Source organism: Amycolatopsis sp. VS8301801F10 (genome assembly GCF_046195355.1).
GTDB lineage: Bacteria > Actinomycetota > Actinomycetes > Mycobacteriales > Pseudonocardiaceae > Amycolatopsis.
In genome coordinates this window covers 7784569-7898925 of record NZ_CP176065.1, presented here as the reverse complement: position 1 = coordinate 7898925, position 114357 = coordinate 7784569, and the positions used below count along the sequence as shown (strand labels likewise).

General features: G+C 71.0%; 103 protein-coding genes and 3 pseudogenes (2 of these 106 cut by a window edge). 75 read left to right on the top strand and 31 right to left on the bottom strand.

Annotated elements, in window-relative coordinates; translation table 11 throughout:
• From F9C11_RS36195 to F9C11_RS36175, 5 genes are all read right to left on the bottom strand, one after another.
• On the bottom strand, window positions 1-735 hold the start of the coding sequence (locus F9C11_RS36195; RefSeq protein WP_409181848.1) for an alpha/beta fold hydrolase. 762 nt of this gene lie to the left of the window's left edge; 735 of the gene's 1497 nt are visible here — the first part of the coding sequence; it begins with the start codon at window positions 733-735; the stop codon falls past the left edge of the window.
• Complete coding sequence (locus F9C11_RS36190; protein ID WP_409181847.1) at window positions 732-1547, bottom strand: serine hydrolase domain-containing protein; 816 nt, start codon at window positions 1545-1547, stop codon at window positions 732-734. Before F9C11_RS36190 ends, F9C11_RS36195 begins: the two co-directional genes overlap by 4 nt.
• Before the next feature lie 124 nt (window positions 1548-1671).
• Window positions 1672-1941, bottom strand: a complete 270-nt coding sequence (locus tag F9C11_RS36185; protein ID WP_033291653.1) for an HPr family phosphocarrier protein — start codon at window positions 1939-1941, stop codon at window positions 1672-1674.
• Between the two features lie 28 nt (window positions 1942-1969).
• Window positions 1970-3208, bottom strand: a complete 1239-nt coding sequence (locus F9C11_RS36180; protein WP_409181846.1) for a PTS transporter subunit EIIC — start codon at window positions 3206-3208, stop codon at window positions 1970-1972.
• A complete protein-coding gene (locus F9C11_RS36175; protein WP_409181845.1) occupies window positions 3205-4002 on the bottom strand; it encodes a GntR family transcriptional regulator in 798 nt (265 codons plus the stop codon). The genes F9C11_RS36180 and F9C11_RS36175 overlap by 4 nt, the downstream gene beginning before the upstream one ends.
• Before the next feature lie 245 nt (window positions 4003-4247).
• On the opposite strand from F9C11_RS36175, the gene F9C11_RS36170 reads away from it, so the two are divergent.
• Both F9C11_RS36170 and F9C11_RS36165 read left to right on the top strand, forming a co-directional pair.
• Window positions 4248-4484 (top strand): glucose PTS transporter subunit EIIB, encoded by a 237-nt coding sequence (locus F9C11_RS36170; protein WP_101434597.1) that lies wholly within the window; start codon window positions 4248-4250, stop codon window positions 4482-4484.
• Window positions 4481-4936 (top strand): PTS glucose transporter subunit IIA, encoded by a 456-nt coding sequence (locus tag F9C11_RS36165; protein WP_409181844.1) that lies wholly within the window; start codon window positions 4481-4483, stop codon window positions 4934-4936. The genes F9C11_RS36170 and F9C11_RS36165 overlap by 4 nt, the downstream gene beginning before the upstream one ends.
• A 49-nt stretch (window positions 4937-4985) precedes the next feature.
• On the opposite strand, the gene F9C11_RS36160 is transcribed toward F9C11_RS36165, so the two are convergent.
• Window positions 4986-5396: a Rieske (2Fe-2S) protein gene (locus F9C11_RS36160; RefSeq protein ID WP_409181843.1), complete on the bottom strand. Its 411-nt coding sequence runs from the start codon at window positions 5394-5396 to the stop codon at window positions 4986-4988.
• A gap of 101 nt (window positions 5397-5497) precedes the next feature.
• On the opposite strand from F9C11_RS36160, the gene F9C11_RS36155 reads away from it, so the two are divergent.
• A complete protein-coding gene (locus F9C11_RS36155; protein ID WP_409181842.1) occupies window positions 5498-5881 on the top strand; it encodes a hypothetical protein in 384 nt (127 codons plus the stop codon).
• On the opposite strand, the gene F9C11_RS36150 is transcribed toward F9C11_RS36155, so the two are convergent.
• Window positions 5869-6285, bottom strand: coding sequence for a pyridoxamine 5'-phosphate oxidase family protein (locus F9C11_RS36150; protein ID WP_409181841.1), 417 nt, complete (start codon window positions 6283-6285; stop codon window positions 5869-5871). The genes F9C11_RS36155 and F9C11_RS36150 overlap by 13 nt on opposite strands.
• 82 nt (window positions 6286-6367) lie before the next feature.
• On the opposite strand from F9C11_RS36150, the gene F9C11_RS36145 reads away from it, so the two are divergent.
• From F9C11_RS36145 to F9C11_RS36115, 7 genes are all read left to right on the top strand, one after another.
• Window positions 6368-7306, top strand: a complete 939-nt coding sequence (locus tag F9C11_RS36145; protein ID WP_409181840.1) for an AraC family transcriptional regulator — start codon at window positions 6368-6370, stop codon at window positions 7304-7306.
• A 104-nt stretch (window positions 7307-7410) separates the two neighbouring features.
• A complete protein-coding gene (locus F9C11_RS36140) occupies window positions 7411-9117 on the top strand; it encodes a prepilin peptidase (RefSeq protein WP_409181839.1) in 1707 nt (568 codons plus the stop codon).
• A gap of 49 nt (window positions 9118-9166) precedes the next feature.
• Complete coding sequence (gene aroC, locus F9C11_RS36135; RefSeq protein WP_409181838.1) at window positions 9167-10354, top strand: chorismate synthase; 1188 nt, start codon at window positions 9167-9169, stop codon at window positions 10352-10354.
• Window positions 10351-10875, top strand: a complete 525-nt coding sequence (locus tag F9C11_RS36130) for a shikimate kinase (RefSeq protein ID WP_409181837.1) — start codon at window positions 10351-10353, stop codon at window positions 10873-10875. The genes aroC and F9C11_RS36130 overlap by 4 nt, the downstream gene beginning before the upstream one ends.
• 538 nt (window positions 10876-11413) lie before the next feature.
• On the top strand, window positions 11414-12529 hold the full coding sequence (aroB, locus tag F9C11_RS36125) for a 3-dehydroquinate synthase (RefSeq protein WP_409181836.1): 1116 nt from the start codon (window positions 11414-11416) through the stop codon (window positions 12527-12529).
• Window positions 12526-12957 carry a type II 3-dehydroquinate dehydratase gene (gene aroQ / locus F9C11_RS36120; RefSeq protein WP_409181835.1) on the top strand — a complete coding sequence of 144 codons (432 nt, stop codon included), beginning with the start codon at window positions 12526-12528 and terminating at the stop codon, window positions 12955-12957. The genes aroB and aroQ overlap by 4 nt, the downstream gene beginning before the upstream one ends.
• Before the next feature lie 825 nt (window positions 12958-13782).
• The gene (locus F9C11_RS36115; RefSeq protein ID WP_409187047.1) at window positions 13783-15273 is read left to right on the top strand and encodes a beta-xylosidase; all 1491 of its coding nucleotides are present in this window, start codon (window positions 13783-13785) and stop codon (window positions 15271-15273) included.
• Here the strand turns inward: F9C11_RS36115 and F9C11_RS36110 are convergent.
• Window positions 15197-15796, bottom strand: coding sequence for a B-4DMT family transporter (locus F9C11_RS36110; RefSeq protein WP_409181834.1), 600 nt, complete (start codon window positions 15794-15796; stop codon window positions 15197-15199). The genes F9C11_RS36115 and F9C11_RS36110 overlap by 77 nt on opposite strands.
• Window positions 15797-15891: 95 nt before the next feature.
• Here F9C11_RS36110 and F9C11_RS36105 point away from each other — a divergent pair, with 95 nt between their 5' ends.
• From F9C11_RS36105 to nusB, 3 genes are read left to right on the top strand one after another with little or no spacing between them, the layout of a single operon-like run.
• A complete protein-coding gene (locus F9C11_RS36105) occupies window positions 15892-16983 on the top strand; it encodes a M24 family metallopeptidase (protein ID WP_409181833.1) in 1092 nt (363 codons plus the stop codon).
• 43 nt (window positions 16984-17026) lie between these two features.
• Window positions 17027-17590, top strand: a complete 564-nt coding sequence (efp, locus tag F9C11_RS36100) for an elongation factor P (RefSeq protein WP_009075786.1) — start codon at window positions 17027-17029, stop codon at window positions 17588-17590.
• Window positions 17590-18048 (top strand): transcription antitermination factor NusB, encoded by a 459-nt coding sequence (gene nusB / locus F9C11_RS36095; RefSeq protein WP_409181832.1) that lies wholly within the window; start codon window positions 17590-17592, stop codon window positions 18046-18048. Before efp ends, nusB begins: the two co-directional genes overlap by 1 nt.
• A 1069-nt stretch (window positions 18049-19117) precedes the next feature.
• Here nusB and F9C11_RS36090 read toward each other — a convergent pair.
• Window positions 19118-19606 carry a transcriptional regulator gene (locus F9C11_RS36090; protein ID WP_003096372.1) on the bottom strand — a complete coding sequence of 163 codons (489 nt, stop codon included), beginning with the start codon at window positions 19604-19606 and terminating at the stop codon, window positions 19118-19120.
• Window positions 19607-19865: 259 nt separating this feature from the next.
• Here F9C11_RS36090 and pyrR point away from each other — a divergent pair, with 259 nt between their 5' ends.
• The 14 genes from pyrR to F9C11_RS36020 all read left to right on the top strand — a co-directional run bounded on the left by pyrR (window position 19866) and on the right by F9C11_RS36020 (window position 35606).
• Window positions 19866-20462, top strand: a complete 597-nt coding sequence (gene pyrR / locus F9C11_RS36085) for a bifunctional pyr operon transcriptional regulator/uracil phosphoribosyltransferase PyrR (protein ID WP_406629558.1) — start codon at window positions 19866-19868, stop codon at window positions 20460-20462.
• On the top strand, window positions 20459-21391 hold the full coding sequence (locus F9C11_RS36080) for an aspartate carbamoyltransferase catalytic subunit (protein ID WP_009075805.1): 933 nt from the start codon (window positions 20459-20461) through the stop codon (window positions 21389-21391). The genes pyrR and F9C11_RS36080 overlap by 4 nt, the downstream gene beginning before the upstream one ends.
• A complete protein-coding gene (locus F9C11_RS36075) occupies window positions 21388-22674 on the top strand; it encodes a dihydroorotase (RefSeq protein WP_409181831.1) in 1287 nt (428 codons plus the stop codon). The genes F9C11_RS36080 and F9C11_RS36075 overlap by 4 nt, the downstream gene beginning before the upstream one ends.
• The gene (locus F9C11_RS36070; RefSeq protein WP_409181830.1) at window positions 22674-23177 is read left to right on the top strand and encodes a transporter; all 504 of its coding nucleotides are present in this window, start codon (window positions 22674-22676) and stop codon (window positions 23175-23177) included. The genes F9C11_RS36075 and F9C11_RS36070 overlap by 1 nt, the downstream gene beginning before the upstream one ends.
• Window positions 23129-24301: a glutamine-hydrolyzing carbamoyl-phosphate synthase small subunit gene (carA, locus tag F9C11_RS36065; protein WP_409181829.1), complete on the top strand. Its 1173-nt coding sequence runs from the start codon at window positions 23129-23131 to the stop codon at window positions 24299-24301. The genes F9C11_RS36070 and carA overlap by 49 nt, the downstream gene beginning before the upstream one ends.
• The gene (carB, locus tag F9C11_RS36060; protein WP_409181828.1) at window positions 24301-27618 is read left to right on the top strand and encodes a carbamoyl-phosphate synthase large subunit; all 3318 of its coding nucleotides are present in this window, start codon (window positions 24301-24303) and stop codon (window positions 27616-27618) included. The genes carA and carB overlap by 1 nt, the downstream gene beginning before the upstream one ends.
• Entirely contained in the window at window positions 27615-28457 is an 843-nt protein-coding gene (gene pyrF, locus F9C11_RS36055; protein ID WP_409181827.1) for an orotidine-5'-phosphate decarboxylase, read from the top strand. The genes carB and pyrF overlap by 4 nt, the downstream gene beginning before the upstream one ends.
• 107 nt (window positions 28458-28564) lie before the next feature.
• Window positions 28565-28882 (top strand): integration host factor, actinobacterial type, encoded by a 318-nt coding sequence (mihF, locus tag F9C11_RS36050; protein ID WP_003096398.1) that lies wholly within the window; start codon window positions 28565-28567, stop codon window positions 28880-28882.
• Complete coding sequence (gene gmk / locus F9C11_RS36045; protein WP_409181826.1) at window positions 28879-29550, top strand: guanylate kinase; 672 nt, start codon at window positions 28879-28881, stop codon at window positions 29548-29550. The genes mihF and gmk overlap by 4 nt, the downstream gene beginning before the upstream one ends.
• On the top strand, window positions 29547-29816 hold the full coding sequence (gene rpoZ, locus F9C11_RS36040) for a DNA-directed RNA polymerase subunit omega (RefSeq protein ID WP_020658117.1): 270 nt from the start codon (window positions 29547-29549) through the stop codon (window positions 29814-29816). The genes gmk and rpoZ overlap by 4 nt, the downstream gene beginning before the upstream one ends.
• Window positions 29809-31041 (top strand): bifunctional phosphopantothenoylcysteine decarboxylase/phosphopantothenate--cysteine ligase CoaBC, encoded by a 1233-nt coding sequence (coaBC, locus tag F9C11_RS36035; protein ID WP_409181825.1) that lies wholly within the window; start codon window positions 29809-29811, stop codon window positions 31039-31041. Before rpoZ ends, coaBC begins: the two co-directional genes overlap by 8 nt.
• Before the next feature lie 89 nt (window positions 31042-31130).
• Window positions 31131-32333, top strand: coding sequence for a methionine adenosyltransferase (gene metK, locus F9C11_RS36030; protein WP_409181824.1), 1203 nt, complete (start codon window positions 31131-31133; stop codon window positions 32331-32333).
• A gap of 151 nt (window positions 32334-32484) precedes the next feature.
• Complete coding sequence (locus F9C11_RS36025; protein WP_409181823.1) at window positions 32485-34587, top strand: primosomal protein N'; 2103 nt, start codon at window positions 32485-32487, stop codon at window positions 34585-34587.
• Window positions 34588-35060: 473 nt separating this feature from the next.
• Entirely contained in the window at window positions 35061-35606 is a 546-nt protein-coding gene (locus tag F9C11_RS36020; RefSeq protein WP_409181822.1) for a GNAT family N-acetyltransferase, read from the top strand.
• A gap of 4 nt (window positions 35607-35610) precedes the next feature.
• Here F9C11_RS36020 and F9C11_RS36015 read toward each other — a convergent pair whose 3' ends face one another.
• Both F9C11_RS36015 and F9C11_RS36010 read right to left on the bottom strand, forming a co-directional pair.
• Entirely contained in the window at window positions 35611-36747 is a 1137-nt protein-coding gene (locus F9C11_RS36015; RefSeq protein WP_409181821.1) for a hypothetical protein, read from the bottom strand.
• On the bottom strand, window positions 36744-37811 hold the full coding sequence (locus tag F9C11_RS36010) for a helix-turn-helix domain-containing protein (protein ID WP_409181820.1): 1068 nt from the start codon (window positions 37809-37811) through the stop codon (window positions 36744-36746). The genes F9C11_RS36015 and F9C11_RS36010 overlap by 4 nt, the downstream gene beginning before the upstream one ends.
• 253 nt (window positions 37812-38064) lie before the next feature.
• Between F9C11_RS36010 and F9C11_RS36005 the strand changes: the two genes are divergently transcribed.
• From F9C11_RS36005 to ggt, 5 genes are all read left to right on the top strand, one after another.
• Complete coding sequence (locus tag F9C11_RS36005) at window positions 38065-38685, top strand: hypothetical protein (protein ID WP_409181819.1); 621 nt, start codon at window positions 38065-38067, stop codon at window positions 38683-38685.
• Window positions 38686-38719: 34 nt separating this feature from the next.
• A complete protein-coding gene (locus tag F9C11_RS36000; RefSeq protein ID WP_409181818.1) occupies window positions 38720-39382 on the top strand; it encodes a Crp/Fnr family transcriptional regulator in 663 nt (220 codons plus the stop codon).
• Window positions 39383-39453: 71 nt separating this feature from the next.
• Window positions 39454-39786, top strand: coding sequence for a hypothetical protein (locus F9C11_RS35995; protein WP_409181817.1), 333 nt, complete (start codon window positions 39454-39456; stop codon window positions 39784-39786).
• On the top strand, window positions 39783-40013 hold the full coding sequence (locus F9C11_RS35990) for a hypothetical protein (protein WP_409181816.1): 231 nt from the start codon (window positions 39783-39785) through the stop codon (window positions 40011-40013). The genes F9C11_RS35995 and F9C11_RS35990 overlap by 4 nt, the downstream gene beginning before the upstream one ends.
• 39 nt (window positions 40014-40052) lie before the next feature.
• The gene (gene ggt, locus F9C11_RS35985; protein WP_409181815.1) at window positions 40053-41846 is read left to right on the top strand and encodes a gamma-glutamyltransferase; all 1794 of its coding nucleotides are present in this window, start codon (window positions 40053-40055) and stop codon (window positions 41844-41846) included.
• A 360-nt stretch (window positions 41847-42206) separates the two neighbouring features.
• Here the strand turns inward: ggt and F9C11_RS35980 are convergent, their stop codons facing one another.
• On the bottom strand, window positions 42207-42665 hold the full coding sequence (locus tag F9C11_RS35980; protein WP_409181814.1) for a GatB/YqeY domain-containing protein: 459 nt from the start codon (window positions 42663-42665) through the stop codon (window positions 42207-42209).
• 125 nt (window positions 42666-42790) lie between these two features.
• On the opposite strand from F9C11_RS35980, the gene fmt reads away from it, so the two are divergent.
• The 3 genes from fmt to F9C11_RS35965 are packed head-to-tail and all read left to right on the top strand — an operon-like array spanning window position 42791 to window position 45641.
• A complete protein-coding gene (gene fmt, locus F9C11_RS35975; protein ID WP_409181813.1) occupies window positions 42791-43717 on the top strand; it encodes a methionyl-tRNA formyltransferase in 927 nt (308 codons plus the stop codon).
• Window positions 43714-45138, top strand: a complete 1425-nt coding sequence (locus F9C11_RS35970; protein ID WP_409181812.1) for an RsmB/NOP family class I SAM-dependent RNA methyltransferase — start codon at window positions 43714-43716, stop codon at window positions 45136-45138. Before fmt ends, F9C11_RS35970 begins: the two co-directional genes overlap by 4 nt.
• Window positions 45135-45641, top strand: coding sequence for a flavoprotein (locus F9C11_RS35965; protein ID WP_409181811.1), 507 nt, complete (start codon window positions 45135-45137; stop codon window positions 45639-45641). Before F9C11_RS35970 ends, F9C11_RS35965 begins: the two co-directional genes overlap by 4 nt.
• Window positions 45642-45707: 66 nt before the next feature.
• Here the strand turns inward: F9C11_RS35965 and phoA are convergent, their stop codons facing one another.
• Entirely contained in the window at window positions 45708-47111 is a 1404-nt protein-coding gene (gene phoA, locus F9C11_RS35960) for an alkaline phosphatase (protein WP_409181810.1), read from the bottom strand.
• Window positions 47112-47280: 169 nt separating this feature from the next.
• Here phoA and rpe point away from each other — a divergent pair, with 169 nt between their 5' ends.
• From rpe to F9C11_RS35935, 5 genes are all read left to right on the top strand, one after another.
• Window positions 47281-47964 (top strand): ribulose-phosphate 3-epimerase, encoded by a 684-nt coding sequence (rpe, locus tag F9C11_RS35955; RefSeq protein WP_409181809.1) that lies wholly within the window; start codon window positions 47281-47283, stop codon window positions 47962-47964.
• 86 nt (window positions 47965-48050) lie between these two features.
• A complete protein-coding gene (locus F9C11_RS35950; RefSeq protein ID WP_409181808.1) occupies window positions 48051-48656 on the top strand; it encodes a riboflavin synthase in 606 nt (201 codons plus the stop codon).
• Between the two features lie 33 nt (window positions 48657-48689).
• Complete coding sequence (locus F9C11_RS35945) at window positions 48690-50021, top strand: bifunctional 3,4-dihydroxy-2-butanone-4-phosphate synthase/GTP cyclohydrolase II (RefSeq protein WP_409181807.1); 1332 nt, start codon at window positions 48690-48692, stop codon at window positions 50019-50021.
• The gene (ribH, locus tag F9C11_RS35940; protein ID WP_409181806.1) at window positions 50018-50524 is read left to right on the top strand and encodes a 6,7-dimethyl-8-ribityllumazine synthase; all 507 of its coding nucleotides are present in this window, start codon (window positions 50018-50020) and stop codon (window positions 50522-50524) included. The genes F9C11_RS35945 and ribH overlap by 4 nt, the downstream gene beginning before the upstream one ends.
• 5 nt (window positions 50525-50529) lie before the next feature.
• Entirely contained in the window at window positions 50530-50976 is a 447-nt protein-coding gene (locus F9C11_RS35935) for a PH domain-containing protein (RefSeq protein ID WP_409181805.1), read from the top strand.
• A gap of 3 nt (window positions 50977-50979) precedes the next feature.
• Here F9C11_RS35935 and F9C11_RS35930 read toward each other — a convergent pair whose 3' ends face one another.
• Window positions 50980-51765: an exodeoxyribonuclease III gene (locus F9C11_RS35930; protein WP_409181804.1), complete on the bottom strand. Its 786-nt coding sequence runs from the start codon at window positions 51763-51765 to the stop codon at window positions 50980-50982.
• A gap of 81 nt (window positions 51766-51846) precedes the next feature.
• On the opposite strand from F9C11_RS35930, the gene F9C11_RS35925 reads away from it, so the two are divergent.
• From F9C11_RS35925 to F9C11_RS35900, 6 genes are all read left to right on the top strand, one after another.
• A complete protein-coding gene (locus tag F9C11_RS35925; protein WP_409181803.1) occupies window positions 51847-52086 on the top strand; it encodes a DUF2283 domain-containing protein in 240 nt (79 codons plus the stop codon).
• Window positions 52087-52163: 77 nt separating this feature from the next.
• Complete coding sequence (uvrC, locus tag F9C11_RS35920; RefSeq protein ID WP_409181802.1) at window positions 52164-54191, top strand: excinuclease ABC subunit UvrC; 2028 nt, start codon at window positions 52164-52166, stop codon at window positions 54189-54191.
• A 50-nt stretch (window positions 54192-54241) separates the two neighbouring features.
• Window positions 54242-55099: an RNase adapter RapZ gene (rapZ, locus tag F9C11_RS35915; RefSeq protein ID WP_020658140.1), complete on the top strand. Its 858-nt coding sequence runs from the start codon at window positions 54242-54244 to the stop codon at window positions 55097-55099.
• 1 nt (window position 55100) lies between these two features.
• Window positions 55101-56063 (top strand): uridine diphosphate-N-acetylglucosamine-binding protein YvcK, encoded by a 963-nt coding sequence (gene yvcK, locus F9C11_RS35910; protein ID WP_409187046.1) that lies wholly within the window; start codon window positions 55101-55103, stop codon window positions 56061-56063.
• Window positions 56064-56099: 36 nt separating this feature from the next.
• Window positions 56100-57089: a DNA-binding protein WhiA gene (gene whiA, locus F9C11_RS35905; RefSeq protein WP_037359142.1), complete on the top strand. Its 990-nt coding sequence runs from the start codon at window positions 56100-56102 to the stop codon at window positions 57087-57089.
• A 953-nt stretch (window positions 57090-58042) separates the two neighbouring features.
• Window positions 58043-59017, top strand: a complete 975-nt coding sequence (locus F9C11_RS35900) for an LLM class flavin-dependent oxidoreductase (RefSeq protein WP_409181801.1) — start codon at window positions 58043-58045, stop codon at window positions 59015-59017.
• 48 nt (window positions 59018-59065) lie between these two features.
• Here F9C11_RS35900 and F9C11_RS35895 read toward each other — a convergent pair whose 3' ends face one another.
• Both F9C11_RS35895 and F9C11_RS35890 read right to left on the bottom strand, forming a co-directional pair.
• Window positions 59066-61141, bottom strand: a complete 2076-nt coding sequence (locus F9C11_RS35895; protein WP_409181800.1) for a PQQ-dependent sugar dehydrogenase — start codon at window positions 61139-61141, stop codon at window positions 59066-59068.
• A gap of 176 nt (window positions 61142-61317) precedes the next feature.
• Window positions 61318-61758, bottom strand: coding sequence for a PPOX class F420-dependent oxidoreductase (locus tag F9C11_RS35890; RefSeq protein WP_409181799.1), 441 nt, complete (start codon window positions 61756-61758; stop codon window positions 61318-61320).
• A gap of 77 nt (window positions 61759-61835) precedes the next feature.
• Between F9C11_RS35890 and F9C11_RS35885 the strand changes: the two genes are divergently transcribed.
• From F9C11_RS35885 to F9C11_RS35875, 3 genes are read left to right on the top strand one after another with little or no spacing between them, the layout of a single operon-like run.
• Window positions 61836-63299: a hypothetical protein gene (locus F9C11_RS35885; RefSeq protein ID WP_409187045.1), complete on the top strand. Its 1464-nt coding sequence runs from the start codon at window positions 61836-61838 to the stop codon at window positions 63297-63299.
• Window positions 63299-64102, top strand: coding sequence for a hypothetical protein (locus F9C11_RS35880; RefSeq protein ID WP_409181798.1), 804 nt, complete (start codon window positions 63299-63301; stop codon window positions 64100-64102). The genes F9C11_RS35885 and F9C11_RS35880 overlap by 1 nt, the downstream gene beginning before the upstream one ends.
• A 12-nt stretch (window positions 64103-64114) precedes the next feature.
• Window positions 64115-68584, top strand: a complete 4470-nt coding sequence (locus tag F9C11_RS35875; protein ID WP_409181797.1) for a hypothetical protein — start codon at window positions 64115-64117, stop codon at window positions 68582-68584.
• Between the two features lie 40 nt (window positions 68585-68624).
• Here F9C11_RS35875 and F9C11_RS35870 read toward each other — a convergent pair whose 3' ends face one another.
• Entirely contained in the window at window positions 68625-69605 is a 981-nt protein-coding gene (locus F9C11_RS35870; RefSeq protein ID WP_409181796.1) for a YncE family protein, read from the bottom strand.
• A 109-nt stretch (window positions 69606-69714) separates the two neighbouring features.
• On the opposite strand from F9C11_RS35870, the gene F9C11_RS35865 reads away from it, so the two are divergent.
• From F9C11_RS35865 to F9C11_RS35830, 8 genes and pseudogenes are all read left to right on the top strand, one after another.
• Window positions 69715-70611 (top strand): LysR family transcriptional regulator, encoded by an 897-nt coding sequence (locus F9C11_RS35865; protein ID WP_409181795.1) that lies wholly within the window; start codon window positions 69715-69717, stop codon window positions 70609-70611.
• Window positions 70612-70620: 9 nt separating this feature from the next.
• Window positions 70621-71295: pseudogene (locus tag F9C11_RS35860) on the top strand (DNA glycosylase AlkZ-like family protein); the annotation flags it as partial.
• A 360-nt stretch (window positions 71296-71655) separates the two neighbouring features.
• Window positions 71656-72300, top strand: a pseudogene (locus F9C11_RS35855) (winged helix DNA-binding domain-containing protein); the annotation flags it as partial.
• 1114 nt (window positions 72301-73414) lie between these two features.
• Window positions 73415-74416: a type I glyceraldehyde-3-phosphate dehydrogenase gene (gene gap / locus F9C11_RS35850; RefSeq protein WP_409181794.1), complete on the top strand. Its 1002-nt coding sequence runs from the start codon at window positions 73415-73417 to the stop codon at window positions 74414-74416.
• 5 nt (window positions 74417-74421) lie between these two features.
• On the top strand, window positions 74422-75636 hold the full coding sequence (locus F9C11_RS35845) for a phosphoglycerate kinase (protein WP_409181793.1): 1215 nt from the start codon (window positions 74422-74424) through the stop codon (window positions 75634-75636).
• Complete coding sequence (tpiA, locus tag F9C11_RS35840; protein ID WP_409181792.1) at window positions 75637-76422, top strand: triose-phosphate isomerase; 786 nt, start codon at window positions 75637-75639, stop codon at window positions 76420-76422.
• 137 nt (window positions 76423-76559) lie between these two features.
• Entirely contained in the window at window positions 76560-76790 is a 231-nt protein-coding gene (gene secG, locus F9C11_RS35835; protein WP_033292761.1) for a preprotein translocase subunit SecG, read from the top strand.
• 76 nt (window positions 76791-76866) lie between these two features.
• Window positions 76867-77211 carry an RNA polymerase-binding protein RbpA gene (locus F9C11_RS35830; protein WP_009075886.1) on the top strand — a complete coding sequence of 115 codons (345 nt, stop codon included), beginning with the start codon at window positions 76867-76869 and terminating at the stop codon, window positions 77209-77211.
• 695 nt (window positions 77212-77906) lie between these two features.
• On the opposite strand, the gene F9C11_RS35825 is transcribed toward F9C11_RS35830, so the two are convergent.
• Complete coding sequence (locus F9C11_RS35825) at window positions 77907-79109, bottom strand: sensor histidine kinase (RefSeq protein ID WP_409181791.1); 1203 nt, start codon at window positions 79107-79109, stop codon at window positions 77907-77909.
• A gap of 523 nt (window positions 79110-79632) precedes the next feature.
• On the opposite strand from F9C11_RS35825, the gene F9C11_RS35820 reads away from it, so the two are divergent.
• Window positions 79633-80286 carry a GntR family transcriptional regulator gene (locus F9C11_RS35820; RefSeq protein WP_409187044.1) on the top strand — a complete coding sequence of 218 codons (654 nt, stop codon included), beginning with the start codon at window positions 79633-79635 and terminating at the stop codon, window positions 80284-80286.
• Window positions 80287-80464: 178 nt separating this feature from the next.
• On the opposite strand, the gene pgl is transcribed toward F9C11_RS35820, so the two are convergent.
• From pgl to tkt, 6 genes are all read right to left on the bottom strand, one after another.
• Window positions 80465-81238, bottom strand: a complete 774-nt coding sequence (gene pgl, locus F9C11_RS35815; RefSeq protein ID WP_409181790.1) for a 6-phosphogluconolactonase — start codon at window positions 81236-81238, stop codon at window positions 80465-80467.
• Window positions 81235-82287 carry a glucose-6-phosphate dehydrogenase assembly protein OpcA gene (gene opcA / locus F9C11_RS35810; protein ID WP_409181789.1) on the bottom strand — a complete coding sequence of 351 codons (1053 nt, stop codon included), beginning with the start codon at window positions 82285-82287 and terminating at the stop codon, window positions 81235-81237. Before opcA ends, pgl begins: the two co-directional genes overlap by 4 nt.
• Window positions 82288-82357: 70 nt before the next feature.
• A complete protein-coding gene (gene zwf, locus F9C11_RS35805) occupies window positions 82358-83887 on the bottom strand; it encodes a glucose-6-phosphate dehydrogenase (RefSeq protein ID WP_409181788.1) in 1530 nt (509 codons plus the stop codon).
• Complete coding sequence (locus F9C11_RS35800; protein ID WP_409181787.1) at window positions 83884-85503, bottom strand: glucose-6-phosphate isomerase; 1620 nt, start codon at window positions 85501-85503, stop codon at window positions 83884-83886. The genes zwf and F9C11_RS35800 overlap by 4 nt, the downstream gene beginning before the upstream one ends.
• Window positions 85504-85513: 10 nt before the next feature.
• Complete coding sequence (gene tal / locus F9C11_RS35795; protein ID WP_409181786.1) at window positions 85514-86623, bottom strand: transaldolase; 1110 nt, start codon at window positions 86621-86623, stop codon at window positions 85514-85516.
• A gap of 13 nt (window positions 86624-86636) precedes the next feature.
• A complete protein-coding gene (gene tkt / locus F9C11_RS35790) occupies window positions 86637-88736 on the bottom strand; it encodes a transketolase (protein ID WP_409181785.1) in 2100 nt (699 codons plus the stop codon).
• A 441-nt stretch (window positions 88737-89177) separates the two neighbouring features.
• On the opposite strand from tkt, the gene F9C11_RS35785 reads away from it, so the two are divergent.
• The 3 genes from F9C11_RS35785 (at window position 89178) to F9C11_RS35775 (ending at window position 93069) form a co-directional block, all read left to right on the top strand.
• Window positions 89178-90158 carry a heme o synthase gene (locus tag F9C11_RS35785; protein WP_354738368.1) on the top strand — a complete coding sequence of 327 codons (981 nt, stop codon included), beginning with the start codon at window positions 89178-89180 and terminating at the stop codon, window positions 90156-90158.
• 100 nt (window positions 90159-90258) lie between these two features.
• A complete protein-coding gene (locus tag F9C11_RS35780; RefSeq protein WP_409181784.1) occupies window positions 90259-92499 on the top strand; it encodes a HelD family protein in 2241 nt (746 codons plus the stop codon).
• Between the two features lie 63 nt (window positions 92500-92562).
• Complete coding sequence (locus F9C11_RS35775) at window positions 92563-93069, top strand: FKBP-type peptidyl-prolyl cis-trans isomerase (RefSeq protein ID WP_409181783.1); 507 nt, start codon at window positions 92563-92565, stop codon at window positions 93067-93069.
• Window position 93070: 1 nt separating this feature from the next.
• On the opposite strand, the gene F9C11_RS35770 is transcribed toward F9C11_RS35775, so the two are convergent.
• The gene (locus F9C11_RS35770) at window positions 93071-94042 is read right to left on the bottom strand and encodes a quinone oxidoreductase family protein (protein WP_409181782.1); all 972 of its coding nucleotides are present in this window, start codon (window positions 94040-94042) and stop codon (window positions 93071-93073) included.
• A 92-nt stretch (window positions 94043-94134) separates the two neighbouring features.
• Between F9C11_RS35770 and F9C11_RS35765 the strand changes: the two genes are divergently transcribed.
• Both F9C11_RS35765 and F9C11_RS35760 read left to right on the top strand, forming a co-directional pair.
• A complete protein-coding gene (locus F9C11_RS35765; protein WP_409181781.1) occupies window positions 94135-94452 on the top strand; it encodes a hypothetical protein in 318 nt (105 codons plus the stop codon).
• Window positions 94449-95291: a hypothetical protein gene (locus F9C11_RS35760; protein WP_409181780.1), complete on the top strand. Its 843-nt coding sequence runs from the start codon at window positions 94449-94451 to the stop codon at window positions 95289-95291. Before F9C11_RS35765 ends, F9C11_RS35760 begins: the two co-directional genes overlap by 4 nt.
• Here the strand turns inward: F9C11_RS35760 and F9C11_RS35755 are convergent.
• Window positions 95288-96216, bottom strand: a pseudogene (locus F9C11_RS35755) (acyl-CoA desaturase). The gene F9C11_RS35760 and the pseudogene F9C11_RS35755 overlap by 4 nt on opposite strands.
• A gap of 95 nt (window positions 96217-96311) precedes the next feature.
• A complete protein-coding gene (locus F9C11_RS35750; RefSeq protein ID WP_409181779.1) occupies window positions 96312-97283 on the bottom strand; it encodes a COX15/CtaA family protein in 972 nt (323 codons plus the stop codon).
• 142 nt (window positions 97284-97425) lie between these two features.
• On the opposite strand from F9C11_RS35750, the gene F9C11_RS35745 reads away from it, so the two are divergent.
• Window positions 97426-98421, top strand: coding sequence for a hypothetical protein (locus tag F9C11_RS35745; protein ID WP_409181778.1), 996 nt, complete (start codon window positions 97426-97428; stop codon window positions 98419-98421).
• Between the two features lie 21 nt (window positions 98422-98442).
• Here the strand turns inward: F9C11_RS35745 and F9C11_RS35740 are convergent, their stop codons facing one another.
• The 3 genes from F9C11_RS35740 to mptB are packed head-to-tail and all read right to left on the bottom strand — an operon-like array spanning window position 98443 to window position 101786.
• The gene (locus F9C11_RS35740; RefSeq protein ID WP_409181777.1) at window positions 98443-99231 is read right to left on the bottom strand and encodes an ABC transporter permease; all 789 of its coding nucleotides are present in this window, start codon (window positions 99229-99231) and stop codon (window positions 98443-98445) included.
• Complete coding sequence (locus F9C11_RS35735) at window positions 99228-100154, bottom strand: ABC transporter ATP-binding protein (protein WP_409181776.1); 927 nt, start codon at window positions 100152-100154, stop codon at window positions 99228-99230. The genes F9C11_RS35740 and F9C11_RS35735 overlap by 4 nt, the downstream gene beginning before the upstream one ends.
• 6 nt (window positions 100155-100160) lie before the next feature.
• Window positions 100161-101786 (bottom strand): polyprenol phosphomannose-dependent alpha 1,6 mannosyltransferase MptB, encoded by a 1626-nt coding sequence (gene mptB, locus F9C11_RS35730; protein WP_409187043.1) that lies wholly within the window; start codon window positions 101784-101786, stop codon window positions 100161-100163.
• A 164-nt stretch (window positions 101787-101950) separates the two neighbouring features.
• Here mptB and F9C11_RS35725 point away from each other — a divergent pair, with 164 nt between their 5' ends.
• The 8 genes from F9C11_RS35725 (at window position 101951) to F9C11_RS35690 (ending at window position 108992) form a co-directional block, all read left to right on the top strand.
• On the top strand, window positions 101951-102802 hold the full coding sequence (locus F9C11_RS35725) for a helix-turn-helix transcriptional regulator (RefSeq protein WP_409181775.1): 852 nt from the start codon (window positions 101951-101953) through the stop codon (window positions 102800-102802).
• Entirely contained in the window at window positions 102799-104247 is a 1449-nt protein-coding gene (gene sufB, locus F9C11_RS35720) for a Fe-S cluster assembly protein SufB (protein ID WP_409181774.1), read from the top strand. The genes F9C11_RS35725 and sufB overlap by 4 nt, the downstream gene beginning before the upstream one ends.
• A gap of 2 nt (window positions 104248-104249) precedes the next feature.
• Window positions 104250-105422 carry a Fe-S cluster assembly protein SufD gene (gene sufD / locus F9C11_RS35715; protein WP_409181773.1) on the top strand — a complete coding sequence of 391 codons (1173 nt, stop codon included), beginning with the start codon at window positions 104250-104252 and terminating at the stop codon, window positions 105420-105422.
• Window positions 105423-105463: 41 nt separating this feature from the next.
• Entirely contained in the window at window positions 105464-106234 is a 771-nt protein-coding gene (gene sufC, locus F9C11_RS35710; protein WP_409181772.1) for a Fe-S cluster assembly ATPase SufC, read from the top strand.
• Between the two features lie 49 nt (window positions 106235-106283).
• The gene (locus F9C11_RS35705) at window positions 106284-107600 is read left to right on the top strand and encodes a cysteine desulfurase (RefSeq protein WP_409181771.1); all 1317 of its coding nucleotides are present in this window, start codon (window positions 106284-106286) and stop codon (window positions 107598-107600) included.
• On the top strand, window positions 107597-108046 hold the full coding sequence (gene sufU / locus F9C11_RS35700) for a Fe-S cluster assembly sulfur transfer protein SufU (RefSeq protein WP_409181770.1): 450 nt from the start codon (window positions 107597-107599) through the stop codon (window positions 108044-108046). The genes F9C11_RS35705 and sufU overlap by 4 nt, the downstream gene beginning before the upstream one ends.
• Window positions 108043-108441: a metal-sulfur cluster assembly factor gene (locus F9C11_RS35695; protein WP_009075917.1), complete on the top strand. Its 399-nt coding sequence runs from the start codon at window positions 108043-108045 to the stop codon at window positions 108439-108441. The genes sufU and F9C11_RS35695 overlap by 4 nt, the downstream gene beginning before the upstream one ends.
• A 128-nt stretch (window positions 108442-108569) precedes the next feature.
• On the top strand, window positions 108570-108992 hold the full coding sequence (locus F9C11_RS35690) for a hypothetical protein (RefSeq protein ID WP_409181769.1): 423 nt from the start codon (window positions 108570-108572) through the stop codon (window positions 108990-108992).
• A 541-nt stretch (window positions 108993-109533) separates the two neighbouring features.
• Here F9C11_RS35690 and F9C11_RS35685 read toward each other — a convergent pair.
• Window positions 109534-111465 carry an ABC1 kinase family protein gene (locus F9C11_RS35685; protein WP_409181768.1) on the bottom strand — a complete coding sequence of 644 codons (1932 nt, stop codon included), beginning with the start codon at window positions 111463-111465 and terminating at the stop codon, window positions 109534-109536.
• Between the two features lie 173 nt (window positions 111466-111638).
• Here F9C11_RS35685 and F9C11_RS35680 point away from each other — a divergent pair, with 173 nt between their 5' ends.
• The 3 genes from F9C11_RS35680 to F9C11_RS35670 form a co-directional block, all read left to right on the top strand.
• Entirely contained in the window at window positions 111639-112181 is a 543-nt protein-coding gene (locus F9C11_RS35680; protein WP_409181767.1) for a snapalysin family zinc-dependent metalloprotease, read from the top strand.
• 427 nt (window positions 112182-112608) lie between these two features.
• Window positions 112609-113808: a sensor histidine kinase gene (locus tag F9C11_RS35675; protein WP_409181766.1), complete on the top strand. Its 1200-nt coding sequence runs from the start codon at window positions 112609-112611 to the stop codon at window positions 113806-113808.
• Window positions 113805-114357: the 5' portion of a response regulator gene (locus F9C11_RS35670; protein ID WP_409181765.1), read on the top strand. The gene runs 95 nt beyond the window's last position; 553 of the gene's 648 nt are visible here — the first part of the coding sequence; the start codon lies at window positions 113805-113807; the stop codon falls past the right edge of the window. The genes F9C11_RS35675 and F9C11_RS35670 overlap by 4 nt, the downstream gene beginning before the upstream one ends.

Genomic DNA, 114357 nt, shown 5'->3' with positions numbered 1-114357 from the left:
CGGCTGTCCGGTGGCGTTCGCGACGAGGTCGAGCGTTCCGTCGAGGACCATCGCGCGCAGCTTGCCGGGGAACAGGTTCGCGTAGGTGCCGCCGAGATACGTGCCGTAGGAATAGCCGTAGAAGTTCAGCTGCTGCTCGCCCAGCGCCTGCCGGAGCAAATCCATGTCCCGCGCGACATTCGCGGTCGACAGATGCGACAACTCCGCTCCGGTGCCCGCCGCGCACGCCTTGCCGACGGCCGCGCTGGCAGCCCAGAACGCCGCGCTGTCCCGCAGCGGCGACCCGGCCGCGGGAGGCGTCCCCGGGCACTGCAGCGGGGCGCTGCCGCCGATTCCGCGCGGATCGAAGCTCACCAGGTCGAATTTGGCCCGCAGCTCCTCCGGATACCGCGGGCCGAACCGCAGCAGCTCGCCGACGCCGTCGGTGCCGGGCCCGCCGAAATTGATCACCAGCGATCCGACGCGGTGCGCGGGATCGGTGGCGGGCAGGCGGATCACCGACAGATTCAGCTTCGCGCCGCCAGGTTCGCGGTAGCTCAACGGAACCGGTGCGGTCGCGCATTGGAAACCGCCGTGGCACGGTGCCCAGTCGAGCTTGGGCGCCGCGGCGCCGTTGGTGCCCAACGGAAGCGGCGCGTCCGGTGCGGGCAATGCTTGCGGCGCTGAGGTTTGCGCGGCCGGTGCGGAACAGCTCGCGACGAGCAGCAGCGCGGCCAGCGCCAACCGGAGTCTCACGCGGAGAGTTCCGCCAGCACGGCGTCGGTGAACGGCGGCCACACTTGCGCGGCCCACGGTCCGAACGACCGGTCGGCGAGCGCGACGCAGGCGTGGCCCGCTTCCGGGTCCACCCACAGGAAAGTGCCCGACTGCCCGAAGTGGCCGAACGTGCGCGGCGAACTGTTCGCGCCCGTCCAGTGCGGGCTCTTGTGGTCGCGCAGTTCGAAGCCGAGGCCCCAGTCGTTCGGCTTCTGGTGCCCGAAGCCGGGCAGCACGCCGTTCAGGCCAGGGAAGGCGATTTCGGTGGCCGCGCCGAGGGTTTCCGGCGCGAGCAGCTTCGGAGCCTGCAGCTCCGCGGCGAACCGCAGCAGATCGTCCACTGTGGACACCGCGCCCGCGGCGGGGGAGCCGTCCAGCCGGGTCGACGTCATGCCCAGCGGTTCGAAAAGCGCTTCCCGCTGGTACTCGGCGAACGCGATGCCGGAATGCTCGGCCAGCGCGTCGGCGAGTTCCTCGAACCCGGCGTTGGAGTACAGCCGGCGCGTGCCCGGTTCGGCCATCGCCTTGTGCGCGTCGAAAGCGAGCCCGGAGGTGTGCGCGAGCAGATGCGCGACGGTGGAGCCTTCGGGCCCGGCGGGCGTGTCCAGCTCGACGACGCCCTCTTCGATCGCGATGTGCGCGGTGTAGGCGGTGAGCAGCTTGGTGACCGACGCGAGCCGGAACGGGCGGGCCGGGTCGCCGTGGCGTCCGCGCACCTCGCCGGAAGCGGAGACCACCCCGGCCGCGGCGTTGTCCACTGGCCATTCGTCGATCAGGCGCAGACTCTCCATGCCCGCCAGCGTAATAGGGCCCGCCGGGCGACCGGTTCGCAGTGCCCGGACGCGGCGAACCGTGCGGGGCCCGGGAAGTTCCGGCGCCCCGCACGGTTCGTGATTTCCCCGTGGAGCGGTATCGCTACTGAGCGTCGAGATCGGTGGCGACCAGCTCGGCGACGGCCTCGACCGCCGCCTCGGCGCCGTCGCCTTCGGCGCTGATGACGACCTCGTCGCCGTACGCGGCGGCGAGAGTCATCAGGTTGAGGACGCTGCCGGCGGCCACCGGTTCGCCGCCGTCCTTGGCGATCTGCACCGCCACGGGCTGGGCCGCGGCCGCCTTGGCGACCAGAGCGGCCGGCCGGGCGTGCAGCCCCACCTTGCTGGCCACGGTGACGCGTTTCTCCGGCATGGGGTACCTCTCTTGCTGTTTTCGGGTGTTACTTGGCGGCCGTGCGCTCGAGGTCGCCCTCGATCGAGTCGTCCTCGCGGCCCGGCGTGCGCAGGTTGAACTTGGTGATCACGACGCGGAACACCACGTAGTAGATCACGGCGAACACGAGCCCGATCGGGATCAGCAGCCACGCCTTGTGCGCGGTGTCCAGCGACGAGTTCAGCGCGAAGTCGATCGCGCCGCCGGAGAACGAGAAGCCGAGGTGGATGCCCAGCGCGTTGCAGACCGCCAGCGAGATGCCGGTCATCACCGCGTGGAAGATGTACAGCGGCCACGCGACGAACATGAACGCGAACTCGATCGGCTCGGTGACGCCGGTGACGAAGGCGGTGAGCGCGGCCGAGATCATGATGCTTCCGACGAGCTTGCGCTGGCCGGGACGCGCGGTGTGCACGATGGCGAACGCCGCGGCCGGGAGGGCGAACATCATGATCGGGAAGAACCCGGTCATGAACGCGCCGGAGCCCTGCACGTGGTGGAAGAAGTTGTTCAGGTCGCCGCCGCCGAAGATGAACCACACCGGCACGTTCAGCAGCTGGTGCAGGCCGACCGGGATGAGCAGCCGGTTGAGCAGGCCGTAGATGCCGCCGCCGACGACCGGCGAGCCCATGACCGCTTCGCCCGCCGAGGTGATCGCCTGGTCGACGTACTTGAACAGCAGGCCGAAGATCACGCCGAGGACGATCATCGCGAGCGAGGTGATGATCGGCACGAACCGGCGGCCGCCGAAGAAGGCCAGCCAGGACGGCAGCTTGATCCGGTGGTAGCGCTGCCACAGCAGGGCCGCCACGATGCCGGACACGATGCCGGTCAGCACGCTGTAGGGCCAGTGGACCGGCGCGAGGTCCCATCCGGGCTTGTAGCCCTGCTGGCTCTTGATCGGGGCGATCGCCTGGATCACCTTGTTGAACACGACCCAGCCGATGACGGCCGCGACGGCGGTCGAGCCGTCGCCCTTGCGGGCGAAGCCGACCGCGATGCCGATCGCGAAGATCAGCGGCAGCCAGTCGAAGATGCCGCCGCCCGCCGCGCCGATCACGTCGGCTGCTTTGCCCCAGTTCAGGCCGTCCTTGCCCAGGACGTCGTCCTGGCCGAGCCGGTTCAGGATGCCTGCGGCGGGCAGGGTCGCGATCGGCAGCATGAGGCTGCGGCCGAAGCGCTGCAGCCCGGCGAGGCCGCCGCCCTTCTTCTTCCCGCTGGCCCCAGCCGCGGTGGTGGCGCTCATCGGATACCTCCATTGTGGGGTTGGTCGCCGGAACCCGGGGAGTTCCGGTCCAGCTGCATGGTCACCTGGTAGTGGTCGCCCCGGTACCAGGACGTCATGTCCTCGACCGGTTCGCCGCCGGAGCTGGAGACCCGGCGGAACACCAGGAGCGGACTGCCGGTGCGCATGCCGAGCAAGCGCGCCGTCTCGCGGTCCGCGGATTCGGCCCAGACCGTCTGGTACGCGTGGTCCGGCCGGAGCGAGAACGCGTCGGCCAGCTGGGCGTACAGCGAACGGGTCAGGTCGAGGTCGAGCAGGCCGGGGGTCCGGCCCGCGTGGTACCAGCCGCGTTCCACGGCCAGCGGAACGCCGTCGGCGCGCCGCAGCCGCACGAGCCGGTGCGCGGGCACGCCCTCGGCGAGGCCGAGCGCGTGCGCCGAAGTCACCGGCGGGACCTCGGTCGAGGTCGAGATCACTTCGGTGGTCGGGGTGAGCCCGCGCCGGCGCATGTCGTCGGTGAACGACATCAGGTACACCTGCAGTTCCATCCGCCGGGCGGCGGTGAAGGTGCCCTTGCCCCTGACCCGGGCCAGCAGTCCTTCCTCGACGAGCTTCCCGATCGCCGAGCGGACGGTGAGCCTCGAAACGCCGTAGTGCTGCGCGAGCTCGCGCTCGGACGGGATCGGCGAGCCCGGCGGGAGCTCGCGCTCCACCAGGCGGCGCAGGATCTCCCGCAGCTGGGCGTGCTTCGGGGTCGGCCCGTTGACCACGCGCTCGGCGGGGTCGGGCGGCGGAACGTGCGCGGCCGCACTCATCTCGGTGTCGCCCTCCCTCGCTTGTCGCGCACCGGGGCCGGTGCTCGCGTCCGCGCCGGAAGATTGGTACGTTCCGGTCTAGACCAATGATCTGATGGGGCAGGATGCTCCGCAGCGAGAGCAGGTGTCAACCACCGTTATCCGTTCGTGGCCGGGCTCGCTCGGCAAGGCGGCAAACGGCGTAGTAATGGTGGCGGAGCGCACCTGTTCCGAGTGGAAAACCAACGGGATACGAGGAGGCCGCGATGGCGGATGACAGGCCGGAAAAGATTCTCGCGGCGCTCGGCGGCGCGGACAACGTCATCGAGATCGAGGGCTGCATCACGCGGCTGCGGTGCGAGATCGAGGACATGTCCGCCGTGGACGAAGCGGCGCTCAAGGCCGCCGGCGCGATGGGCGTCGTGAAGATGGGCTCGGCGGTCCAGGTCATCGTCGGGCCGGAGGCGGACACCATCGCCAGCGACATCGAGGACTTGATGTGAGCCTGCCGATCCTGAGCCCGGTCGCGGGCGAGGTCGTCGCGATCGCCGAGGTGCCCGACCCGGTGTTCGCCGAGGCGATGGTCGGCCCGGGCATCGCGGTGAAGCCGTCCGGCGGCCGCGCGGACGCGGTCGCCCCGGTGGACGGGACCGTGGTGACGCTGCACCCGCACGCGTACGTCGTGGCCACTGAGGACGGCCGCGCGGTCCTCGTGCACCTCGGCATCGACACGGTCAAGGAAAAGGGCGAGGGGTTCACCCTGCACGTCGTCAAGGGCGAGAAGGTGCGGGCGGGCCAGCCGGTCGTGGGCTGGGACCCCGAGGCGGTCGCCGCCAAGGGCTACTCGCCGATCGTCCCGGTCGTCGGGCTCGATGCGTCCGCCGACGTGCTCGCCGGCCTCGAAGGCGGGCGCACGGTCGCCGCCGGCGACGAGTTGTTCACCTGGAACAGTTGACCGGCGCCGCCCTTTGTGGACCGCGACTGTCCACAAAGGGCGGTTCGGGTCACGCCGTGACGACGTCGCCGTTCTCGATCTTCACGGCCACTTTGGACAGCGGCTGGCTCGCCGGGCCCTTCTTCACTTCGCCGGTCAGCGCGTCGAACACCGAACCGTGGCACGGACAGCTCGCCTGACCGTTGCGCGGCGGGTCCACCGTGCAGCCCTGGTGCGTGCAGACAGCGCTGAAGCACACGACCGTTCCTTGTTCGGGCTGGGCCACGAGCACTTCCTGCCCGTCCGGGGTTTTCGCGGATTTCGCTTGGCCCACCGGCACTTCCGCCAGTGCGAGCACCTTTCCGCCCGCTTTCGGCGGGGCCTGTCCGGAGCCGCCGCCGCTCCCGCAAGCGGTGAGAGCGACGGCGGCGGCCGCCCCGGAAACGAGGGCGGAACGGCGGGAGTGAAGTTCGGCAGTCATGCCCTGTGCAACGAATCGCGACGGCTCCGGGCGCCGGTGAACCGCCGCGGTCTTCCGTGCGTGTAGTCGGTATTCGGCGTTGCGCACGGAAGGAGCCGCCCATGTTGACCACCTGGATGCGAGTGCTGGGCGCGGCGGGCCTGGCCGGCTCCGCGGCGATCCACTTTTACCTCTACTGGGGCAGCGGCTACGCGGACATCCCGGTGGTCGGGCCGCTTTTTCTGGTGAACGGCATCGCCGGCGTGGCGATCGCGATCGCGCTGCTCGCCTGGCGGCATTGGCTGCCGGCGTTCTTTACGCTGGGCTTCGGCGGCGTGACGCTGCTGGCCTACCTGCTGTCGGTGACGGTGGGCTTCTACGGCGTGCGCGACCAGTTCAACAGCCAGTACGAGTACTGGGGCGTGATCACCGAAGCGGTCTGCGTGATCTGCGGCCTGGTGCTGCTGGTGCAGGCGATCCGCGCCCGGAGCGCTCAGAACGCGTAGCGGTGCACCTTCTCCGGGTGGATCACGACCCGGACCTGGGGGAGGTCCTGCAGCATCTTCGCCCCGGCTTGCGCTTCGGAGGTGCTGAGGTCCCAGTACCGTTCGGCGAGCCTGCGGGCGAGGTCGTGCCCGCCGTCGGCCTCGATCGTGACGCGCCCGGCGACGGACACCCAGCGCTCCGGTTCCCCGACCGGCGCCGCGACGACGAGCGACGCGCGCGGATCCTCGCGCAGCTGGCGGATCTTGGCCGAGTCCGGGGACGTGAACAGCTGGATCGTGCCCTCGTCGGTCGCTTCGAACCACACCGGCCGCGGCTGCGGCGGCCGCGGCCCGGCGGCGACGGTCAGGAAGCCGTGCAGGGGACGGCGGAGGAACTCGAGATCGTGGTCGGTGAGGGTGCTCATGACGGGGATTCAACCGGGTGTGCTCGGACGATCCCATAGGTCAGACGCCGGATTGCCTGTCCATTCGTCTAATCTCGCGGGAGTGGACGCGTTCAGCGATTTGATCCGCGGGGTCCGGGCGCACGGCTCGCTGTTCGGCTGCACGGCCCTGTCCGCGCCGTGGTCGCTGCGGTTTGTGGACGGCGCGCCGCTGACCCTGTGCACGCTGCTGAGCGGCGAGGGCTGGATCGTGCCGGAAGACCATCCGCCGGAGCTGCTGCGGGCGCGCGAGACCATCCTCGTGCGCGGGCCGTTCTCCTTCGTAGACCGCCTGGACACCCCCGCCGCCCCCGTCGAATGCGGCGAGTTCTGCGCCACTCCCGAGCACGGCGGCGCCCAGCATCACCTGGGCTGGAACGATCCGTTCCACGGCGAGACGAACCTGATCGTCGGCGCTTATCCCGTTCGGAGCCGCGGCCGGATGTCCGCGTTGCTGGACGCGCTGCCGGTCGTGGTCCGGCCGCCTTCGCCGGCCGAGGAAGACCCGGTGCTGGACCATCTGGCCGCCGAACTGGCCGTCGACGCGCCCGGTCAGCAGGTGGTGTTGGACCGCCTCCTGGACTGGATGCTGGTCTGCCTGCTGCGCGACTGGTTCGACCGCCCGGGCGGCACGCCGCCGCCGTGGTGGGCGGCCCAGCGGGACCCGGTGGTCGGCGCGGCGCTTCGCTTGCTGCACGCGGATCCGGCGGCTCCGTGGACGGTCGTCACGCTGGCTTCCCGGGTCGGAGTTTCGCGCTCCACGCTGGCCAAACGCTTCGCGGATCTGGTGGGGGAGCCGCCGATGACGTACCTGACCCGATGGCGGATGACCCTGGCCTCGGACCTCCTGACGGACCAGCCGTCGATGCCGATCTCGGAGGTGGCGCGCGCGGTGGGGTACTCGGACGCGTTCGGGTTCAGCTCCGCGTTCAAACGGCTGCGGGGCGTCAACCCGACCGGATACCGCCGTTCTTCTCTCGCCGGAGCTTCTTCTCCCGGCTGAAGGCGCCACCGCCGGGTGAACCTTCCGGCGTGTCGCGCACGAGGGGTCCCCTCGCTCCCTGATTTGTTTGCCCTGGTCCAGGCGGTGGGGACAGGCTTGGCCGCATGGTCCTGACAGCAGTGCTCGCAGCCGGGGCGGTGGTCCCCGTGCTGCTGGCGATGACGAAGAAAGCCGGCGCCCCGGTCCCCGCCGTGCTCGGCATGGCAACCGCCCTCGCGGCAGTCGCGGCGGCCGCGTCGCGTGCCGACGAAGGCGCGTTCCCGGCGTGGTGGCTGCCGGTGGCGTGGCTGGTTTCGGTGCTCGGCGTACCGCTCGCTCTCGCCGATGCCCGACACCGCCGCCTCCCGGACGTCCTCACGCTGCCCGCTTACCCCGTCGTCGCACTGACCCTCACCCTCGCCGCCCTCAGCGGCGGAGGCTGGCGGCTGGCCGCCGGAGCAGTACTGGGATGCCTGCTGTTCGGCGGGACGCACCTGGTCGTCCACCGCCTGTCGCCCGGTGGCTTGGGCCCAGGGGACGTGAAACTGGCCGGTTCCTTCGGCGCTGTCCTGGGCGCAGTCGGCGGACTGGCCCCCGCAGTGGCGGCGGTACTGGCGGCACTGGTGAGCCTGGCGGGGGTGGTGCCGATGTGGTTGATGCGCCGGTTCCGTCAAGCGCACGAATCTTCTGCCCGGCCGCCCGCCTCACCCCGCACCGGCTCGTCCGAGACTGATTGCCTCGAAATCGCAGGAGAACTCCCCGAGTTCACCCCGAACCACCCTGTCTTCGCACGACCGACGGCCGACCCCGCACAGCCGTCCGCGCCGACCACACCAGACCCCGGGCCGACCGGCACCATTCCCGCGCCCGGCGTGGTCCTCGCGGCGACCGATCCCGCTGCGGTGCTGCCCGGTCCTGTTGCTGCGTCGGCTGGCGCTGCTTGCCTGCCACCTGGCGCTGTCCTCCGGCCGCTCGGGAGCGCTGCCGTGGTGCCTGAGCGTCTTGCCGCGCCGACCACACCGACCGGCACCGTTCCCGCGCCCGGCGTGGCCCTCGCACCGACTGACCCCGCTGCGGTGCGGCCGGGCCCTTCTGCTGCGTCGACCGGCGCTGCTTGCCTGCCAACCGGCGCTGCAGTCCCTCCCCCCGATAGCGCTGCGGTGCTCCCTGAGAGTCTTGCCGCGCCGACAGGCACCGCCTCCACGCCGACCGGTGCCGTTCCCGCATCATCCGGCGTGGCGCTCGCGGCGACCGATCCCGCTGTGGTGCTGCCCGGTCCTTCTGCTGTGTCGGCTGGTGCTGCTTGCCTGCCACCTGGCGTTGTCCTCCGGCCGCTCGGGAGCGCTGCGGTGCTGCCTGAGCGTCTTGCCGTGCCGGGCACGCCAGACTCCGGGCTGACCGGTCCCGTTCCCGCATCACCCGGCGTGGCCCTCGCGCCGACCGACCCCCCTGCGGTGCTGCCCGGTCCTCCTGCCGTGTCGGCTGGCGCTGCTTGCCTGCCACCTGGCGCTGTCCTCCGGCCGCTCGGGAGCGCTGCGGTGCTGCCTGAGCTTCTTGCCGCACCGACCACACCAGACTCCGGGCCGACCGGCCCCGTTCCCGCATCACCCGGCGTGGCGCTCGCGCCGACCGACCCCGCTGCGCCGCCGCCCGATCCTCCTGCTGCCTCGGCTGGCACCGCCTCCACGCCAACCGGCGCGGCAGTCCCGCCGCCCGAGCCCGCCCGCTCCCGGATCCGCGCCGGCCCCCTCCGCGTCCCCTACGGCCCCGGCCTCGTTCTGGCCACCTGGGCGTGCGCGGTCTTCCCAGCCGCTGGAACGGGCATCGCCTGAGGCCAGGGGCTCTGCCAGGCACTCGGACCGGCCGTGACAGGATTGTCCGGTGCTGCGCTGGATCACCGCTGGAGAATCGCACGGACCCGCCCTCGCCGCTGTGCTGGAGGGGCTGCCTGCCGGGGTGGAGGTGACGACCTCGGACCTCTCCGCGCAGCTCGCGCGGCGCCGGCTCGGGTTCGGCCGCAGCCCGCGGATGGGCTTCGAGACCGACCAGGTCCAGTTCCTCGGCGGGGTCCGGCACGGGGTCACCCAGGGCGGCCCGATCGCCGTCCAGATCGAGAACGCCGAGTGGCCCAAGTGGGAGAAGGTCATGGCGGCCGATCCGGTCGACGAGGCCGAGCTCGCCGGGCTCGCCCGCAACGAGCCGCTGACCCGGCCCCGCCCGGGGCACGCCGACCTGCCCGGCATGCAGAAGTACGGCTTCGACGAGGCCCGTCCCGTCCTGGAGCGTGCCAGCGCCCGCGAGACGGCCTCGCGGACCGCGCTCGGCACCGTCGCGCGGAACTTCCTGCGGCAGCTGCTCGGGGCCGAGGTGCTGAGCCACGTCGTCTCGATCGGCGGCGCCGACGCGCCCGACGGCCCGCTTCCGCAGCCGGCCGACCTCGCGGCGATCGACGAGAGCCCGGTGCGCGCGTTCTCGGCCGAGGGGACCGAGGCGATGGTCGCCGAGGTCGACGCGGTGCGGAAGGCCGGCGACACGGTCGGCGGCGTCATCGAGGTGATCGTCTACGGGCTGCCGCCGGGCCTCGGCTCGCACGTGCACTGGGACCGGCGTCTCGACGCGCGGCTCGCCGGCGCGCTGATGGGCGTGCAGGCGATGAAGGGCGTCGAGGTCGGCGACGGCTTCACCACCGCCCGCCGCTGGGGCAGCCAGGCGCACGACGAGATCGACCGCGGCACCGGACCGGTCGGCGTCACGCGCCGGTCGAACCGCGCGGGCGGGCTCGAGGGCGGCATCACCAACGGCGAGCCGCTGCGGGTGCGCGTCGCGATGAAGCCGATCTCGACCGTACCCAAGGCACTGTCCACAGTGGACGTCCGGACCGGCGAGCCCGCCGTGGCGATCCACCAGCGTTCCGACGTGTGCGCGGTGCCGCGCGCGGGCGTGGTGCTGGAGTCGGTCGTGGCGCTGGTCGTCGCGGACGCGGCGCTGGAGAAGTTCGGCGGCGACTCGCTGGCCGAGACCCGGCGCAACGCGCAGGCGTACCTGAAGGCGCTCGAGGAGCGCTGGTGAGCCCGCGCGCGGTCGTCATCGGACCGCCGGGCTCCGGCAAGAGCACGGTCGGCCCGCTGCTGGCCGCCGCGCTCGGCGTCGCCTTCCGCGACACCGACGACGACATCGTCGCCCGCGCCGGACGCGCAATCTCGGACATCTTCGCCGACGACGGCGAACCGGCGTTCCGCGCGCTCGAGGAGGAAGCGGTCGCCACCGCCCTCGCCGAACACGACGGAGTCCTCTCCCTCGGCGGCGGCGCCCCGCTCGCCCCGGGCACCCGCGCCCGGCTGCGGGAGCACCCGGTGGTGTTCCTGAACGTCGGACTCGCCGCCGGAGTGCAGCGCACCGGGATGTCCAGCGCCCGCCCGCTGCTCGCCGGCATCAACCCGCGCGCCACCTTCAAGGCCCTCCTCGACCAACGGCTGCCGGTGTACCGCGAGGTGGCGACCGTCGAGATCGAAACCGACAAGCGAACGCCCGAAGAGGTCGTCGCGGCCGCGGTCGCCGCCCTCGAACCCGACCGGGTCCGCGAACAGTGACCCGCCACCGGCCCGGCCCCGTCCAGCGGCACCAGCCCGGCCCCGCCCGGCCGGCACCGAGCCGCGTGCAGTCTGCGGTGTCGTGCGGGGCTGGTCGGCGGGCTTTGCTGGCGGTCGGTCAGGGCGGTGTAAGCGAGCCCGCCCGGTCGGCCGCGCCGAGTCGCATGCGAACCGCGTTGTTGTGCCGCGCTGGTAGGCGGTCTCGACAGGGTTTGCTGGCGGTCGGCCAGAAAGGCGTGAGCGAGTCAGCCCGGCCGCTCGCGCCGATCCGGGCTGGCTGGCGAAACTGCCGCGCCTCAGCTCCGCTGAAGACTGGCCAGCGAGACCAGACTCGCCGCGGCCGATCAGCCAAGCCGAACGGCGTGCGGCGGGCCGGGTCGCGCCGAATCAGTCAGCCGGTCCCGCCAACACCAGCCCTTCCCCGCGCGAACCAGCGTCCCGTCCCCGCCAGCCACCCCGCCCGCGTTGGCCGGAAGAACCCGACGCGGAGTCACCACCCAGCCCAGGACCGCCCGGTCCGGGAGCAGTGAGGAGAACCGTGTCCGCCACCCCGCCCGTCCGGATCCGGGTCGCCACCGCGCAGCCGTACGACGTGCTCGTGGGGCGCGGCCTGCTCGGCGAACTCACCGAGCAGCTCGCCGACGCCTCCAAGGTCGCGCTGATCCACCCGCCGACGCTCACCGCCACCGCCGAGGCCGTCCGCGACGAGCTGGCCGCGGCCGGGCTCGACGCGCACCGCGTCGAGATTCCCGACGCGGAGGACGGCAAGGCCTTCTCGGTCGCCAGCTTCTGCTGGGAGGTGCTCGGCCGGATCGGCCTGGACCGGCGCGGCGTGGTCGTCGCGCTCGGCGGCGGGGCGGTCACCGATCTCGCCGGGTTCGTCGCGGGCACCTGGATGCGCGGCGTCCGGCTGGTGAACGTGCCGACGACGCTGCTCGGCATGGTCGACGCGGCGGTCGGCGGGAAGACCGGGATCAACACCGAAGCGGGCAAGAACCTCGTCGGCGTCTTCCACGAGCCCTCGGCCGTCCTCGTCGACCTCGCGACGCTGGAATCCTTGCCGCGCAACGAACTCGTCGCCGGGATGGCCGAGATCGTCAAGACCGGGTTCATCGCCGACCCGCGGATCCTCGAGCTGATCGAGGCCGACCCGGAGCAGGCGCTCGACCCGGCAGGCGACGTGCTCGCCGAGCTGGTCCGCCGCTCGATCCAGGTGAAGGCCGACGTCGTCGCCGCCGACCTGCGCGAATCCGACCTGCGCGAGATCCTCAACTACGGCCACACCCTCGGCCACGCCATCGAACGCCGCGAGCGCTACCGCTGGCGGCACGGCGCGGCGGTCAGCGTCGGCCTGGTGTTCGCGGCGGAACTGGCCCGCCTGGCCGGACGCCTCGACGACGCCACCGCCGACCGGCACGCCTCCGTGCTCAAACTGATCGGCCTGCCCACCACCTACGCCCCGGACGCGCTGCCCCAGCTGCTGGAAACCATGAAGGGCGACAAGAAAACCCGCTCCGGCGTACTGCGGTTCGTGGTCCTCGACGGACTCGGCAAACCCGGCCGGCTCGAAGGCCCCGACCCGTCGCTGCTCGCCGCCGCGTACTCGGCGATCGCGGCCGAGGCCCCGGAAAACGGCGGGAGCGTGCTGCTGTGAAGGCGTTCGTGTTCAACGGCCCCAACCTCGGCAGGCTGGGCAAGCGCGAGCCGGACGTCTACGGCTCCACCACGCACGACGACCTCGCGCACCTGTGCGTCACGACCGGCCAGGAGCTGGGCCTCGACGTCGAGGTGCGGCAGACCGACCACGAAGGCGAACTGGTCGGCTGGCTGCACGAGGCCGCCGACGCGGGCGCGCCGGTCGTGCTGAACGCGGGCGCGTGGACGCACTACTCGATCGCCGTCCGCGACGCCGCCGCCCAGCTCACCGCGCCACTGATCGAACTGCACATCAGCAACGTGCACAAACGCGAGGAATTCCGGCACCACAGCGTGCTTTCCGACATCGCGACCGGAGTGATCGTCGGTCTCGGGGTGGAGGGTTACGGCCTCGCGTTGCGCTGGATCGCCGCGCACCAGTCCTGAGCTGACGGCCGGAACCGCCCGTGACGGGGCAGTTGCGGCACCGCGCGGTTTCCGGAAGGCACGGCGCGTTGCGGCCTTCGTCCTGAGTTGACGGGGCGAACCGCGCCTTGCGGCCGAGTAAACCGGCAGCACCGGACGCTGTCCGGTGTCGTGGCCGGACGATCGTCGGCCGTGGGATGGACCGTTGCGTGAACGCGGTGGGCGGGTGCGGTGGCGCGTGCTGCCCGGTGTCGTGGCCGGGCGATCGTCGGCCGCGGGATGGACCGGTTGCGTGAACCCTGCGGGCGGGTGCGGTGCTGCGTGCTGCCCGGTGTTGTGGCCGGGCGATCATCGGCTGCGGGATGGACTGGTTTCGTGAACCCTGCGGACGGATGTGGTGGCGCGTGCTTTCCGGTGTTGTGGGCGGGTGCTTGTCGCCGCGGGGTGTGGACCGGTGCGTGAACGCGGTGGGCGGGTGCGGTGCCGTGTGCTTTCCGGCGTTGCGGCCGGGCGAATGTCGGCGTGGCTGGTTACGCGAACGTGGCGGGCAGGAGCGGTGCCGCGCCGTCAGGCGTTGCGGCCGGAGTGCTCAGCAGGGGCACCGCTCCTGCCGAGCAGGCGGCCGCGAAAGCACAAGCAGCAGCGCAGATCCGGCAGCACAACCCGTTCCCGCCCGCCGTCAGCCGCCTCTTCCATCGCGGGCCCGGCAGCCGAAAAGCAAGCCCTCGGCAAACCCGCCGCCCGACCGGCAGATGCGCGACGTGGTTCACCCATCCGGTGCCGTTGTCGCTACACTCGGCGATCATGCACCCGTTTCGTCGTGGGGGTCGGCGACCCGTGCGTCAGCTGCTCTCGCTGCTGATCGCCGGGTCTCTCGTTTCCGGGTGCAGTCAGACGTTGGCCCAGCCGCAGGCCGAGGGCACCGGGCACGGCGGGATCGCGGGCGGGGCTTCGCAGCCGCCCAAGGAACCGCCTCGGGCGGCCGACGTCGCGTTGACCGCGGGGGCCAGCAGGCAGAGCGGCGGCGTGGTCGTGGCGGGGGCCGCGGACGCGTCCTACAACTACGGCCCCACCGTGATGGTCGAGAACGGCCGCACCCGGATCTGGTGGTGCAGTCAGTACAGCAGCGCCCCGCCGCCGGGCGACGACATTCTTTACGCCGAAGGCCCCTCGGCCGACGGGCCCTTCACCGGGCCGGGTGGCGGCGCGCCCGCCGCGGTGTTGTCCGGCGCGCCCGGCAACTTCGACGGCATGCACACCTGCGATCCGTCCGTGCTGCGCGTCGGCGGCACCTACTTCATGTACTACACCGGCGCGGCGGGCGACCACGCGCTCGGCAACGCGATCGGCATGGCCACCAGCCCGGACGGCATCCACTGGACCCGGTCGAACGGCGGCAAACCGATTCTCGGCGCGTCCCACGACGTCCACCGCGCCAACGTCTACGGCGCCGGGCAGCCCTCGGTGGTCTTCCTCGACGGCTGGTACTACCTGATGTTCACCGACACCACCGGTCGCGCCGCGGGCTGGAACGGGGCCGGCCAGTTCGTGATCCGGGCGCACGACCCGGCGTTCCGCGAGGGCGTGGAAGCGTTGGGGGAGAAGGGATTCGAGCCCACCGCGACGACCGCCGCGCCGCGGACCCGTTCGGTGGTCGACGCGTTCAGCGTGGATCTGGAGTGGGTCGGCGCGCTCGACGCCTTCGCCATCGCGCACGAAACCTCCGACGGCACCACGATCACCTTCTGGGACCGGGATTTCACGATGCAGCCGTACAAACCGGTCGTGATTCCGGGCGCGTGGAAAGAAGGCCCCGGCCTCGTCCGCCGTCCCGACGGGCACGCGCCGACGTCGGTCAGCGATCCGTGCGACCTGGTTTCGCTGGACGTCGTGCGCGCCACCGAGATCGGCCCGGCGGGCGCGCCGACCGGGCTCAAGCACTTCGGGCTCGACGTGAAGGGCGCGGGCGGCTGCTCGACCCCCTCGCGCAGCACGGCGACCTTCGACGGCGTCGCGATGCCGTCGCCGGACCGGATGATCGACCTGTACCGCCGCGGCGAGCGGATCCGGATCGACCGTCGTTCAGTCGCCGCGGTGCTCGCCGGGGAACTGGTCGACCGGCCGCTGCCGCAGGTGCCGGAGGTGCCGGTGAAAACCCGTCTGCGGTCCGGGGCGACCGTCGTGCACGCGTATGGCCGCGGCTACGGCATGGTGCTCGACGGGCAGCTTTACGGCCTGCCGGACACGACGATCGTGGACCTCAACGGTTCCGGGGTGCAGGAGATCGACCCGCGACAGTGGGACGGCGCCGCGCGCGGCTTGCCGCTGGGCGGCTGACCGGCGACGGCTTCGGAGCGGTCCGCGGGGTCGGGCTCGGCGGGAGTTCGAGTTCGCCGGAGCGGCTGCCGGTGCCGTCTTCGTCCTCGTCGTCCGGCTCCGGTGCGGGCTCGGAATCGTCCTCCGCCGCCGGACGGCGCATCCGGCCGCCGACGAACAGCCCCAGTCCGGCGGGCACGAGCACCAGCAGCGCGGAGAACGCCGCCCCGCCGGTGAGCGCCGCGCCCAGTTCGGAAACCCCGGTCTGGTCGACGAAAATCGCCCGCCCGAGCACGTACAGGATGCCGGACACCACGCCCGCGACGAGCGCGGCGATGAACCACGCGCGCCCTCTGTCGCGCAGGCCGCGCCAGCCGTCGATCGCGCTCCACAGCGCCGCCAGGCCGACCAGTACGGCGATGGTGAGCGACGTGAACAGCGTCTGGCCGGTCGGGTGGAACACGGACCACTTGGCGAGCAGCGTCATCGCGGCGGCGTGCACGACCGCCATGACCAGCCCGCGCGTCAACCAGGCACCCAGCATGGACGGAGTGTAGGCGCGCCGAAGTTAACCGCCAGTAGGCCGTCCTGAAACCGCGGCCGGAACGAGGCCCGGAAGCCGCTGGTTAAGCTGGCCGGGTGCCGGAAATCCACGCTCACCGCCGTGCCGCGCTCGCCGCCCTGCTCCACGAGAACGGGGTCGACGCGCTGCTGGTCACCAACCTGCTCAACATCCGCTACCTGACCGGGTTCACCGGGTCGAACGCCGCGCTGCTGCTGCACGCGGACGGCGACGCGGAGACCGTGTTCTGCACCGACGGGCGCTACACGACCCAGTCGGAATCCGAGGTGCCCGACCTGCGGCGCGTGCTCGACCGCGCCAGCGCCCGCGCGCTCGCGGCGCACGCGGCGGAGCAGGGCTACGGCCGGACCGGGTTCGAGAGCCAGCACGTGAGCGTCGAGGAGCACGAGAACCTCAAGGTGCGCTTCGACCGCGTCGAACTGGTCCGCACGCCGGGGCTGGTCGAGCAGCTGCGGGTGGTCAAGGACGAGGTCGAGATCGCCGCCCTGCGCGCCGCGTGCGCCGCCGCCGACCGCGCGCTGGCCGCCCTGATCGAGGCCGGGGGAGTGCGGCCGGGCCGGACCGAGCTGGAAGTGGCCCGCGACCTGGAGAACCGGATGCTGGAGCACGGTTCGTCCGGGATCTCCTTCGAATCCATCGTCGCCGCCGGGCCGAACTCGGCGATTCCGCACCACCGCCCGACCGGGGCCGAACTGCGCCGCGGCGACTTCGTGAAATTCGACTTCGGCGCCACCGTCGACGGCTACCACTCGGACATGACCCGCATGGTCGTCCTCGGCGAACCCGCGGACTGGCAGCGCGAGATCTACGACCTCGTGCACCGCGCGCAAGCGGCGGGCGTCGAGGCCGTCCGGCCCGGCGCGGTGGTGTCCGAAGTGGACGCCGCGGCCCGCTCGGTGATCGCCGACGCCGGGTACGGGGAGCAGTTCGCGCACGGTCTCGGCCACGGCGTCGGGCTGGAAGTGCATGAGGCACCGAGCCTCGCCGCGGCGGGCGTCGGTACACTGTCCGCCGGTATGGCGGTCACCGTCGAGCCCGGCGTGTACCTCGCGGGGCGCGGTGGCGTGCGCATCGAGGACACGCTCGTCGTGCGGGACTCCGGACCCGAACTCCTCACCCTGAGCACCAAGGACCTCGTGGCCGTCTGACGGCCGCGGCCGAAGAGATCGAACACAGGAGACCTGAAGACTCGTGGCCACCACCAACGACCTGAAGAACGGACTCGTCCTCAACCTGGACGGCCAGCTGTGGAGCGTCACCGCGTTCCAGCACGTCAAGCCGGGCAAGGGCGGCGCGTTCGTGCGCACCACGCTCAAGCACGTGCTGACCGGGAAGGTCGTCGACAAGACCTTCAACGCGGGCACGAAGGTCGAGACGGCCACGGTGGACCGCCGGAACATGACGTACCTGTACAAGGACGGCGCGGACTTCGTCTTCATGGACGGCGACACCTACGACCAGATCACCGTGCCCGCCGAGACCGTCGGCGACAACGCGAACTACATGCTCGAGAACACCGAGGTCCAGGTCGCGGTGCACGAGAACGAGCCGCTGTACGTCGAACTGCCGACGTCGGTCGAGCTGGTCATCCAGCACACCGACCCGGGCCTGCAGGGCGACCGCTCCACCGGCGGCACCAAGCCGGCGACGCTCGAGACCGGCGCGGAGATCCAGGTCCCGCTGTTCCTCTCGACCGGCGAGAAGATCAAGGTCGACACCCGCGACGGCCGTTACCTCGGCCGCGTCTCCAGCTGATGGCGGACAAGCTTCCCCCGCACCCGAACCGCGGCGGCGCGATCAGCAGGCGGCAGGCCCGCCGGCGCGCGGTCGAGATGCTGTACGAGGCCGCGCAGCGGTCCGCCGACCCGGTCACGCTGCTGGCCGACCGGGTCGGCGCGGTCGAGGTCGACCCGATCGCGGACTACACGATCACCGTCGTCGAGGGCGTCACGGTCCACCGCGAGCGGATCGACGAACTCCTCGCCGAACACTCGCAGGGCTGGACCCTGGAGCGGATGCCGCCGGTCGATCTGGCGGTGCTGCGCGTCGGCGTGTACGAAATGCTGTGGTCGGAGGACGTCCCCGACGCGGTCGCGATCGACGAAGCGGTCGGCCTCGCGAAGGAACTTTCGACGGACGACTCGCCCCGGTTCATCAACGGCGTGCTCGGCCGCATCGGCACGATCGCCGACCGGCTGCGCGCGATCCTGTAGCCCTGACGGCTCGGTAGCCGGAGGTAACCCGGCTGGGGGAAACGGCCACCTGAATGGCCGCTGCCTGATCGGGTCACCGCCGGGCCGAGGCGGCTGATGCGAGGGGTGGTCGGAGAGAAAATTGATCACCGAGCGGAATCAGAACCGGTCGGCAGGCGCCCTTCGCGGGCGTTCGGCCGGGCCGGTTTTCCGGCGATCCGGCGCGGTTGGGGCGGCGGGTTCCCGGACTCGCTGCGGTGAGTGAGCACTTCGCCGGAGCGGTGCGAGAGCCGGTCGGTGGACCTCGGGAAATCGCGGTGGGGCAGGCCATTCCGGTGGCTGGGTGGGGAGCTGGAATCGCGGCTGGGGCGGAAATGTCCGGGTAGGAATGCGGCGAAGCTCGGCTGCCAGGGGTCTGGCGGGGGAGCGCGGCGGGGCAAGCTTTCCGGTGGCCGGGTGGGAAGTCGGAATCGCGGCTGGGGCGGAAATGTCCTGGTGGGAATGCGGCGAAGCCGGATGCCGGGAGTTTTGGCGGGGGAGCGTGGCGGGGCAGGCCATTCCGGTGGCCGGGCGGGGAGCCGGAATCGCGGCTGCGGTGGAAATGTCCTGGTGGGAGTGCGGCGAAGCCGGGCTACCAGGAGTTTTGGCGGGGGAGCGCGGAGGCGCCAGCTTTCCCGTGGCCGGCGGCACACCGGAATCGCGGCCGAGGCGGAAATATCCTGTCGGGAAGATGCGAAGCCGCATTTCGGAAGAGGCGTCCCGCGCGGAAACCGGTCGCGGACGAAGCAAAACCCCAGGCCAGGCAAGAAAAGCCGCCAGCCTCCGAAGCTCGCGGCGGGAAGCGGCCCGGGCGCGAAACAGCCTCGGCGCGGAGATGCGCCGGAATTCGCCGGGGATTCCGGGCAGAACACCAGGCGGAGGTTGCCGATGTGCCGCGCGGGCGGAACAGAGCAGGTCAGCGCTCCCGGTCAGGCCGGATCACCCGAGGTCCGGCCAGTCGCGGCGGCGAAGCGAAGCGCGGCGGGCGTTCCCGGTTCCCCGGGCGCGGGAAGCCCGCCGCGTCGTGCGCGGCCGCTGCCGCCATCAGTGCTCAGTCCTCTTTGGACGGGCGGGCTTCCGGCGGGAGGACGCCCCAGTCGATGAGCTGCTCGGTCAGCTCGCCGGGGGTCATGTCGTAGATGATGGCGAGCGAGCGCAGGTCCTCGGTGCGGATGGAGAGCACCTTGCCGTTGTAGTCGCCGCGCTGGCTCTGGATCGTGGCCGCGTACCGGGCGAGCGGGCCGACCTTCTCCGCGGGCAGCTGCTGGAGCCGCTCCAGGTTGATCACGATCTTCGTGGCGGGCTCGGCTCCCGAGGGGACCCGGCCCTCCGGCAGCAGTTCGACCACCGGCACGCCGTAGAAGTCCGCCAGCTCGGCCAGCTTCTGGACGGTCACCGCCCGGTCGCCGCGCTCGTACGAGCCGACCACGACGGCCTTCCAGCGTCCGCCGGACTTCTGCTCGACCCCGTGCAGGGACAGGCCTTGCTGCTGGCGGATCCCGCGGAGCTTGGCCCCGAGCGCCTTGGCGTAATCGCCCATCTGGTGGTTCTCCGTTTCATCGCCCCTGCCCGGCCGGAGGACCGGAGAGGGGACTCCTCGAGTCGAATACTCAGAGTAATGGTTACGCATAGTTGTCACCAGGTCAAGCAGAAGGTCGGTCCGCGCAGGTGGCAGCCGTGCGCGTACCACCCGGAAGACTGATTGACCGCGCCTGCTACTGTCGGTGCGGTTTCCGGCAGCAGCCGGTTGCCGACGTCCTTTAAGGACCCGTCCAGAGAGGCGGGGAAGGAGGTCCGCCTTGTCGTCACGTCCGCGTGGCGCGGCGGAGCCGGCGGGAGAGCGCGAGCTGCTTTCTGCCGGCGATGTCGCGCGCACGATCGCGAGGATGGCCCACCAGGTCATCGAGAAGACCGCTCTCGGAGCCGGTCCGCCGGAGCAGTACCCGGTGCTGCTCGGCATCCCCACGCGCGGCACTCCGCTGGCCGCGCGCCTCGCCGGGAAGATCGGCGAGTTCGCCGGGGCCGAGCCGCCGCACGGCGCCCTCGACGTCACCCTCTACCGCGACGATCTCCGCCGCCGTCCGCCGCGCGCGCTCGAGCAGACGCAGCTGCCGCCGGACGGGATCGACAACCGGGTCGTCATCCTCGTCGACGACGTCCTGTTCTCCGGCCGCACCATCCGCGCCGCCCTCGACGCCCTGCGCGACCACGGCCGCCCGCGTGCCGTCCAGCTCGCCGTGCTCGTCGACCGCGGCCACCGCGAGCTGCCGATCCGCGCCGACTACGTCGGCAAGAACGTGCCCACCGCGCGCGCCGAAGGCGTCTCCGTGCTGCTGTCCGAAACCGACGGCCGGGACGCGGTGCTGCTGCGCGCGCCGGAAGGAGAAACCCGGTGAAGCACCTGCTCGCCACCGACGGGCTCGACGCGGACACCGCGACCGCCGTGCTCGACACCGCCGACGAGCTGAAGCACACGCTGCTCGGCCGCGAGGTCAAGAAGCTGCCGACGCTGCGCGGCCGCACCGTGATCACGCTGTTCTACGAAAACTCCACGCGCACCCGGGTGTCGTTCGAGATCGCCGGGAAGTGGATGAGCGCGGACGTGATCAACGTCTCGGCGTCCAGCTCCTCGGTCAACAAGGGCGAATCGCTGCGGGACACCGCGCTCACGCTGGCCGCCGCAGGCGCCGACTGCGTGATCATCCGGCACCCCGCCTCGGGGGCCGCGCACCGGCTGTCGGGCTGGCTCGCCGGTCCGGGCACCGCGGTGGTCAACGCGGGCGACGGCATGCACGAGCACCCGACGCAGGCGCTGCTGGACGCGGCGACGCTGCGCGAACGCCTCGGTTCCCTGAAGGACCGGCGGATCGCGATCGTCGGCGACGTCCTGCACAGCCGGGTCGCGCGGTCGAACATCCACCTGCTCAGCACCCTCGGCGCGGAGGTGGTGCTCGTCGCGCCGCCGACGCTGCTGCCGGTCGGCGTGGAGAAGCTGCCGGTCACGGTGTCCCACGACCTCGACGCCGAGCTGCCCGCGGTCGACGCGGTGATGATGCTGCGCGTCCAGGCCGAGCGCATGCACGGGGGCTTCTTCCCGTCGGCGCGCGAATATTCGATCTCCTACGGCCTCTCCGAACGCCGCCAGGCGCTGCTGCCGGACCACGCGGTCGTGCTGCACCCCGGCCCGATGCTGCGCGGCATGGAGATCTCTTCCGCGGTCGCGGATTCCCCCTCCTCAGCCATTACCGAACAGGTCCGCAACGGCGTGCACGTGCGCATGGCGGTCCTCTACCACCTCCTGGCCAGTGAAGGAGCTGCCGCGTGAGCATCGTGATCAAGGGTGCCCGCCCGTACGGCGAGGGCGAGCCGGTGGACGTCCTGGTCGAAGACGGCGTGATCGCCGCGATCGGCGAGGTGAGCGTTCCCGAGGGCGCCGAGGTGCTCGACGCCAAGGGCCAGGTCCTCCTGCCCGGGTTCGTCGACCTGCACACCCACCTGCGCGAACCGGGCCGCGAAGACACCGAGACCATCGACACCGGTTCCGCCGCGGCCGCGCTGGGCGGCTACACCGCCGTGTTCGCCATGGCCAACACCAACCCGGTCGCCGACAACGCGCTCGTCACCGACCACGTGTGGCGGCGCGGGCAGGAAGTCGGCCTGGTCGACGTCCACCCGGTCGGCGCGGTCACCGTCGGGCTCAAGGGCGAGAAGCTCGCCGAACTGGGCACGATGGCCAAGGGCACCGCGGCGGTGCGCGTGTTCTCCGACGACGGCGTGTGCGTCGCGGACCCGCTGCTGATGCGCCGCGCGCTGGAGTACTCGACCGCGCTCGACGCGGTGATCGCCCAGCACGCCGAGGAACCGCGGCTCACCGTCGGCGCGCAGGCGCACGAGGGCGAGCAGGCGTCGCGGCTGGGCTACGCGGGCTGGCCGGCGTCGGCGGAGGAGTCGATCGTCGCGCGCGACTGCCTGCTGGCGCTGCACGCGAACGCGCGGCTGCACGTCTGCCACGTCTCCACCGCCGGCACGGTCGACGTGCTGCGCTGGGCGAAGGAACGCGGCACGAAGGTGTCGGCCGAGGTCACGCCGCACCACCTGCTGCTGACCGACGACCGGCTGGAGACCTACGACCCGGTCAACAAGGTCAACCCGCCGCTGCGCACCGGCGGCGACGCGGAGAAGCTGCGCGCCGCGCTGGCCGAGGGCGTCGTGGACTGCGTCGCCACCGACCACGCGCCGCACGCCCCGCAGGACAAGGACACCGAATGGGCCGCGGCCCGGCCCGGCATGCTCGGCCTGCAGACCGCGCTGTCGGTGGTCGTGGAGACGATGGTCAAGACCGGCCTGCTCGACTGGCGCGGCGTCGCCCGCGTGATGAGCGAGCGGCCCGCGCAGGTCGGGAACCTGGCCGGGCACGGCCGTCCGATCGAAGCGGGCGAACCGGCGAACCTGACGCTGGTCGACCCGGACGCCGAATGGACCGTGCGCGGGGCCGAACTGGCCAGCATCGCGGCCAACACCCCGTACGAGGGAATGCGGTTGCCCGGCGTGGTGACGGCGACCCTGCTGCGCGGGCGGATCACCGCGCGCGAGGGGAAGATCTGCTGATGGAGCGGTTGCTGCTGACGCTGGGGATCGTCGCGTTCTTCCTGCTGTGCCTGTGGGGCATGTGGGTGGGCTGGCGGCGCAAGGCGCGTTCGCAGAGCGCGCGGATCGCGCCGTTCCCGGAGATCCCGGCCGAGCCCGGCGAGTTCCAGCTGGAATCGACCGGCGTGTACGTGGGCACCACGACCGCGGGCAACTGGCAGGACCGGGTCGTCACGCGAGGCGCGGGCCCGCGCTCCGGCGCGGTCTGGCGGCTGCACCCGGACGGGATCGCCGTGGAACGCGGCGGGCTGCCGGACTTCTGGATCCCGCGCGCCTCGATCACCGGGATCCGCCGCGACTCCCGGCTCGCCGGGAAGGTCACCGGCACCGACGTGCTGCTGGTGATCACCTGGCGGCTCGGCGAGGTCGCGCTGGACACCGGATTCCGCGGCGACGACCTCGACGACTATCCACAATGGATCGAAGAACTTTCCGATCACGACATCAAGGGAGGTGCCCAGTGAGCACCGGCACTCGCGGCCCCGCCGCCCTGGTTCTCGAAGACGGCCGGGTGTTCCGCGGCGCGGCGTACGGCGCGCGCGGGCGGACCCTCGGCGAGGCGGTGTTCTGCACCGGCATGACGGGGTACCAGGAAACGCTGACGGATCCGTCGTATCACCGGCAGATCGTGGTGCAGACGGCGCCGCAGATCGGGAACACGGGCTGGAACGACGAGGACGACGAGTCGTCCCGGATCTGGGTTTCCGGTTACGTGGTGCGGGATCCCGCGCGCACGCCGTCGAGCTGGCGGGCGAAGCGCACGCTGGACGAGGAGCTGGTGCGCCAGGGCGTGGTCGGGATTTCCGAAGTGGACACCCGGACGCTGACGCGGCATCTGCGCGAGCAGGGCGCGATGCGTGCCGGGGTATTCTCCGGCGACGCGCTGGGCAGCGACGAGCAGATGGTCGCGGAGGTGCTGGCGAGTCCGCAGATGAAGGGCGCGGATCTCGCCGGGGAGGTCTCCACGGAGCGGCCGTATGTCGTTGCGGCGCAAGGCGAACGCCGGTTCCGGGTGGCGGCGCTGGACTTGGGCATCAAGTCGAACACGCCGCGGCTGATGACGCAGCGGGGCATCGAGGTGCACGTGCTGCCCTCGAGCACGAGCGCGGAGGAGCTGCTGGCGCTGGAGCCGGACGGGGTGTTCCTGTCCAACGGACCGGGCGACCCGGCGACGACGACGCACGCGACGGCGTTGACGAAAACCGTTCTGGAGCAGCGGATCCCGTTGTTCGGGATCTGTTTCGGCAACCAGATCCTGGGCCGTGCCCTGGGTTTGGGGACGTACAAGATGCGCTACGGGCACCGGGGGATCAACATCCCGGTGATCGACGTGGCGACCGGCCGGGTCGCGATCACCGCGCAGAACCACGGCTTCGCCCTCGAAGGCGAGCCGGGCCAGCGGTTCGATTCCCCTTACGGGGCCGCGCAAATCAGCCACTACTGCCCGAACGACGACACGGTCGAGGGCGTGCGCGCCTTCGACGTCCCGGCGTTTTCCGTGCAGTACCACCCCGAAGCGGCCGCGGGTCCGCACGACGCCGCGCCCCTGTTCGACGAATTCGTTGAGTTGATGGAGAAGAAGGCCTGATGCCGAAGAGGACGGACATCCAGCACGTGCTGGTGATCGGCTCCGGGCCGATCGTGATCGGGCAGGCGGCCGAGTTCGACTACTCGGGCACGCAGGCCTGCCGGGTGCTGCGGGCCGAGGGCCTGCGCGTGTCGCTGGTGAACTCGAACCCGGCGACGATCATGACGGACCCGGAGTTCGCGGACGCGACCTACATCGAGCCGGTGACGCCGGACTTCGTGGAGAAGGTCATCGCGGCGGAGCGGCCGGACGCGCTGCTGGCCACGCTGGGCGGGCAGACGGCGCTGAACTGCGCGGTGGCGCTGCACGAGCGCGGCGTGCTGGAGAAGTACGGCGTGGAGCTGATCGGCGCGGACATCGACGCGATCCAGCGCGGCGAGGACCGGCAGAAGTTCAAGGACATCGTGCGCACGGTCGGCGCGGACGTGCCGCGGTCGCGGGTGTGCCACGACATGGACGAGGTCCGCGCGACGGTCGCGGAACTCGGGCTGCCGGTGGTGATCCGGCCGTCGTTCACGATGGGCGGCCTCGGTTCGGGCATGGCGCACACCCCCGAAGACCTGGAGCGGCTGGCCTCGACCGGGCTGGCGGAGTCCCCGGTGACCGAGGTGCTGATCGAGGAGAGCGTGCTCGGCTGGAAGGAGTACGAGCTCGAGCTGATGCGCGACAAGCACGACAACGTGGTGGTCGTGTGCTCGATCGAGAACGTGGACGCGATGGGCGTGCACACCGGCGACTCGGTCACCGTGGCGCCGACGATGACGCTGACCGACCGCGAGTACCAGGTGATGCGCGACGTCGGGATCGCGGTGCTGCGCGAGGTCGGCGTGGACACCGGCGGCTGCAACATCCAGTTCGCGTTCAACCCGGTCGACGGCCGGATGGTCGTGATCGAGATGAACCCGCGCGTGTCGCGAAGCAGTGCGCTGGCGTCGAAGGCGACGGGTTTCCCGATCGCGAAGATCGCGGCGAAGCTGGCGATCGGCTACACGCTCGACGAGATCCGCAACGACATCACCGGCGAGACCCCGGCGTCGTTCGAACCGGCGCTGGACTACGTCGTGGTGAAGATGCCGCGGTTCGCGTTCGAGAAGTTCCCCGGCGCGGACCCGACGCTGACCACGACCATGAAGTCGGTCGGCGAGGCGATGTCGTTCGGCCGCAGTTTCCCCGAGGCGCTCGGGAAGGCGATGCGGTCGATCGAGACGAAGGCGACCGGGTTCTGGACCCGGCCCGACCCCGAGGGCGCGACACTGGAGTCCACTTTGGACTCGCTGCGCACGCCGCACGAGGGCCGGCTCTACGAGGTGGAGCGGGCGCTGCGGCTGGGCGCGACCGTGCAGCAGGTGCACGAGGCGAGCGGGATCGACCCGTGGTTCATCGACCAGATCGCGTTGATCGGCGAGGTCGGCGCGGAGGTCCGCGACGCGCCGGTGCTGGACGGCGAGCTGCTGCGGCGGGCCAAGCGCACCGGCCTGTCCGACCGGCAGATCGCCGCGCTGCGCCCGGAACTCGCGGGCGAGGACGGCGTGCGGGCGCTGCGGCACCGGCTGGGGGTGCGGCCGGTGTTCAAGACGGTCGACACCTGCGCGGCGGAATTCGCGGCGAAGACCCCGTACCACTACTCGGCCTACGAGACCGACCCCGCGGCGACCTCGGAAGTCGCGGTGCAAAGCGACAAGCCGAAGGTGCTGATCCTCGGGTCCGGGCCGAACCGGATCGGGCAGGGCATCGAGTTCGACTACTCCTGCGTGCACGCGGCGATCGCGCTGCGCGAGGCCGGGTTCGAGGCCGTGATGGTCAACTGCAACCCGGAAACCGTCTCGACCGACTACGACACGAGCGACCGGCTGTACTTCGAGCCGCTGTCGTTCGAGGACGTGCTCGAGGTCGTGCACGCCGAGCAGCAGTCCGGCACCGTGGCCGGGGTGATCGTGCAGCTGGGCGGGCAGACCCCGCTCGGGCTGGCGCAGCGGCTGGCCGACGCCGGGGTGCCGGTGGTCGGGACGCCGCCGGAGGCGATCGACCTGGCCGAGGACCGCGGCGCGTTCGGCGAGGTCCTGGCCGCCGCCGGGCTGCCCGCGCCGAAGTACGGGACGGCGACCTCGTTCGAGGGCGCGAAGCGGATCGCCGACGAGATCGGCTACCCGGTCCTGGTCCGTCCGTCCTACGTGCTGGGCGGGCGCGGCATGGAGATCGTCTACGACGAGGAGTCCCTGGCCGGCTACATCCGCCGCGCCACCGAGGTCACCCCCGAGCACCCGGTGCTGGTCGACCGGTTCCTCGACGACGCGATCGAGATCGACGTGGACGCCCTGTTCGACGGCGAGGACCTCTACCTCGGCGGCGTGATGGAGCACATCGAGGAAGCCGGCATCCACTCCGGCGACTCCTCCTGCGCCCTGCCGCCGATCACCCTCGGCGCGCAGGACCTCGACGCGGTCCGCCGCTCCACCGAGGCCATCGCCCGCGGCGTCGGCGTCCGCGGCCTGCTCAACGTGCAGTACGCGCTCAAGGACGACGTGCTCTACGTCCTGGAAGCCAACCCGCGCGCCTCCCGCACCGTCCCGTTCGTGTCCAAGGCCACCGCCGTCCCGCTGGCCAAGGCCGCGGCGCTGGTGATGACCGGCTCCACGATCAAGGACCTGCGCGCCTCCGGCGTGCTGCCCGCCGAGGGCGACGGCGGCCGGATGCCCGCCGACTCCCCGGTCGCGGTCAAGGAAGCCGTGCTGCCGTTCCACCGGTTCCGCACCCCGGAAGGACACGGCGTCGACTCCCTGCTCGGCCCGGAAATGAAATCCACCGGCGAAGTCATGGGCGTCGACACCTCCTTCGGGAAAGCATTCGCGAAATCCCAAAGCGGCGCCTACGGATCCCTTCCCACCTCGGGCCGGGTATTCGTCTCCGTCGCCAACCGCGACAAGCGTTCGCTGGTGTTCCCGGTGAAGCGGCTGGCCGACCTCGGCTTCGAAATCCTCGCCACCGCAGGCACCGCGGAAGTGTTGCGGCGCAACGGGGTTGCCTGTTCGGTCGTGCGCAAGCACTCCGAGCCGGACCCGGGAACCGGCGAGCCGAACATCGTCGACGTGATCCTCGCCGGCGACGTCGACATGGTGATCAACACGCCGTACGGAAACAGCGGACCGCGCGTGGACGGTTACGAAATCCGCACCGCCGCGGTGTCGCGCGACATTCCGTGCATCACCACGGTCCAGGGCGCCGCGGCGGCCGTGCACGGCATCGAAGCGCTTATCCGCGGCGACATCGGCGTGCGCAGCCTGCAGGACCTCCAGGCCGCGCTGAAGGCGACGTCGTGACCGCGCGATTCGGGGCGCGGCTCGCCGAAGCGGTGGCCGCGCGAGGGTCGCTGTGCGCCGGGATCGACCCGCATCCGGGCCTGATCGAGGCGTGGGGCCTGCCGCTCGACGCGAGCGGGCTCGAACGCTTCGCGCTCAGCGCCGCGGAGGCGCTGGGCGAGGTGGCGGCGATCGTGAAGCCGCAGTCGGCGTTCTTCGAGGCGTTCGGGCCCGCCGGGGTGGCGGTGCTCGAACGCGTCGTAGACGTGGCTCACGACGCCGGAGCGCTCGTCCTGCTGGACGTCAAGCGTGGAGACATCGGCTCCACCATGGCGGCCTACACGGCGGCGTACGTGGCCGAGAAGGCGGCTTTCACCGCCGACGCGGCCACGGTGTCGCCGTACCTCGGCTTCGGCGCTCTCGACGCGGCTGTCACGGCGGCGCGCGAAGCGGGCAACGGGCTCTTCGTGCTCGCGCGCACGTCCAACCCGGAAGCGGACGCGTTGCAGCGCGCGCGGCTCGAAGACGGCCGTACGGTCGCTCAGAGCGTCGTAGACGCTGCTGCGGACCACAACGCAGGTGCTGAGCCCTACGGCGACGTCGGCGTGGTCGTAGGGGCCACTGTGGCTCCCGGGGAAGTCGACCTGAGCCGGCTCAACGGACCGGTGCTCGCGCCCGGTTTCGGGGCGCAGGGGGCAACTGAGGCGGATTTGCGGGCAGTTTTCGGGGAAGGGCTCCCGGGCCTGCTCCCGGCGTCCTCGCGCGACCTGCTGCGCCACGGGCCGGACCCCGCCGCGTTACGCCGTGCGGCCCAAGAGGTGAACGGCCGGTTGGGCCGACTGCGCGAAAAAGGCCAATAGCAGGCCCCGGAATCGCGCTCCACCAGCCACCCCCGCATTGTGGCCCCTGCTCAGGGGTGGGTACCGTCGCGTCACCCACCCAGATGTGAGAACTACCGGAGGAAAACGTGGCACTTCCCCAGCTGACAGAGGAACAGCGTGCTGCGGCGCTGGAGAAGGCCGCCGCCGCCCGCCGCATCCGTGCTGAGCTGAAGGAGCGGCTGAAGCGGGGCGGTACCACTCTGGTCGACGTGCTGAAGCAGGCCGAGGAGAACGAAGTCCTCGGCAAGATGAAGGTTTCGGCCTTGCTCGAGGCGCTCCCCGGCGTCGGCAAGGTGCGCGCCCAGCAGACGATGGAACGACTGGAGATCGCCCCCAGCCGCAGGCTCCGCGGGCTCGGCGACCGGCAGCGCAAGGCGCTGCTGGCCGAGTTCAGCGGCGAGTGAGCGGCGTCGGTCAGGACTACCCGGTGACCCGGGGCGCCGACCGCGGCAGTGAGCCGGTGGCGGGGGAGTTCTCCCGCCCCCGGCTCACGGTCGTCTCCGGCCCTTCCGGCGTCGGGAAGTCGAGTGTGGTGGGACAGCTGCGCCGGCTCGAGCCGAACCTGTACTTCAGCGTTTCGGTGACGACGCGGGCGCCGCGGCCGGGCGAGGTCGACGGAAACCATTACCACTTCGTGGATTCCGCCGAATTCGACCGGATGGTGGCCGGGAACCGGCTGCTGGAGTGGGCCGAGTTCGCGGGCAACCGGTACGGGACGCCGCGCGAGCCGGTGGAGAAGGCGCTGGCGGAAGGCCGTCCGGCGGTCCTGGAGATCGAACTGCAGGGCGCCCGCCAGGTCCGGGCCGCGATGCCGGAGGCGCGGCTGGTCATGCTGATGCCGCCGTCCTGGGAGGAGCTGGTGGGCAGGCTCACCGGCCGGGGCACCGAGACCGAGGCCGCGGTGGCCGCCCGGCTGGCCGAGGCGGAACGCGAACTGGCCGCGGCCGGGGAGTTCGACGAACGGGTCGTGAACGCCGACGTCGAGGTCGCCGCGCGGCGGTTGCTAGACTTGATTACCGGCGGTGGCGATTCCGCCGCCGATCGATGTGACGATACGGAGCAGCACGAGTGACTGTGCAACAGGCGACGCTGGAAGAGCTCGAAGGCATCACCAACCCGCCGATCGACGACCTGCTCGAGAAGGTCTCCTCGAAGTACGCGCTGGTGATCTACTCGGCCAAGCGGGCCCGGCAGATCAACGACTACTACGCGCAGCTGGGCGAGGGCCTGCTGGAGTACGTGGGCCCGCTGGTCGAGCCCGGCCCCCGCGAGAAGCCGCTGTCGATCGCGCTGCGCGAGATCCACGGCGGGCTGCTCGAGCACACCGAGGGTGAATGACGCCAGGCCCAGGGTCGTCCTGGGCGTGGGCGGCGGGATCGCCGCCTACAAGGCGTGCGAGGTCCTGCGGGGCCTCACCGAAACCGGGCACGACGTCCGCGTCGTGCCCACCGAGGCCGCGCTGAACTTCGTCGGCGCGGCGACCTTCGAGGCGCTGTCGGGGAACCCGGTGCACACCGGGGTCTTCACCGAGGTGCCGCAGGTGCAGCACGTGCGGGTCGGCAAGGAAGCCGACCTCGTGCTGGTCGTCCCGGCGACCGCGAACCTGCTGGCCAAGGCCGCGCACGGGCTCGCCGACGACCTCCTCACCACCACCCTGCTCACCGCCCGGTGCCCGGTCGCCTTCTTCCCGGCGATGCACACCGAGATGTGGGAGCACCCGGCCACCCGCGACAACGTGGCGCTGCTGCGTTCGCGCGGCATGGTCGTCACCGAACCCGCCGCGGGCCGGTTGACCGGCGTCGACACCGGCAAGGGACGGCTCGCCGACCCGGCCGAGATCGTCGACCTGGCCCGGCTGCTGCTCGCCGAGCCCCGCGCGCTGCCGCGGGATCTCGAAGGCCTGCGCGTGGTGATCTCCGCCGGCGGCACCCGCGAACCGCTCGACCCGGTCCGCTACCTGGGCAACCGCTCGTCCGGCAAACAGGGCTTCGCGCTCGCCCGCGTCGCCGTGCAGCGCGGGGCCGAGGTGACGCTGGTCGCCGGGCACACCGACGAACTGCCGCCCCCGGCGGGCGCGACGCTGCAGCGCGTGTCGACCGCGGAGGAAATGCGCAAAGCGGTGCACGCCGCCGCGGCGGACGCGGATGTCGTCGTGATGGCCGCCGCGGTCGCGGATTTCCGCCCTGCCACGCGGGCCGACCACAAGATCAAGAAGTCCGACGACAGCCCGGACCCGGTGATCACGCTCGACCGCAACGCCGACATCCTCGCCGAATTGGTGCAGGCACGGCGTTCCGGGCAGATCGTGGTGGGTTTCGCCGCGGAAACCGGAGACGAGAACGGCAGCGTGCTGGACCACGCCCGCGCGAAGCTCCGGCGCAAGGGCGCGGATCTGCTCGTGGTCAACGCGGTCGGCGACGGCAAAGCGTTCGGCACCGAGGACAATTCGGGCTGGCTGCTCGCCGCGGACGGCGCTGAGCAGGTCATCTCGCAGGGCGCTAAAGCCCGGCTGGCGGCCACATTGTGGGACGCCGTAACAGCGTTGACCGAACGTCGACTCTAGCTACAGGCCCGCTGGGTAGGGTGGGCTGTGCCAAGAGCGCCTGAAATCCGGTGGGGCGCCACCGCTTGACCGAGGGAAGTGACGAGGTCGTGTCTGCGTCCACGAAAAGGCTGTTCACGTCGGAATCCGTGACAGAGGGCCACCCCGACAAGATCTGTGACGCCATCAGCGACTCGATCCTCGACGGCCTGCTGAGCAAGGACCCGCGCAGCCGGGTCGCCGTCGAGACCCTGATCACGACGGGCCAGGTGCACGTCGCGGGAGAGGTGACGACCGAGGCGTACGCGGACATCCCCACCATCGTGCGGGACGTCATCCTGCGCATCGGCTACGACTCGTCGGCCAAGGGCTTCGACGGCAACTCCTGCGGCGTGAACGTGGCGATCGGGTCGCAGTCCCCGGACATCGCCCAGGGCGTCGACACCGCGTACGAGTCGCGGGTGGAGTCGGACGAGGACGAGATCAACCGCCAGGGCGCGGGCGACCAGGGCCTGATGTTCGGCTACGCCTGCTCGGACACGCCCGAGCTGATGCCGCTCCCGATCGCGCTCGCGCACCGCCTGTCGCGCCGGCTGACCGCGGTCCGCAAGGACGGCGTGCTGCCGTACCTGCGCCCGGACGGCAAGACCCAGGTCACCATCGAGTACGCGGGCGAGCAGCCGGTGCGGCTCGACACCGTCGTGGTGTCCACCCAGCACGCGGACGGGATCGACCTGGAGCAGATGCTCGGGGTCGACGTGCGCAAGCACGTGGTGGAGCCGGAGCTGGCCGAGCTGAGCCTCGACACCGACAGCACCCGGCTGCTGGTCAACCCCACCGGCCGCTTCGTGATCGGCGGCCCGATGGGCGACGCCGGGCTCACCGGCCGCAAGATCATCGTCGACACCTATGGCGGCATGGCCCGCCACGGCGGCGGCGCGTTCTCCGGCAAGGACCCGTCCAAGGTGGACCGTTCGGCCGCGTACGCGATGCGCTGGGTGGCCAAGAACGTGGTCGCCGCGGGCCTGGCCGGACGGGTCGAGGTGCAGGTGGCGTACGCGATCGGCAAGGCCGCCCCGGTGGGCCTGTTCGTCGAGACGTTCGGCACCGAGACGGTCGACCCGACCAAGATCCAGTCGGCCATCAGCGAGGTCTTCGACCTGCGTCCGGCCGCGATCATCCGCGACCTGGACCTGCTGCGCCCGATCTACGCCCCGACCGCGGCGTACGGCCACTTCGGCCGCCCCGACCTCGACCTCCCGTGGGAAAGCACCGCCCGCGCCGACGCCCTGCGCTCCCTGGCCGGCGCCTGACCCGCTTCGCTTGGTCCGTGAAGGGCTCCCTGGGGGAATCAGATTCCCTCAAGGAGCCCTTCACGGCTTTCCGGCCCGGGCCAGGTCGGTGCGGGAAGCTTGCTGACTCTCGACCGCAGACCTGTCGCCCCCGTCTGGTAGAGATCTTCAGGTGACCAGCTCCGAACCCGCCCCCCTGTGGGACCTCCCGGAGCCTTCGCGCTCCGCCCCGGAGCCGAAGGCCACCCCGGCGAAGAAGCCCGCGCGCAAACCCGCTCGCTCCACAAAGGGCCAGCAAACCCCGGCTCCCGAACTCCCGGTCGCGAAGATCGTCGTAGACATCCCTCTGGCCCACCTGGACCGCCCTTTCGACTACCAGGTCCCGGAGAAACTGCACGAATCCGCGGTCCCCGGCTGCCGGGTGCGCGTCCGCTTCGCCGGGCAGCTCGTCGACGGCTACCTCATCGAACGCACCGACAAGACGGAGTACGAGCGAAAACTCGCCTACCTGGAACGAGTCACCTCCAGCGAACCCGTTCTCCCGCCGTCTCTGCACGCCGTCTGCCGCTCGGTAGCCGATCGCTACGCCGGAACCCTGTCCGACGTCCTGCGCCTGGCCCTGCCCCCGCGCCACGCGAAGGTCGAAGCCGAACCCCCCGCGGAACCGGCCCCCGCGCCGGACGCCCCGGACGTCTCCGCCTGGTCCCGCTACCAGCGTGGCGAAGCCTTCCTGGAAGCGATCGCCGAATCCCGGCAGGCGAACGCGGTCTGGCAAGCCCTCCCCGGCGAAGACTGGCCCCGCCGGCTGGCCGAAGCGGCCGCGACCGCGGCGGCTCAGGGCCGAGGCGCGGTTCTGGTAGTCCCGGACCACCGCGACCTCGCCCGGGTGCACGAGGCCTGCATCGAGCTGGTGGGGGAGAAGGGCGTCGCCGCGCTGATCGCCGGGCTGGGGCCGGCGGAACGGTACCGCCGCTGGCTTTCCGTGCTGCGCGGCGCGGTCCGCGTGGTGGTCGGCACTCGCGCGGCGATGTTCGCGCCCGTCGCCGATCCCGGGTTGTTCGTCGTGTGGGACGACGGCGACGATCTGCACCTGGATCCGCATGCCCCGTACCCGCACGTACGGGATGTGCTGATGGATCGGGCGCACGCCACGAAATCGGCATTCCTGGTCGGCGGTTTCGCCCGGACCGCCGAGGCTCAGCTGCTCGTGGAATCCGGCTGGGCACAACAGGTCCAGGCCGATCGCGCCGAACTCCGGGCCGCCGCTCCGCGCGTGACCCCGGTCGGCGAAGACTTCGACGTAGCGCGCGACGAAGCCGCCCGCGTCGCCCGCCTGCCCGCGGTCGCCTTCGAAGCGGCCCGCCAAGCTTTCGCCGCCGGACTACCGGCTTTGGTCCAGGTTCCGCGCCGCGGCTATGTCCCCGGATTGTCCTGCGGCCAATGCCGAACGCCCGCGCACTGTCGCCGCTGCGCCGGTCCGCTCGCGCTGCCCGGCGGTTCGGCCGACGGCGCCCCGCGTCCGCCCGCCTGCCGGTGGTGCGGCGTTCCGGAGACCGCTTTCCGTTGTCCTGCTTGCGGTTCCGTCCGGTTGCGGGCGGTGGTGGTCGGCGCGAAACGCACTGCCGAAGAACTGGGCCGGGCTTTCCCCGGGGTGCCGGTGCGGACCTCCGGCGCGAGTGAAGTACTGGCGACGGTGCCCGGACGCCCGGCTTTGGTGGTCTGCACGCCAGGAGCGGAGCCGGTCGCCGAAGGCGGTTACGGCGCGGCGCTGCTGCTGGACGGCTGGGCGTTGCTCGGGCGGCAGGATCTGCGTGCCGCGGAAGAAACGCTCCGCCGCTGGATGGCCGCCGGCGCGCTGGTCCGCCCGGCGTCGGCCGGGGGGCGGGTGATCGTCGGCGCGGAAGCCGGGCTGGCGGTGGTGCAGGCCCTGGTGCGCTGGGACCCGGGCTGGCACGCGAGCCAGGAACTGGAGCAACGCCGGGAACTGGGTTTCCCGCCCGCGACGCGGATGGCGAGCGTCGAGGGAAGCCCGGCCGCGGTGGCGAGCGTGCTGGACGACCTCCCGCTGCCGGACAGCGGCGAGGTCCTGGGCCCGGTCCCGCTGGGCGACTACGACGACGAGGGCAACGCGGAACGCGAGCGGGCGCTGGTGCGCGTGGCCCGCCCGGACGGCCGGACCCTGGCGACGGTGGTGCGCGACGCGGTGGCCCGCCGAGACGCCCGGAAAGCGGTCGAGCCGGTGCGGGTGCAGCTGGATCCGCTGGACCTGGTCTAGCCCGGTCGTCCGGGGAGCGCGGTCCGCGACTGGATCCGCTGGATCTGACTGAGCCCGAGGCACGGGTGCCCGGAAAGCGGTCCGCGACTGGGTCCGCTGGGCTTGTTCAGCCCGGTCGTCCGGGAGCCCGGAAAGCGGGGCGCGACTGGCGAATGCCGCTGGATCCGCTGAATTCCCTTCGTCAAACCGCTTATTCCCGCACCACATCCCCGCTTAACACAGTTTTGCGCACTGCCGCGCGATTTCCGTTTGAACCGGTTCGTCCCGGGGTGTATTGGGGACGTGGAAACCGGGGGAGGGGCGCGGTGGCGCGAGACGGCCGGTTGCTCCGTTCGCGGGACCGGGCTGCGGCATTCGCCGTCTTCGCGCCTGCCGGGCGCGCGCTTACCCTTGAGGCCGGGCGGCGAAGATCAGGACCGCGGCGCGGGCCGTCCGCTCGCGTGCCCCGGTCCTGCGGACAGGAGTCGGCGTTGATGGGCGACGTCTCGATCCGGCCGGCCGAGCAGGCGGACCTCGCGGCGCTGGCGGAAATCCTCGGCGACCGGGGGTTTTTCGAGGACCGGTTCACCCGGCAGGCGAAGGGGCTCGGCGTCCTGTTCACCGCGTGGTGCTCCGCGCGGCCGGTCGGCGCCGTCTATCTCTGGCTGGAGGACGCCGAGGAACCGCCGATCCGCGGCCATTTGCCGGGCGTTCCGCTGCTGAACCGGCTGGAAGTGGCCCCGCAGGCACGCAACCGCGGCATCGGCGCGGCTCTCGTGCACGCGGCCGAGGACTACCTGGTCGGCCACGGCCACGCACTGGGCGCGCTCGCGGTCCGCACGGACAACACCCGCGCCGCCCGGCTGTACGGCCGCCTCGGATACCACGACTGGGGACACGGCACGGTGATTTGCTACGCGGAACGTATCTCGCCGGACGGACGCACGTTCTCCGAGGCCGAGCGCTGCCACGTGCTGGTGAAGAGGCTGCCGGACGATCGTTCCGCACCGTTGGCCAGCCGCAGTTGCGGTGAGCGTTGAGCTTTCAGGATTTGTGCACGATTTCGGCGATCCCCAGCGTGTCGAACGCGGCGTCCGGATCGCCCGTCGAACCGTGTCGGGCGCGCAGTGACAGGAGATGCGTCTGCCACGCCTCCCGATCCTGCCGCCAAGCGCGCAGGTAGCTGACGCACAGCTCCGGCTCGATCAGCAGGCTGCGGCCGTGCGCGGCCTTCAGCGCCGAGATCATCCGCTGCTCGTACGAGCCGGTCAGGTACGGCGCGTCCAGCACCTGGCGCAGCGTGGTGCGGATGAACGCTCGCCGGCTTTCCAGGAAGTCCGCCCAGTACGCGGCGGTCGCGTCGGCGATGCCGAGGCCGTTGTCCAGCAGGCAGTAGATGCCCTCGGCGAGCGTGTCGCCCAGTTCCTCCGACCGGGCGCGCATGGTGTCGCGATAGGGGTCGTAGTCGCCCTGGTGCGCGGTGCCGGTGACCGCGGTCGCGCGCAGGCCGGTGTCGCCGAGGAGGAAGAACCAGTCCTCGTTGTAGATGTCCGGGAAGAACGAGGAGAACGCGTCCCGGCCGACGGCCAGCGCGCCGCCGCCGACGAACGTGTCCTGCTGTCCTCCGGATTCGCGGTAGGCGTGGCACACCACGGAGTTGTCCGGCATGCCGGTGTTGGCGAGGCCGACCGCCGCGTACTCGTCGAGCAGGCCCGCCGCCGCGCGCAGGTCGGCGGGGCGCGAAAGATGGATGTCGTCGTCGAGGAAAAGGATGCGCTGCCAGCCCGCGAGGTCCGCCACGAGCACGCCGAGGTTGCGTTTGAAGCTCGTGTCGGCCCGGCGCAGCATGCGAGCCCGCTTCTGCAGCAGCTTGCTCGTCTCGAACGGCGGGATGGCGCCGAGACCGGCGGCCTCGTCGGTGTCGATCGCGCGGACTCGCACCCCGGCGCGCTTCGCGGCGAGCACCGCGTCGGTCGCGCGCGCGTTCTTGCTGCACAGCAGCAGAAGCGTGGCGTCGACCTCGCGGGCGGCGCGGAACGCGTCCTTGAGGTAGGCGGCGGGGCGGCCGTTGGGCACGACGATCGCGTCGAGCCGGGCCTGCGGCGCGTCTTCGGCGGCGACGTGGTGCAGCAGCCGCTGATGCGTCGTGTGCTGCGCCGGCGCTGCGACGGTCGCGGTCATGCGAGGCTCGATTCTGGCCACTCGTGCAGCCGGTTTTCTGGCAGGGTCCAGTCAGGGGTGAGCCCTTGGTTGTCGAAGACCGGGACCCGGCTGATGATGCTGAAGGAATCCGCCCCCGCGAAGCGCTGGTCGAGGTAGGCCTGGTTGCGGTCGCGGAAACGGCGGTCGGTCAGCGCCCGGACAGCCCCGAGGGTGCCGCGGCTGTACATCCCGTTGCACACGGTCACGGTGCGCTTGCGGTTGAGCGGGCTGACCCCGTGGTAGAAGTGCGCGACGTCCTCGATCAGGACGCCGTTGCGCAGTTTGGCGCTGAACAGCTCGGTCGTGCCGTCCGGGCGGGTCACTTCGAACCCGGTCTCCAGCTGTTCCTCGTCGCCCGCGCGGCTGATCTGGCGGACCGGCACGTCGACCCGGTCGAGCAGCGCGCGGGTCTGCGGGTTCCAGTCGACGCCGCCGAGCAGCACCAGGTGCGCGGTGTACTCGTCCGCCGACAGCGTCGTGTGCTGGTCGGTGGTGCGGAAGGTGACCTCGCTCGCCGGGTTGCACGCGCGGATGTGGCCGTAGAGCTCGAGCAGCGCGTCCGGGTCGGCGTAGGTGTAGAGGTTCACGAAGTCCGGGCTGGACGGGTCGGTGTAGGCGATCCGGTACTTCTCCGGCAGCTGCGCGCAGACGATCACGATGTCCTGGTTCGGCGGGAAATGCCACAGGCTCGAGGGCGCGAAGACCGGCTGGGCGGGCGGGTCGTCGAGGTCGCCGCGCAGCGCCTGCAGCTCCGCGAGCAGCTCCTTGCGGACGGTGTGCTCCTCGTCGGTCAGGTTCTCCAGGTCCAGCAGGCGGAGTTTGGGCCCCTGCACCGAACGGCGGGTGGCGAAGAAGGTCGCGTACGCCTCGAGCCGCGGCTGCGGGGGCGTCACCGGTTTCGCCACGTTCTCCCACGACGACAGCAGGCCGGTGCTCACGCCGAAGGCCTCGGCGAGCTGCTTCTGGGTGAGCACCACGTCGGACCAGCTCTCCTTGCGCAGGGTGCGCAGTCGAGCGGCGAGCGCGGGATTGGGCTGAGACACGACTTCAGACCCTTCAGTGAAGTTCAGTCAGGCGTGACTGGCGGGATTCTACACCCGGGAGGCCGCGGTGGCCGGACGGGCTGGGGGTCGAGTGTCGGCGGACATTCAGGGGTGGCCAATCTCGGACTGGACCCGTAGCTGAACTGAAGATGTCGTGTGCGCGACACCATTGTTTCAGTCCGGGCCCACCCTTATAGTAGCTGCTGTGAAAGTCTACTAGATTTCAGTAGCTTCCTGAAATAGGGGGGCGGTCATGGACACCTCAGCAGTACAGGCACCAGTACACCGAGCCATCGTGGTGGTCGACATCGAAGGGTCGACCACCCGTACGAACCCGGCTCGGGCCGGGCTCCGTTCGGTCCTGTTCGCCCTGCTCGACGAGGCGTTCCGGGCCGGCGGCATCACGGAGGAGTTCCGGGATCCGTTCGTCGACCGGGGCGACGGCGCGCTGTGCCTCGTCCGGCCGGTCGACGAGGTGCCGAAGACGGTCCTGCTCGCCCGCGTGGTGCCCGCGCTGACCGAACTGCTCGCCCGGCACGGCGACCAGGACCCCGAACTGGCCTTCCGGCTGCGCGTTTCGGTGCACGCCGGCGAGGTGCACTACGACGCGCACGGACCGTACGGCGAGGACATCGACATCGCCTGCCGGCTTCTCGACGCGCCGGATCTGAGACGCAGGCTGCGCGGTTCCTCCGGCCCGCTCGCGCTCGTCGTCTCGAACGCGATCCACCGTTCGGTCGTCCGGCACGGCTACGCCGGGATCGACCGCAGCGGTTTCGCCCATGCCTTCCACGTGCGCGTCGGCGGCCAGCGGACCCGGGGCTGGGTCCGCACCACCGACGCCGTCCGGCCGGGAGCGGGACTGATCGCCTGAACGGTCCGGCCGACGACGAGGAGGGGGGACCGCCGTGGAGGCGATCGGGTTCTGGCCGGCGCTGGCCGCCGCGGACCGCGCGAAGCTCGAAGCGCTGGCGGTCCGCAAGGCCTACCGGCGCGGGGACGTGCTCTGCCGCGAAGGCGAGCAGGCGTCGGTGGTGCTTCTCCTGCTGGCCGGGCACGTCCGGATCACCAACGCGACGCCGGACGGGCGCGAGGTCGTGGTCGGCGTCCGCGGCGCGGGCGAGGTGATCGGCGAACTGGCCGTGATCGACGGCGGACGGAGGTCGGCGACCGTGCAAGCCCTCGACGAACTGGACGTCCTGGTCGTGCCCGCCGCGCGGTTCGTCGCGCTGTGCCGGCGCGAGGCGGCGATTTCCTGGGCGCTGCTGCGGGTTCTCGCCGACCGGATGCGCGACGTCGGACGGCAGTGGCTCGATCTCGGCGGCGGGACGACCACCCGCCGCGTGGCCGCGCAGCTGATGCAGCTGGCGGTGCAGCACGGCGTGCGGCGCGGCGCGGACATCGAGGTCGCGGTGCCCGGCACGCAAGCGGAACTCGCGATGACCGCGGCGATTTCGCGCGAATCGTGGGCGAGGGTGACGCGGGAACTCCGCCGCCAGGGGGTGATCAGCACCGCGCGCGGCCGGGTGACCATCCACCGGCTCGCGGAATTGCGGCGGCTCGCCCGCTGAACGTGTCAGCTGACACAGATTTCCCGGCGCCGCCGGGGTTTTCTGGGAACACACCACCGAGGGAGGCAGTCATGGAACCGTTTCTTCCCGCTCCTCAGCCGGTTCGCTGGCGTCGGGGGGTGTACGCGGCAGCTCTGGTCGTCCCGTTCACCGTCGCCCAAGTGTGGGCGCTGCTGGTGTTGCTGAGCCTCGACTCGCTCCACGGTCTCGCCGGACAGGCCTTCCTGGTGACCCTCGCCGGTTCCGTCGTCGCGACGGTCGTCGGCTGGCGGTGGGTGTGGCAGCTGGGCTCGGAACGCCGGCGGGTGCGGGCGCGCGAGGAAATGCGCAGGCGGGCTTACGAGAACATGCGCGAATTCGGCCGCGAGGACCTGCGCGAACCGCGGATACAGGTGCGGCTGTGAGCACCGTGCTGGCCGTCGCGCAGGAAAGCGGGCAGGGGGTGCCGGCCGCGGTGCTGGTGCTCGCGCTGGTGGTCCTCGTGGCGGTGATCCGGGTGCTGCGCTGGATCGCCGGGCTGGCGGTGCGGCTGGCCGCCTCGGTCGCGGCGATCTCCGGGCTGGTCGTCGGGGCGGCGGGCGTCGGCGGGCTGGCGACCCTGACCGCGGTGGCGATGGCGGCTTCGAAGTGAGTGTGGACACCGGTTCCGCCGCGGGGCAGACTCGCCCGCATGCCCACGACCGGAAAGCGCATCCTCGCGGCGGCATTCGTGGCCGTCCTGGTGTCCACGGCCGGGGCGGTCGACGCCTCGGCCGCCGTTCCCACTCCTAAATCGCCTGTCGCGACCGGCTATCTCGGCGCGGTGTCGAGCATCGACGCCGACGCCACGGCCATCGGCACGCAGGTGCTGCGCGGCGGCGGAAACGCCGTCGACGCGGCGGTCGCCGTCGCGGCCGCGCTCGGCGTCACGGACCCGTTCTCGGCCGGCATCGGCGGGGGCGGGTTCTTCGTGTACTACGACGCGAAAACCGGCAAGGTCCACACGCTCGACGGCCGCGAAACCGCGCCTCGGACTGCGGACGAGAACCTGTTCGTGGAGAACGGCAAACCGCTGCCGTTCGCGGACGCGGTGACCAGCGGGTTGAGCGTGGGGGTGCCGGGTACTCCGGCTACTTGGCGGGAGGCGTTGCGCAAGTGGGGGACCCGGTCGCTCGCGCAGTCGATCGCTCCGGCGGAGCGGTTGGCGCGCAAGGGATTCGTGGTGGACCAGACATTCCATGATCAGGTCGCGCACAATGCCGACCGGTTCGCCGCGTTTCCTTCTACCCGGTCGCTGTATCTGCCTGGGGGACAGCCGCCGGCGCCGGGGACGGTGTTCCGGAATCCGGATCTGGCCGCTACGTACGGGCAGCTGGCTCGGCGGGGAACGGATGTGCTGTACCGGGGCGAGATCGGGGCGGACATCGCCCGGACTGTGCAGCGGCCGCCGGTCGATCCGGCTTCTTCGCTGAAGGTGCGGCCGGGGAAGCTTTCTGTCGACGATCTCGCCGCTTATCAGGCTGTTGAGCGGGTGCCTACGCATACGCGGTATCGCGGGCTCGATGTGTACGGGATGCCCGCGCCTTCGTCTGGCGGGCTTACTGTGGGCGAGGCGTTGAACATCCTGGAGAATTACGATCTTTCGAAGGCCGGCCAGGCGGATTACCTGCAGTATTTCCTTGAGGCTTCGCGGTTCGCGTTCGCCGATCGGAATCGGTGGATCGGAGATCCCGCGTTTGTGGATGTTCCGGCTCGGGAGTTGCTGAGCCAGAAGTTCGCGGACAGCCGGGCTTGTTTGATTTCCCGGGAGCGGGCCGCGGTCAGTCCGGTTGCGCCTGCTGATCCTCGGGACTCGCAGCCCTGTGCGGCGGGTTCGGTCGGGGCGCCTACGCCTTATGAGGGGGAGAACACCACGCATCTGACTGTGGCCGATCGGTGGGGGAATGTTGTCGCTTACACCCTCACTATCGAGCAGGAGGGCGGTAGTGGGATTGTCGTTCCTGGGCGTGGGTTTTTGTTGAACAACGAGTTGACTGACTTTTCGTTCGTTCCCGTTACGCCTGGGGTGCCGGATCCTAATTTGCCTGGGGCGGGGAAGCGGCCTCGGTCGTCTATGGCGCCTACTGTGGTGTTGCGGGGCGGGAAGCCGTTTTTCGCCGCTGGGTCGCCTGGGGGTGCTTCGATTATCACCACGGTGTTGCAGGTGGTTTTGGGGCGGGTCGATCGCGGGTTGTCGTTGGAGGGGGCGATTGCTGCTCCTCGGGCTTCTCAGCGGAATTCCGCTCGGGCTGATGTCGAGAGCGGGTTTCTCGCTCAGCCGGAGGTTGCCGATTTACGGGGGCGGGGGCAGGGGTTTTCCGCGGCTCCGGCGGAGATCGGGGCGGCTACCGGGGTGGAGTATTTAGGGGGTGGGCGGTGGGTTGCCGCTGCTGAGCCGGTGAGGAGGGGGCAGGGGGCTGCTCAGGTGGTGTTGCCTTGGGGGTGAGGCGGCTCGTCGCCTGGCGGCGACATTGCGCCCCGTCCGGCGTGGGGCACCCCGAAGGCCGATTGTGCTGACGGTTCGGGGGTGCTTGTCAAGGCGGGAAAGATGCCTTGACAAGCACCCCCGAACCGCAGGGAGGCTTCGTATCGGGGTGCGGGGGAGGGGCTGGGTGCCTCGATGTTTTGGTGCAGCGGTGGCGGTTTTAGGGCTTGAAGAGCCATGAGGGAATCAGAGTTCGTGAAGGTTCCCCTCGCGGACGTCGGCTGGTCGTGAGGGGAACCTTGAGGGACTCTGAGTCCGTGAAGGTGGCCCTCACGGGCCGTGGGGCGGGTGCGACGGCAGGGCCAGCGGGCGAGGGACGGGTCAGCTTGCGGAGAGCTGGCGTTTCACCTCGGCGGCTACGCGCGAACCCTCGGCGCGGCCGGCGACCTTCGGCTGTACTGCCTTCATCACGGCGCCCATTCCGGCCATTCCGGAGGCGCCGGTTTCCGTCACTGCCTCGGTGACCAGGGTGCGCAGCTCGTCGTCCGAGAGCTGGGCGGGCAGGTAGGCGGTGAGGACCTCTGCTTCGGCTCGTTCGCGTTCCGCGGAGTCCGCGCGGCCTGCCTTGTCGAAGGCTTCGGCGGCGTCGCGGCGTTTCTTCACCTCTCGGGTGATGATTTTCAATACCTCGTCGTCGGAGAGTTCGCGGGCGCTGTCTCCCGCGGTTTCTTCGTAGCCGATCGCCGAGAGGGTCAGGCGCAGGGTTGCCGAGCGCAGCTGGTCCCTCGCCTTGATCGCGGTCGTCAGGTCGTCGTGCAGGGTCGCCTTCAGCGTGGTCATGTACCCGATCCTGGCGCCCGCCTCGGCTGGCTGCCCGCGCCGCGCCGTCGGAGGCGGGGTCTTCTAGACTCGCTTCCGATGTCCGACCAGCCTGAAATCCCCTTTTCCCTGCCGGAGGTGCGGTGATGCGTCTCGTTTTCGCCGGCACCCCGGAACCCGCCGTGCCGTCGCTGCGCGCGCTGATCGAGTCCGGGCGGCACGAGGTCGTCGCGGTCGTCACGCGGCCGGACGCCCAAGCCGGGCGCGGGCGCAAGGTGTCGCGTTCCCCGGTGGGCACGCTCGCCGACGAGCACGGCATCGAGGTGCTCACGCCTTCCCGCGCTGGTGACCCGGCGTTTCTCGCCCGGCTGCGCGAGCTGGCGCCGGACGTCTGCCCGGTCGTCGCGTACGGGGCGCTGCTGCCGCAGTCCGCGCTCGACATCCCCGTGCACGGATGGGTCAACCTGCACTTCTCGCTGCTGCCCGCGTGGCGCGGCGCGGCCCCGGTGCAGGCGGCGATCCGCGCGGGGGACGAGATGACCGGCGCGTCCACCTTCCGGATCGTGAAGGAACTCGACGCGGGGCCGGTGTTCGGCGTGGTGACCGAGCCGATCGGGCCGGCCGACACGTCCGGCGCGCTGCTGAGCAGGCTCGCCGAGTCCGGGGCGCACCTGCTGGTGTCCACCGTGGACGGCATCGAGGACGGCACGCTCCGCGCGGTCGAGCAGCCCGCCGAGGGCATGAGCTACGCGCCGAAGGTGACCGTCGAGGACGCGCGCGTGTCGTTCGCCGACCCGGCTTCGGCGGTCGACCGGCACATCCGCTCGGTGACGCCGGACCCCGGCGCGTGGGCGGAGTTCCGCGGCGAGCGGTTCAAGCTGGGGCCGGTCACCGTGCTCGACGAACCCGGTCCGCGGCCGGGCGAGCTGGTGGTCGAGCGCAAGCGCGTGCTCGTGGGCACGGCGACGAAACCGGTGCGGCTGGGCGAGGTCCAGGCGGCCGGCAAGAAACGGATGGCGGCCACCGACTGGGCGCGCGGCACGAGGATCGACGAAGGAGAGCGCCTCCAGTGAACGAGCGTGGAGAACGGCGGCCCTCGCGGCCGCAGCGGGGCCGTCCGGCTCCGCGCAAACAGGGACCCCGTCGCCCGCCGGAGGTCGACCCGGCCCGCCAGGTCGCGTTCGACGTGCTGCGCGCGGTCCGCGAGAAGGACGCGTACGCCAACCTCGTCCTCCCGCAGCTGCTGCGGGAACGCCGCGTGAGCGGCCGGGACGCGGCGCTGGCCACCGAACTGACCTACGGCGCGGCCCGCGCGCAAGGCCTGCTCGACGCGGTGATCGCCGCGTGCGCCGACCGGCCGATCGAGAAGACCGACCCGGTGGTGCTCGACGCGCTGCGGCTCGGCGTCTACCAGCTGCTGCGCACCCGGATCCCGGAGCACGCCTCGGTCGGGTCCACTGTGGACCTCGTACGCGCCGAAGCCGGTTCGTGGGCAACGGGATTCGCGAACGCCATCCTGCGTGCGGTGTCCACAAAGGACGAAGCGCAGTGGCTGGACGAACTGGCCCCGGACGAAGCGGCCGACCCGATCGGCGCGTACGCGCTCCGCACCGCGCACCCGCGCTGGGTCGCCCGCTCCTTCGCGGAAGCGCTGGGGGACAAGGGCGCCGAGCTGAAGGCCGCCCTCGAAGCGGACGACGCCCGCCCCGCAGTGCACCTGGTCGCGCGTCCCGGCGAGATCAGCGCCGACGAACTGGCCGCCATCACCGGCGGCGACCCCGCGCCCTACTCGCCCTACGGCGTGCACCTGCCGGCCGGCGCGGGCGACCCGGCCGACGCGGAACCGGTGCGCGAACGCCTCGCCGCGGTGCAGGACGAAGGCAGCCAGCTGTGCGCCGTCGCCGTCACCAAGGCGCCGCTGGAAGGCTCCGACGAACGCTGGCTGGACCTGTGCGCGGGCCCCGGCGGCAAAGCGGCGCTGCTCGGCGCGCTGGCCAAGATCAGCGGCGCGCACGTGGACGCCGTCGAGAAGGCCCCGCACCGCGCCCGGCTGATCGAGAACGCCACCGAGGGCCTGCCGGTCACCGTGCACGTCGCGGACGGCCGCGAAAGCGGCCTCGAACCGGGCTACGACCGGATCCTGGTCGACGCCCCGTGCAGCGGCCTCGGAGCGTTGCGCCGCCGTCCTGAGGCCCGGTGGCGACGCAAGCCGTCGGACGTCGCGGACCTGACCAAACTGCAGGGCGAACTGCTGATGGCGGCGCTGGACCTGGTGCGCCCTGGCGGCATCGTCGCCTACGTCGTCTGCTCGCCGCACCTGGCCGAAACCGAAGGCGTGGTAGGCGAAACCGCGCGCCGGACCAAGTCCGAGATCGTGGACGCCCGCGAGTTCTTCCCGGACGTCCCGCAACTCGGCGAAGGCCCGTACGTCCAGCTGTGGCCGCACCGGCACGGCACCGACGCCATGTTCTGCGCGGTGCTGCGCAAACCGTGACGGATCTAGGTTTGGTCGCCAGCTCGTGCGGCGGACTCGACACCCGGTTCACCGACGAGCTGGCGAAACCAGCGGTCGCCCGAGGCTGGCGGCTGGCCATCACCCTCACCCCGACGGCCTGGGGCTGGCTGAAGGCGACCGGCGGCCTGGGCGAACTCGAAGCGACGACGGACCTGCCGGTGCGCAGTGCGTCCCGGCTGCCCGGCGAACCGCGCCCGCATCCGGACCCGAAGGTTTTCCTCTTCGCGCCGGCGTCGGCGAACTCGGTGGCGAAGCTGGCGCTCGGGATCGCGGACAACCAGGCGCTCACGCTCCTCGGCGATGTCCTTGGCGCACCAGGGATCACCATCGTCGTGGCCTATCAGGTCCAGGACACCCGGGAGCACCACCCGGCCTGGCGGCGGCACCTCGACACGTTGTCCGAGGCCGGCGTGCGGCTGCACCGGCTCGACCCGCGCCGCCCGTGGTCGGAACCTCTCGACCTGCTGCCCTCGCCCGCGTGAAAGCCGGGAGGGGAACCCCGAGGGAAGCCCAGGGAAGCCCAGGGAAGCCCCTCCCGGACTCGAGGCTCAGCGCAGGCGAAGGGTGCGCTTCACCGTGCCGAACAGATCGGTCTGGTTGGTCAGCCCGACCACGTTCGCCGCCTGCGGCCCGTAAGCCGCGATCCGGACCTGCGTCCCGGTGTGCTCCATCGAGGAACCCGGCAGCGCGGTCCCGTAGTTGAGGGTCATGTTCGCGCCCTCGTTCGTGATCAACGTGGCAGTCTGCCCAGGCGTCTTGGCGTCGTTGGACACGATCTGGCTGGTGTGCCCGTGGTCCGCAGTCACCACGACGAGCGTGTCGGGGTGGCTGCGCGCGTAAGCGAGCCCAGCGGCAACGGCAGCGTCGAAATCGATCGTCTCGCCGATCTGCCCGCAGGGGTCGGCCGCGTGGTCCTGCTTGTCGATCGAAGCTCCTTCGACCTGCAGGAAGAAGCCCTTGTTGCTGCGCCGGTCGTCCAGCAGCTGCAACGCCTTCTGCGTCTGCGCCACCAGCTTCGGCTGCGTCTTCGGCAGCGCCGGGTTCGCCGTGCAGCGGGTCGGCGCGGTGCCGCCCTGCGTCGCCTTCGGGCCAGTCCAGTTCACCGGCAGGTTGCCCGGCGCGAACAGCCCGAGCAGCGGCTTGCCCGGCTGGGCCTTGGCGAGGTCGTCGGCGGTGTTGACCACGGTGTACCCGGCGGCCTTGGCCTGCTCCAGGACCGGCTTGCCCTTGAACTGCCCGGCGGTCGCCTTCTGGTCGAAGTACTTCGCGCCGCCGCCGAGGAGCACGTCCGGGCGGGTCTGCACGAGCTGTTCGGAAATCGAGCCCGCGCCGCCGTTCTCCTTGGCGTTCCGCGCGCACTTCTTGGTCGTCTCGTCCGGGCCCTTGCAGTCGCGGTCGACGACGTGCGCCCCGAGCACGGCCGGGGTCGCGTCCTGGACCTCGGCGGTGGTCACGTCGCCGGTGCGCAGGCCGCTGCGCTTGGCGAGCTCGAGCAGGGTCGGGACCGGATTGCCGTAGGCGTCCACGGAAATCGCGCCGTTGTAGGTCTTCGTGCCGGTCGCCCAGCCGGTGCCGGACGCCGCGGAGTCGGTGACGTAGTCCGGCTTGGCCGGGTTGCCCTTCTCGACCGAGTAGGTGGTGTAGTCGCCGGTCAGCGGGAACTCGTCCATCGCGAGCCGGCCGGCCGCGCCGCGGTCGTAGTTGCGCGCCGAGGTGATCTCGGACTGGCCCATGCCGTCGCCGATGAACAGGATGACGTTGCGCGCGTGCCCGCCCTGAATCGCCTGGCGGACCTCCTGCGTGCGGTCGCCCGCGCCGGCCGAAGCGGCGCGCGCGCCCTGGTCGTCCTGGTTGCCCTGCGCGGCGATCGCGACCGGGGCGGCGGCGACCAGCGCGACGCCGAGCGCGCCCGCGGCCACCCACTTGCGGCGGCCTGCCAAGACGGTTCTCATGGTTCTCCTCGGGGTGCTTCTCGTCCGGAACTTCCGGAGGTGACCCATTAGTGCTCGCCGATGTGTTCGACGCGGAGATTCCGGATGAGCGCCCGGTGTCCGGAAAGCGAACTCCGGTGCGGTCACGGCCGGTGAACGGCCGGGAACCGGGTCCTCTTACACTCGGGTCGTGGCTTCACCTCTCATCGCACCCAGCATCCTGTCCGCCGACTTCGCCAAGCTCGGCGAGGAGATCGCGGCCGTCGCGCATCCCGGCGAGACCCGGGCCGACTGGGTGCACGTGGACGTCATGGACGCGCACTTCGTGCCCAACCTGACCCTCGGCCTCCCGGTGGTCCAGTCGCTGCTCAAGTCGACCGACCTGCCGCTCGACTGCCACCTGATGATCGAAGACCCGGACCGCTGGGCGATCGGCTACGCCGAGGCCGGCGCGTACAACGTCACGGTGCACGTGGAAGCCGCCAAGGACCCGGTCATGCTGGCGAAGAACCTGCGCGCCGCGGGCGCGAAGGCGGGCCTGTCGATCAAGCCGGGCACGCCGCTCGAACCGCACCTGGAAACCCTCAAGCACTACGACACGCTGCTGGTCATGTCGGTCGAACCGGGCTTCGGCGGGCAGTCGTTCATCGCCGACGTGCTGGAGAAGGTGCGCACCGCGCGCCGGCTGGTCGACACCGGGCACCTCAAGCTGGTCGTCGAGATCGACGGCGGGATCAACTCCGACACCATCGAACAGGCCGCCGAAGCGGGCGTGGACTGCTTCGTCGCGGGCTCGGCCGTCTATGGGGCGCAGGACCCGGGCCGCGCCGTCGCCGCCCTGCGCGAGCAGGCCGCCCGTCTCCGCGTCAGCTGACCTTCCCGTCCCGGGAAGCTCCCGGGGCCGGGCGGGTGTTGGATGGAGGGGCCCACCGAAGGCGGTGGCCGGGCGAGGAGGCAGCAGTGTTCACGGGAATTGTCGAAGAGGTCGGCGAGGTCACCGCGGTCGAGCAGCTCACCGACGCGGCTCGGCTCACCGTGCGCGGCCCGCTGGTCACCTCGGACGCGGGCCACGGCGATTCGATCGCAGTAAGCGGCGTCTGCCTGACCGTCGTCACGGTCTCCGGCGGTGAGTTCACCGTCGATGTGGTGAACGAAACACTCCAGCGTTCGAGCCTCGCGAAGGTGGCCGTCGGCGACGCGGTGAACCTCGAGCGCGCGACCCCGGCGGGCGGGCGGCTCGGCGGGCACATCATGCAGGGCCACGTCGACGGCACCGGCGTTTTCCTCTCCCGCGACGAACGCGGCGTGACGACGTTCTCCCTGCCCCCGGCCTTGGCGCGGTACGTCGTGGAGAAGGGTTCGATCGCCGTCGACGGCGTTTCGCTCACCGTCGCGAGCATCACCGAGGACCGGTTTTCGGTCGCGTTGATCCCCACCACGCTCGAGGCGACGACCCTCGGCAGGCGCGAAGAAGGCGACCTCGTGAACCTCGAAGTGGACGTCGTCGCGAAGTACGTGGAGAAGCTCACTGCGCCACACGTGGCGGCGAACGCGCACAATGTGTGACATCCACCCGGCGGCGGCAGCGAAGGAGCACCCGTGAGCGAGACGAAGGCGGCCGAGCCGCAGACCGGATGGACCCCGTGCGGAGCAGGCGCGGCGGTCGACGTGGACGCCATCGAGGCCGCGATCGCGGACATCGCCGCCGGGCGCGCGGTGGTCGTCGTCGACGACGAGGACCGCGAGAACGAGGGCGACCTCATCTTCGCCGCCGAGAAGGCGACGCCGGAGCTGCTCGCCTTCATGGTGCGCTACACCTCGGGCTACGTGTGCGTCGCGCTGACCGAATCCGAGGCGGACCGGCTCGACCTGCCGCCGATGTACCACACGAACCAGGACCAGCGCGGCACCGCGTACAGCGTCACGGTCGACGCCGCGGACGGCATCACCACCGGCATTTCCGCCGCGGACCGCGCGCACACCACGAGGCTGCTGGCCAACCCCGAGGCCACCGCGAAGGACTTCCGCCGCCCCGGCCACGTGGTGCCGTTGCGCGCCAAGGAAGGCGGCGTGCTGCGCCGTCCCGGGCACACCGAGGCCGCGGTGGACCTCGCCCGGCTGGCCGGATTGTCCCCGGCGGGCGTGCTCTGCGAGATCGTGTCGCAGAAGGACGAGGGCGACATGGCCCGGCGCGACGAGCTGGAAGTGTTCGCCGCCGACCACGACCTGAAGATCATCTCGATCGCGGAGCTGATCGCCTACCGCAGGCGCACCGAGAAGCAGGTCGAGCGCGTCGCCGAGGCGCGGATCCCGCTGGCCGCCGGCACGTTCCGCGCGGTCGGGTACGACAGCCTGCTCGACGGGATCGAGCACGTCGCCTTCGTGTACGGCGAGATCGGCGACGGCGAGGACATCCTGGTCCGGGTGCACTCCGAATGCCTCACCGGCGACGTCTTCGGCTCGCTGCGCTGCGACTGCGGACCGCAGCTGGACGCCGCGCTGCAGAAGGTGGCCGACGAGGGCCGCGGCGTCGTGCTGTACATCCGCGGGCACGAGGGCCGCGGCATCGGGCTGCTGCACAAACTGCAGGCGTACCAGCTGCAGGACGCGGGCGCGGACACCGTCGACGCGAACCTGGCGCTGGGCGTTCCGGCGGACGCGCGCGACTACGGCACCGGCGCGCAGATCCTGTGCGACCTCGGCGTCCGGTCGATGCGGCTGCTCACGAACAACCCGGCGAAGCGGGTCGGGCTCGAGGGCTACGGCCTGCGCGTCACCGGGCGGGTCTCGCTGCCGATCTCGCCGAACCCGGAAAACCTGCGGTACCTGCGCACCAAGCGCGACCGGATGGGGCACGACCTCAGCCAGCTCGAGCACTACGACCAGGTCGGGGCGGCCGACCAGGGCACCGAGGAGGACACCACGCGATGAGCGGCGAGGGGCGGCCGGACACCGCGCTCGACCTGCGCGACTGCAAGTCCCTGCGGCTGGCGGTCGTCGCGACGCGGTGGAACGCGAAGATCACCGACGTGCTGCTGGAGCGCGCGCTCGCCGCGGCGAAGGACGCCGGGCTGGAGGAAGAGCCCACGGTCATCCGCGTGGCGGGTGCGGTGGAGCTTCCGGTCGCGGCGCAGGCGCTGGCCCGCAACCACGACGCGGTCGTCGCGCTGGGCGTCGTGATCCGCGGCGGCACCCCGCACTTCGAGTACGTGTGCGACGCGGTCACCGCCGGCCTCACCCGGGTCGCGCTCGACGAGAGCACCCCGGTCGGCAACGGCGTGCTGACCTGCGACACCGAACAGCAGGCGCTGGACCGCTCCGGCATGCCCGGTTCCGTCGAGGACAAGGGGTACGAGGCGGCCGTGGCGGCGCTCGACACCGCGCACGTGCTGCGCGGCCTGGGCAAGCCGTGGACCGAGCGGGGATTCGTGTGAGCGTGATGACCGAGCAGCAGCCCACCCTCGTGATCCGGCCGCGCCGGGCGCTGATCATGTGCAGCGTGCTCGCGGTGGCGCTGCTCGCGGCGTTCGTGGTGGTCGCGGTCCTGCTGCGCAGCTCGCACACCGGCGTCGTGTTCGAGGCGGCGGACCAGATCGCGATGATCGGCATCGGCGTGGCGCTGTCGGCCGGCACGATGCTCTTCGGCAACGCCCGGGTCCGTGCGGATGCCACGGGGATCGAGGTCCGCAACGTGCTGGCGCGGCGGGTGTTCACGTGGGATCAGGTGCTGTCGATCAGCTTCCCCGACGGTGCTTCGTGGGCTCGGCTGGAACTGCCGGACGACGAGTACTTCTCGGTGATGGCCGTGCAGGCGGTGGACCGGGAACGAGCGGTGACGGCGGTGCGCGCGCTGCGTCGATTGCACCGCGCCGCCACCGGGGCCTGAGTTCTACAGCTCCAGATCCACGACGATCGGCGCGTGGTCGGACGGCCCCTTGCCCTTGCGGGCTTCGCGGTCGACGTAGGAATCGGTGACCGCCTTGGCGAAATCCTCGTTCCCGTAGACGAGGTCGATGCGCATTCCCTTGTTGTTGGGGAAGTTTCCGGCGCGGTAGTCCCAGTACGTGAACGGGTGGTCGTACTTCAGCGGGCGCGGGAACACGTCGGACAGCCCGGCGTCGCGGAGCTTCTTCAGCGCTGCCCGCTCGGGCTCGGTGACGTGCGTGGACTCGGCGAACAGCGAGATGTCCCAGACGTCGTCGTCGGTGGGCGCGACGTTGAAATCGCCGAGCACCGCGAACGGACGCGCGTGCCGGAGTTCTTCGCCGACGAGGTCGCTGAGCTTCTCGAGCCACTCGAGTTTGTACGCGTAGTGCGGATTCTGCGGCTCCCGCCCGTTCGGCACGTACACCGACCAGACGCGGATCCCGCCGCACGTCGCGCCGATCGCCCGCGCCTCGGCCTGCCCGTCGAAGCCCGGCTCGCCCGGCAGGCCGCGCACCACGTCGTCGAGCCCGATCTTCGAGAGGATCGCGACGCCGTTCCACCGCCCGAGCCCGTACGCGGCGACCTCGTACCCGCGCGCGACGATCTCGCCGGCGGGGAAGGCTTCGGTGGTGTTCTTGAGTTCCTGCAGGCACAGCACGTCCGGAGCGGTGGTGTCGAGCCAGCCGAGCACGCGGGGCAGCCGGGGAACGATGGAGTTGACGTTCCAGGTGGCGACGCGGACGGTCATGGCTGCTCCCTGATCGTTCGACGGCTCGGCGAGGCTACGGTACGGCAGGCAGGTTCGGCCTGGCGAAGGCGGGGAGAAGCAGTGGCGGAACTCAAGGTCACCTATGACCGGCAAGCCGATGCGGCCTACGTCTACTTCGTGGCTCCAAGCGATGCCGGGCAGAAAGTGGCCTCCATGTACGCGTGCGACCCGGTCGCGGTCGACGGGATGATCAACCTCGATTTCGACGGGAACGGGCGACTCCTGGGCGTCGAAGTCCTGGACGCGAGCAGCAAGCTGCCGCAGTACCTGCTGGACTCGGCGGAGCAGCTCTCCCCGTAGCCCGCAGCAGGTGCCTCGCCCGTCCGCGGCAAGGGGTCTCCCGGAAACTGTCGGACCCTCGCCATACAGTGGGGCACGTGGCTGATCCGACCACCTACCGACCTCAGCCGGGGAGCATCCCGGACTCGCCTGGCGTCTACAAGTTCCGCGACGACGCCAAGCGGGTCATCTACGTCGGCAAAGCGAAGAGCCTGCGCAGCAGGCTGAACTCGTACTTCGCCGACCTGTCCGGCCTTCATCCGCGCACGCGGCAGATGGTCACCACCGCGGCGAGCGTCGAGTGGACCGTCGTCGGGACCGAGGTCGAGGCGCTCCAGCTGGAGTACAACTGGATCAAGGAATTCGACCCGCGCTTCAACGTCCGCTACCGCGACGACAAGAGCTACCCGGTCCTCGCGGTCACGCTGAACGAGGAATTCCCCCGGCTGCACGTCTACCGCGGCGCGCGCAAGAAGGGGGTCCGCTACTTCGGGCCGTACTCGCACGCGTGGGCGATCCGCGAAACGCTCGACCTCCTCCTGCGCGTTTTCCCCGCTCGCACCTGTTCCGCGGGCGTCTTCCGCCGGCACGGGCAGATCGGGCGGCCGTGTCTGCTCGGCTACATCGACAAGTGCTCGGCCCCGTGCGTCGGCCGGGTGTCCGCGGACGAACACCGGGCGATCGTCGAGGATTTCTGCGACTTCCTCGCCGGCCGCACGGACGCGATGGTGAAGCGGCTCGAACGCGAGATGGCCGCCGCTTCCGAGGAGCTGGAGTTCGAGCGCGCCGCGCGGCTGCGGGACGACCTGGGCGCGTTGCGCCGCGCGATGGAGAAACAGGCTGTGGTGTTCGGCGACGGCACAGACGCCGACGTCGTCGCCTTCGCACACGACGAACTCGAGGCCGCCGTCCAGGTGTTCCACGTACGCGGCGGGCGCGTGCGCGGGCAGCGCGGCTGGGTGATCGACAAGGCCGAGGAAATGGACGTCCCGGCGCTGGTCGACCACTTCCTCACCCAGTTCTACGGCGAGGAGTCCGACCGCGCGGGCCGCGACGACGTCGAGACCGGTCCGGTGGTGCCGCGCGAGGTGCTGGTGCCGGAGCTGCCCGCGGACGCCGACGCGGTCGCCGAGTGGCTGTCCGGCCTGCGCGGGTCGCGCGTGCGGCTGCGGGTGGCGCAGCGCGGCGACAAGAAGGCGCTCGCGGAAACGGTGGAGCGCAACGCGAAGGAAGCGTTCACCCAGCACAAACTGCGCCGTGCGGGCGATCTCACCGCGCGGTCCGCGGCGCTGCAGGAGCTCCAGGACTACCTGGGGCTCGACAGCGCGCCGCTGCGCATCGAATGCATCGACATCAGCCACATCCAGGGCAGCGACGTCGTGGCGTCGCTGGTGGTGTTCGAGGACGGGCTGCCGCGCAAATCCGAGTACCGCAAGTTCGCGCTGCGCGAGGCGGCGACCGAGGGCGACGTCGCGTCGATCGCCGAGGTCGTGCGGCGGCGGTTCTACCGGTACCTCAAGGAAACGGCCGAAAACGCGGCGGAGACAACGGAAACCGCGCCGGACGCCGACGAAGCCGGGGACGAGGCGGTGCAGCCGGTGCGCGCCGGGATCGACCCGGAGACCGGCCGGCCGCGCAAGTTCGCCTATCCGCCGAACCTGCTGGTCGTCGACGGCGCGGGCCCGCAGGCCACCGCGGCCGCGGACGTGCTCGCCGAACTGGGCATCACCGACATCGCCGTCGTCGGGCTCGCGAAGCGGCTCGAAGAGGTGTGGCTGCCCGGCGAACCGGATCCGATGATCCTGCCGCGCACGTCCGACGCGCTGTATCTGCTGCAGCGGCTTCGCGACGAGGCGCACCGGTTCGCCATTCGCTACCACCGCGAGAAGCGCGCCAAGCGCATGCAGACGTCCGAATTGGACAGTGTGCCCGGACTCGGGCAGGCTCGGCGCACCGCGCTGATCAAGCACTTCGGCTCGGTGAAGAAGCTCAAACAGGCCCGGGTCGAGGAAATCGAAGCGGTGCCCGGTTTCGGCAGGCGCACTGCCGAGGCCGTGGTGGCGGCGCTGGCCGGGGAGACCGGAGCCGCATCGCAGGCAGTGCCGGGAGGGGACCAGGGGTCGTGATCGGGAAGGAAGCACACGTGAGTGCGGAAGAGGAAAAACGGGGCAGCGGGATGGAGGTCGCGGTCGTGTCCGGCCTGTCCGGCGCGGGCCGCTCCACGGCGGCGAAATGCCTGGAGGACCTCGGCTGGTTCGTGGTCGACAACCTGCCGCCGGAGCTGATCGCCACGATGGTCGAGCTCGGCGCGCAGGCGCGGGGGGCGATCACGAAGGTGGCGGTGGTGATGGACGTGCGCTCGCGCGCGTTCACCGACGACCTGGCCTCGGTGATCAAGGACCTGGACGCGCGCGGGTACAAGCCGCGCGTGCTGTTCCTGGAGGCCACCGACGCGGTGCTGGTGCGCCGCTTCGAATCGGTCCGCCGCGGCCACCCGATGCAGGGCGACGGCAGGCTCGCCGACGGCATCACCGCCGAGCGGAAGCTGCTTTCGCCGCTGCGCGAGGAAGCCGACCTGGTGCTCGACACGTCCGCGCTGTCGGTGCACGACCTGCGCGCGAAAATCGAGGACGCGTTCGGTTCCGAGGCCAGCACGCAGACCCGCGTCACCGTGCTGTCCTTCGGCTACAAGTACGGTTTGCCGATGGACGCCGACCTGGTGATGGACGTGCGGTTCCTGCCGAACCCGTTCTGGATCCCGGAGCTGCGCGAGCACACCGGCCTCGACGGCGAGGTGCGCAATTACGTGCTGTCGCAGGAAGGAGCCGAGGAATTCCTCGACCGCTACCACCAGCTGCTGCGGCTCATCGGCGCGGGCTACAAGCGCGAGGGCAAGCGGTACCTGACGCTCGCGGTCGGCTGCACCGGCGGCAAGCACCGCAGCGTCGCGATCTCCGAGGAACTCGCCCAGCGACTGTCCAATGAGGACGGCATGGCAGTAAAGGTGGTGCACCGGGATCTTGGCCGGGAGTGACGTGCGCGCGGTGGCGCTGGGCGGAGGACACGGGCTGCACGCGACGCTGACCGCGCTCCGGCGGATCACCCGCGCCGTCACGGCGGTGGTCACGGTGGCCGACGACGGCGGGTCGTCCGGCAGGCTGCGCCGCGAACTGGGGCTGCTGCCGCCGGGCGACCTGCGCCAGGCGTTCGCCGCGTTCGCCGCGGAGGACGGCGGGCGGCTGTGGGCCGAGGTGTTCCAGCACCGTTTCGGCGGCGACGGCGCGCTCGCCGGGCACGCCGTCGGCAACCTGCTGCTCGCCGGGCTGTTCGAGGTGCTCGGCGACCCGGTGGCCGCGCTCGACGAGGCGAGCAGGCTGATGGGCATCTCCGGCCGCGTGCTGCCGATGTCGCCCGAGCCGCTGGAGATCGAGGGCGAGGTCAGCGGCCTCGACAGCGAGGACCCGGACGCGATCCGGCGCATCCGCGGCCAGGTCGCGGTCGCCAGCACGCCCGGCCAGGTGCATCGCATCACACTGCACCCGGCCGGCCGCCAGGAACGCCCGCCGCGCGGCTGCCCGGAGGCGATCGAGGCGGTGCTGGAGGCGGACGTCGTGTTCCTCGGTCCCGGCTCGTGGTTCACCAGCGTGCTGCCGCACCTGCTCGTCCCGGATCTGCACGACGCGCTCGTGCGCACGAAGGCGACCAAGGTCGTCGTGCTGAATTTGGTCCCCCAACCGGGGGAAACCGGCGGATTCTCCCCGGAGCGGCATCTGGACGTACTCTTCGAGCACGCGCCCGCGCTGCGGGTCGACGCCGTGATCGCGGACCGGGATTCCGTCCCTGACCCGGCAAGCCTGCGCCGGGCCGCCGAACGCCTCGGAGCCAGGGCCTGCCTGGGGGCGGTGGGCGACCCGGTCGTGGCGGGACGGCATGATCCTGGTGCGCTCGCCCAGTGCGTGCGAGAGGCACTCGGCCTCGGCGGGGAGCACTGTGGGTGACGGCGGGCGCGCAGCGAAAGGCAGGAGGGGCAGTACATGGCGATGACCGCCGCGGTGAAGGACGAACTGAGCCGGCTCGAGATCACGAAGATCGGGCCGCGCCGGGCGGAGGTCGCGTCGCTGCTTCGCTTCGCGGGCGGGCTGCACATCGTGGCCGGCCGGGTGGTGGTCGAGGCGGAGCTGGACACGGGTTCGGTCGCGCGGCGGCTGCGCAAGGAGATCCACGAGCTGTACGGACATCATTCGGACGTGCACGTGATCACCGCGAGCGGCGGCCTGCGCAAGGGGACGCGGTACGTCGTGCGCGTGGTGAAGGACGGCGAGGGCCTTGCCCGCCAGACCGGTCTGATCGACCAGCGCGGACGCCCCGTGCGCGGCCTGCCCGCCGCCGTGGTGTCCGGCGGAGTGGCCGACGCCGAAGCAGCCTGGCGCGGCGCCTTCCTGGCCCACGGCTCGCTGACCGAACCGGGCCGCTCGTCGTCCCTGGAAGTCACCTGCCCGGGTCCGGAAGCGGCCTTGGCCCTCGTCGGCGCGGCCCGGCGGATGGGCATCCAGGCGAAGTCGCGCGAGGTCCGGGGCGCGGACCGGGTCGTGGTCCGCGACGGTGACGCGATCGGCGCCCTGCTGACCCGCCTGGGCGCGCACACGAGCGTGCTGCAGTGGGAAGAACGCCGGATGCGCCGAGAGGTGCGAGCGACCGCCAACCGCCTCGCGAACTTCGACGACGCGAACCTCCGCCGCTCGGCCCGCGCCGCCGTCGCCGCGGCCGCCCGGGTGGAACGAGCCCTGGAGATCCTCGGCGACACCGCCCCGGACCACCTGCTCGCGGCCGGCCGCCTGCGCCTGTCGAACCGCCAGGCGTCCCTGGAGGAACTCGGCCAGCTGTCCGACCCGCAAATGACGAAAGACGCGGTAGCCGGCCGAATCCGGCGGCTGCTGGCGATGGCGGACAAGCGGGCGAAGGAACTGAACATCCCGGACACCGAATCGGCGGTGACCCCGGAAATGCTGGAGGAAGAAGCCTGACGCGGTTGACGGCGGGGTTATAGGCGGGATGGCCTAGCCCCGCCGCGGTGGTTGGGGTGGGGTTGGCCTAAGCCCTGCTGCGGTGGGTTGGATGGGGATGGTCTGGCTTCGCCGCGGTGGTTGGGGCGGGGATGGCTTGGCCCTGCTGCGGTGGGTTGGGTGGGGGATGGCTTGGCTTCGCCGCGGTGGTTTGGACGGGGATGGCCTAAGCCCCGCCGCGGTGGTTTGGACGGGATGGCCTAAGCCCCGCTGCGGTGGTTGGGTTGGGGGACGGCTTGGCCCCGCTGCGGTGGGTTGGGGTGGGGACGGCCTGGCCCCGCTGCGGTGGTTTGGACGGGGATGGTCTGGCTTCGCCGCGGTGGTTGGGCGTGGGAGTGGCCCCCTGGCGGTTTGCGGCTTCTCGGCGGGGAGCCCGCTGCGCCCGGTCGCGTTGGTCTGGGCGGCCTGCCTGCTCCCTTCGCGGTGGCTTGCGACGGCGGAGCAGTCCCGCTTCGGAAGACCAGCCGCGGTCGCCCGGGACCTGCCCGATCGTCGGCGGGAGTCTCGTGAGTGCCTATGCCGGTTCTTACCGGCAAGAACACTCACGAGGGTGCGCCTACCGAAGAAACTCGCCGCGCTGGCCGAGCACGGCATCATCCCTTGCTCCGCGAACCTTCCGCTACGCCTTCAGCAGCACACCCCACCTCACCCTGCGTTTTCCGCAGCACATGCCCGCCTCACCGCCGGGTCCGCCCCACCCCGTCTCACCCTGCGTTTTCGCGGCGCCTACCCGTCCCGTCCCGCCGCCGAGCCCACCCCACCCACTCCATCTCACCCTGCGTTTTCCGTGGCACCTCCCCGTCCCGCCCCGCCGTCGAGTCCACCCCACCCGCCGAGCCCGCCCGGCCGTCAAGACTTCGTCCACAGTGGACAAATCACCCCCACCACACCGCGGTGTTCGCTACCGTGGAGGCATGATCGATCTGCCGCTCTCCGCACTTGAACTCGCGCTGGTCGAAGCCGGGCAGTCGGCCACCGCGGCGCTCGAACCGCTCTCCTCTGTCGCGCGCAGGGTGGACGACCTCGGCTACCGCCGGCTCTGGTTTGCCGAGCATCACGGTTCCCCGGCCATCGCCAGTGCCTCCCCGCAGGTGCTCGCGGCGCACGCGGGCGCGGTGACGTCCCGGGTCCGCGTCGGGTCCGGCGGGGTTCTCGCGCCCAATCACGCGCCGTTCGCGTTGGCTGAGCAGTTCGGCACCCTGTCCGCGCTCAACGGCGGCCGGGTCGATCTCGGCGTCGGGCGCGGGCCGGGCGCGCTCGATCCGGACATCATCCGGGCGCTGCGCCGCGGGGCCGAGCCTGCGCAGGAAGCCGACTATCACGCCGATGTCGACGAGCTTCTGAAGTATCTCGGCAGCGACAAGGTGCTTCCCGGCGGCGTGACCGTGCCGGAGCCGTGGCTGCTCAGTTCCAGTCCGGCGGGCGCGGAGGTGGCGGCCGAGCGCGGGCTGCCGATCGCGTTCGCGCATCACATCCGGCCGGACAACACCGCGCCCTCGCTGGAGCGGTACCGGGAGAAGTTCCGGCCCTCGAAGTGGCGTTCCGCGCCGTACGTGCTGCTGTGCGTCGAGACGATCTGCGCGGACACCGAGGCCGAGGCCGAATACCTGTCCGGGCCGATGAACGTCCTCAAATCCCACCTGCTCACCGGCGGCGGGGGAGATCAGCCGATGCTCACGCCGGAGGAGGCCGCGGGGTACGAGTTCGCGCCGGAGATGGTGCCGCAGCTCGAACACTTCCGCGCGGCGCAGGCGTATGGCGAGCGGGAGCAGGTCCAAGCCCGGCTCGCGGAGCTGGCGAAGCAGACCGGCGCGGACGAAATCATGGTCACCGTGCCGGTTTTCGACGCGAAGGCGCGCATCCGCTGTTACGAGCTGCTGAAAGAATGAGGTGCGGCAGGGGTGACCGGCGCCGCTCCGGTCACCCCTGCCGCGGCTTTATCCGGCGAGTGCCGCGCCGGGGAACTTCAGCTGCACCACCACGTTGTCGATGGTGTCCGGCGTGCCGCCGAGCTTGTCGTTGTTCGTCGAGGTCACCCACAGGCGCCCGTCCGGCGTCTTGGTCACCGAGCGCAGCCGGCCCCAGCGGCCGGAGAACACCGCGGACACGCTGCCGATGCTGTCGCCCTTGATCTGCGTCGCGAACAGCTGCTTGCCGGTCACCGCCGCGATGTAGATCCAGTCGTTCACGATCTCGATGCCCGACGGTCCGGCCTGCGAGGTCGGCCACGTCTTCTTCGGCGCGATCGTCCCGCTGCAGTCGCCGATCGTGCCCTCGCAGGCCGACCAGCCGTAGTTGCCGCCCTTCTGGATCAGGTTCAGCTCGTCCTGGCTGCTCTCGCCGAACTCCGACGACCACAGCCGCCCCTGCGAATCCCAGGCCAGGCCCTGCGGATTGCGGTGCCCGTAGCTCCAGACGTATCGCGCGTTGCCGCCGGTGGCGTAGAACGGGTTGTCGCTCGGCGCGGACCCGTCCGGGTTGAGCCGCAGGATCTTGCCGTTGAGCGAACTCTTGTTCTGCGCGTTGGCCTTGACCTTCGCGTCGCCGACGGTGGCGTACAGCTTGCCGTCCGGGCCGAACGCGATGCGGCCGCCGTTGTGGTACTGGTTCTTCGACATGCCGGTCAGCACCGGAGTGGTCGTCTTCGACAGCGTGGTGCCGTCGTAGGTGACCTTCACGATCCGGTTGTCGCTGGACGACGTGTGGTACAGGTACACCGCGTGGTCGGTGTTCCACTGCGGCGAAATCGCCAGCCCGAGCAGCCCGCCCTCGCCGTTCGTGGTGACCACGCCGGGGATCTTGCCGAGCGTCGTCTTCTTGCCGTCCGGGGTGATCTGCAGCAGTTCGAACCGGTCCCGCTCGGTCACCAAGGCGTTGCCGTTCGGCAGGAAACCGACCGCCCAGCCGAGGTCGACCTTCGCGATGTCCTTGTCGTACGACGGGATTCCGCCGCCGGAACCGCTGCTGCTGGTGGTTTTCGCGGTGATCGCGTTGCTCGCCGCGGAGGCGTTTCCGTTGGGGTCACGCGCTTTTACGGTGAACGTGTACGACGTGTTCGGCTTGAGGTCGGTGACCGTCGCCGACGTCTGCGTCGTGGTCGAGACGACGTTGCCGCTCTGGTACACGTCGTAGCCCGCGATCGAGCCGCGGTCGTCGGTGGAAGCCTTCCAGGACAACGAAATGCTGTCCGAAGTGCTGCCGGTGACCTTCAGCGAACCGGGCACGCTCGGCGGGGTTTTGTCGTCGCTGGGCGGGGTTTTCACGCCGACGACATTGCTCGGCTGGGATGGGTTGCCCGCCGCGTCGTAGGCGATCACCGAGATGTCGTACGACGTGTTCGGCGTCAGCTGGTCGACGGTCGCCGACGTGGTCTTGCCGTCCACGACCTTCAGCGTGTTGCCGCCGCGGTTGATCTCGTACCGCGTGACGCCGACGTTGTCCGTCGCCGGGTCCCAGCGGAAGTCCGCCGCGGTGGGCCGGATGTTCGACGCCTGGAAGTTCTTCGGCGGCGTCGGCGGCTCGGTGTCGGCCGGGGCGGAGAAGCTGTCGGTGAGCTTGTCGGTGTTGGGCCCGCCGTTCGCGGACGCCGAAACGGTGCGCACGTGGTTGACGCCCGCGGTGAGCTGGACGGTCGCGGTGACGGGCTTCCACGTCGTCCAGGAACCGGTGCTGGGGAAGGAAACCGTGCCCTTGTCGCCGCCGTCGACCACGAGCTTCATCGGCCGGTCGTCGGCGGTTCCGTTGGCGTAGCGGAAAGTCAGCGTGTGCGTGCCGGCCTGTGCCGCGTTGACCGAGTAGTCGGCGTAGCTGCCGACGAGGTTTTCGAAGTCCACGAATCCCTTGCCGGAGTAGCCGGAGTGGTTCGTGGCGATCTTGGCCTGGGAGAGCGTCGCGTCTTCGGACTCGTAGTCCCCGGTGGCCGCGGTGGCGGTCACGGGGATCAGCAGTGCGCAGCCGAGCGCGGTCGCCGCGGTACCGGCGAACAGCGCGCTCAACGTCGAGCGTCGTGCCACGGGGGCCTCCTGCGTGAGGGGGATCGGGGCGGCGGCGGGGATGAAGTCTTCGTTAGGAAACTTTCCTATTTATGGGGACAGATCACACACCCTCGGCAGCGCGGTGTCAATAGTGCGATGGCGGCATTACGCTCCGCAGCCGAAGCCGCGGAGCGTCCTCCGAGGGAACGGGCGGGTCAGAAACCGGCGATGTCCGCCCGCGCGATCACCTTCGTGATCCTCGCCCGGACGAGGGATTCTTCCGGGACGGCGTTGCGCTTGCCGTAGGCCGGGCCGTTCTCCTCGCCCATGTACCGCGCGCCGAGCCGGGTGGCCCACTCCAGCATTTCGTCCAGGTCGTGGTGCAGTTCCGCCTCGGCGGTGAACTGGACGTAGGAGAACGGCGGCCGCTGGTCGTCCACGGCGAGCGAGATCCGCGGGTCGCGGCGCAGGGCCTTGCCTTTCAGCGTGTCCGTGCCGGTGGTGAAGATCAGCTCGTCGCCGTGAGGCCCCTCGTTCAGCAAGAACCAGACGGGCGTGACGACCGGGGCCCCGTTGGCCCGCACGATCCCCAGCATCCCGGTCCGCGTGCCCTCGCTCGCGAACTTCCACCACTCCGCCCTGGTCATCTCCCGCATGCCTGCCACGCTAGCCGTCCGCGTGTGCGGGCGCTCGGCCGGGCCGACTAGCCTGACCTGCTGTGCGATACGACGAGATGGGCGCCGCCGGGCTCGCCGACGAGGGGCTGACCCGTCGGCTGAAGGCGCTCGCCTGCACCGCGCCGTTGCACGACCTCGACGCGCGGAAGGCGAAGCTCGACTGGGCCGACGCCACGGTGTACCAGATGGCCGAGATCGCGCTGCACACGATCGACCAGGTCACCATCGCGATGGACTTCGACACCGGGGCCGGGCACGACCAGGTGATCGACCGGCTGCTGCCGTTCATCTCGCTGCAGGCGCCGTCGCGGACGCCGGAAGAGCACGTGCGCGTGGCCAAGTGGGTGCTGGACAACCTGATCAACGTCGGCACCACCGACCGCGGCTTCCGGCGCGTGTACGGCTCGCTCGGCCCCGGCGGCTACCAGCGTCGCCAGTTCGACTTCAAGCTCCTGGTCGAGCTGGCCGCCCCGGACGGCGAGGTGTACCTGCGCGCCACCGACGAGGCGATCAACGTGCTGGTCGGTGCGCTGGACACGGACGTCGAATCGGCGCAGATCGCGGCCGAGGTGAAGCTGGAGAACCTGATCAACCGAGGCCGCCTCGCCGACGCGAAGCTCGCCGCGGAGCAGGCGCGCTACCGCACCGTGCAATACGGCGAGACGCTGCGCGCGAAGCTCGACGCGACCCGCCGCGACGTGCGCGCGGTCGACTGGGAGCAGGAGGTGCCGGAGCTGATCGAATCGGCGCTCGGGCACATCGAGTCCCGGTTCCGCGCGGAGAACGCGATCCTCAAGAACATCACCACCGCGCGCGACGAATCCGAGGACCCCGACCACAAGCGCCGCGCGGCCGAGCTGGTCGACATCGTCGCGGACTGCATCCGGCGGCACACCCGGCTCCAGTCCCGGCTGGCCGACGCCGGTGCGGTCTTCCGCGCCGAACAGGACCGCCAGCAGTTCTCCGGGCCGCCGCAGCGGGCCACGATCGACCTGTTCGGCCAGCTCCTGATGCCGACGCTCGGGCTGCCGCTCGCCGACGCCACCGCGCCCGCCGAGCACTTCTTCCACGCCGTCGCCGGGATCACGACGCCGGTCGTGCCGTCGCTGTCGTCGCTGGTGTCGCTGCTGCTGCGGCCCGCCCCGGAACGCGACCAGCTGGTCGGCGAGGTGCCGGAACCGGAGCTGGTGCCCGCCGAGGTGACCGACCGGTTCGGCGACGACGTGTGGCGCCTCGCCGACGAACTGCTCGACCTGCCCGACGTGCCGCGCCGGCTGTCCGGGCTGCTGGAGGACGCGCGCCGCTCCGGGCAGCCGAACCTGGCGTCCCTGGTCGCGCTGCGTGCCCTGCACGCTTACAGTCCCGAGGTCGGCGCGGCGCGCCGGCAGGGGGAACGCCACGTGCTGCTCGCCGTCGACGACGGCACCCTGCTCGACGACCCGGAGTTCGGCGGCGCGGATCTGCTGCTGTCCACCGCGGAGGTCGAACGAGCGGACGACGAGACCGAGGAGGTCGCCTGATGCCGGTGACGCACACGAGCGTCGACGCCGAGGCCGCCGCGCGCCTCGTCGCGTTCGGGATGCGCCCGAAGCAGCTGCCCGCCCGCGACGTCGTGTACGGCGAGCTGGTGCGCCGTTACGGCGAGGACAACGCGTTCAAGGCGCTGACCCATGCGGTCGCGTCCGGGCTCGGGCTGATGGTGCTCGAGGTGACGCAGCAGGCCGGCTGCGTGCTCGCGGCCACCGACGAGTCCGTCTTCGAGATCAAGATGGACAGCTACGCGCGGCAGGCCAAGATCCGCGAGCGGCGCGAGACGGAAAAGGTGCTGCACGGCCTGATTCACCTCGCGACGGCCGCGCTCGGCTATCCGCGGCCGGACGACCTGGCCAACGACACGTACATCGGCCGCGTGAGCGTCGAGCAGGTCGACGCGATGGTCCGCGAAGCGGCGCGCGTGCTCGACGAACGCGCGCAGCTGGCCGAGGTGAACAACGACCCGCTGGCCGACGCGCCGGAGCTGGAGCAGGCGTGGCGCGCGTACGCTCGGCGTCCGGCCGCCGCGGCGACGAAGGACGGCCGGATGGCGGCGGACACCACGCGCGGCATGGTGTCGCGGGCGCTGCGATTCCTTGCCGACCAAGGCTTTCTGGTGCCGGTGAGCGACGAACAGGGCGGCACCTACCGCACGACTCCGCGGTACCAGATCCAGGTGCGCGAGCTGGCCGCGGACGCCGCGTTCGACGACCTGCTCGCGCTCGGCGTCGTCGCGGTCGCCGGGCCCGGGGGGACGCTGCGCGCGACGGCCTCGGACACGCTGCAGTAAGAGGGGAAACGGATGTACGAGCTTTCGCGGGTCCGCCTGCATTCGGTGGGCCCGGCGGGCGCCCGGTACCAGGACGTGGTGCTGGACTTCAGCGGCGTCGGGGCCGAGATCACCGCGCCGAAACAGGACGCGCTGTTCTCCGCGGGCATCCACGCCGGAGGACCGGTGCGCCGCCCGTCTCCGGCGAGCGTGCTGTTCCTGGAGAACGGCGGCGGCAAGTCCGTGCTGATCAAGCTGATCTTCTCGGTGATGCTGCCCGGGCGGCGCCAGGTGGTCGGCACCACGAGCACGAAGGTGCTGGAGAAGTTCGTGACGGCCAAGGACGTCGCGCACGTGGTGCTGGAGTGGCTGCACGTCGAGACCGGGCAGCGGGTGATCACCGGCAAGGTGTCGGAGTGGCGCGGGCACGTGACGTCGGCGGACTCGGAGAACCTGGTCGACTCCTGGTACTGCTTCCGCCCGACCGCCGAGCTCGGCCTCGATTCGCTGCCGCTGACCGAGGACGGCAGGCTGCTCACCATGTCCGGCTTCCACGACCGGATCGCCGGCGCGGCGATGGCCGAACCGGAGCTGGAGCTGTTCTGGACGCGCCGGCACCACGAGTGGACCGGACGGCTCGACCAGCTCGGCCTCGACACCGAGCTGTTCCGCTACCAGCGTGCGATGAACGCGGGCGAGGGCGAGGCGGCCGACGCGTTCCAGTTCTCCACCGACGAGGCGTTCGTGGAGTTCTTGCTGCGCGCGGTGCTGTCCGAGGACGAGCCGAAGGACCTCGCCGAGGTCGTGTCGACGTATGCGAACAATCTGTCGCAGCGCGGCGATCTGATGGCGGAGAAGGAATTCGTCGAGGGAGCGCTGGAACTGCTCGGTCCGCTGGCCGAGGAGGAAGGCGTCGCGGCGGCTTCGCGGCGGATCGCCGAATCCGCGCGGGAGGACCTCAGCGAGCTGGCCGGGCGGATCCACGCGCGCAACGAGCTGGAGAACGCGCGGCTGTCCGGCCTCGAAGAGCACGTCGAGGAGGTGCGGACCGCGGAGAAGCTCGCCGAGGGCGACCATCGGCGGCTGACCGCGGGCGTCACCGAGCTGCGGCGGCTGGTCGCGGTGCTGCGGCTGGAAGAAGCGCAGATCGAACGCGAGCGCGTCGACGGCGAGCTGGCCGAGGCGAAGACGCAAGCCGAAGCGTGGCGCGAAACCGCGACCGTGCTGAACCGGTTGAACGCGGCGCGCAAGGCGAAAGACCTGCGCGAGCTGGTCGGAAACCGCGAGGAGAAGGCGAAACCGGCGCTGGCCGCGCGGGATGCGGCGGCGGTCGCGTTGGGGCGCGGTCTGCTTTCGCTGGCGCGGGATGCCCAGCGACAGGCGGACAAAGCCGAGGCGCACGCGGACGCGTTGCGCGCCGAAGCGGAGAAGGCGCAGACGGAACGGGACGAGGCGGCGAATCTGGCTGCTGGCCGTCGCGCGGAGGCGCGCGGGCTGTCGTCGCGGATCGCTGAGCTGCGCGAGGAAATCTCCGAGTCTGTCCGAAGCGGACTGCTGCCGGCCGGGGCGGACGTGGCGGAAGCGGCCCGGTCCGCGCGGGCGGAAGCCGAGGCCGCGGCGGCGGAATCGGTTCGCCGGGAACAGGAACTCGACCGGGTCGGCGAGGAGCTGCAAGCGGCGCAGCGTGCGGTGAACGAGGCGCACCAGCTCGCCGGGTCCGCTCAGGACCGGCTCGTGCGCGCTGCCGAAGACCTCGAACGCGCGCACCGGCGGACCGACGCGCTGGCCGCGGAACCGCGGTTGATGGAGCTGCTCGGCGCGGACGACGTCAAGCTGGAGAGCGACCTTCCGGTGCTGCTGCAGCGGTTGCGCGACGCGAGCGCCGCGGTCGAGAAGGAACAGACCGCGCTGCGGATGGAGGAGCAGGCCGACGAACGGGCGCTGGCCGCGCTCGGGTCGGGCGGGCTGCTGCCGCCGCCGGAGGACGTGCAGGCCGCGCTGGACGCGTTGGAGCAGGCCGGGATCACCGCGTGGTCGGGCTGGCGGTATCTGTCCAAACTGGACTCCGTGCGGCGCGACGAGGTGCTGGAGCGGATGCCGCAGCTCGTCGCCGGGGTGCTGCTGAACGACGCGGCGCAGGTGAAGCGGGCGCGTGAGGTGCTGGAGGCTTCCCGGCTGCTGCCGAGCGCGGTCGTCGCGGTCGGCACCACGGACGCGTTCCAGGCGGCGGATGTTCCGGCTGCGTCGGGGGTCGAGTTCCTCGTGCCGCCGAACCCGGCGATGTACGACGAGGAAGCCGCCGACACCGAGCGGGAAGCCGTGGCGCAGCGGCACGCGGAACGGCAGCGCCGGCTGGAGCAGCTGTCGGAGTCGCTGGCCGCCGACGGCGCGCTGACGTGGAAGCTCACCACCTGGCGCGAGGACTACCCGGCCGGTGCCATCGGGACGCTCGCCGAGCAGGCCGAAAGCGCTCGGGTTGCCCGGGAGACCGCGCAGACCGCACTCGCGCAGGCTGAAGCGGAATTCGCCCGGTTGAGCGAAAAAGTCACCGCTTTGCGGGAGCGGGTTCCCGCGTTGCGGACCGCTGCTGCCGAAGCGGAGGAGAAGGCGCGTCGGCTCGGCGAACTCGCTACGAGGGCGGCGCGGGTCGCGGAGTGGACCGAAGAAGTCGAGCGGGCAACGGAAATCGCGGAACGCGCGGAGACGTCGGCGGCCGAGGCGTCGGCTCGGGCGGCGCGGTTGCGCGAGCAGGCGGCGGAGGAGCAGCGGACCGCTGACGGACACCGTCGCACCGTCACCACCGCGCGGTCCGAGCTGGCCGAGGTGCCGGGCGCGGCCGAGCTGCCGGAGGACGTCGAAGCACCTTCGGAACCGGTGGACGCGTTGCGGCGCACCTTCGCGTCGGCTTCGGAGGCGTACGCGAAGGTCGAGGTCGGCAGCGATCTCCGGGCCGAGCTGGAGCAGGCCGAATCCGCCGAAGCCGCGGCGTCGTCCGCCTTGGAAGCGCTGGACGAAGAGGTCCGGGTGCGCGCGGCGGCGTTGCTGGAGACGCCGGACGGTTCGGACGCGTCCACCCGGGCCGCGGCGTTGGCGCGGGCGCGGCGAGTCGTCGACGCGCTGGAGGAGGAGCGCACCGAGGTGATCGGCCTGGTGTCGACGCGCCGGGCCGAGCTGGACGTGCTGCCGTTGCAGACCGGCGTCGCCTCTCCGGCCGAGCGGCCGCGCGACATCGAGCACGGCCTCGAGCTGATCGACGCGGCTTCGCTGGAAGTGTCCGCGGCGGCCCGGAAATGGGAAGAGCTGCAGGAACGCCGGGCAGCGGCGGAAGCGACGCTCGACGCGGCGAAGGCTTCGGCGTCCGGCTTCGGCCTGCTCTCGGAATCGTTGGCACACCTGCGTTCCGAGGAGCCGGCCGAGGCCTACGACGGCGATGTCGAATCCGCGCGGACCCGGTACAACCAGCTCAACACGGTCCTGAACGACGCGCAGGCGGCGGCCGATTCCGGCGATCGCCGGGTGCGCGCGGCGGCGGATCAGCTGGCGCAGTACGCGACCGAGAAGCGGTTCGAAAAGCTCAGCACGCCGGTGCGGCAGCAGGTGATTTCCGTGAAGCGGGACCAGCTTCCGGCGCACGCGGCGGAATGGAGCGAGGCGCTGCGGCCCCGGCTGCGGACGCTCACCGACGACCTCGCGCAGATCGACCGGCACCGCGGCGGCATCATCACGCGGCTGCAGGGCATGGTCGAAGGCGCGTTGCGCACTCTGCGGTCGGCGCAGCGGGTGTCGCGGCTGCCGGACGGCCTCGGCGACTGGTCCGGCCAGGAGTTCCTGCGGATCCGGTTCACCGAGCTGGAAGACCATGTGCTGGCGGAAAAACTGGGCGAGGTCGTCGACGAGGCGGCCGCGGGCAAGACCGCCGACGGCCGCGACGTGAAGCGCGACGGGCTGTCGCTGGTGCTGCGCGGGGTGCACGTCGCCGCGCCCAAGGGGTACCGGGTCGACATGCTCAAACCGGACTCCGTGCTGCGCACCGAACGCCAGCGGGTGTCGGAAATCCGCGACGTGTTCTCCGGCGGCCAGCAGCTGACCGCGGCGATCATCCTGTACTGCACGCTCGCCGCGCTGCGCGCCAACAACCGGGGCAAGGCGCGGAACCGGCATTCGGGCGTGCTGTTCCTGGACAACCCGATCGGCCGGGCTTCCGCCGGGTACCTGCTGGAACTGCAGCGGGCGGTGGCCGAAGCGCTGGGCGTGCAGCTGATCTACACGACGGGCCTGTTCGACGCGGGCGCGCTCGCGGAATTCCCGCTGATCGTGCGGCTGCGCAACGACGCGGACCTGCGGGCCGGGCGGAAGTACCTGTCGGTGGACGCGACGATCCGGAACTCCCTCGACGACCTCGGCGATCCGGACGGGGTGGCGCGGCTTTCGGCGACGCGGATGTTCAGCCGCACTTCGCCGTCTCCCTCGGCGGAGCCGTCGGAGGAAGAACAACTCGCTTGACGGGCTGGCTGGCGCGCGGTCCGTACCGCGCGCCAGCCGGTCAGCCGACGGGAACGTACGCCAGCCCATGTCCGCCTGGCGCCCCGGCCGTCTTCGTGTCCAAAGTGGTCACCAGCGTCCGGGTCTCGAGGTCGATGACCTCTACCGCGGTCGAAGCCGCTCCGGACACGAAGGCGACCCGTCCGTCCGGATCGGACAGAATGGCCAGCGGGAACTCCGTTTTCAGGTCGATGGATCCGAGGAATTCGTTGCTGGCCGCGGAAAACGCCAGCAGCCGCCCGCCCAGCTCGGCGGCCAGCACCTCGCCGGACGCCGTGCTGTGGACCGGCAACACCGGATGTTCCGTCGGCAGCAGGGTTTCGGACGCTCCGGTGACCGCGTCGAACACCCGGATCCCGGGCGCCGCGCGGACCGGTTCGGTGCCGTTGTCGAGATACGGCACCGCGACGTACAGCCGCTTGCCGTCCCGGGAAAGCTCCAGCCCCTCGCTGCCGGGAACGGCGATTTTCTCGATCTCGCCGCTGTCCAAGTCCACAATGGACACAAACGGCGCTTCCTTGTTGGTCACGTACCCGAGCCGCCCGTCCGGGCTGATCGCGACCCAATGCGGCCCCGGCGCGCCGGTGGCGAGATGCCTTAGCGGCCGTCGCGTCGCGGTATCGACGACCACAAGACCGCCCTCTTGCTCTGGACCGGCCTCGACGGTGACGTACAACAGCCCGCGCACCGGATCGAGCGCCAGCCCGTGCGGCGCGTGCTCCGGCGAAAGGTCGACAACCTCCAGGATCTCGCGCGAATCCGGATCGATCGCGGTCAGCTCGGTCGCTCGGTCGCCGTGGCGGTGATAGGCGCCGTGGCGGTACGCGCTCGCGCACCAGACGACCCGGTGGACCGGGTCGAAGCAGAGGTCGTGCGGCTGGGCGGGCACTGCGACCGTGCCGAGGTGCTTCCCGGACCCGACGTCGAAGAACGCGACCGCCGGCCCGTGCGCTCCCGCGACCGCGAGTATCGCTTCTCGCATAGGTGTTCTCCCCTTTCGTTCGGCTCTACTTTGGGCTGCCGCGGATTGCCCGTCGATGCAAGAATCGGCACGGAATTCTTCCGCTGAACGCAAACCTTCCGGAGCGGCCATGGACCTCAACCTCTTGCGCGTGCTGGACGTGCTGCTGCAGGAAGGCAGCGTCACGCGCGCCGCCGCCCGGCTGGGCAGCTCGCCCGCCGCAGTGAGCCGCACGCTCGCGAAACTGCGCCGCGCCGCCGGTGATCCGCTCCTGGTGCGCGCAGGCCAAGGCCTGGTCCCGACCCCGCGCGCGCTGGAACTGAAGGACGAAGTCGCCGCCCTCGTGCACCGCGCCGACCGCATCCTGGCTCCGGGCCCCGGTTTCACTCCCGCGGACCTTCGCCGCACCTTCACCGTCCAGGCCGCCGACCTGGTGGTCAGCGGCCTCGCTGCCTCGTTGACCGCCCGCATCCGCGCCGAAGCCCCGCACGTTGAGGTCATCTTTGTCCCGGAGTCCACAGAGGACAGTGGAGCGCTGCGCGACGGCCGGGTAGACCTCGAAATCGGCGCCCCCGGGCATCACGACCCGGAAACCCGCACCGAACCCCTGCTGCGCGCTGAAGTGATAGGCATTGCGCGGCAAGGAAATCCGCTCTTCGACGCGCCGATGGACCCGGCCCGCTTCGCCGCCGCCGAGCACCTCGGCATCTCCCGCCGAGGCAAACAGCAAGGCCCGATCGACACCGCCCTCGCCCGGCTGGGCTTGCGCCGCCGGATCGCCGCGGTCGTCCCCGGACATCCGAGCGCGCTGATCCTGGCCAGCGAAAGCGATCTGGTGACCATCGGCATCGAGGGCTGGCTGGAGCCGTTCCTGACCGCGCTGGGCCTGCGAACCTTCCCCATCCCGCTCGACCTGCCGCCGATCGAACTGGGCCTGGCCTGGCACCCGCGGACCGCCGCCGACCCCGCTCAGCTCTGGTTCCGTGCCCGCGCGCGCACCGCCATGCTCGCCAGTTTTGCTTCCTGACCAGCGTAGATGCGTTTTCTGTCGGACCCTCCTGGTAGAACTCGGAGGGTGAAGATGACCCTCGCCCAACGCCGGGCGCGCCTCGGCGTTCGCCACCGTCTCGCGCAACGGGCGACGACCGTCGAGGAAGCAGTCGACGGCGTCGTCGCACTGCACGCCACCGATCCCGCTTCGGTGTACCTGTCCGCCTGGTCGCGGGTAAGCGCGGTCTCGGTCGCCGACGTCGAAGACGCGCTGTACTCCCGACGCACCCTGCTGCGAATCCTGGGAATGCGGCGCACGGTCTTTGTCACCGACGTCGCCACCGCCGGTGTGGTACAAGCTGCGTGCTCGTACGACATCGCCGCGCGGCAACGCCGCCTGCTGGAGAAGCAGCTGGGCACCCAGGGCTATCCGGAGAATGTCCCGCGCCCGGGGGAATGGCTGGACGAGGTCATGGCGAGTGTGGAGAAAGCGTTGCGCGCCAGAGGATCGGCAACCGCCCAGCAACTGGCGGACGACGAACCGCGCCTGCGGCAGCAACTGCTGATGGCGAAGGGAAAACCGTACGAGTCGATCGGCAACGTGACCAGCCGAGTGCTGTTCCAGCTGGCCGCGGAAGGCCACATCGTGCGCGGCCGCCCGAGGGGGAGCTGGCAGAGCACGCAGTACCACTGGTCCCCGATGGCTGATTGGCTGGCGGGTAGTGCCGGTGTTTCGGCTTCTGACGGGGGAGGCAGGCCGGGCCGCTCTGGATCCAGTGCTGCTCGCTCTGGTGCTGGCGCGGCTGGCGGTTCCGCTTCTCGTGTTGCCGATGGGGCAGCTGTCTCTGGTCCTGGTGTTGGCGCGGTTGGCGGGTCTTCGTCTCGTGCCGCCGCTGGTTCTGCTTGCGGTGGGGAAGCCGTGCCGGGCCGCCTCGAATCCGGTGCTGCTCGCTCTGGTGTGGGCGTGGTTGGCGGGTCTTCGTCTCGTGCCGCCGCTGGTTCTGCTTGTGGTGGGGAAGCCGTGCCGGGCCGCCCCGAGCCCGGTGCTGCTCGCTCTGGCGGTGGCGTGGCTGGCGGGTCTTCGTCTCGTGCCGCCGCTGGTTCTGCTTGTGGTGGGGAAGCCGAGCTGGGCCGCCCCGAGCCCGGTGCCGCTCGCTCTGGCGGTGGCGCGACTGGGAGCACCGGTGACTGGCCAGGCCTCTCCGAAGACGAAGCCCGCGCCGCACTGGCCCGGCGATGGCTCTACGCCTTCGGTCCCGCCCCGGTTGCCGACCTCCGCTGGTGGACCGGCTGGACCGCGGGCCAAACGAAGAAGGCCCTGACCGCCGTGGCCCCCGCCGAGGTCGACCTGGACGGCGAACCCGCGATCGCCCTGCCCGGCGACCTGGCCCCGGTCGCCGCTCCCGACCCGTGGGTCGCCCTGCTCCCGGCGCTGGACCCGACCGCGATGGGCTGGCAGTCCCGGGATTGGTACGTCGGCCCGCACCGCGCCGCCTTGTTCGACCGCAGCGGCAACATCGGCCCGACCGTCTGGAGCGACGGCCGGATCGTCGGAGCCTGGGCACAGCGCCCGTCGGGGGAAGTCGCGGTCCGCCTGCTGGAGGACATCGGAGCCGAAAAGACCGCCGCGGTGGACGCCGAAGCCGCCCGGCTGAGCGACTGGCTGGGGGAGGCGCGAGTGGTGCCGAAATTCCGGACCCCGGCGGAGAAGGAGCTGTCTGGATAGAGCTTCGTGCCGGGGCCGGAAGGAGCGCTGTCGAACGGCTCGGGCACCGGACTTCCTGGCGACTGGGGTGCCTGACGCCCTACCGTTGCGCACCCGGACGAGTCTCTCGCGGGCGGACCGATCGGCCGCCCGCAAGCAAAGCTGCTTGTTCGCCTTGAACGAGTTCAGGATCTTGTCCTTGCCCGCTGGCGTCAGGTTTTGGGATCCGTCGACCACCCCGGACCCCGGACCCGCGGACCCCGCTGCCCGAGCCGTGCTGCTCGCTGAGCGGTGGTCCCCGTCGAGGGGTGCTGCCTGCCGAGGGGTGGTGTCCGCCGAGCGCGCTGCCTGCCGAGGGGTGGTGTCCGCCGAGCGCGCTGCCTGCCGAGCGATGCTGTCTGCTGAGCAGTGCTGCCTGCGGGCGGTGCTGCCCGTCGAGCCGTGCTGCCTGCTGAGCGGTGCTGCCTGCGGGGCCGTGCTGCCTGCCGAGCGGCGCTGCTCGCCGAGCGGTGGTGTCTGCCGGGCGGTGCTGCCCGTCGAGCGGCGCTGCTCGCTGAGCGGCGGTGCCCGTCGAGGGGTGCTGCCTGCCGAGGGGTGGTGTCTGCCGGGCGGTGCTGCCCGCCGAGCCGTGCTGCCCGCCGAGCGGTGGTGTCTGCCGGGCGGTGCTGCCCGTCGAGCGGCGCTGCTCGCTGAGCGGTGGTGTCTGCCGGGCGGTGCCGCCCGCCGAGCCGTGCCGCCCGCCGAGCCGTGCCGCCGCCAGCCCCCGCCGTCTCCGCCTCGCCCGGCGAAACCGCCTCGCCCGGCGAAACCGTCCCGACAGCGTGAACCGGGGCACCAAGACCGATCAAGCCACTGGTCCGCTCCCGCCGCCCGGCCCCGGGGGAGCGGTCGCCCCGTTTCCGGTCCTCACCCGGCTGAGCTGGGTTCTTAATCGATTCTTGACGTCTCCCGGCAGTGGTGGAAGTCTCGTCAGGGCAGTCCGGGGCAACGGGGCCCGCACGCTAGGGTTGCACCGATTCCGGAAGTCGCAGAGGTCTTCCGGGGCGGGCGCCCCGGGGAACTTCCGCAGTGACCAACTTCAGCGGTCGGCGGCCGGCGCGCCGTCGCCGTGATCAACACCAGAGGAGTGGCAGCAGTGACCGTTCGCGTAGGTGTCAACGGCTTCGGCCGGATCGGCCGCAACTTCTTCCGTGCCGTGAAGGCGAGCGGTCACGACATCGAGGTCGTCGCGTTCAACGACCTCGGCGACGTCGCCACCATGGCCCACCTGCTCAAGTACGACTCGATCCTCGGCCGCTTCCCGGGCGAGGTCAGCGTCAGCGACGAAGGCATCGTCGTCGACGGCAAGACCATCAAGGCCCTCGCCGAGCGCGACCCGGCGAACCTGCCCTGGGGCGACCTCGGCGTGGACGTCGTCGTCGAGTCGACCGGCTTCTTCACCAACGCCGACGCCGCCAAGGCGCACATCGCCGGCGGCGCGAAGAAGGTCATCATCTCCGCGCCGGCCAAGGGCGAGGACCTGACCGTCGTCCTCGGCGTCAACGACGACAAGTACGACGGCTCGCAGACGATCATCTCGAACGCGTCCTGCACCACCAACTGCCTCGGCCCGCTGGCCAAGGTCCTCAACGACGCCTTCGGCATCGAGCAGGGCCTGATGACCACCATCCACGCCTACACGCAGGACCAGAACCTGCAGGACGGCCCGCACAAGGACCTGCGCCGCGCCCGCGCCGCCGCCCTCAACGTCGTCCCGGCCTCCACCGGCGCGGCCAAGGCGATCGGCCTCGTGCTGCCGGAGCTGCTCGGCAAGCTGGACGGCTACGCGCTGCGCGTCCCGGTCCCGACCGGCTCGGCCACCGACCTCACCGTCACCCTCAAGAAGTCGGCCACCGTCGACGAGATCAACGAGGCGTACAAGGCCGCCGCCGACGGCCCGCTGGCCGGCATCCTGCGCTACTCGGTCGACCCGATCGTGTCCTCGGACATCGTCACCGACCCGGCGTCCTGCATCTACGACTCGCCGCTCACCAAGGTGATCGGCAACCAGGTCAAGGTCGTCGGCTGGTACGACAACGAGTGGGGCTACTCCAACCGCCTCGCCGACCTGATCAAGCTCGTCGGCTCGAAGCTCTGAACCAGATGAGCGTCAAGAACCTCGACGACCTGCTGGGCGAGGGCGTTCAAGGCCGCTACGTGCTGGTGCGCAGCGACCTGAACGTCCCGCTCGACGGGTCGGCCATCACCGACGACGGCCGGGTCCGGGCCGCGCTGCCGACGATCAAGAAGCTCGCCGACGCGGGCGCGAAGGTCGTCGTCGCCGCGCACCTCGGCCGCCCCAAGGGCGAGCCGGACCCGAAGTTCACGCTCGCGCCGGTCGCCCAGCGGCTGGGCGAACTGCTCGGCTCCGAGGTCCCGCTGGCGGGCGACCTCGTCGGCGAGTCGGCGAAGACGCTGGTGGCCGGACTGGCCGACGGCAAGGTCGCCCTGCTGGAGAACGTGCGTTTCGACGCGCGCGAGACCAGCAAGGACGCCGTCGACCGGTCCGAGCTGGCCGCTGAGCTGGCCGCCTTGGTGCCGGGCGGGGCGTTCGTCTCCGACGGCTTCGGCGTCGTGCACCGCAAGCAGGCCTCGGTCTACGAGATCGCCTCGGTGCTCCCGGCGTACGCGGGCGGACTCGTGCTGGCCGAGCTGGACGTGCTGAAGAAGCTGACCGACGACGTCAAGCGCCCGTACGTGGTCGCGCTCGGCGGCTCGAAGGTGTCCGACAAGCTCGGCGTCATCGCGAACCTGCTCACCAAGGTCGACCGGCTGCTCATCGGCGGCGGCATGGCGTACACGTTCCTCAAGGCCAAGGGCTACGAGGTCGGCGCGTCGCTGCTGCAGGAAGACCAGCTGGACCAGGTCAAGGGCTTCCTCGCCGAGGCGGAGAAGCGCGGCGTCGAACTGGTGCTGCCGGTCGACGTGCTCGCCGCCGAGGGCTTCGCCGCCGACGCGGCGCACGAGGCCGTCGACGTCACCGCCATCCCGGCCGACCGCATGGGCCTCGACATCGGCCCGCGCAGCGCCGAGCTGTTCGCGCGGAAGCTCGCCGACGCGGCGACCGTCTTCTGGAACGGCCCGATGGGCGTCTTCGAATTCGAGGCGTTCGCCGGCGGCACCCGCGCGGTGGCCGAGGCGCTGGTGAAGAGCGACGCGTTCACCGTCGTCGGCGGCGGCGATTCGGCCGCCGCGGTGCGGCAGCTGGGCCTTCCCGAGGACGGCTTCTCGCACATCTCCACCGGCGGCGGCGCCTCGCTCGAGTACCTGGAAGGCAAGGAGCTGCCCGGCGTGGCGGCGCTGGAGGGGAAGAACTAAGTGGCACGCAAGCCCCTGGTGGCAGGCAACTGGAAGATGAACCTCAACCACCTCGAGGCCATCGCCCTGGTGCAGAAGATCGCCTTCGCGCTGCCGGAGAAGTACTACGCGAAGGTGGACGTGGCCGTGCTGCCGCCGTTCACCGACATCCGCAGCGTGCAGACCCTGGTCGACGCCGACAAGCTCTCGCTCACCTACGGTGCGCAGGACCTGTCGCCGCACGACTCGGGCGCCTACACCGGCGACATCTCCGGCCCGATGCTGGCGAAGCTGGGCTGCAGCTTCGTCACCGTCGGCCACTCGGAGCGGCGCGCGCTCCACGGCGAGACCGACGAGCTGGTCAACAAGAAGGTCAAGGCCGCGCTCAAGCACGGCATCACGCCGATCCTGTGCGTGGGCGAGGAACTCGAGATCCGCGAGGCGGGCGAGCACCTCGAGCACACCCGCAACCAGCTCGTCGAGGGCCTCAAGGGGCTCAAGGCCGAGCAGGTGCAGGCCGTGGTGATCGCGTACGAGCCGGTGTGGGCCATCGGTACCGGCAAGGTCGCGACCGCCGCCGACGCCGAAGAGGTCTGCAAATCCCTGCGCGGGACGCTCTCGGAGAAGTACGGCGACGAGGTCGCCACCTCGGTCCGGGTGCTCTACGGCGGTTCGGTGAAGTCCGGGAACGTCTCCGAACTGGTGGCCGCGGACAACATCGACGGGGCGCTGGTCGGCGGCGCGAGCCTCGACGGCGAGGAGTTCACCAAGCTCTGCGCGCTCGCCGCCGGTGGCCCGCTGCCCTGATCGTGAGCACTACCGGGTAGCCTGTGTGTTCGGTCCGTCACTAGAGCAGTGGACGAGTCCAGGGGTACGGTGAAGATCCGCACACCGCGTGCGGTCCGGCCGTACCCCTGCATGCTCCGACAAGCACAGAGGATGACATGAAGCTGTTCCTGCAAATCCTGTTGATCGCCTCCAGCGTGCTGCTGGTGGTGGCCGTGCTGCTGCACCGCGGCCGGGGCGGCGGCCTGTCGTCGCTGTTCGGCGGGGGGATGCAGTCGAGTCTCGCGGGATCCAGCGTCGCCGAGAAGAACCTCGACCGGATCACGCTGCTACTCGGGGCCATCTGGCTGATCAGCATCGTGGGTCTCGGCCTCCTGCTCAAGGTCTGACCGGGTCCCCGGAAGGGGACTTGCGATCGGCGTGCCTATTGGGGGGCGCGCCGCCGATTCCAACGGGTGAGGATTCATGGTTGGCGGTAACGCGATTCGCGGCACCCGCGTGGGTGCCGGTCCTTCGGGCGAATCGGAGCGGGGTGAATCGGCGCCACGGCGCCGGGTGTCGTATTGGTGCGCGAACGGGCACGAGGCTCGCCCGTCGTTCGCGATGGACGCGGAAATCCCCGACGAATGGGACTGCCCGCGCTGCGGGCTCCCGGGCGGTCAGGACGAGCAGAATCCGCCCGCCGCGCCTCGTACCGAGCCGTACAAGACGCATCTGGCATACGTGAAGGAACGCCGCAGCGACGCCGACGGCGAGGCCATCCTCGCTGAAGCGCTCGAGCGCCTCCGCCAGCGCCGCGAATTGATCTGAGGCACGGTTTTTCTCCGGGACCACCGGCTTCCCGCCCGCGAGGGCGAGGGCCGGTGGTTTTTTAGTTCCCGGGGCCGGTTCCGGGCGGGGATCGGGTGGTCTGGACCTGGGGGAGGGAGGCAGGTCCAGACCACTGTTGAGGGGTGCGGTTCGGCAGGGCGGCTCGGAAGGCGAGTGCGCGGCTTTGTTCGGCACTGCGGCGCTGTCCGGCAGACCACGGGGCCGCAGGACACAGCGCGAGGGTGGCTCGGCTCGGCAGGGCGTGGATGGCGCGACTCGAGAGCGTGGGCGGTTCGGCTCGGCGCGAGTTAGGGCGGTTCGGCGGGCGGGGAGACCGGGAGAGTGCGGCGCGTGGGTGGCTTGGCGCGTGGGCGGCAGTCCGGCACGGTGCAGGGCTAGGGCGGTTCGGCAGAGCGGCGATCGGTTCTGTTCGAGCGGCTCACGGGCACCCAAACAGGTGGTTCGGACCTTTGGCGGCTGACCGGGCGGCTGTCTGGACGTGTGGCCGGGGGAGAGCGGCGTTGTGTCTCGTGAGTGCGGATCCCGGTTAGAACCGGGATCCGCACTCACGAGACCCCGGCGGGGACCGTCGTGGTGGGGCAGTCCTGGCGTGGGGCGGGCCGCGGCGTCTGGGCCGGCGCTCATCCGCACCCCAGCCCCGGACGAGCACCGGCCGGTCCAGACCAATCCCAAGCTCAGCGGTCCAGCGGATACCGCGCCCGCACCCGGAATCCGCCGTCTTCCGTTCCTGACGTTTCGAAGCTTCCGCCCAGCAGGCGGGCTCGTTCGGCCAGTCCGGTGAGTCCGTGGCCGCCTGAGGGGAAGGCTTCTCCGGTGCGGCAGGCGCGGGCGTTTTCGACCTCGATGTCCAGTGCGCCGCTCGCCGCGTGGATGCGGATCGTCGCCGTTGCGCCGGGGGCGTGTTTGTGGACGTTCGTCAGGCATTCCTGCACCGTCCGGTACGCCGCTGCCGAGACCTGGCTCGGCAGGGTGTCCGGGAGCTGCTCGACGGTCAGCTGCACCGGGACGTCCGAGGTGCGGATCAGGTGGTCCAGTTCTCCTATCCCGGGCCGCGGGCCGTCGTCTCCCGAACCCGAGCGCAGCACGCTCACCAGCGAGCGCAGTTCCTCGAGCGTCCGCGTCGACAGCTGGCGGATGACCTGCGCCGTCTCCAGCGCCGGGCCTTCCTTCGCCTGCGCCTGCAGCGCGCCGGCCTGCATGGCGATCAGCGTGATCTGGTGCGACACCACGTCGTGCATCTCGCGGGCCAGCCGGGCGCGTTCCTCGGCTCGCACCGCGTCGGCGTGGAAGCGGCGTTCGCGGTCGCGGCTCTTCGCCAGTTCGCGCAGTTTCGCCGAGATCTCCGCGCGCGCCCCGATCAGCAGGCCGATCGTGATCGGCATCCCGGCCACCAGCACGCCGTAAATGCCGTCGAGGACGTGTTCGCGCCAGCTCAGCTCGGCGAACTCCTGCAGCGGCCACCGCACGAACCGGCAGGTGAACACCAATCCCGCGCCGACCCAGGTCTGCCAGTGCAGCTGCCGCCGCGTCGCGAGCATGCCCAGGTTGAGCATCGACGCGAGCTGTGCCCATCCGGCGAAGAATCCCGGTGCCGCGGCGAGCACCGCGAGGAACGGGAAGCGCCGGCGCACCACGACCGCGAGGCACGCGGCGGCCGACAGGTAGAGCGAATAAGGCTGTGCTTTCGGCGGCACGACGAGCCAGACGTCGAGCACCGCCAGCAGCACGACCACCGCTTCGACGGCGATGGTCGCGACGAGGGGTTTCCGGAACACGGCGAATGCCCCGGTCAGACTGGCGCGCCTGGCTCGCCGGGCGGCTCCGGCGGCGGAGCTGCTCATCGAGATGCCAGGAATCGAGAGTCCCTCAGTGCTCATCGCGGCGACCCCATTCGTCTTGTGGACTTAGTGATGAGATGCTCCGGCCACCCGATCGGGACGCGCGGCGGTGAACAAATGTGCGGATGCTAACGGGAACGTGTGTGTTGGCAGTAAGTTTCACCCAGAGTGGTTCTAGTGGTGTTGTAATCTCCACGACTGCTCCAACAGGATGAACGAAGCGCGGTCGACATCACCATGTGTCGATCACATCACCTTATGTTCACCATACGGCGGTTCCCACATACTGGTGAGCCGCTTTTTGGCCCAGTGTCAGTTGCTCCGTTTGCCGCCTGGTCGAGGCCGGATCGAGACCCCACGAACAGGGGTGGGATCACCCGTGCGGGTGGGTGGAAGGTGTCGCTGCGCAGTCGGACGTCGCCGCGTGGCGGCCGCGTCGGAGACCGGGACGGCGGGGCTGCTCGGCGGAGCCGGTTCCTCTCGTCGGAAGCGGTATCTCATCGACGAGAACGCTGATCATCGATGATGTGGCGGATCGTCCTATCCTGGGCGCATGAAGCAGATGCTGTCCGAGCAGGTCTACGACCAGGTCCGCGACGCGATCATGCGCGGCGAGGTCGAGCCGGGGCAGGCGCTGAAACCGCAGGAGCTGGCGGCGCGGTACGAGGTGAGCCTCGCCGTGGTGCGCGAGGCGCTGGTCCGGTTGGTCGGGGAGGGGCTGGCGGAACGGCTGACGAACCGCGGGTTCGCCGTGCCCGCGCTCGCCGACCGGCGGTGGCAGGAGATCATCGAGGCGCGCCAGACGGTCGAGCCCGCGATGCTGCGGCTGTCGGTCGCGCGCGGAGATCTGGAGTGGGAAACGCGGGTGCGCGCGGCGGGGCACCGGCTCGCCCGGACGCCGATGTATGTGCCGGACGAAGGCAGCTACTACTCCGCGGCGTGGGCGGAAGCGCACCGCTTGTTCCACCGCACGCTGCTCGACGGCTGCGGGAACGCGGTTCTGTTGGAGAATTTCGACCGGATGTGGACGGCGAGCGAGCTGGCCCGGCGGTGGACGGTGCACCCGGCGTACCGGCTGCCGGTGGCGGACGTGCTGGCCCAGCACGAGGCGCTGGAGCGGGCGGCGCTGAGCCGGGATCCGGACGAGGCGGCCGGGCTGCTGATGAACCACTTGGCGGCGACGGCGGCGGTGTTGAGCGGTGCGGGGGAGTCGTGAGTGGCGTTCCCGGTTAGAACCGGGAACGCCACTCACGACCCCCGAGCCGCCCCACGGAATAACTGCGGCCGCTGGCGAACAAGTTGCGGCGACTGCGCCGGGTACCCGCAAAACCCCTTGCCCCACAACGAAAAGGCTCCCCGCGAAAACCCGCGAGGAGCCTTTCCGGCAAACCGTCCTACTCGGCAGGCGGCTGATACACCTTCGTCAGCTTCCCGGCCGCCTCGCGGTCCAGCAGCCACAGCGTCCGCCGGTAACCGCGGGCTCCCGACACCGGGATCTGCGTTTCCGGCGCACCGGCCAGTGCCTGCGCGACGGCGTCCGCCTTGGCGGTGCCCGCCGTCATCAGCCAGACCTCCCGGGCGCGGCGGATGGCGGGCAGCGTCAGCGACACGCGCGTCGGCGGGGGTTTCGGGCAGTCGCGGACCGGCACCACCGAGCGCTTCGTTTCGCGCACCTCCGCGGTTTCCGGGAACAGCGACGCCGTGTGGCCCTCGCCGCCGAGACCCAGCAGCATGATGTCGAACTCCGGCACGTCCGCGCCGGGGCCCGCCGCGTCGGCCAGGACCTTCGCGTAGGCCTCGGCGGCCGCGTCGACGTCGTCGCCGAATTCGCCGTCCGACGGGGCCATCGCGTGCACCCGCTCGGGAGCCAGCGGCACGTGGTCGAGCAGGGCTTCGCGCGCGCCCTTCTCGTTGCGCTCGTCCGAATCCGCCGGGACGAAACGCTCGTCGCCCCAGTAGACGTCCAGCCGCGACCAGTCGATCGCGTCCCGCGCGCTCGACTCCCGCAGTTCGCGCAGCACGGCGATCCCGGTGCCGCCGCCGGTGAGCACCACCGACGCCGCGCCGCGGGCCGCCTGCACGTCGACGATCCGGGTCACCAGCCGGGCCGCGGCGGCTGCGGCCAGCAGGTCCGGGTTTTCGTAGACGACGACCTCGGTCCGGCTCATGAGCTGCTCTTTTCCGCGGTCTTGCGGGCCGCCTTCGGCTTGGCGGCGGCAGGCTTCGCCGCGGCAGGCTTGGCGGAAGCGGCGGCGGAAGCCTTCGCCGGAGCCTTGGCCGCGGCGGGCTTCGACCCGTTGGACGCGGCGATCTTGTGCAGCCCGTGCAGCGCGGCCTCGTAGATCTCGTCCGGGTCGAGCCGCCGCAGTTCCTCCACGAGGCACTCCGGATTGCTGCGCCGCTGCAACGCGATCCGCCGCGTCGGCTGGCCCGGCTGGGTCAGCGTGCCGACCCGCCCGTCCGGCCGCGTCAGCTCCACCGCGCCCGACTTCCGCTCCAGCTTCACCGAGATGATGCCCTGCGCGCTCGAGCTCTTGACCCGGTGCACCGGGGCCTTGAGGTACTCGGCGAGCCAGCCGGCGAGCAGTTCGGTGGACGGCGAATCGGCCTCGCCGGTCACCGTCGCGCTCGTGATCTTCTCGTACGGCGGCAGGTCCAGCGCCGACACCAGCTGCGCCCGCCAGCGGGTCAGCCGGGTCCACGCCAGGTCGGTGTCACCCTCCACATAGGACTTCGCGCGCGTGGTGAGAGCCCTTATCGGGTTCTTCTCCGCGGCGGAGTCGGTGATCCGGCGCTGCGCCAGCTGGCCCAGCGGGTCCTCCGCGGGAGCCTTCGGGCCGACGCCCGGCCACCAGGTGACGATCGGCGCGTCCGGCAGCAGCAGCGGCACCACCGCGCTCTGCCCCTGCGCGGCCAGCGGGCCGTACAGCCGCAGCACGATGACCTCGCTCGCCCCGGCGTCGCCGCCGACGCGGATCTGGCCGTCTATCCGCGGCGCGGCCGTGCGCGCGCCCTTCGCCACGACGATCACCCGCGACGGGTGCTCGCGGCTCGCGTCGTTCGCGGCCTCGATGGCGTCCTCGAGCTTGGCGTCGTCGTCCGCGACGATCACCAGCGTCAGCACCCGGCCGAGCGCGACCTGGCCGCCCTGCTCGCGGATCTCCACCAGTTTCTTGTTCAGCGCCGACGTCGTGGTCGACGGCAAGTCGATGATCAAGGCCGCCTCCAGTGTTTTTGCGGGATACCCGCACCCAGTCGGCGCCCGCGGTCCGCTTCGCGATTGTGCCTCACGGCCGCCTCCAGTGCCTGCCGGTACGTTCCATCATCTCGTCCGCCGACTTCGGACCCCAGCTGCCCGGCGGGTACTGCTCCGGAGCGGTGCCGAGCTTGGCCCAGTGCGAGAGCACCGGGTCGAGGATTTCCCACGACAGCTCGACTTCCTCGTTCACCGGGAACAGCGACGGCTCGCCCAGCAGCACGTCCAGGATCAGCCGCTCGTAGGCCTCCGGCGACGATTCGGTGAACGCGTGGCCGTAGCCGAAGTCCATCGTGACGTCGCGGACCTCCATCGTGGTCCCCGGCACCTTCGACCCGAACCGCAGCGTGATGCCCTCGTCCGGCTGCACGCGGATGACCAGCGCGTTCTGCCCCAGCTCCTCGGTGGAGGTGGAATCGAACGGCAGGTGCGGCGCGCGCTTGAACACGACCGCGATCTCGGTGACGCGGCGGCCGAGCCGCTTGCCGGTGCGCAGGTAGAACGGCACGCCCGCCCAGCGGCGGTTCTGCACCTCCAGCGTCACCGCGGCGTACGTCTCGGTCTTCGAGTCCTTCGCGAACCCGGCTTCCTGCAGCAGCCCCGGCACCTTCGTGCCGCCCTGCCAGCCGCCCGCGTACTGTCCGCGCGCGGTGGTCTCGTCCAGCGGCAGCATCGGCTTGGTCGCGGCCAGCACCTTGGCCTTCTCCGAGCGCAGCGCCTTCGGCTCGAACGACAGCGGCTCGTCCATCGCGGTGAAGGCGAGCAGCTGCAGCAGGTGGTTCTGGATGACGTCGCGCGCGGCGCCGATCCCGTCGTAGTACCCCGCGCGGCCGCCGAGGCCGATGTCCTCGGCCATGGTGATCTGCACGTGGTCGATGAAGTTCGCGTTCCAGATCGGCTCGAACAGCTGGTTCGCGAAGCGCAGCGCCAGGATGTTCTGCACCGTCTCCTTGCCGAGGTAGTGGTCGATGCGGAACACCGACTCCTCGGGGAAGACGTCGTTCACGATCGCGTTGAGCTCCTTGGCGCTCTTCAGATCGTGCCCGAACGGCTTCTCGATGACCACGCGCCGCCAGGTGTTCTCGTCGGCCTGCGCGAGGCCCGAACGCGCCAGCTGCTTGGTCACCACCGGGAACGCGCCCGGCGGGATCGACAGGTAGAACGCGGTGTTGCCGCCGGTGCCGCGCTCCTCGTCCAGTTCGCGCACGGTCTTCGCGAGCCGGTCGAAGGCCTCGTCGTCGTCGAAAGTGCCCTGGACGAACCGGATTCCTTCGGCGAGCCGGTTCCACACCGACTCCTTGAACGGCGTCCGCGCGTGCTCGCGCACCGAATCGTGCACCAGCTCGCCGAAGTCCTGGTGTTCCCAGTCCCGGCGGGCGAAGCCGACCAGCGAGAACCCGGCGGGCAGCAGCCCGCGGTGCGCGAGGTCGTAGATGGCCGGCATGAGCTTCTTGCGCGCCAGGTCGCCGGTGACGCCGAAGATCACCAGGCTCGACGGCCCGGCGATCCGCGGCAGCCGCTTGTCGCGGGGGTCCCGCAGCGGGTTGCGCCAGGTGGTCACTGGGCGGCCTCCTGCACTGCCCGCACGAGCTCGGCGAGCCCGGCGGCGCGGTCGGTCAGGTGCAGCCGCAGCACCGGGCGCCCGTGCTCGGCGAGCACCTGGCCGTCGCCGAGCGCCTGCGCGTGCTGGAGCTGCCCCAGCGTGTACGGGCGGTCCGGCACCGGCAGGTCTTCGCCGACCGCGCCGGTGATCTGCAGGAAGCTGCCGTTCTGGTGGCCGCCCTTGTGGTACTGCCCGGTGGAGTGCAGGAACCGCGGGCCCCAGCCGAACGTGGTCTGCACGCCGGTCCGCTTGGCGATTTCCGCGCGCAGCAAGGAAGTCGACGCGTCGTCCAGCCGGTCGAGGTAGGCCTGCACGGCGATATAACCGCCGTCGGCCACCGAGCCGAAGAACGCGCGCAGCACGTCGGCGAGCTTGCCGTCGGTCGAAACTCCTTCGCTGCCAAAGACTTCGACCGCACCGTCCACAGTGGCCGGTGCCTCGCTGCCCTTGAGCTTCTCCGGGTCGTCCAGCAGCGCGCGCGCCGCCTTCTTGGCCGCCTCGACGTCCGGCTGGTCGAACGGGTTGATGCCGATCAGCCGTCCGACGAGCGCGGTCGCGAACTCCCACACCAGGAACTGCGCGCCGAGCGGGCCGGTCACCGAGATCTGCGCCGCGCCCGCCGGGGCGCCGATCGCGACCGCGGTCGCGTCCTTGCCGTGGTCGGCGAACCCGGGCGCTTCCGGGCTCTCGACGGCCACCGGCAGCAAGCCGGTGCCGAGCTTGCCGGTGGACTCGGCGATCAGCTGCTCCGCCCAGTCCGGGAAACCCTTGATCCCGGAACCGGTGTCGGCCAGCACGACCTTCTCCGCGCCCGCCTCGTGCGCGGCCGCCCAAGCCGCCGCCAGCTGCACGGCCGGGTTCTCGGGCGCGTCCTCGGCGAGCGTTTCCGCCACCGAGGCGGCCTGGTCGAGCAGGCGCGCGACGTCCGCGCCCGCGAGACCGGCCGGCACGAGGCCGAACGCGGTCAGCGCGGAGTAGCGGCCGCCGACGTGCGGGTCGGCCAGGAAGGTCTTGCGGTAGCCCTCTTTCTCCGCCAGTTCGGAGAACGGGGAGCCGGGATCGGTCACGACGACGATGCGCCGCGCGGCGTCGATCCCGGCGTCCGCGAACGCCTTCGCGAAGATCCGGCGGTGGCTGTCGGTCTCCACGGTGCCGCCGGACTTCGACGACACCACGATGACCGTGCGCTCGAGGTCGCCCGCGAGCGCGTCTGCCACCTGGCCGGGGTCGGTCGTGTCGAGCACCGTGAGCGGGACGCCGGCGGTGGCGGTGATGACCTCCGGCGCGAGCGACGAGCCGCCCATGCCGGCGAGCACCACGCGGTCCACGCCTTCGCTGCGCAGTTCCGCGCGCAGCGACTCGATTTCCCCGATCAACGGACGCGACGACTTGTGCAACGTCGTCCAGGACAATCGGATCGACGCTTCGGACTCGGCGTCCGGACCCCACAGCGTGGGGTCCTGGGCGGCGAGCTTGGCAGCGGCGCCGTCGGCGGCCAGCCGCTGCGCCAGCGGCGCTGCCTTTTCTGCCAGTTCGGCGTCGACGATCACGACGCCGGTTTCGTCCCCGCTCATGGTCTCTGGTTCAGCCCCTCGCTTTGTTCAGCTGCCCGGTCACCGTGTCCAGCAGTTCCTGCCAGGACTTCTCGAACTTCTCGACGCCCTCGGTCTCCAGCGTGCGGAACACGTCCGGCACGTCGATGCCCGCCGCCGACAGCTTGTCGAAGACCGCCTGCGCCTGCTCGCCCTTTCCGGAAACCGTGTCGCCGGCGATCTCGGCGTGGTCGGCGACCGCGTCCATGGTCTTCTCGGGCATCGTGTTCACGACGTCGGCGACCACGAGCTGGTCGACGTACCGGGTGTCGGAGTAGGCCGGGTCCTTCACGCCGGTGGAGGCCCACAGCGGACGCTGCGCGTTCGCGCCCGCCTCGGCGAGCGCCTTCCACCGGTCGGTGGCGAACAGCTTCTCGAAGGCGTCGTACGCGAGCCGCGCGTTGGCGATGGCCGCCTCGCCCAGCAGCGCCTTGGCCTCGTCGGTGCCGATCGCGTTCAGCCGCTTGTCGACCTCGCTGTCCACCCGGGACACGAAGAACGACGCGACCGAGTGGATGCCCTTGAGGTCGTGGCCGTTGGCCTTCGCCTGCTCCAGACCGGCGAAGAAGGCCTTGATGACGGCCTCGTAGCGCTCGACGGAGAAGATCAGCGTGACGTTGACGCTGATGCCCTCGGCGAGCACCGCGGTGATCGCCGGCAGGCCCTCTTCGGTCGCCGGGATCTTGATCATCACGTTCGGCCGGTCGACGGTCTTCCACAGGTCCTTGGCCTCGGCCACCGTCTTGTCGGTGTCCTTCGCCAGGCGCGGGTCCACCTCGATGGACACGCGGCCGTCGACGCCGTTCGTGGCGTTGTACACGTCGCGGAACAGGTCCGCGGCGTTGCGCACGTCGGTGGTGGTCAGCTCCCGGACGGTGCCGTCGAGGTCCGCCCCGCGCGCGGCGAGTTCGTTGACCTGCTCGTCGTAGGCGGCGCCGTTCGACAGCGCGTTCGCGAAGATGGTCGGGTTGGTGGTCACGCCGACGACGTGCTTGTCGCGGATGAGCCCGGCGAGGTTGCCCGAGTTCAGGCGCTCGCGCGAAAGGTCGTCCAGCCAGATCGAGACGCCTGCTTCGGACAGCTGTCCGAGTCGGTCAGTCATGATTGCGCTCCCTTCAGTTCTTGGTGTTGGCGATCGAACGGCGCGCGGCGTCGACCACGGCTTCGGCGGTGAAGCCGAACTCGCGGAACAGCGTCGCGGCGTCGGCCGAGGCTCCGTAGTGCTCGATCGACACGTTTTCGCCGGCGTCGCCGGTGAAGCGCTGCCACGGCATCGCGATCCCGGCCTCGACCGAAACGCGGGCCTTGACCGTCGGCGGCAGGACGGCGTCCTTGTAGTCCTGGTCCTGCGCGTCGAACCACTCGACGCACGGCATCGACACGACGCTGGCCGGGATGCCGTCGGCCTCGAGGGTCTTGCGCGCCTCGACGGCGAGCTGGACCTCGGAACCGGTCGCGATGAGCACGACCTCCGGGGCGCCGTTGGACGCCTCGGCGAGCACGTAGCCGCCCCGCTTGACGCCCTCGGCGTTGGTGCCTTCGAGCACCGGCACGTTCTGCCGGGTCAGCGCGAAGCCGGACGGGTGGTGCACGTCCTCCAGCACGGCCTTCCACGCGTACGCGGTCTCGTTGGCGTCCGCCGGGCGGACGACGTTGAGGCCCGGGATCGCGCGCAGCGCGGCGATCTGCTCGATCGGCTGGTGCGTCGGGCCGTCCTCGCCGAGGCCGATCGAGTCGTGCGTCCACACGTAGATGACCGGGGCCTTCATCAGCGCGGCGAGCCGGACCGGCGGGCGCATGTAGTCGGAGAAGGTGAGGAAGGTCGCGCCGTACGGGCGGGTGCCGCCGTGCAGCGCGATGCCGTTGAGGATCGAGCCCATCGCGTGCTCGCGGATGCCGAAGTGCAGCGTGCGGCCGTACGGGTTGGTCTTCCACATGTCGGTGCCGGCCGCGGCCGGGCCGAACGAGTCGGCGCCCTTCATGGTGGTGTTGTTGCTCTCCGCGAGGTCCGCGGAACCGCCCCACAGCTCGGGCAGCGGCTCGGCCAGCGCGTTGAGGACCTCGCCGGACGCCTTGCGGGTGGCGATGCCCTTGGCGTCGGGCTCCCACGACGGCAGGTTGTCCGCGAAGCCTTCGGGCAGCGTGCGGGTGGACAGCCGGTCGGCCAGCTTCTTGCGCTCCGGGTTCGCCGCGGCCCACGCCTCGAAGCGCTCCTGCCATTCGGCGCGCAGCTTCTCGCCGCGCTCCACGGCCTGGCGGGTGTGCGCGAGAACCGCGTCCTCGACGGCGAAGTTCTTCTCCGGGTCGAAGCCCAGCGCCTTCTTGACGCCGGCGACCTCTTCCGCGCCCAGCGCCGCGCCGTGCGCCTTGCCGGTGTTCATCTTCGTCGGGGCCGGGTAGCCGATGATCGTGCGCAGCTGGATGAACGACGGCCGCGTGGTCTCCGCCTGCGCCGCCTTGATGGCCGCCTCGATCGCGACGACGTCCTCGCCGCCCTCGACGGTCTGCACGTGCCAGCCGTAGGCCTCGTACCGCTTCGCGACGTCCTCGGACAGCGCGATGTTGGTGTCGTCCTCGATGGAGATCTTGTTGTCGTCGTAGAAGACGATCAGGTTGCCCAGCTCCTGGCGGCCCGCGATGGACGAGGCCTCGGAGGTGACGCCCTCTTCGATGTCGCCGTCGGAGGCGATCACGTAGATGAAGTGGTCGAAGATGCTCTCGCCGGGGGCGGCGTCCGGGTCCAGCAGGCCGCGCTCGCGCCGCGCCGCCATCGCCATGCCGACGCCGTTCGCGAGGCCCTGGCCCAGCGGGCCGGTGGTGGTCTCGACGCCCTTGGTGTGCCGGTACTCCGGGTGGCCCGGGGTCTTGGAGCCCCAGCGGCGCAGCTGCTCGAGGTCCTCCAGCTCGAGGCCGAACCCGGCCAGGTACAGCTGGATGTAGAGGGTCAGGCTGGAGTGCCCGGCGGAGAGGACGAACCGGTCGCGGGCGGGCCACTCCGGGTCGCTCGGGTCGTGCCGCATGGTGCGCTGGAACAGCGTGTACGCCAGCGGCGCCAGGCTCATCGCAGTGCCCGGGTGCCCGCTGCCGCAGTTCTCGACGGCGTCCGCGGCGAGCACGCGGGCGGTGTCTACGGCGCGGGTGTCGGTCTCGGTCCAGTCGGCCGGCACGTTGCGCCGGAGCAAGGGGTTGGTCTCGCTGCTAGAGGTTTCGGACACTGAACTCGAACTCCTGCGTCGGTGAAGTGGTGGCTGTATTCCGTGCGTGCCGCTCAAGTGCTGCGGTGTGCGCCCTCAGTTATCTCAATCGATCCCGAAGGGACGATATTCCTGCTGACGGCGCTGTGCAGGCGGAGCGAGCGGCCCGACGGTGTCACCCTAGTGCGTACGCGTGCGCGCGAGCGCGGGCGAGCACCCTGCGGGTGAGGTGATCCTGCCCGCCTGTCGTTCCCCGGCTACCCGCCGCGGGCCCTCCCGACTCATCCGGGCTCCCGGCGGCGGACGTGACGGAGGGAACACCGCCGGGCGTGTCCTGGACCCGCGGGCATTGGGCCGGTCTGTCACGTCTAACATCGGTCGCGGGCCAGGTACGGAAGTTCTTCGGGGAGCACTGCTTCTTTCTTCCGGGCCACCCGGCCCAGGACTGACTCAGGGAGAGAAATGTCGTTGGTGAACGCTGCGCACGGACGCAGTGAAGACACCAGCGCCGTACCCCCGGACGGCGGACGGCCGAGCGGGGCCCGGCGAAGCTTCCGCCAGGTGGCCGGCGCGTACGCCGCGCTGGCGAAGCCGCGCGTGATCGAGCTTCTCCTCGTCACCACGATCCCCGCGATGTTCCTCGCCGGGCGCGAGGTGCCGAACCCGTGGCTGGTGGTCGCGACGCTGGTCGGCGGCACCATGGCCGCGGGCAGCGCCAACGCGCTGAACTGCGTGATCGACAGCGACATCGACAAGGTCATGAACCGCACCAAGCGGCGGCCGCTGGTGAAGGACGCGGTGCCGCGGCGCAACGCGCTGATCTTCGGCCTGGTCCTGGGCGTCGCCTCGTTCGCCGTCCTGTACTTCACGGTGAACCTGCTGGCCGCGGTCCTCGCGATCGCGACCATCCTGTTCTACATCTTCGTCTACACCCTCGGCCTCAAGCGGCGGACGTCGCAGAACGTGGTCTGGGGCGGCGCGGCCGGCTGCATGCCGGTGCTGATCGGCTGGGTCGCGGTCACCGGCACCGTGCAGTGGCCCGCGTTCGTGATGTTCGGCGTGATCTTCTTCTGGACGCCGCCGCACACCTGGGCGCTGGGCATGAAGTACCGCGACGACTACGAGCGCGCGGGCGTGCCGATGCTCCCGGTCGTCGCGACCGCCGAGCACGTGGCCCGGCAGATCGTCATCTACTCGTGGGTGATGGTCGCCTGGACGCTGCTGCTGCTCCCGGTCACCAGCTGGCTGTACGCGACCTTCGCGATCCTCGCCGGCGGCTGGTTCCTCTTCTACGCGCACCGGCTGCAGGCCGCCGTGCACCGCGGCGAGGAGACCAAGCCGATGGCGCTCTTCCACCGCTCGAACACGTACCTGATGATCGTGTTCGTCGCGCTGGCGGTCGACTCGGCGATCGGCCTTCCGGTCCTCGGCCTCCCCTTCTGACCCGTTTTCCGACCCGTTCCGCACCGGGCAGGAATGGCCCGGGATCCTCGCCGGTTGCACTCTTCCGGCCCCGATCCCGACCTGAAAGCAGGAGCTTTCCTTGCCCGAGGAACCGGCCTACGAAGCCGAGCTGCGCCGCGAGCAGGCCTACACCGACGCGTTGTTCGCGAAGCTCGACGCCGAACGAGCCCAGGCCCAGCGCCGGCTGGACGAGACGCTGCGCCAGACCGGCGGGACGCCGCAGGCGCGCACCGAACGCGAAGCCGCCACGACCTTGTACAGCGACCGGCTCGCCCAGCTCGGCTCGGTCGAGCAGGGATTGTGCTTCGGGCGGCTGGACTTCGTGCCCGGCAGCAGCGAGGAAGAGACCGCCTACATCGGACGGCTCGGGCTGTTCGACGAGGACGACGACTACCGGCCGCTGCTGATCGACTGGCGCGCGCCGGTCGCGCGGCCGTTCTACCTGGCCACCGCCGCGTCGCCGGACGGCGTGCGCCGGCGGCGGCACCTGCGCTCGCTGAGCCGCCGCGTCACCGGGTTCGACGACGAGATCCTCGACCTGCACGCCGCCGACCAGGGCCAGGACCTCGGGCTGGCCGGCGAGGCGGCGCTGCTGGCCGCGCTGGAGCGCCGCCGCACCGGCGAGATGGCCGACATCGTCGCCACCATCCAGGCCGAGCAGGACCGGATCATCCGCGCGCCGCTCGGCGGGGTGATGGTGGTGCAGGGCGCGCCGGGCACCGGGAAGACCGCGGTCGCGCTGCATCGCGCGGCGTATCTGCTCTACACGCACCGCCAGCAGCTGACCACGCGCGGCGTGCTGGTCGTCGGGCCGAACTCGACCTTCCTGCGCTACATCGGCCAGGTGCTGCCGTCGCTCGGCGAGACCGGCGTGCTGCTGTCGACCATCGGGCAGCTGTGGCCGGGGCTGGACGCCGACGGCGTCGAGACCCCGGAAGCGGCCGAGGTGAAGGGCCGGCTGGTGATGGCCGACGTGCTCGCCAAGGCGGTCCGGGATCGCCAAGGTGTACCCGATCCGGTGATCGAGATCGAGCACGAACGCGAGATCCTGAAGCTCGACCGGAAGACCTGCACGCAGGCGCGCGCCCGGGCCCGCCGTTCGCGGCGGCCGCACAACCTCGCGCGGCGGCTGTTCGTGTCCGACGTCCTCGACGCGCTCACCCGGCAGGCCGCCCGCGCGCTGGGCGAGGACCTGCTGGACGCGCAGGACGTGCAGGACATCCGCGCCGAACTGGCCTCGAGCCCGGCGGTGGCCGCCGCGCTGGACTCGCTGTGGCCGAAACTCACCCCGGCGGGCCTGCTGGACGACCTGTTCGCCGACCGCGAACACCTCGACCGGGCGGCCGGCGATCTGCTGTCCGAAGAGGACCGCAAGCACCTGGAGAGCGGCCGCGACGCGAAGTGGACGCCCGCCGACGTGCCGCTGCTGGACGAACTGGCCGAGCTGCTCGGCAACGACGACTCCGAGGAGCAGGCTGAGCAGAAACGGCGGGAACGCGTCGAGCGCGCGTATGCCGAGGGCGTGCTGGACATTCTCGAACAGGACGAGGAAATCCAGGACGAGGAGATCCTGCGGGTGTCCGACGTGCTGGACGCGGAGTTGTTCGCCGAACGCCAGCAAGCGCGCAGCGAACTGACCGCGGCGCAGCGGGCCGCGCAGGACCGGACGTGGACGTTCGGGCACGTGATCGTGGACGAGGCGCAGGAATTGTCCGCGATGGACTGGCGGCTGCTGATGCGCCGTACGCCGAACCGGTCGATGACGCTGGTCGGCGACGTCGCGCAGACCGGGGCCGCCGGGGGAGCGCGGACCTGGGACGAGGTGCTGTCGCCGTATGTCGCGGACCGCTGGCGGCTGGAGCAGCTGACGGTGAACTACCGGACTCCGGCGGAGATCATGGAGGTGGCGGCGGGCGTGCTCGCCGAACTCGACGTGGACCTCGCCGCGCCGGTGTCGGTGCGGGAGACCGGGGTGCCGCCGTGGGGCGTGCGGGTCGCTTCGCTGGAGCAGGAACTGCCTTCGCTCGTGGACGCGGAACTGTCCGCTGTGGACGGTGGGACGGTCGCGGTGCTGGTGCCGGGCGACCGCCTCGACGAGGTGCGGAAGCTGCTTCCGGAGGACGAGCGGCTCAGCGTGCTGACCGTGGACCGGGCCAAGGGGCTGGAGTTCGACGGCGTCGTGCTGGTGTCGCCGGACGAGATCGTGGCGGGCTCGGCGCGCGGGCTCAACGACCTATACGTGGCGCTGACCCGGGCGACGCAGCGGCTCGGCGTGGTGCGGACTGGTCCGGCGGTCCCTGCGCTCGGCGGGCTTGGCTAACCCGGACCCCGCCCCGCCGCCGCCCTCAACGGAACGGCTGCGCCGTGCGGATACAGTCGAAGAATGCAGAAATTTGGCAGGACAGCCGTTGTCGGCGCGATCGCCGCGGTTGCCGCGTTCGGACTCACGGCCTGCGGCGACGACAGCAGCGCGGCGCCGAGCCGTGAGTGCACCGTGGACGACGTCAAGACCACGGGGAACTTCGGCCAGGTGCCGACGATCACGATCCCGGACGACTGCGCCCCGCCGAAGAAGCTGCTCACCAAGGACCTCTCGACGGGAACCGGGAAGGCCGCGGCGGCCGGGTCGAAGCTGTCCATGAACTATCTGGTCGTCACCTGGTCGAACAAGAAGAAGCTGGACAGCTCGTTCGACCGCGGCGAGCCGTTCGGCCTCGATCTCGGCGCCGGCCAGGTGATCGACGGCTGGGACCAGGGCCTCGTCGGCGTCAAACAGGGCGGGCGGCGGCTGATGATCATCCCGCCCGCACTGGCCTACAAGGACGGCGGACGCGGCATCGCGCCCAACGAAACGCTGGTGTTCGTGACGGACGCCCTCTCGGTCGGCTGATTCAGGGGAGCAGCAGCAGCTTCCCGGTCGTCCGGCGGCCCTGCAGGTCCTGGTGGGCCTTGCGGGCGTCGGCGAGCGGGTAGCGGCCGCCGACGCGGATGGCGAGCGAACCGTCCCGCACGGCGGCGAACAGCTCGCCGGCGCGCCAGTCGAGTTCCTCGCGGGTGCGCAGGTAGTGGGCGAGCGTCGGGCGGGTCAGGAAGAGCGAACCGCCGGAGTTGAGCCGCTGCGGGTCGATCGGCGGCACCGGGCCGCTGGCCGCGCCGAACAGCGCCAGCGTGCCGCGGATCTTCAGGCTCGCGAGGCTGCCGTCGACGGTGCTCTTGCCGACGCCGTCGTACACCACGGCGACGCCTTCGCCGTCGGTCAGCTCGCGGGTCGCGGCGGCGAAGTCCTCGCGGTCGTAGCGGATCACGTGGTCCGCGCCCGCGCCACGGGCCAGTTCGGCCTTCTCGTCGGTGGACACCGTGGCCAGCACTCGCGCGCCGCGCGCCTTCGCCAGCTGCACCAGCAGCAAGCCGACGCCGCCGGCCGCCGCGTGGACGAGGATGTCGTCGCCTGCCTTGACTTTGTACGTCGAGCGCACCAGGTAGTGCGCGGTCAGGCCCTGCAGCATGGTGGCGGCGGCGATCTCGTCGGACACGCCTTCGGGCACCTTCACCGTGGCGCTGGCCGGGACCACCGCGCGCTGGGCGTAGCTGCCGAGCACGCCCTGCCAGGCCACGTGGTCGCCGGGGGCGAATTCGGTGACGCCCTCGCCGGTCTCCAGGACCGTTCCGGCGCCTTCGGAACCGAGCACGAACGGCAGGTCGATCGGGTAGATGCCTTGGCGCTGGTAGGTGTCGATGTAGTTGACGCCCGCCGCGGCGAGTTCGACCAGCAGTTCGCCCGGACCCGGCGGACCGGGCTCGATCTCGGCCAGTTCCAGCACTTCCGGGCCGCCGGTCCGGCTCACCTGCACTGCGGTCGGCATGGTTCCTCCTCGAGATGTGCGCGTCTGGCGTCCACTATGGCCGAGAACACGGTCGGGCCGCGGGGGCGGGGGTCTCGGGTTAAGCTCCGGACGTGGCTGAGGAGACCGAAAACACGCCGACCGCGCCGACTGCCCGCCAGCTGGCGACCGCCCGCGACTTCGTGGCGAAGCACGGCAAACCGGCGCGCGCCGTGGTCGAGAACATCGGCATCGCCGGCGCGCGGGTCGTGCTCGTGGGCCCGGACGGCGCGATGGGCGACGTGCTGGTCGCCGGGGTCGAGACCGGGAACGCGCTGGTCGCCGGGGTCGACGACCTCGAGGCCGCGGAATGGGACAGCGAAACCGTGAAGACGGTCAAAATCGGAGCCGCGCACCGGCGCAAGATGGCCGGGCCGCGAGCGGGACGGTGACCCGCTCGGCGATTTTCGTCGGCTGCGCCGCGCTGCCCGAGGGCGACGGCGACGAGGCCGCGGTGCTGCCCGCGCTCGCGGACCTCGGATTCACCGTGAGCTGGGCGGCCTGGGATTCGGACGCCGACTTCGCCTCGGCGGACCTCGTCGTGCTGCGCGCGGCCTGGGACTACCCTTCGCGGCGGGAGGAATTCCTCAGCTGGTGCGAAGGCGTGCCCGGGCTGAGCAACCCGGCCGCGGTCGTGCGGTGGAACACGGACAAGACGTATCTCGGCGAACTGCTCGACGCGGGCGTGCCGACGGTGCCGGTCGAGATCGTGCCGCCGGGGGAGAAGCCGCGCTGGCCGAAGAAGCCGTTCGTGGTGCAGCCTTCGGTGGGCCGCGGCTCCGCCCGGTTCGAGACCGCCGGTGCCGAGGCGGAGAAGCATCTGCGCGCTCTGCACGACGACGGGCGCACCGCTCTGGTCCGGCCGTATCAGTCCAGTGTGGACACTCAGGGCGAGATCGCGGTGACGTTCTTCGGCGGCGTTTATTCGCACGCCTTCACGAAATCCGCGGAGTCCGATGCTTCCGGGCAGTACCGGGAAGAGCAGCTCGCGCCCGCGGTTCCGGCTCCGGAGGTGCGCGCGGCGGCGGAGGACGCGCTGGACGCGGCGTGCGGGTTGCTCGGCATTCTGCGGGCGGAACTCCTGTACGCGCGGGTCGACCTGGTCCGAGGCGACGACGGCCGTCCGCTGGTGCTGGAGCTGAAGGTGACCGAGCCGTCGCTGGGCTTCCGGCACGCGGACGCGGGTGCGCCGCTGCGGTTCGCGTCGGCGGTGCGGCAGCAGCTGGCCTAAGCCGTTCGCCGTTTGGCCGCGAGGCGTTCCGCGCGGGGCCAGCGGACGTCGGTTGCCCAGCCCAGCCGTTCGAACGCCCAGATCACCCGCGCCGAGACGTCCACCTGGCCGCGCAGCACGCCGTGCCGGGCGCAGGTCGGGTCGGCGTGGTGGGAGTTGTGCCAGGACTCTCCCATGGACAGCAGGGCCAGCGGCCAGAAGTTCGCCGCGCGGTCGCGGCTCGCGAACGGGCGGTGGCCGATCAGATGGCACACCGAGTTCACCGACCAGGTCACGTGGTGCAGGAACGCGATCCGCACCAGCCCGGCCCAGAAGAACGCCGTCAGCGCGCCCTGCAGGCGCCGCTGAACGCCCAGCCGAGCGCGGCGGGCAGGGCGAGGCTGAGCGTGATCCACAGCCAGAAGAACCGGTTCACCAGGCGCAGGTCGCGGTCGCCGACGAGGTCGGGAGCGAAGCGGTCGGCGTTGGTGACCTCGCGCTGGAACATCCAGCCCAGGTGCGCGTGCCAGAACCCGCGCAGCAGCGCCGACGGCGAGGTGCCGAACAGCCACGGCGAATGCGGATCGCCCTCGCGGTCGGAGAACGCGTGGTGGCGGCGGTGGCTCGCGACCCAGAAAATCACCGAACCCTGCACGGCCATGCTGCCCGCGATGGCGAGCGCGATCCGCAGCGGGCGGCCCGCTTTGAACGCGCCGTGCGTGAAGTAGCGGTGGTACCCGACGGTCACGCCGAGGGTGGCGAATACGTAGAAAACGGTCGCGAGGATCAGGTCGGTCCAGCCGATGCCCCATCCCCACAGCAGCGGCACGGCGGCGATCAGCGCGGCGAACGGTACGAGCAGGAACGTCTTGAGGACCAGCATTTCGGCGGTCCCGCGACGGCCGGAGAGAAGCGGTTTCGCGGCACGGGCAGGGGCGGTCGGCATAGCGGCACCTCGGGCTTTTCGGAAAGCCGGACGGCGACGACGGTAAGCCGCGGACCTGTCCGCCGGGCCGACGCGCAGTTACGCCTGGATGACCGTCAGTTCGCGGTGGCGAGTTCCCGCTTCTGCGCGGGCTCCAGCGAAGTGACCGGACCCCGGTCGCGGGTCCCCGTCCACAGCACGGCCGTCACGACGATCACGAGCGCCGACCCCAGCACGTGGAAGGACACCATCGCCTCGGGCACGCCCAGCGCGTACTGCACCGTCCCGAGAACGCCCTGCAGCAGCGCGACAATCCACGCCCACGCGTACCGCTTCCAGACGCTCTTCGGCGCGCCGACGCGCATCAGCGTGAGCCCGAAGACTCCCAGCACGACGAGGTACGCGATCAGCAATGCACTGTGGACCCGTGCCAGTTGCTCGATCGGGGCGTCGAGGCGGTGCGTGTTGGCGTCGCCGCCGTGCGGGCCCGCGCCGGTGACCGTCGTGCCGGCGATCAGGACCGCCCACATCAGCACCGTCAGCAGCACCAGCATCTGCCGCCCCAGTTCCGGGACCAGCGGGCGCGCCGGTTCGTCCCCTTCGCGGAACGCCTTCAGCAGCAGGACCGCCAGCCACACCAGCGGCGTGGAGGCGAGGAAGTGGATCGCGACCGTCCACCATTCCAGTTTCGCCAGCACCGTCAGCCCGCCGATGACCGCCTGCAGCACGACGCCTCCCGGCATCGTCCAGGCGAGCTTCACCAGCCGCTTGCGCTCCGGGTGGTCGATCTGGATCCGCCACGCGGTGAGCACGGCCAGCGCCGCCACCAGGATCACGACGCCGGTCAGCATCCGGTTCGAGAACTCGATCCACTGCGTGACCGCGTCGATGCCGGGATGCTGCACCGGCACCAGGCTGCCCGCGACGCACTGCGGCCAGGTCGGGCAGCCCAGCCCGGACCCGGTCACCCGCACCACGGACCCGGTGACGCCGATGCCTGCCTGCGTGACCACCGCGGCGATCCCGACGCCGCGCTGGACCCCGGCGGACGGATACGGCAGGCGGGCGATCAAACTGCGAAGGGACACGCGGCCACGATACTCGTGAGCGGCAATCACGGTTCTAACCGGGATCGCCACTCACGACCACACCTGTCCCCAACCCTCTCGCCTATCCACAGATTTCGTGAGACCGCCGCCACAGCTTCGCCGCCACCGCAAAGGTGGATTCATGCCCCTTCACTCACGATGGTCGGAAAACGACCGGATACCCGCGGAGCAGGCTGGTGGCTGGCGTTCGATGGTGCGCAGCCAGGCAGGAGTGGTGTCGTTCGCGCAGCTGAGAGCCTACGGGCACAGCTGGCATGACGTCGCGTCGAATCTCGCTGCACGCCGATGGCAGCGGGTGCTTCCCCGCGTATACGCGACATTCACCGGCGAGCCGAGCCGAACGGCTCTGCTGCACGCGGCTGTGCTTTACGGCGGAAAGCACAGCGTGCTTAGCCATCGGACCGCCGCGGAGGAATGGAAAATGGTGCCGATCGGCGCCGGCCCGATCGAAATCACGGTGCCGTACGGAAGTTCGGCAGTATCGAAGATGCCGGCCGTGCGGGTGCATCGGTCTCGTGCGCTCGCGTTCTCGGCACTGGCGAGCGTTCCGCCGCGAACGCGGAAGACGGACACGATCGTCGATTTGGCGGTGGCCGAGCCGGACGCGCGGTCGGCGATGTACCTGGTGATCGATCTGGTCAGCAGGCAGGCGTTGAGCGTGTCGGAAATGCTCGGGTGCATCGAGGCCAGGCCGCCGCTGCGCTATCGGGCGGCGATCGCCCGCGCGTTGCAGCTCGTCGGAGGCGGTCTGATGTCCGCGCTGGAGGCCGAGTACTTCGACGAGGTGGAACGGGCGCACGGCTTTCCGCCGGGCCGGCGGCAGGTTCCGGTCGTGGTCGACGGCAAGACGTTATGGGAGGACGTGGTTTACGAAATCGGCGGGCAAAGCCTCGTAGTCCGGCTGGACGGCCGGGCGGCGCACAGCGTGGGTGGCGTGGCGTTTCGGGACCGGCGTCGCGACAATGCGGCCGAACTCGCTGGCCGGGCCCGTCTTGTGTACGGCTGGTGGGACGTGCATCGCGACAGGTGCGGGGTGGCACGGGAGGTGGGGACGGTGCTCGCGCGGCTGGGGTGGGTGCCAGGGCCTCGTGAGTGTTTATGCCGGTTAGAACCGTGATCGGCACTCACGACCCCCCTCCTACGTGAGTTTCGTAGTCCGCGTCGCCAGCACTCCGGCCACCACGGCCCACCCCGCCAGCACCACCGCGGCCCCGACCGGGAACTGCCCGTCCACCAGCGCCGCCCGCATGCCTTCCGCCAGCGCGCCCGACGGCAGCAGCGACACCACCACTCCCACCCCGGACGGCAGCGCCGACGGGGCCAGCAGAATCCCGCCCGCCAGCAGCAGCACGAACCACACGATGTTCGCCAGCGCCAGCACGGCTTCCGCGCGCAGCGCACCGCCCAGCAGCACGCCCAACGCGCCGAAAGCGAGCGTCCCCAGCACCAGCAGCACGACCGCGGAACCGATCCCGGCAACCGACGGCGACCAGCCCAGGAAAGCCGCCACCACGCCGAGCACCACGGACTGCAGCGCCACCACGACCAGCGCCGCCACGACCCGTCCGGCCACCAGCAGCCAGCGCGGCAGCGCCGTGGCCGAAAGCCGTTTCAGCACGCCGTACCGCCGGTCGAAGCCGAGCGCGATCGCCTGTCCGGTGAACGCCGACGACATCACCGCCAGCGCGAGGATCCTCGGCGTCATCCAGTCCACTTTGGACGTCGAGCCGAGCTGGCTCGCGGGCAGGATGTCCAGCAGGCTCAGGCCGATCAGCAGCGCGAGCGGGATGATCAGGGTGAGCAGGAGCTGTTCGCCGTGCCGCAGGGTCAGCGCGGCCTCGACGCGCGCGTGCGTGCGCAGCATCTTGCCGAGCGAACCGCGGCCGGGCGCGGGGGCGAAAGTGCCCGCGGGGAACGGAGAACTCATGCGCGCAGCTCCCGTCCGGTGAGTTCGAGGAACACTTCTTCCAGCGTCCGCCGTCCGACTTGCAGTTGTTCGGGCAGCACGCCCTGCTGCGCGCACCAGGCGGTGACGGCGGAGACCACCTGCGGGTCGACCGCTCCCTCCACCAGGTACGAACCGGGCGCGGTTTCGCTCACCCGGTAGCCCTCCGGCAGCGCGGCTTCGAGCAGCGTCGTGTCGAGTTTCGTGCGGGCGCGGAACCGCAGCTGCGCCGCCTCGCCCGCCTCCAGCGTCAGCGAATGCGGCGTGCCCTCGACGACCACCTTGCCGTGGTCCACGATCACCACCTGGTCGGCCAGCGTTTCCGCCTCCTCCATCAGGTGCGTGGTGAGCAGGACGCTCACGCCGTCCGCGCGCAGGGCCGCGAGCAAATCCCACACGAGCCGCCGCGCCTGCGGGTCCATCCCGGCGGTGGGCTCGTCCAGGAACACCAGCTCTGGGCGGCCGACCAAGGCGCACGCGAGCGAAAGCCGTTGCTGCTGCCCGCCGGAGAGCCGTTTGAACGGGGTCCGCTTCGCGCCGGCGAGCCCGAGCACGTCGAGCAGCCAGGCCGGATCGTGCGGGTTCGCCGCGCAGGAAGCGACCAGCCGCAGCATTTCCTCCGCGCGCACGCCCGGGTACGCGCCGCCGCCCTGGGGCATGATGCCGACGCGCGGGCGGAGCCGGGCGCTGTCCGCTACCGGGTCGAGGCCGAGCACGCGCACCTGGCCCGCGTCAGGTCTGCGGAAACCCTCGCAAATCTCGACAGTGGTCGTTTTTCCGGCGCCGTTCGGCCCGAGCAGGGCCAGCACGGAACCACGCTCCATGCGCAGGTCGATGCCGTCGACCGCGGTGGTGGAGCCGTAGCTTTTCGCCAAGCCGGAGATCTCGACGGCGGGGTTGTCCACAACGAATCACGATACGACGTCGGCGGGCGTGCGCGGTGCTGGGGACGCCGGAGGTGTCCTGGACAACAGCAGCGGCGAAACCCGGTACACGATCGCGAGGCCGCCGAGGGTCACCAGAGCGGCCGCGCCGTAGGCCCACGGCAGGACGTAGGAACGGCCGTCGAAGGTGCCGCCGGTGGGCGGGAGCAGGAAGGGCAGCCCGGCGCTGATCACCGTGGCGACCACGCGGAAGCGCGACGTCCCGGCCGCCGCGGCGAGCGGGATCACCGCCCACAGCAGGTACCACGGCTGCAGGTTGATCTGCAGGATCATCGCCGCGCCCAGCGAAACGCCGAGCCCGATGATCGGCCGGTAGCGCCATTTGAAGCTGGCCCACAGGAATTTGATCGTGACCGCCGCGGTGATCGCGTTGCCGAGCGTGCCGAGGATCGGCACCAGCGCGTCGGTGTGGTTGCCCAGCCCGAGCGCGATGCCGAGGACGCCGCTGAGGTTCGCGATCTCCGCGGTGGGGGAGATGAACGACCGCACCAGCCCGGGCGTGCTCGCCGTCGCGCCGATCCAGCCGAAGCCCAGCCCGGTGCCGACGCAGATCGCGGTGAGCACCACGCCGAACAGCACCGCCATCGGCGCGCCCGCCCACACCAGGTCCTTCAGCCGCCCGTGCCATCGGCGCGCGACCATCACCGACAGGAACGGCAACGCCAGCACCGCCGGGATCTTCACGGTGGCGCCGACGGTGATGATGACGACGCCGAGCGCGATGAACAGCAATTCGCCCTTCGCCAACGGCGGCGGGCTGTCGCCCTTCACCCGCACCGGCAGCCGCCGGATGCCGATCTCCAGCCCGGCCACCATGAGCCCGATGGCCAGCGAATCGTTGTGCGCGCCGGCGACGAAATGGAAGATCAGCAACGGGTTCGCCGCGCCGAGCCACAGCGCGGTGGCCGGCTGCACGCCGAACCGCCGGGCCAGCCGCGGCACCGCCCACACGATCAGCAGCACGCCGACCATCGCGAGCCCGCGCTGCAGCAGCACGCCGGCCACGATGTTGTTGCCGCCGACCGGGGCGAGCCAGCCGCCGAGCCGCAGCAGCAGCGGGCCGTACGGGGCGGGCGTCTCGCGCCAGATGTTGGTGACGCCCGCGGTCAGCGGGTCCGCGACGCCGAGCGCCTGCGCCGGGCCCAGCTGGTACGGGTCCATCCCGCGGTGCACGATCTCGCTCTGCGCGAGGTAGCTGTAGACGTCGCGGGAGAACAGCGGCGGGATCAGCAGCAGCGGCGCGACCCACATCGCCACGGTCCGGGCGAGCTGGCCGCTGGTGGCCAGCCGCGCGCTCGCCGGACGGGCGAACCGGGCGAGCATCAGCCAGCTCAGCACCAGGATGCCCATCCCGGAGAACGCGATCGCGAGCGAGACCGTCGGGATCCGGATGAACAGCCGCAGCACCGGAAGGTCCTGCACCGGGTTGATCACCGGCGCGGCCCCGGCCCCGAGCGAGCCGAGCGCGAGGAACAGGGAGCCGACCGTGCCGAAGCGGCGGACCGCGTCGAGGCCGCGGGTCTCGGCGGAGTTCAGCGGATCGGTGCGGCGCGGTCCGACCGGGGACGGCGCGGGGGCGGGCGAGGCGGGCACGGCGGCGGGAGCGTCGCCGGAAAAGTCCGGTTCCGGGGCCCGCTGGTCCGGGTGTTCGCCGACTGCCACGCCCGGAAGCGTATCGAGTCCGGTTTCGCGTGAGTCGGGTCACTGGGCGACACCCCGCCTTTGCCCGGGGACCGGAAATAAGACACACTTGTGTTGTGAAAAAGAACGGGACCACCGGCGAGGGGCGCGGCGACCGGCCGCGCACCGCGGCCGTCGGCGTTCCCGTGCAGGTCAGCGCCGCGAACGTGGCCGAGGGCCGCACCCGGCACGAGGTCGCCCGGCTGCTGCTGGAGCAGGGCCCGATGACCGCCGCGGTGGTCGCCGAGCAGCTCGGCATCAGCCCGACGGCGATCCGGCGGCACCTCGACGCGCTGCAGGCCGACGGCGAGGCCGAGACCCGCGACGCCCCGCGCAAGGGCCCGCGCGGACGCGGCCGGCCGGCCAAGCTGTTCCTGCTCACCGAGGCGGGCCGGGCCCGCTTCGGGCACGCCTACGACGACCTCGCGGTGTCGGCGATCCGCTTCCTCGCCGAGCACGCCGGGCCGGACGCGGTGCGCGCGTTCGCCGAGCGCCGGGTCGAAAGGCTCGTCGGGCCGCACCGGCAGGCGATCACCGGATCGGCTGATCCGGTCGAGCGCGCCGAGGCCCTCGCGACCGCGCTGAGCAGGGAGGGCTACGCTGCCTCGACCCGCCAGATCGGCGCGGAAACCCCGGTCGCCCACGCGGGCGCCCAGCTGTGCCAGCACCACTGCCCGGTCGCGCACGTCGCCGCGGAATTCCCGCAGCTGTGCGAGGCCGAGACGGAAGCGTTCGCGAAGCTGCTGGGCACCCACGTCCAGCGGCTGGCGACCATCGCGCGCGGAGACAACGCGTGCACCACACACGTACCCGCCGGACCGGCGGGTATCCCGGCCCATCCCGAGCCGGACCGCACGACGCCCGGAAAAGCGGCCTCTCCGCCGGAAGGGCACGCACCACGGATCCCGAATGGAGGGAAACCCGCATGACTGCCGCTGCCGAGCAGCGCACTCCCACCACCGAGCCGTTGAGCCAGGAAGAGACCATCGCGTCCCTTGGCAAATACGCCTTCGGCTGGGCGGACTCCGACGAGGCGGGCGCCAGCGCGCGCCGCGGCCTGAACGAGGATGTCGTCCGCGACATCTCCGCCAAGAAGTCCGAGCCCGAGTGGATGCGCGACGCCCGATTGAAGGCGCTCAAGCTGTTCGACCTCAAGCCGATGCCGAACTGGGGCGCCGACCTCTCGGGGATCGACTTCGACAACATCAAGTACTTCGTGCGGTCCACCGAGAAGCAGGCGGCCAGCTGGGAAGACCTGCCCGAGGACATCAAGAACACCTACGACAAGCTGGGCATCCCCGAGGCGGAGAAGCAGCGCCTCGTGGCCGGCGTCGCCGCGCAGTACGAGTCCGAGGTCGTCTACCACCAGATCCGCGAGGACCTGGAGGAGCAGGGCGTCCTGTTCCTGGACACCGACACCGCGCTCAAGGAGCACCCGGAGATCTTCCGGGAGTACTTCGGCTCCGTGATCCCGGCAGGCGACAACAAGTTCTCCGCGCTGAACACGGCGGTGTGGTCCGGCGGCTCGTTCATCTACGTGCCGAAGGGCGTGCACGTCGACATCCCGCTGCAGGCCTACTTCCGGATCAACACCGAGAACATGGGCCAGTTCGAGCGGACGCTGATCATCGTCGACGAGGACGCCTACGTCCACTACGTCGAGGGCTGCACCGCGCCGATCTACCAGTCGGACTCGCTGCACTCCGCGGTCGTCGAGATCATCGTGAAGAAGGGCGCCCGCTGCCGCTACACGACGATCCAGAACTGGTCGAACAACGTCTACAACCTGGTCACCAAGCGCGCCAAGTGCGAAGAGGGCGCGACCATGGAGTGGGTCGACGGCAACATCGGCTCCAAGGTGACGATGAAGTACCCGTCGGTCTTCCTCATGGGCGAGCACGCCAAGGGCGAGGTCCTCTCGGTCGCGTTCGCGGGCGAGGGCCAGCACCAGGACGCCGGGGCCAAGATGGAGCACCTCGCGCCGCACACGTCCTCGACCATCGTGTCGAAGTCGGTCGCGCGCGGCGGCGGCCGGACCTCCTACCGCGGCCTGGTCAAGGTCGCCAAGCGGGCGCACCACTCGCGCTCCAGCGTGGTCTGCGACGCCCTGCTGGTGGACACCATCTCGCGGTCGGACACGTACCCGTACGTGGACATCCGCAACGACGAGGTGTCCATGGGCCACGAGGCCACCGTGTCCAAGGTCAGCGAAGAGCAGCTGTTCTACCTGATGTCGCGCGGCCTCGACGAGGCCGAGGCGATGGCGATGATCGTGCGCGGGTTCGTCGAGCCCATCGCGCGCGAGCTGCCGATGGAGTACGCGCTCGAGCTGAACCGCCTGATCGAGCTTCAGATGGAAGGGTCCGTCGGCTAGTCATGTCGGTTACCGAGAACAACGTCGCCGAGTCGCTGCGGGAGGGCGCCGTCATTCCGGCGGCCTCCCGCGCGGAGCGGTTCACCTCTTACGACGTCGCGGCCTTCGAGGTCCCCGGCGGGCGTGAGGAAAACTGGCGCTTCACCCCGATGAAGCGCCTGCGCGGCCTGCACGACGGGTCCGCCGTCGCCTCCGGCGAGATCACGCTGGAAGCCGAGGCCGCGCCGGAGCTGAAGATCGAGACCGTCGGCCGCGACGACGCGCGCCTCGGCGAGGCGGGCGTGCCGAGCGACCGCATCGCGGCGCAGGCGTACTCGTCCTTCGCCAAGGCCACGATCGTCACCGTGCCGAAGGAGACCGAGGCGTCGAAGCCGTCGGTGCTGCGGATCCACGGTCCGGGCGAGGGCAAGGTCGCCTACGGCCACCTGCAGGTGCGCGCCGAGGCGTTCGCCAACGCGGTGATCGTGCTCGACCACGTCGGCTCCGGCACCTACGCGGACAACGTCGAGTTCGTCATCGGCGACTCGGCCAAGATCACCGTCGTCAGCGTCCAGGACTGGGCCGACGACGCGGTGCACGTGTCCGAGCAGCACCTGCGGCTGGGCCGCGACGCGACGCTCAAGCACACCGTGGTCACCCTCGGCGGCGACCTGGTGCGCGTGTCGCCCACGGCGACCTTCGCCGACCGCGGCGGCGACGTCGAGATGCTCGGCCTGTACTTCGCCGACGCCGGCCAGCACCAGGAACACCGGCTGTTCGTGGACCACGCGGTGCCGAACTGCAAGTCCAACGTGATGTACAAGGGCGCCCTGCAGGGCGACGACGCGCACACGGTGTGGATCGGCGACGTGCTGATCCGGGCGGCCGCCGAGGCCACCGACACCTACGAGCTGAACCGCAACCTCGTGCTCACCCCCGGCGCGCGCGCCGACTCGGTGCCGAACCTCGAGATCGAGACCGGCGAGATCGAGGGCGCGGGCCACGCGAGCGCCACGGGAAGGTTTGACGACGAGCAGTTGTTCTACCTCCAGTCGCGCGGGATCGGCGAGGAGGCCGCGCGGCGGCTGGTCGTGCGCGGGTTCTTCCACGAGATCCTGGCCCGGATCGGCGTGCCGGAGGTGCGCGAGCGCCTCGAGGCCGCGATCGAGGCCGAGCTCGAAGCCGTGGGCGCCTGAGCCCGTCGTCCGTCCACTTCAGACTCTTTAGGAAAAGCAGAATGGCTACCCTGGAAATCAAGGACCTGCACGCTTCGGTGACCACCGAAGACGGAGCCAAGGAGATCCTCAAGGGCGTCAACCTGACCATCCGGTCCGGCGAGACGCACGCGATCATGGGCCCGAACGGCTCCGGCAAGTCCACCCTGTCCTACGCGATCGCCGGCCACCCGAAGTACACGGTGACCTCCGGCGCGGTGCTGCTGGACGGCGAGAACGTGCTCGAGATGAGCGTCGACGAGCGCGCCCGCGCCGGCCTCTTCCTCGCCATGCAGTACCCGGTCGAGGTGCCCGGCGTCTCGATGTCGAACTTCCTGCGCACCGCGGCCACCGCGGTCCGGGGCGAGGCTCCCAAGCTGCGCCACTGGGTCAAGGAGGTCAAGGAGGAGATGGGCAAGCTCGGCATCTCCCAGGAATTCGCCGAGCGCTCGGTGAACGAGGGCTTCTCCGGCGGCGAGAAGAAGCGCCACGAGATCCTGCAGCTGGCGCTGCTCAAGCCGAAGTTCGCCATCCTCGACGAGACCGACTCCGGCCTGGACGTCGACGCGCTGCGCGTCGTGTCCGAGGGCGTCAACGAGTACAAGGCGGGCAACGAGGTCGGCGTCATGCTGATCACGCACTACACCCGCATCCTGCGGCACATCACCCCGGACTTCGTGCACGTCTTCGCCGACGGCAAGATCGTCGAGTCCGGCGGCCGCGAGCTGGCCGACGAGCTGGAGGAGAACGGCTACGTCAAGTACGCCGGTTCCCCCGAGCCGGCCAAGGCCTGACGCTTCCGCGCCCCGTTCCCGACGACACCGCGAGAGAGGAGTTGGCTCGATGACCACCACGGCTTCGAACAGCCCGACCAACTCTGTTCCCCTTGACGTGGCGGCACTGCGTGCCGACTTCCCGATCCTGACGCGCACCGTGCGCGACGGGAAACCCTTGGTGTACCTGGACTCCGGAGCGACCTCGCAACGGCCGGTGCAGGTGCTCGACGCGGAACGGCGGTACGTGTTCACGTCGAACTCGGCCGTGCACCGCGGCGCTCACCAGCTGTCCGAAGAGGCCACCGACGCCTACGAATCCGCGCGCGCCAAGGTCGCGGAGTTCGTCGGCACGGACCCGGAGGAGCTGGTGTTCACCAAGAACGCCACCGAGGGCATCAACCTCGTGGCGTACGCGATGAGCAACGCCGCCACCGCCGGTCCGGAAGCGGAGCGGTTCCGGATCGGCGAGGGCGACGAGATCGTCATCACCGAGATGGAGCACCACGCGAACCTGGTGCCGTGGCAGCAGCTGTGCCAGCGCACCGGGGCGACGCTGAAGTGGTTCAAGGTCACCCCCGAGGGCCGGCTCGATCTGTCCGATGTGGACAGCGTGATCACGCCGCGCACGAAGGTGGTCGCGTTCGCGCACCAGTCCAACGTGCTCGGCACGGTCAACCCGGTGGCCAAGCTGGTCGCCAAGGCGAAGGAGGTCGGCGCGCTGACGGTGCTGGACGCCTGCCAGTCGGTGCCGCACTTCCCGGTGGACTTCCACGCGCTGGACGTCGACTTCGCGGTGTTCTCCGGACACAAGATGCTGGGGCCGTCCGGGATCGGCGTACTGTACGGCCGGACCGAACTGCTGTCGGCGATGCCGCCGTTCCTGACCGGCGGCTCGATGATCGAGCTGGTCACGATGGAGCGCACCACGTTCGCCGCGCCGCCGCAGCGGTTCGAGGCCGGGGTGCCGATGACGTCGCAGGCGATCGGACTCGGCGCGGCGGTGGACTACCTGTCCGCCGTCGGGATGGACCGCGTCGCGGCGCACGAGCACGAGCTGGCCGCGGCGGCGATCGCGGGCATCAGCGAAATCCCGGGCGTGCGCATCGTCGGGCCGACCGGTCTGGAGGACCGGGGCGCGACCGTCGCGTTCGTGATCGACGGCGTGCACCCGCACGACGCCGGCCAGGTGCTCGACAGCCTCGGCATCGCCGTGCGGGTGGGGCATCACTGCGCGTGGCCGCTGCACCGGGCCTGTTCGGTGCCGGCGACCGTGCGGGCGAGTTTCTACCTGTACAACACGCTGTCCGAAGTGGACGCTCTCGTCGCCGGGATCCGCGAGGCGCAGAAGTTCTTCGGGGTGGCCCAGGACGGGGCCGCGAAGTGAACCTGGAGAGCATGTACCAGGAGATCATCCTGGACCACTACAAGAACCCGCACGGGCGCGGCCTGCGCGAGCCGTTCGACGCGGAGTCGTTCCAGGTCAACCCGACCTGCGGCGACGAGATCACCTTGCGGGTGAAGGTCAGCGACGGCAAAGTCGAGGACGTGTCCTACGACGGGCAGGGCTGCTCGATCAGCCAGGCGTCCGCGTCGGTGCTGACCGACCTGGTCGTCGGGCACAGTGTCGACGAGGCGTTCGCGACCATGGACGCCTTCGTGGAACTGATGCAGGGCAAGGGCAAAGTCGAACCGGACGAGGACGTGCTGGAGGACGGCGTCGCGTTCGCCGGCGTCGCGAAGTACCCGGCGCGCGTGAAGTGCGCCCTGCTCGGATGGATGGCGTTCAAGGACGCGGTGTCCAGTACCACCACGGGAGCTGAGAAGGCATGAGCGAAGAGACGGTCACCGACCCGCGCGAGGGGCGCACCGCCGCGGACCTGCCCGAGCAGGCCGCCGCCGTCCCCGCCGACATCGCCAAGATCGAGGACGTCGAGGAGGCGATGCGCGACGTCGTCGACCCGGAACTCGGCATCAACGTCGTGGACCTCGGCCTGGTCTACGACATCCGGGTGGAAGCCGACAACACCGCGACGCTGGACATGACGCTCACGTCCGCGGCCTGCCCGCTCACCGACGTGATCGAGGACCAGACGTCGGCGGCGCTGACGTCCGGCGGCCTGGTGAACGACTTCCGGATCAACTGGGTCTGGATGCCGCCGTGGGGCCCGGAGAAGATCACCGACGACGGCCGCGAGCAGTTGCGGGCGCTCGGGTTCACCGTCTGAGGTCTGTGGTTCGCGAAGGCCGCTCCCGGTTCGCCGGGGGCGGCCTTCGGCGTCTCCGGAAGTGGTGCGTTCGGGGGGATGCGGGCGGAACGCCGGTTTCTGTCGGGGCCGGGTGCTATCACTGAGCGATGACCGAATCTGTCTCTGAATCCGCGCTCGAAGCCGAAGAAAGACCCAGCCGCGGCCTGGCCGTGGGAGCGGTGTCGGTGGCCGCGGTGAGTTTCGCGCTCGCGGTGCTGACCTGGCTGGCCTGGCTGCTGGTCCGGCCCCGGCTGCTGATCAGCGGGGTGTATCCGATCGTGGCCGAGGTATTCGTCCTCGTGCTCGGCGCCCTGTGGTTCCTGGCGCTGCTGGCCGGAGTGCTGGCGACCGTGCTGGGCCTGCTCGGCGGAGGACGCCGCCACGGCGGAGACCTGGCCCGCACGGGCGCACTGCTGGGCGGGCTGACGATGGTGGTGGCGCTGGCCGGAACGGTCGCGTTCACGGTGAGCCCCGGCCCCTCGCCGATGTATCCCGCCGGACGGCCGCTCAATTCGATCATCCGCGAGTGAGTGGTGTATAACGACCTATACGGCGGCGGAGGTTCCATTCTTCCCGGATGAAGCCGGGCCGCGTGACGGATCCGCGGTTCTGGTTCGAGGCTCACGAGGCGAACGAGGGTTTCCCGCGGCTGTTGTCGGATTCTGGTGCGCTTGCCCGCGCTGCGGGACGACGCGAGCGGTGACCTGATCGGCGGCGATGACGTGTGCTGCGGCGACGGGAATGCCGGGCGGGCCCGTCTCTACGCGAGTGGTGACCGGTCTTCGCGCGAGCGCGTTCGGCGACGGGTGGAGTGGACGTTCCGGCGGGGTCGGTGAGCAGGCGTCCTTTCCGGCGAGAGTGCTGCGGGGTGGGGTTTCCTGGCTGGCGGCTGGCGGGACATCGCGGATGCCTCCCGGTAGCGCAGGCCGCGGAGCGGTGCCTTGTCCGCAGGATGCGGAGTCGTCTCGGCGACCGGGAATCTGTGCTGGGGCAGGCAGATCCCGGTGAACCACCGCGTTCGCCGCCGGATTCCTGGAGCGGCCGGGCCGGATCACCGCCGGAGCGGGGGTCTCATCGGGTCCGCCGGTCTGATCGGGACCGTCGTCCGGAGCGCCGGAAGACGACGAACAGCAGCCGCAGTCCTGCCAGTGCGCTGATCATCAGCAGGTTGTAGCCGAACACTTGATTCAGCGTCAGCCCGGGCACCAGCTGCGGGCCGCTCGAACTGGCCAGCAGCAGCACGGCCATGAGCCCGGTCGCGATGCCGACCAGGGCCAGCAGCACCTCGTGCACCAGGCCGGTCACCAGGTCGCGGTCGCGTTCGTCGGAGAACAGCCGCACGTTCACCGACAGCCGGCCTTCTTCCAGTGCCGCGCCGATCCGGTCGACGCGGCGCGGCAGGCGGCGGAGCACCGGCAGCAGGGCGGTGAACTCGTCGGTGACGGTGCGGCGCACCGTTTCCGGGCGCAGGCCGATGCGTTCGGCGGCGAACGCGCGGGATTCGGCGACCAGATCGAAGTCCGGGGCCAGCGTCGCGAGCGTGCCTTCCATGGTCGCCAGCGCCCGGAACACCGCGGCGATCGGCGGCGGGACGGCCAGGCGGAAGTCGGCGACGACGCGGAACAGGCCGGTGAACAGGTCGAGACCGGGCGTCCGGCCGGGGCCGAAGTGCCGGGCGAGCAGGGCTCCCAGCGCGCGTTCCAGGCGTTGTTCGTCGAGGTCGTCGGGGCGGTGGACGATCTCCAGCAGCCCGTCGCGGACGCCGGCCGGGTCGCCGCGGTCGATGGCGGGCAGCAGTGCTTGCAGGCCGGCGCGCAGGCCGGTGTCGAGGCGGCCGACGGAGCCGAAGTCGAGCAGGCCGAGGGTGCCGTCTTCGAGCAGCAGAACGTTGCCCGGGTGCGGATCCGCGTGGAAGACCCCGCCCAGCAGCACCTGGTCGAGCAGGCCGCGCAGAAAAGTACGGGCGAGTTCTTCGCGGGAGCATTCGGGACCGGCGGAAAGCGGTTTGCCGTCGAGCCTTCGCATCACCAGAACGCGCTCCGTGGACAGTGCTTTGTGGACAGTCGGCAGCGTGACGCCGGGGATCGGATGCCCGGCGATCGCTGCGATGTTCGCGGCTTCGGTGCGGAAATCGAGTTCGTCCTCAAGGGATTGCGCGAATCCGTCGGCCAGTTCCAGCACCCCGAGCGAGCGCGCCCAGTCCGCGCGTTCGTGCAGCACGGCGGCGAGGCGGCGGACGATGTCGATGTCGCGTTCCACCTGCTCGCGGATCCCGGGCCGCTGCACCTTCACGACGACCTCGGCGCCGGACCGCAGCCGCGCGCCGTAAACCTGCGCGATCGACGCCGCGGCAAGGGGTTCGTCGTCGAGGTGGGCGAACGCGGCGAGGTCGATTTCCTCGCTCAGCACCGCGCGCACCTCGGCTTCGGGCGCGGGCGGAACCTGGTCGTGCAGCTTGCTGAGTTCGCGGATGTACACCGGCGGCAGGAGATCCGCGCGCGTCGAGAGCAACTGGCCGAGCTTCACGAACGTCACGCCGGCTTCTTCGAGGGCCAGCCGCAGCGACCGCGCGAGCTTCGCCGAACCGTCGGGGTCCGCGGTGCGGCGGCCGGTGAGGAACGAACCCAGACCGTGGCGGATCGCGATGCGCATGATCCGCGAGTAACGACGGGCGCGGGCCGCGCGGGACCGCAGTGACCGCATCCGGGCGAACAATCCGGATCCACCGGACGGAATCGCGAGTTCGGCGACGAAGAGGACCAGCAGGGTCACCGCGAGCGCGCTGCCCGCGAGCGGGATCAGCAGTCCGACCGCGACACCCGGGGCGGTCAGCACGGCCAGCGGGAACGTCTGGATCACGGTGCCCGCGACGAGCCAGCCCGCCAGCGCGGCGCCGAGCGCCCGGACGAGACCGACGCGCACCCCGAGCACCTTCCGGGCCGCCGCGACCAGCGGCCACAGCACGACGACGTAGGCCAGCAGGCCGAGCAGCAGCGTTTGCATGCCGACGAGCACACCAGCGCGGCCGCTTCCGCGGATCCAGCCGCGGCGGGACGGGCCTCCCTCCCGGGAGGGAGCGCCCTACTTTCGGACGTAGTCGCCCGTGGTGGTGAACTTCTAACGTCATCGAGCGGACAACGGGTTGCTTGCTTTCTCGACGAGGTACGGAGGACACGATGCACGCACGAGGGTTCCGGCGGATCGCCGCACTGGCCATGGGCGCCGCCGCTCCGCTCGGCCTGGGCCTGGCGACCGCACCCGCCGCGTCCGCCGCCGCGGCGACCACTGTCTACTACAGCTCGGCCGGCGCGCCGGACTACGTCTCCCAGATCGACCAGGGCGCGGCGAACTGGAACGCCGCGGTCAGCGACGTGCATCTGGTGAAGGACGAGGGCAAGGCCACGATCGTCATCCACGAGGTGCACAGCGGCGGCTCGTACACGCAGACCGACGGACACGGCAACGGCGACGTCTACCTGGACACGAGCCAGGTCGCCGAGGGCTACGACCCGACCCGCATCGCCGCGCACGAACTCGGCCACAACCTCGGCTTGCCGGACCACTACGAGGGTCCGTGCACCGAGCTGATGTCAGGGCACGGGCCGGGCACGTCGTGCACCAACGCGAAGCCGGACGCGCAGGAGTCGGCGAAGGTGCAGCAGTTGTGGGCCAACGGATTCCGCTTCGAGGGCACGCGGGTGACCAAGACTGTCTACTGAGGACCTCGGGAGTGCTGGCGCCGGTGAGAACCGGCGCCAGCACTCACACGCCAGTAACCCTCCGGGAAACCCGCCTGCGACACCGGTTTCGCCTCGCTCAGCACCGAAATCCGCAACCGGGCCGCGGCGAACGCGCCGGTCATCGCGTACAGCGGCCGGTCCCAGGATCGCATCGGCGTGGTGCGGCCCCGGCCGGTCGATGCAGCAAGCGGAGCCCCGCAGGCAAATTCGAGAAGAGCCAGCCCCAGCCGTGCGGCAAGCGCTAGTCGGCGATGGTGCCGAACGCGTGCGGCACCACATCGCGCGTGGACAACACGTCCGCGGCCGACGCCAAGCGGTATCGGCCAGAGCCGACTGCCGGAAACCCGGCGGCAGGGTCCCGCTCGGGAGGGAAGCGCCCGCCGGGGCCGCCTGTCAGGATTGGCGGGTGCGTTTCTTCCGTCCGCTGGTCAGCGGGGTCACCTATCGCCGATGGGTGTACTTGATCCTCGGCGCCGCGCTCAGCGTGCCGTACCTGCTGCTCGCGATGGTCGCGATGCCGTCGCTGGTGCCGTTCGCCACGACGATGGGCTGGGCGAGCCTCTCCGGGTTCGTCGTGATGCTCGTGGTGCTGGCCGCGACCGCGTTCCTGCCCGCGGTGCGGGTGCTGGAGGCGGCGGCGGTGCGGGAACTGCTCGCCCAGCCCGCGCCGGGACGCGGACGGGTGCGGTGCGCGGCGATGTTCGTGCTGCACGTCGTCGCGGGCCTGTGCACCGGGCTGGCGACGCTCGCGGTGCCGGCCGGGTTCGGGTTCGCGATCAACGCGGTCTTCACCGGTCGGCTTGTCGACATGCCGGATTTCCGGCTGACGGTTCCGCGAGGCTGGGCTTCGGCGTGGCTGCCCGCGGCGTTCGTGCTGGCTTTCGTCGTGCTGATCTACGTCGTGTGGGGCGTCGGCGGAGTGCTGCGCCGCGTGGCGGCCCGGTTGCTCGGCTGGTCCGCCGCCGAACGGATCGCGCAGCTCGAACGCCGCACCGACCAGCTCGCCGAACGCACCCGGCTTGCGCGCGAGCTCCACGATTCCGTCGGCCACGCGCTTTCCGTGGTCACGGTGCAAGCCGGGGCCGCGCGGCGGACCTTGCACAGCGATCCGGGTTTCACCGAGGAAGCGCTCACCGCGATCGAGGAATCCGCTCGCACCGCGCTCGACGACCTCGACCACGTGCTCGGCCTGCTCCGCGACGAAGCCCGCGACCGGACGCCGCACGCGGGCCTCGCCAACCTGCCCGCGTTGATCACCGTGACGCAGCAGTCCGGCACGGAGTGCCGTCTCGAAGTGGAGGGCGATCTCGCGAAAGTGCCCGCGGTGGTTTCCCGCGAGGTGTACCGGATCCTGCAGGAATGCCTCACCAACGCGGTGCGGTACGCGGGCCGGGCGCCGGTCACCGTCGCGTTGGCCGTCGCGGACGGACGGCTGCGGGCCGCGGTCGCGAACCCGCTCGGCTCGGCCCGGCCGTCGCGCGCCCGCGGCGGACGCGGGCTGCGGGGCATGGCGGAGCGGGCGGAACTGGTGGGTGGCAAGCTGTCTGCGGGACCGGCGGGCGAAAACTGGGAGGTCGTGGTGACGGTGCCGTGGGGGAACCGGTGAGCGTGCGGGTCCTGCTGGTGGACGACGAGCGGCTGATCCGGGCCGGGCTGCGCGCGATCGTGGACAGCGAACCGGACCTGACCGTGGTCGGCGAGGCATCCGACGGCGCCGAGGTGCCCGGGCTGGTCGGCCAGCTGCGTCCGGACGTCGTGCTGATGGACGTGCGAATGCCCGCGGTGGACGGGATTCGCGCGACCGAACACCTTTTGTCCACTGTGGACAATCCGCCGAAGGTGATCGTGGTGACCACCTTCGAAAACGACGACTACGTCTACGACGCGTTGCTCGCCGGGGCGAGCGGATTCCTGCTGAAACGCGCTCGTCCGGAGGAGATCGTCGCCGGGATCCGCACGGTGCTGGCGGGGGATTCGCTGCTGTTCCCGGCGGCGATCCGGAGCATGGCCGCGCGGCGTTCGCCCGCGCCTTCCGCAGCGCCGCTGGATTTCCTGACCGAGCGGGAGCGAGACGTGCTGCGGTTGATGGCGGCGGGTCTGTCCAATGGGGAGATTGCCGCGGAGTTGTTTCTCGGCCTGCAGACGGTGAAGACGC

Bases quoted from the DNA above. Each gene is read 5' to 3' on its own strand.
- F9C11_RS35890 (WP_409181799.1), bottom strand. From the start codon at position 61,758: ATGCGGGAGATGACCAGGGCGGAGTGGTGGAAGTTCGCGAGCGAGGGC.
- fmt (WP_409181813.1), top strand. From the start codon at position 42,791: ATGCGTCTCGTTTTCGCCGGCACCCCGGAACCCGCCGTGCCGTCGCTG.
- F9C11_RS35930 (WP_409181804.1), bottom strand. From the start codon at position 51,765: ATGACCGTCCGCGTCGCCACCTGGAACGTCAACTCCATCGTTCCCCGG.
- F9C11_RS35845 (WP_409181793.1), top strand. From the start codon at position 74,422: ATGAGCGTCAAGAACCTCGACGACCTGCTGGGCGAGGGCGTTCAAGGC.
- F9C11_RS36175 (WP_409181845.1), bottom strand. From the start codon at position 4,002: ATGAGTGCGGCCGCGCACGTTCCGCCGCCCGACCCCGCCGAGCGCGTG.
- F9C11_RS36020 (WP_409181822.1), top strand. From the start codon at position 35,061: ATGGGCGACGTCTCGATCCGGCCGGCCGAGCAGGCGGACCTCGCGGCG.
- F9C11_RS35865 (WP_409181795.1), top strand. From the start codon at position 69,715: ATGGACCTCAACCTCTTGCGCGTGCTGGACGTGCTGCTGCAGGAAGGC.
- F9C11_RS35995 (WP_409181817.1), top strand. From the start codon at position 39,454: ATGGAACCGTTTCTTCCCGCTCCTCAGCCGGTTCGCTGGCGTCGGGGG.
- whiA (WP_037359142.1), top strand. From the start codon at position 56,100: ATGGCGATGACCGCCGCGGTGAAGGACGAACTGAGCCGGCTCGAGATC.
- F9C11_RS35685 (WP_409181768.1), bottom strand. From the start codon at position 111,465: ATGCAAACGCTGCTGCTCGGCCTGCTGGCCTACGTCGTCGTGCTGTGG.
- F9C11_RS35935 (WP_409181805.1), top strand. From the start codon at position 50,530: ATGACCGAGCAGCAGCCCACCCTCGTGATCCGGCCGCGCCGGGCGCTG.
- F9C11_RS36110 (WP_409181834.1), bottom strand. From the start codon at position 15,796: ATGCTGGGTGCCTGGTTGACGCGCGGGCTGGTCATGGCGGTCGTGCAC.
- nusB (WP_409181832.1), top strand. From the start codon at position 17,590: ATGGCGGACAAGCTTCCCCCGCACCCGAACCGCGGCGGCGCGATCAGC.
- F9C11_RS36070 (WP_409181830.1), top strand. From the start codon at position 22,674: ATGGAGCGGTTGCTGCTGACGCTGGGGATCGTCGCGTTCTTCCTGCTG.
- F9C11_RS35830 (WP_009075886.1), top strand. From the start codon at position 76,867: ATGGTTGGCGGTAACGCGATTCGCGGCACCCGCGTGGGTGCCGGTCCT.
- F9C11_RS36185 (WP_033291653.1), bottom strand. From the start codon at position 1,941: ATGCCGGAGAAACGCGTCACCGTGGCCAGCAAGGTGGGGCTGCACGCC.
- F9C11_RS36140 (WP_409181839.1), top strand. From the start codon at position 7,411: ATGGTCCTGACAGCAGTGCTCGCAGCCGGGGCGGTGGTCCCCGTGCTG.
- F9C11_RS35690 (WP_409181769.1), top strand. From the start codon at position 108,570: ATGACCGAATCTGTCTCTGAATCCGCGCTCGAAGCCGAAGAAAGACCC.
- carB (WP_409181828.1), top strand. From the start codon at position 24,301: ATGCCGAAGAGGACGGACATCCAGCACGTGCTGGTGATCGGCTCCGGG.
- F9C11_RS35745 (WP_409181778.1), top strand. From the start codon at position 97,426: ATGCCCCTTCACTCACGATGGTCGGAAAACGACCGGATACCCGCGGAG.
- F9C11_RS35695 (WP_009075917.1), top strand. From the start codon at position 108,043: ATGAGCGAAGAGACGGTCACCGACCCGCGCGAGGGGCGCACCGCCGCG.
- F9C11_RS36155 (WP_409181842.1), top strand. From the start codon at position 5,498: ATGTTGACCACCTGGATGCGAGTGCTGGGCGCGGCGGGCCTGGCCGGC.
- pgl (WP_409181790.1), bottom strand. From the start codon at position 81,238: ATGAGCCGGACCGAGGTCGTCGTCTACGAAAACCCGGACCTGCTGGCC.
- F9C11_RS35870 (WP_409181796.1), bottom strand. From the start codon at position 69,605: ATGCGAGAAGCGATACTCGCGGTCGCGGGAGCGCACGGGCCGGCGGTC.
- sufD (WP_409181773.1), top strand. From the start codon at position 104,250: ATGTCGGTTACCGAGAACAACGTCGCCGAGTCGCTGCGGGAGGGCGCC.
- F9C11_RS36160 (WP_409181843.1), bottom strand. From the start codon at position 5,396: ATGACTGCCGAACTTCACTCCCGCCGTTCCGCCCTCGTTTCCGGGGCG.
- F9C11_RS35680 (WP_409181767.1), top strand. From the start codon at position 111,639: ATGCACGCACGAGGGTTCCGGCGGATCGCCGCACTGGCCATGGGCGCC.
- F9C11_RS36180 (WP_409181846.1), bottom strand. From the start codon at position 3,208: ATGAGCGCCACCACCGCGGCTGGGGCCAGCGGGAAGAAGAAGGGCGGC.
- secG (WP_033292761.1), top strand. From the start codon at position 76,560: ATGAAGCTGTTCCTGCAAATCCTGTTGATCGCCTCCAGCGTGCTGCTG.
- F9C11_RS36190 (WP_409181847.1), bottom strand. From the start codon at position 1,547: ATGGAGAGTCTGCGCCTGATCGACGAATGGCCAGTGGACAACGCCGCG.
- phoA (WP_409181810.1), bottom strand. From the start codon at position 47,111: ATGAGAACCGTCTTGGCAGGCCGCCGCAAGTGGGTGGCCGCGGGCGCG.
- F9C11_RS36170 (WP_101434597.1), top strand. From the start codon at position 4,248: ATGGCGGATGACAGGCCGGAAAAGATTCTCGCGGCGCTCGGCGGCGCG.
- carA (WP_409181829.1), top strand. From the start codon at position 23,129: ATGGATCGAAGAACTTTCCGATCACGACATCAAGGGAGGTGCCCAGTG.
- sufB (WP_409181774.1), top strand. From the start codon at position 102,799: ATGACTGCCGCTGCCGAGCAGCGCACTCCCACCACCGAGCCGTTGAGC.
- ribH (WP_409181806.1), top strand. From the start codon at position 50,018: ATGAGCGGCGAGGGGCGGCCGGACACCGCGCTCGACCTGCGCGACTGC.
- F9C11_RS35740 (WP_409181777.1), bottom strand. From the start codon at position 99,231: ATGAGTTCTCCGTTCCCCGCGGGCACTTTCGCCCCCGCGCCCGGCCGC.
- ggt (WP_409181815.1), top strand. From the start codon at position 40,053: ATGCCCACGACCGGAAAGCGCATCCTCGCGGCGGCATTCGTGGCCGTC.
- F9C11_RS35705 (WP_409181771.1), top strand. From the start codon at position 106,284: ATGACCACCACGGCTTCGAACAGCCCGACCAACTCTGTTCCCCTTGAC.
- F9C11_RS35800 (WP_409181787.1), bottom strand. From the start codon at position 85,503: ATGAGCGGGGACGAAACCGGCGTCGTGATCGTCGACGCCGAACTGGCA.
- F9C11_RS35820 (WP_409187044.1), top strand. From the start codon at position 79,633: ATGCTGTCCGAGCAGGTCTACGACCAGGTCCGCGACGCGATCATGCGC.
- F9C11_RS35875 (WP_409181797.1), top strand. From the start codon at position 64,115: ATGTACGAGCTTTCGCGGGTCCGCCTGCATTCGGTGGGCCCGGCGGGC.
- F9C11_RS35785 (WP_354738368.1), top strand. From the start codon at position 89,178: ATGTCGTTGGTGAACGCTGCGCACGGACGCAGTGAAGACACCAGCGCC.
- F9C11_RS35880 (WP_409181798.1), top strand. From the start codon at position 63,299: ATGCCGGTGACGCACACGAGCGTCGACGCCGAGGCCGCCGCGCGCCTC.
- sufC (WP_409181772.1), top strand. From the start codon at position 105,464: ATGGCTACCCTGGAAATCAAGGACCTGCACGCTTCGGTGACCACCGAA.
- F9C11_RS35770 (WP_409181782.1), bottom strand. From the start codon at position 94,042: ATGCCGACCGCAGTGCAGGTGAGCCGGACCGGCGGCCCGGAAGTGCTG.
- F9C11_RS36150 (WP_409181841.1), bottom strand. From the start codon at position 6,285: ATGAGCACCCTCACCGACCACGATCTCGAGTTCCTCCGCCGTCCCCTG.
- F9C11_RS36090 (WP_003096372.1), bottom strand. From the start codon at position 19,606: ATGGGCGATTACGCCAAGGCGCTCGGGGCCAAGCTCCGCGGGATCCGC.
- F9C11_RS36015 (WP_409181821.1), bottom strand. From the start codon at position 36,747: ATGACCGCGACCGTCGCAGCGCCGGCGCAGCACACGACGCATCAGCGG.
- F9C11_RS35900 (WP_409181801.1), top strand. From the start codon at position 58,043: ATGATCGATCTGCCGCTCTCCGCACTTGAACTCGCGCTGGTCGAAGCC.
- F9C11_RS36005 (WP_409181819.1), top strand. From the start codon at position 38,065: ATGGACACCTCAGCAGTACAGGCACCAGTACACCGAGCCATCGTGGTG.
- F9C11_RS35825 (WP_409181791.1), bottom strand. From the start codon at position 79,109: ATGAGCACTGAGGGACTCTCGATTCCTGGCATCTCGATGAGCAGCTCC.
- F9C11_RS35885 (WP_409187045.1), top strand. From the start codon at position 61,836: ATGGGCGCCGCCGGGCTCGCCGACGAGGGGCTGACCCGTCGGCTGAAG.
- rapZ (WP_020658140.1), top strand. From the start codon at position 54,242: ATGGAGGTCGCGGTCGTGTCCGGCCTGTCCGGCGCGGGCCGCTCCACG.
- tal (WP_409181786.1), bottom strand. From the start codon at position 86,623: ATGACTGACCGACTCGGACAGCTGTCCGAAGCAGGCGTCTCGATCTGG.
- F9C11_RS35980 (WP_409181814.1), bottom strand. From the start codon at position 42,665: ATGACCACGCTGAAGGCGACCCTGCACGACGACCTGACGACCGCGATC.
- F9C11_RS35775 (WP_409181783.1), top strand. From the start codon at position 92,563: ATGCAGAAATTTGGCAGGACAGCCGTTGTCGGCGCGATCGCCGCGGTT.